This is a genomic window from Duncaniella freteri (assembly GCF_004766125.1).
GTDB classification, from domain to species: Bacteria; Bacteroidota; Bacteroidia; order Bacteroidales; family Muribaculaceae; genus Duncaniella; species Duncaniella freteri.
In genome coordinates this window covers 1264533-1379875 of the sequence record NZ_SJSA01000001.1, presented here as the reverse complement: position 1 = coordinate 1379875, position 115343 = coordinate 1264533, and the positions used below count along the sequence as shown (strand labels likewise).

General features: G+C 53.6%; 93 protein-coding genes and 2 pseudogenes (2 of these 95 cut by a window edge). 61 read left to right on the top strand and 34 right to left on the bottom strand.

What is annotated here, in order from left to right:
- The 3 genes in view from EZ315_RS05845 to EZ315_RS05835 are tightly spaced (at most 26 nt apart) and all read left to right on the top strand, a layout consistent with a single transcriptional unit that may run on beyond the window.
- On the top strand, window positions 1-252 hold the final stretch of the coding sequence (locus EZ315_RS05845; protein ID WP_135471254.1) for an adenylate kinase. 318 nt of this gene lie to the left of the window's left edge; 252 of the gene's 570 nt are visible here — the last part of the coding sequence; its start codon lies off the left edge, out of view; it ends in the stop codon at window positions 250-252.
- A gap of 26 nt (window positions 253-278) precedes the next feature.
- Window positions 279-494 carry an exodeoxyribonuclease VII small subunit gene (gene xseB, locus EZ315_RS05840; RefSeq protein ID WP_135471253.1) on the top strand — a complete coding sequence of 72 codons (216 nt, stop codon included), beginning with the start codon at window positions 279-281 and terminating at the stop codon, window positions 492-494.
- A 26-nt stretch (window positions 495-520) separates the two neighbouring features.
- Window positions 521-2566 (top strand): M13 family metallopeptidase, encoded by a 2046-nt coding sequence (locus tag EZ315_RS05835; protein WP_135471252.1) that lies wholly within the window; start codon window positions 521-523, stop codon window positions 2564-2566.
- A gap of 184 nt (window positions 2567-2750) precedes the next feature.
- Here EZ315_RS05835 and EZ315_RS05830 read toward each other — a convergent pair whose 3' ends face one another.
- From EZ315_RS05830 to EZ315_RS05800, 7 genes are all read right to left on the bottom strand, one after another.
- A complete protein-coding gene (locus EZ315_RS05830) occupies window positions 2751-3722 on the bottom strand; it encodes a PhoH family protein (RefSeq protein WP_135471251.1) in 972 nt (323 codons plus the stop codon).
- A gap of 45 nt (window positions 3723-3767) precedes the next feature.
- Window positions 3768-4655 carry a DUF6048 family protein gene (locus tag EZ315_RS05825; protein WP_135471250.1) on the bottom strand — a complete coding sequence of 296 codons (888 nt, stop codon included), beginning with the start codon at window positions 4653-4655 and terminating at the stop codon, window positions 3768-3770.
- Window positions 4648-5268, bottom strand: a complete 621-nt coding sequence (locus tag EZ315_RS16850; protein ID WP_197731914.1) for a DUF6452 family protein — start codon at window positions 5266-5268, stop codon at window positions 4648-4650. The genes EZ315_RS05825 and EZ315_RS16850 overlap by 8 nt, the downstream gene beginning before the upstream one ends.
- A gap of 6 nt (window positions 5269-5274) precedes the next feature.
- The gene (locus EZ315_RS05815; RefSeq protein ID WP_135471249.1) at window positions 5275-5805 is read right to left on the bottom strand and encodes a nitroreductase family protein; all 531 of its coding nucleotides are present in this window, start codon (window positions 5803-5805) and stop codon (window positions 5275-5277) included.
- Window positions 5806-5881: 76 nt separating this feature from the next.
- Entirely contained in the window at window positions 5882-6838 is a 957-nt protein-coding gene (locus EZ315_RS05810) for a glycosyltransferase family 2 protein (protein ID WP_135471248.1), read from the bottom strand.
- A 97-nt stretch (window positions 6839-6935) separates the two neighbouring features.
- Window positions 6936-7487 (bottom strand): DUF4199 domain-containing protein, encoded by a 552-nt coding sequence (locus EZ315_RS05805; protein ID WP_135471247.1) that lies wholly within the window; start codon window positions 7485-7487, stop codon window positions 6936-6938.
- Between the two features lie 119 nt (window positions 7488-7606).
- Window positions 7607-8233 carry a hypothetical protein gene (locus EZ315_RS05800; protein WP_135471246.1) on the bottom strand — a complete coding sequence of 209 codons (627 nt, stop codon included), beginning with the start codon at window positions 8231-8233 and terminating at the stop codon, window positions 7607-7609.
- Between the two features lie 267 nt (window positions 8234-8500).
- Here EZ315_RS05800 and EZ315_RS05795 point away from each other — a divergent pair, with 267 nt between their 5' ends.
- The 9 genes and pseudogenes from EZ315_RS05795 to EZ315_RS05755 all read left to right on the top strand — a co-directional run bounded on the left by EZ315_RS05795 (window position 8501) and on the right by EZ315_RS05755 (window position 18520).
- Window positions 8501-9682, top strand: coding sequence for an efflux RND transporter periplasmic adaptor subunit (locus EZ315_RS05795; protein WP_135471245.1), 1182 nt, complete (start codon window positions 8501-8503; stop codon window positions 9680-9682).
- Window positions 9683-9750: 68 nt separating this feature from the next.
- Window positions 9751-13131: an efflux RND transporter permease subunit gene (locus EZ315_RS05790; protein WP_135471244.1), complete on the top strand. Its 3381-nt coding sequence runs from the start codon at window positions 9751-9753 to the stop codon at window positions 13129-13131.
- A gap of 118 nt (window positions 13132-13249) precedes the next feature.
- Entirely contained in the window at window positions 13250-14635 is a 1386-nt protein-coding gene (locus tag EZ315_RS05785) for a TolC family protein (RefSeq protein WP_135471243.1), read from the top strand.
- 31 nt (window positions 14636-14666) lie between these two features.
- Entirely contained in the window at window positions 14667-15458 is a 792-nt protein-coding gene (gene lpxA, locus EZ315_RS05780) for an acyl-ACP--UDP-N-acetylglucosamine O-acyltransferase (protein ID WP_135471242.1), read from the top strand.
- A gap of 107 nt (window positions 15459-15565) precedes the next feature.
- A pseudogene (locus EZ315_RS05775) lies at window positions 15566-16040 on the top strand (low molecular weight protein-tyrosine-phosphatase).
- Complete coding sequence (locus EZ315_RS05770; RefSeq protein ID WP_135471241.1) at window positions 16037-16510, top strand: cytidine deaminase; 474 nt, start codon at window positions 16037-16039, stop codon at window positions 16508-16510. The pseudogene EZ315_RS05775 and the gene EZ315_RS05770 overlap by 4 nt, the downstream one beginning before the upstream one ends.
- A 123-nt stretch (window positions 16511-16633) precedes the next feature.
- Window positions 16634-17308 (top strand): phosphatidylserine decarboxylase family protein, encoded by a 675-nt coding sequence (locus EZ315_RS05765; protein ID WP_135471240.1) that lies wholly within the window; start codon window positions 16634-16636, stop codon window positions 17306-17308.
- A gap of 53 nt (window positions 17309-17361) precedes the next feature.
- Window positions 17362-18090 (top strand): CDP-diacylglycerol--serine O-phosphatidyltransferase, encoded by a 729-nt coding sequence (gene pssA / locus EZ315_RS05760; protein ID WP_135471239.1) that lies wholly within the window; start codon window positions 17362-17364, stop codon window positions 18088-18090.
- Window positions 18091-18142: 52 nt separating this feature from the next.
- A complete protein-coding gene (locus EZ315_RS05755) occupies window positions 18143-18520 on the top strand; it encodes a DUF4834 family protein (protein ID WP_135471238.1) in 378 nt (125 codons plus the stop codon).
- A 241-nt stretch (window positions 18521-18761) separates the two neighbouring features.
- On the opposite strand, the gene EZ315_RS05750 is transcribed toward EZ315_RS05755, so the two are convergent.
- Window positions 18762-20186, bottom strand: a complete 1425-nt coding sequence (locus EZ315_RS05750) for an OmpP1/FadL family transporter (protein ID WP_135471237.1) — start codon at window positions 20184-20186, stop codon at window positions 18762-18764.
- A 490-nt stretch (window positions 20187-20676) separates the two neighbouring features.
- On the opposite strand from EZ315_RS05750, the gene EZ315_RS05745 reads away from it, so the two are divergent.
- Entirely contained in the window at window positions 20677-21102 is a 426-nt protein-coding gene (locus tag EZ315_RS05745) for an HIT family protein (RefSeq protein WP_135471236.1), read from the top strand.
- A gap of 324 nt (window positions 21103-21426) precedes the next feature.
- On the opposite strand, the gene EZ315_RS05740 is transcribed toward EZ315_RS05745, so the two are convergent.
- Entirely contained in the window at window positions 21427-21978 is a 552-nt protein-coding gene (locus EZ315_RS05740) for an NADH peroxidase (RefSeq protein ID WP_135471235.1), read from the bottom strand.
- A 251-nt stretch (window positions 21979-22229) separates the two neighbouring features.
- Between EZ315_RS05740 and EZ315_RS05735 the strand changes: the two genes are divergently transcribed.
- A complete protein-coding gene (locus EZ315_RS05735; RefSeq protein WP_135471234.1) occupies window positions 22230-22700 on the top strand; it encodes a hypothetical protein in 471 nt (156 codons plus the stop codon).
- A 218-nt stretch (window positions 22701-22918) separates the two neighbouring features.
- Here EZ315_RS05735 and EZ315_RS05730 read toward each other — a convergent pair whose 3' ends face one another.
- The 7 genes from EZ315_RS05730 to EZ315_RS05700 all read right to left on the bottom strand — a co-directional run bounded on the left by EZ315_RS05730 (window position 22919) and on the right by EZ315_RS05700 (window position 36507).
- Window positions 22919-24265 carry a TlpA family protein disulfide reductase gene (locus EZ315_RS05730; RefSeq protein ID WP_135471233.1) on the bottom strand — a complete coding sequence of 449 codons (1347 nt, stop codon included), beginning with the start codon at window positions 24263-24265 and terminating at the stop codon, window positions 22919-22921.
- Between the two features lie 167 nt (window positions 24266-24432).
- On the bottom strand, window positions 24433-25857 hold the full coding sequence (locus tag EZ315_RS05725; protein WP_135471232.1) for a RagB/SusD family nutrient uptake outer membrane protein: 1425 nt from the start codon (window positions 25855-25857) through the stop codon (window positions 24433-24435).
- Between the two features lie 26 nt (window positions 25858-25883).
- The gene (locus EZ315_RS05720; protein ID WP_135471231.1) at window positions 25884-29147 is read right to left on the bottom strand and encodes a SusC/RagA family TonB-linked outer membrane protein; all 3264 of its coding nucleotides are present in this window, start codon (window positions 29145-29147) and stop codon (window positions 25884-25886) included.
- 418 nt (window positions 29148-29565) lie between these two features.
- The gene (locus EZ315_RS05715) at window positions 29566-31155 is read right to left on the bottom strand and encodes a hypothetical protein (protein WP_135471230.1); all 1590 of its coding nucleotides are present in this window, start codon (window positions 31153-31155) and stop codon (window positions 29566-29568) included.
- A gap of 33 nt (window positions 31156-31188) precedes the next feature.
- Entirely contained in the window at window positions 31189-31953 is a 765-nt protein-coding gene (locus EZ315_RS05710) for a DUF4843 domain-containing protein (protein ID WP_135471229.1), read from the bottom strand.
- A gap of 14 nt (window positions 31954-31967) precedes the next feature.
- Window positions 31968-33428 (bottom strand): RagB/SusD family nutrient uptake outer membrane protein, encoded by a 1461-nt coding sequence (locus EZ315_RS05705; RefSeq protein ID WP_160654458.1) that lies wholly within the window; start codon window positions 33426-33428, stop codon window positions 31968-31970.
- A 31-nt stretch (window positions 33429-33459) separates the two neighbouring features.
- On the bottom strand, window positions 33460-36507 hold the full coding sequence (locus EZ315_RS05700; protein WP_135471228.1) for a SusC/RagA family TonB-linked outer membrane protein: 3048 nt from the start codon (window positions 36505-36507) through the stop codon (window positions 33460-33462).
- Between the two features lie 448 nt (window positions 36508-36955).
- On the opposite strand from EZ315_RS05700, the gene EZ315_RS05695 reads away from it, so the two are divergent.
- The 8 genes from EZ315_RS05695 (at window position 36956) to EZ315_RS05660 (ending at window position 44240) form a co-directional block, all read left to right on the top strand.
- Complete coding sequence (locus tag EZ315_RS05695) at window positions 36956-37246, top strand: FtsB family cell division protein (RefSeq protein ID WP_135471227.1); 291 nt, start codon at window positions 36956-36958, stop codon at window positions 37244-37246.
- 56 nt (window positions 37247-37302) lie between these two features.
- A complete protein-coding gene (locus EZ315_RS05690) occupies window positions 37303-37689 on the top strand; it encodes a hypothetical protein (protein ID WP_135471226.1) in 387 nt (128 codons plus the stop codon).
- 64 nt (window positions 37690-37753) lie between these two features.
- Window positions 37754-38533, top strand: coding sequence for a type III pantothenate kinase (locus EZ315_RS05685; RefSeq protein WP_135471225.1), 780 nt, complete (start codon window positions 37754-37756; stop codon window positions 38531-38533).
- Window positions 38520-39773 (top strand): porin family protein, encoded by a 1254-nt coding sequence (locus tag EZ315_RS05680; RefSeq protein WP_135471224.1) that lies wholly within the window; start codon window positions 38520-38522, stop codon window positions 39771-39773. Before EZ315_RS05685 ends, EZ315_RS05680 begins: the two co-directional genes overlap by 14 nt.
- Window positions 39773-40435, top strand: coding sequence for an LPS export ABC transporter periplasmic protein LptC (lptC, locus tag EZ315_RS05675; protein WP_135471223.1), 663 nt, complete (start codon window positions 39773-39775; stop codon window positions 40433-40435). The genes EZ315_RS05680 and lptC overlap by 1 nt, the downstream gene beginning before the upstream one ends.
- A 19-nt stretch (window positions 40436-40454) precedes the next feature.
- Entirely contained in the window at window positions 40455-41744 is a 1290-nt protein-coding gene (locus EZ315_RS05670; protein WP_135471222.1) for a hemolysin family protein, read from the top strand.
- Between the two features lie 257 nt (window positions 41745-42001).
- A complete protein-coding gene (locus EZ315_RS05665) occupies window positions 42002-42775 on the top strand; it encodes an IS5 family transposase (protein WP_135471221.1) in 774 nt (257 codons plus the stop codon).
- 121 nt (window positions 42776-42896) lie between these two features.
- Window positions 42897-44240, top strand: coding sequence for an inositol-3-phosphate synthase (locus tag EZ315_RS05660; protein WP_135471220.1), 1344 nt, complete (start codon window positions 42897-42899; stop codon window positions 44238-44240).
- 94 nt (window positions 44241-44334) lie between these two features.
- Here EZ315_RS05660 and EZ315_RS05655 read toward each other — a convergent pair whose 3' ends face one another.
- The gene (locus EZ315_RS05655) at window positions 44335-45435 is read right to left on the bottom strand and encodes an ISAs1 family transposase (RefSeq protein WP_135471219.1); all 1101 of its coding nucleotides are present in this window, start codon (window positions 45433-45435) and stop codon (window positions 44335-44337) included.
- 211 nt (window positions 45436-45646) lie between these two features.
- Here EZ315_RS05655 and EZ315_RS05650 point away from each other — a divergent pair, with 211 nt between their 5' ends.
- Both EZ315_RS05650 and EZ315_RS05645 read left to right on the top strand, forming a co-directional pair.
- Window positions 45647-46345: a hypothetical protein gene (locus EZ315_RS05650; RefSeq protein ID WP_135471218.1), complete on the top strand. Its 699-nt coding sequence runs from the start codon at window positions 45647-45649 to the stop codon at window positions 46343-46345.
- A gap of 782 nt (window positions 46346-47127) precedes the next feature.
- A complete protein-coding gene (locus EZ315_RS05645; protein WP_135471217.1) occupies window positions 47128-48285 on the top strand; it encodes a hypothetical protein in 1158 nt (385 codons plus the stop codon).
- A gap of 20 nt (window positions 48286-48305) precedes the next feature.
- Here the strand turns inward: EZ315_RS05645 and EZ315_RS05640 are convergent, their stop codons facing one another.
- The 3 genes from EZ315_RS05640 to EZ315_RS05630 are packed head-to-tail and all read right to left on the bottom strand — an operon-like array spanning window position 48306 to window position 52274.
- Complete coding sequence (locus tag EZ315_RS05640) at window positions 48306-49811, bottom strand: pectate lyase family protein (protein ID WP_242452515.1); 1506 nt, start codon at window positions 49809-49811, stop codon at window positions 48306-48308.
- Window positions 49812-49823: 12 nt separating this feature from the next.
- Window positions 49824-50486 (bottom strand): CatB-related O-acetyltransferase, encoded by a 663-nt coding sequence (locus EZ315_RS05635; protein ID WP_135471216.1) that lies wholly within the window; start codon window positions 50484-50486, stop codon window positions 49824-49826.
- A gap of 30 nt (window positions 50487-50516) precedes the next feature.
- On the bottom strand, window positions 50517-52274 hold the full coding sequence (locus tag EZ315_RS05630) for an LTA synthase family protein (RefSeq protein ID WP_135471215.1): 1758 nt from the start codon (window positions 52272-52274) through the stop codon (window positions 50517-50519).
- 278 nt (window positions 52275-52552) lie between these two features.
- Between EZ315_RS05630 and EZ315_RS05625 the strand changes: the two genes are divergently transcribed.
- The 16 genes from EZ315_RS05625 (at window position 52553) to EZ315_RS05555 (ending at window position 73251) form a co-directional block, all read left to right on the top strand.
- Complete coding sequence (locus EZ315_RS05625; protein ID WP_262709756.1) at window positions 52553-53983, top strand: MATE family efflux transporter; 1431 nt, start codon at window positions 52553-52555, stop codon at window positions 53981-53983.
- A 103-nt stretch (window positions 53984-54086) separates the two neighbouring features.
- Complete coding sequence (locus EZ315_RS05620) at window positions 54087-56720, top strand: DNA gyrase/topoisomerase IV subunit A (RefSeq protein WP_135471213.1); 2634 nt, start codon at window positions 54087-54089, stop codon at window positions 56718-56720.
- A gap of 12 nt (window positions 56721-56732) precedes the next feature.
- Window positions 56733-57650, top strand: coding sequence for a DUF3316 domain-containing protein (locus tag EZ315_RS05615; RefSeq protein ID WP_135471212.1), 918 nt, complete (start codon window positions 56733-56735; stop codon window positions 57648-57650).
- Window positions 57651-57686: 36 nt separating this feature from the next.
- Entirely contained in the window at window positions 57687-58706 is a 1020-nt protein-coding gene (locus tag EZ315_RS05610; protein WP_135471211.1) for a S41 family peptidase, read from the top strand.
- 46 nt (window positions 58707-58752) lie between these two features.
- On the top strand, window positions 58753-58980 hold the full coding sequence (locus tag EZ315_RS05605; protein ID WP_135471210.1) for a DUF4492 domain-containing protein: 228 nt from the start codon (window positions 58753-58755) through the stop codon (window positions 58978-58980).
- A 57-nt stretch (window positions 58981-59037) separates the two neighbouring features.
- On the top strand, window positions 59038-60582 hold the full coding sequence (locus EZ315_RS05600) for a cytochrome ubiquinol oxidase subunit I (RefSeq protein WP_135471209.1): 1545 nt from the start codon (window positions 59038-59040) through the stop codon (window positions 60580-60582).
- A 3-nt stretch (window positions 60583-60585) separates the two neighbouring features.
- Window positions 60586-61707: a cytochrome d ubiquinol oxidase subunit II gene (locus EZ315_RS05595; RefSeq protein ID WP_135471208.1), complete on the top strand. Its 1122-nt coding sequence runs from the start codon at window positions 60586-60588 to the stop codon at window positions 61705-61707.
- A 116-nt stretch (window positions 61708-61823) separates the two neighbouring features.
- Window positions 61824-63509, top strand: coding sequence for an energy-dependent translational throttle protein EttA (ettA, locus tag EZ315_RS05590; RefSeq protein ID WP_135471207.1), 1686 nt, complete (start codon window positions 61824-61826; stop codon window positions 63507-63509).
- Window positions 63510-63589: 80 nt separating this feature from the next.
- Window positions 63590-65002 carry a hypothetical protein gene (locus EZ315_RS05585; RefSeq protein WP_135471206.1) on the top strand — a complete coding sequence of 471 codons (1413 nt, stop codon included), beginning with the start codon at window positions 63590-63592 and terminating at the stop codon, window positions 65000-65002.
- 103 nt (window positions 65003-65105) lie between these two features.
- Window positions 65106-65771: an ATP-binding cassette domain-containing protein gene (locus tag EZ315_RS05580; RefSeq protein WP_302574508.1), complete on the top strand. Its 666-nt coding sequence runs from the start codon at window positions 65106-65108 to the stop codon at window positions 65769-65771.
- Window positions 65772-65903: 132 nt separating this feature from the next.
- Window positions 65904-66122 (top strand): GxxExxY protein, encoded by a 219-nt coding sequence (locus EZ315_RS16905; protein ID WP_317129897.1) that lies wholly within the window; start codon window positions 65904-65906, stop codon window positions 66120-66122.
- Between the two features lie 49 nt (window positions 66123-66171).
- Window positions 66172-66312 carry a hypothetical protein gene (locus EZ315_RS16900; protein WP_317129910.1) on the top strand — a complete coding sequence of 47 codons (141 nt, stop codon included), beginning with the start codon at window positions 66172-66174 and terminating at the stop codon, window positions 66310-66312.
- Between the two features lie 56 nt (window positions 66313-66368).
- Window positions 66369-67568 carry an ABC transporter permease gene (locus tag EZ315_RS05570; protein ID WP_135471205.1) on the top strand — a complete coding sequence of 400 codons (1200 nt, stop codon included), beginning with the start codon at window positions 66369-66371 and terminating at the stop codon, window positions 67566-67568.
- 292 nt (window positions 67569-67860) lie between these two features.
- Complete coding sequence (locus tag EZ315_RS05565; RefSeq protein WP_135471204.1) at window positions 67861-68796, top strand: malate dehydrogenase; 936 nt, start codon at window positions 67861-67863, stop codon at window positions 68794-68796.
- A 178-nt stretch (window positions 68797-68974) separates the two neighbouring features.
- Entirely contained in the window at window positions 68975-71413 is a 2439-nt protein-coding gene (locus tag EZ315_RS05560) for a hypothetical protein (protein ID WP_135471203.1), read from the top strand.
- Window positions 71410-73251 carry a hypothetical protein gene (locus EZ315_RS05555; protein WP_135471202.1) on the top strand — a complete coding sequence of 614 codons (1842 nt, stop codon included), beginning with the start codon at window positions 71410-71412 and terminating at the stop codon, window positions 73249-73251. Before EZ315_RS05560 ends, EZ315_RS05555 begins: the two co-directional genes overlap by 4 nt.
- Before the next feature lie 118 nt (window positions 73252-73369).
- Here EZ315_RS05555 and EZ315_RS05550 read toward each other — a convergent pair whose 3' ends face one another.
- On the bottom strand, window positions 73370-73543 hold the full coding sequence (locus tag EZ315_RS05550) for a histone H1 (protein ID WP_135471201.1): 174 nt from the start codon (window positions 73541-73543) through the stop codon (window positions 73370-73372).
- A gap of 159 nt (window positions 73544-73702) precedes the next feature.
- Here EZ315_RS05550 and EZ315_RS05545 point away from each other — a divergent pair, with 159 nt between their 5' ends.
- The 9 genes and pseudogenes from EZ315_RS05545 (at window position 73703) to EZ315_RS05505 (ending at window position 84662) form a co-directional block, all read left to right on the top strand.
- Window positions 73703-74932 (top strand): M16 family metallopeptidase, encoded by a 1230-nt coding sequence (locus EZ315_RS05545; RefSeq protein WP_170957478.1) that lies wholly within the window; start codon window positions 73703-73705, stop codon window positions 74930-74932.
- 408 nt (window positions 74933-75340) lie between these two features.
- A complete protein-coding gene (locus EZ315_RS05540) occupies window positions 75341-76105 on the top strand; it encodes a glycosyltransferase family 2 protein (RefSeq protein ID WP_135471199.1) in 765 nt (254 codons plus the stop codon).
- A 312-nt stretch (window positions 76106-76417) separates the two neighbouring features.
- Window positions 76418-77455 (top strand): annotated as a pseudogene (gene recA, locus EZ315_RS05535) (recombinase RecA); the annotation flags it as partial.
- Between the two features lie 485 nt (window positions 77456-77940).
- Entirely contained in the window at window positions 77941-79959 is a 2019-nt protein-coding gene (locus EZ315_RS05530; protein ID WP_242452514.1) for a hypothetical protein, read from the top strand.
- Between the two features lie 267 nt (window positions 79960-80226).
- Window positions 80227-80838: an SIS domain-containing protein gene (locus EZ315_RS05525; protein ID WP_135471198.1), complete on the top strand. Its 612-nt coding sequence runs from the start codon at window positions 80227-80229 to the stop codon at window positions 80836-80838.
- A 50-nt stretch (window positions 80839-80888) separates the two neighbouring features.
- Complete coding sequence (locus tag EZ315_RS05520; RefSeq protein ID WP_135471197.1) at window positions 80889-81740, top strand: PfkB family carbohydrate kinase; 852 nt, start codon at window positions 80889-80891, stop codon at window positions 81738-81740.
- Window positions 81741-81754: 14 nt separating this feature from the next.
- Window positions 81755-82780: a tetratricopeptide repeat protein gene (locus EZ315_RS05515; RefSeq protein WP_135471196.1), complete on the top strand. Its 1026-nt coding sequence runs from the start codon at window positions 81755-81757 to the stop codon at window positions 82778-82780.
- A gap of 32 nt (window positions 82781-82812) precedes the next feature.
- Window positions 82813-83283, top strand: a complete 471-nt coding sequence (gene ribH / locus EZ315_RS05510; protein ID WP_135471195.1) for a 6,7-dimethyl-8-ribityllumazine synthase — start codon at window positions 82813-82815, stop codon at window positions 83281-83283.
- A 68-nt stretch (window positions 83284-83351) separates the two neighbouring features.
- On the top strand, window positions 83352-84662 hold the full coding sequence (locus EZ315_RS05505; protein WP_135471194.1) for a DUF2851 family protein: 1311 nt from the start codon (window positions 83352-83354) through the stop codon (window positions 84660-84662).
- Between the two features lie 171 nt (window positions 84663-84833).
- Here EZ315_RS05505 and EZ315_RS05500 read toward each other — a convergent pair whose 3' ends face one another.
- Window positions 84834-85514, bottom strand: a complete 681-nt coding sequence (locus EZ315_RS05500; protein WP_170957476.1) for a tetratricopeptide repeat protein — start codon at window positions 85512-85514, stop codon at window positions 84834-84836.
- Window positions 85515-85974: 460 nt separating this feature from the next.
- Here EZ315_RS05500 and panB point away from each other — a divergent pair, with 460 nt between their 5' ends.
- On the top strand, window positions 85975-86796 hold the full coding sequence (gene panB / locus EZ315_RS05495) for a 3-methyl-2-oxobutanoate hydroxymethyltransferase (RefSeq protein ID WP_135471192.1): 822 nt from the start codon (window positions 85975-85977) through the stop codon (window positions 86794-86796).
- Between the two features lie 123 nt (window positions 86797-86919).
- On the opposite strand, the gene trmD is transcribed toward panB, so the two are convergent.
- The 10 genes from trmD to EZ315_RS05445 form a co-directional block, all read right to left on the bottom strand.
- On the bottom strand, window positions 86920-87600 hold the full coding sequence (gene trmD / locus EZ315_RS05490; RefSeq protein ID WP_135471191.1) for a tRNA (guanosine(37)-N1)-methyltransferase TrmD: 681 nt from the start codon (window positions 87598-87600) through the stop codon (window positions 86920-86922).
- 47 nt (window positions 87601-87647) lie between these two features.
- Window positions 87648-88997: a TolC family protein gene (locus tag EZ315_RS05485; protein WP_135471190.1), complete on the bottom strand. Its 1350-nt coding sequence runs from the start codon at window positions 88995-88997 to the stop codon at window positions 87648-87650.
- Complete coding sequence (locus EZ315_RS05480; RefSeq protein ID WP_135471189.1) at window positions 88994-92110, bottom strand: efflux RND transporter permease subunit; 3117 nt, start codon at window positions 92108-92110, stop codon at window positions 88994-88996. The genes EZ315_RS05485 and EZ315_RS05480 overlap by 4 nt, the downstream gene beginning before the upstream one ends.
- Window positions 92107-93219, bottom strand: a complete 1113-nt coding sequence (locus EZ315_RS05475) for an efflux RND transporter periplasmic adaptor subunit (RefSeq protein ID WP_135471188.1) — start codon at window positions 93217-93219, stop codon at window positions 92107-92109. Before EZ315_RS05475 ends, EZ315_RS05480 begins: the two co-directional genes overlap by 4 nt.
- Window positions 93220-93344: 125 nt before the next feature.
- A complete protein-coding gene (locus tag EZ315_RS05470) occupies window positions 93345-94457 on the bottom strand; it encodes an AI-2E family transporter (RefSeq protein ID WP_135471187.1) in 1113 nt (370 codons plus the stop codon).
- Window positions 94458-94527: 70 nt separating this feature from the next.
- The gene (locus tag EZ315_RS05465; RefSeq protein ID WP_135471186.1) at window positions 94528-95913 is read right to left on the bottom strand and encodes a methyltransferase RsmF C-terminal domain-like protein; all 1386 of its coding nucleotides are present in this window, start codon (window positions 95911-95913) and stop codon (window positions 94528-94530) included.
- Between the two features lie 59 nt (window positions 95914-95972).
- The gene (locus EZ315_RS05460) at window positions 95973-96416 is read right to left on the bottom strand and encodes an acyl-CoA thioesterase (protein ID WP_135471185.1); all 444 of its coding nucleotides are present in this window, start codon (window positions 96414-96416) and stop codon (window positions 95973-95975) included.
- 73 nt (window positions 96417-96489) lie between these two features.
- Window positions 96490-96780: a DUF721 domain-containing protein gene (locus EZ315_RS05455; protein WP_135471184.1), complete on the bottom strand. Its 291-nt coding sequence runs from the start codon at window positions 96778-96780 to the stop codon at window positions 96490-96492.
- Window positions 96777-97877, bottom strand: coding sequence for a DNA replication/repair protein RecF (gene recF / locus EZ315_RS05450; RefSeq protein ID WP_135471183.1), 1101 nt, complete (start codon window positions 97875-97877; stop codon window positions 96777-96779). Before recF ends, EZ315_RS05455 begins: the two co-directional genes overlap by 4 nt.
- Window positions 97878-97966: 89 nt before the next feature.
- Complete coding sequence (locus EZ315_RS05445; RefSeq protein WP_135471182.1) at window positions 97967-98245, bottom strand: hypothetical protein; 279 nt, start codon at window positions 98243-98245, stop codon at window positions 97967-97969.
- A 404-nt stretch (window positions 98246-98649) separates the two neighbouring features.
- On the opposite strand from EZ315_RS05445, the gene EZ315_RS05440 reads away from it, so the two are divergent.
- Both EZ315_RS05440 and EZ315_RS05435 read left to right on the top strand, forming a co-directional pair.
- Window positions 98650-99270: an FKBP-type peptidyl-prolyl cis-trans isomerase gene (locus EZ315_RS05440; protein WP_135471181.1), complete on the top strand. Its 621-nt coding sequence runs from the start codon at window positions 98650-98652 to the stop codon at window positions 99268-99270.
- Window positions 99271-99308: 38 nt separating this feature from the next.
- Window positions 99309-100220 carry an FKBP-type peptidyl-prolyl cis-trans isomerase gene (locus EZ315_RS05435; RefSeq protein ID WP_135471180.1) on the top strand — a complete coding sequence of 304 codons (912 nt, stop codon included), beginning with the start codon at window positions 99309-99311 and terminating at the stop codon, window positions 100218-100220.
- Window positions 100221-100330: 110 nt separating this feature from the next.
- Here EZ315_RS05435 and EZ315_RS05430 read toward each other — a convergent pair whose 3' ends face one another.
- Entirely contained in the window at window positions 100331-101578 is a 1248-nt protein-coding gene (locus EZ315_RS05430; protein WP_135471179.1) for a protoporphyrinogen/coproporphyrinogen oxidase, read from the bottom strand.
- Between the two features lie 15 nt (window positions 101579-101593).
- Complete coding sequence (locus EZ315_RS05425; protein ID WP_135471178.1) at window positions 101594-102598, bottom strand: glycosyltransferase family protein; 1005 nt, start codon at window positions 102596-102598, stop codon at window positions 101594-101596.
- Window positions 102599-102718: 120 nt separating this feature from the next.
- Here EZ315_RS05425 and EZ315_RS05420 point away from each other — a divergent pair, with 120 nt between their 5' ends.
- From EZ315_RS05420 to EZ315_RS05380, 9 genes are all read left to right on the top strand, one after another.
- The gene (locus EZ315_RS05420; RefSeq protein WP_135471177.1) at window positions 102719-103915 is read left to right on the top strand and encodes a clostripain-related cysteine peptidase; all 1197 of its coding nucleotides are present in this window, start codon (window positions 102719-102721) and stop codon (window positions 103913-103915) included.
- A gap of 47 nt (window positions 103916-103962) precedes the next feature.
- Window positions 103963-104886, top strand: a complete 924-nt coding sequence (locus EZ315_RS05415) for a mechanosensitive ion channel family protein (protein ID WP_135471176.1) — start codon at window positions 103963-103965, stop codon at window positions 104884-104886.
- A 208-nt stretch (window positions 104887-105094) separates the two neighbouring features.
- The gene (gene recJ / locus EZ315_RS05410; protein ID WP_135471175.1) at window positions 105095-106816 is read left to right on the top strand and encodes a single-stranded-DNA-specific exonuclease RecJ; all 1722 of its coding nucleotides are present in this window, start codon (window positions 105095-105097) and stop codon (window positions 106814-106816) included.
- Between the two features lie 87 nt (window positions 106817-106903).
- Window positions 106904-107293 (top strand): GxxExxY protein, encoded by a 390-nt coding sequence (locus EZ315_RS05405; RefSeq protein ID WP_135471174.1) that lies wholly within the window; start codon window positions 106904-106906, stop codon window positions 107291-107293.
- A gap of 80 nt (window positions 107294-107373) precedes the next feature.
- On the top strand, window positions 107374-109287 hold the full coding sequence (locus tag EZ315_RS05400) for a RecQ family ATP-dependent DNA helicase (protein ID WP_135471173.1): 1914 nt from the start codon (window positions 107374-107376) through the stop codon (window positions 109285-109287).
- Window positions 109288-109567: 280 nt separating this feature from the next.
- Window positions 109568-112618, top strand: coding sequence for a SusC/RagA family TonB-linked outer membrane protein (locus EZ315_RS05395; RefSeq protein ID WP_135471172.1), 3051 nt, complete (start codon window positions 109568-109570; stop codon window positions 112616-112618).
- A gap of 20 nt (window positions 112619-112638) precedes the next feature.
- Window positions 112639-114126 (top strand): RagB/SusD family nutrient uptake outer membrane protein, encoded by a 1488-nt coding sequence (locus EZ315_RS05390; RefSeq protein WP_135471171.1) that lies wholly within the window; start codon window positions 112639-112641, stop codon window positions 114124-114126.
- Between the two features lie 12 nt (window positions 114127-114138).
- A complete protein-coding gene (locus EZ315_RS05385) occupies window positions 114139-114981 on the top strand; it encodes a DUF4843 domain-containing protein (RefSeq protein ID WP_135471170.1) in 843 nt (280 codons plus the stop codon).
- A 26-nt stretch (window positions 114982-115007) separates the two neighbouring features.
- Window positions 115008-115343: the 5' portion of a PKD-like family lipoprotein gene (locus EZ315_RS05380; protein WP_160659099.1), read on the top strand. The gene runs 1272 nt beyond the window's last position; only the first 336 of its 1608 coding nucleotides appear in the window; the start codon lies at window positions 115008-115010; the stop codon falls past the right edge of the window.

Here is a 115343-nt window from a genome sequence, read left to right as displayed (position 1 = left end):
GAGAAAATCCACTCTGTGATCGGACTCGAAGTCCCCGACGATGTGCTCACCGCACGCCTCATCGAGCGCGGCAAAGTATCCGGACGCGACGACGACAACGCCGACACCATACGCAAACGTCTCGACGTATACCACAACACCACATCACCCCTGCGTGAATACTACATACGCGACGGCAGATACCGCTCAATACACGGAATCGGCTCCATCGACGAGATATTCACCCGGATAGTGGAAAAAATCGAACAATAACCCCTCCCCCTCACATCCCCCCGACAATGCAACCCAACCCCGCCGACGAGCAGCTCTCGTACTCACAGAGCATCAACGAGCTTGAGAACATCGTGCGCCTCATGCAAAGCGACAAGTGCGACATCGACAGCCTCGCCGACTACACTCGCCGCGCCACCGAGCTCCTCCACATGTGCCGCCAACGCCTCACAGCCACCGAGGAGCAGCTACGCGCCACCCTCGCATCCCTTCAGCAGCAATAACTCCAATCATCAACCATAAGAAACCAATGAAAACATTACCTCTCACCGTCATCGCTCTTGCCGCGATAGCATCATCATGCAGCCGCGGCAACTCCGAGCACCTGGCAAGCGTCAACCCAGCCTACATCGACACCACGATAGCTCCGGGCCACGACTTCTACAACCGCATCAACAAAGGCTGGATCGAGGCAAACCCCCTCACCGCCGAACATGCCCGCTACGGACAGTTTGATGTGATCAACGACACCTGCGAGGCTCGCGTGCGCAGCCTCGTGGAAGGACTCGGATCAACCGATCCGCAACCCGGCACCGTAGCCCACAAGGTATGGACCGTATACTCCCTCGCAATGGACACCGCACGCCGCAACACCGAAGGAGCCAAACCCATCCTCGCCGACCTCAAAAAGATCGAGGACACCCCGCGCGAAGGAATGGAGGACCTCTTCATATGGATGCACGGCAACTACGCAAGCCCATTCTTCGGAGCAGGACCGATGGAGGATATGGCAAACTCCACAAAGTACGCCATGTACGTCTCAGGTGCCCGGCTCGGCATGGGCGACCGTGACTACTACCTCCTCGACGACGAGCGCAACACCGCCGTGCGCAACGCCTACAAGACACTCATCGCCACACAGATGCAGAACGCAGGATACTCCAAGGAGGATGCCGACCGCATCACCGGCAACGTGATGAAGATCGAGACAGCCATCGCACGCGACACCAAGACCCGCGAAGAGAGCCGCGACATCGTCGCGATGTACAACCCCTGCACCATCGCACAGGTCAAGGCTGAATACCCCGCCGTCAACTGGGACCGCTTCTTCGTGGAGACAATGGGCATACAGACCCCCGACACCATCATCGTCACCGACCCCAAGACCGTGGCAACAGGCTCCAAGCTAATCTCCACCCTCACCGACCGTGAGATCAAGGACTACTACCTCTGGGACTACGTGAGCCAGGCCGCATCCAAGCTCAGCGACAACTTCACCCAGGCATCTTTCGAGTTCAACAAGGTAATGAGCGGCGTCCAGGAGCTCCGTCCTCTCTGGAAACGCTCCCTCGGTGCCACCGAAGGTGCCCTCGGCGAAGCCATCGGACAGCTCTATGTCGAGAAATACTTCCCCCAGTCCTCCAAGGACTACATGCTCGGACTCGTTGAGAACCTGCGCACAGCCCTCGGAAAGCACATCGACAACCTCGACTGGATGAGCGACTCCACCAAGACACGCGCCCAGGAGAAGCTCGCAGCCTTCACCGTAAAGATCGGATACCCCGACAAGTGGAAGGACTACTCCTCAATGGAGATCGACCCCAGCCTGTCCTACTACGAGAACATGCACAACGCAAGCATGTGGCACCAGCGCGAGACCTACTCCAAGTGGGGCAAGCCTGTCGACCGCACTGAGTGGGGAATGACACCTCAGACAGTCAACGCCTACTACAACCCCCTCGCCAACGAGATCGTGTTCCCCGCAGCAATCCTCCAGGCACCCTTCTTCGACCCCAACGCATCCGACGCTGAGAACTACGGTGGCATCGGCGTGGTGATAGGCCACGAGATGACCCACGGATTCGACGACCAGGGACGCAACTTCGATGCCAACGGCAACATGACCAACTGGTGGACCCCCGAGGACCTCGCCAAATTCGAAGAGAAGACCAAGGGTCTCATCGCCCAGTTCGACGAGGTGGAGGTGCTCCCCGGACTCAAGGCTAACGGCACCTATACCCTCGGCGAGAACATAGCCGACCAGGGCGGACTCCGCGTTGCCATGACAGCCTTCCTCGACTCGCAGGAGAAGAAAGGTGTCGACATCAACTCCCCCGAAGCCAACATCGACGGATTCTCACCCGCCCAGGTATTCTATATGAACTATGCCAACCTCTGGGCAACCAACATCCGCCCCGAAGAGATACGCTCGCTCACCACAGGCGACGTACACTCGCTCGGCATAAACCGCGTCAACGTCACCCTGCGCAACATCGCCCCCTTCTTCGAGGCATTCGGCATCACTGAAAGCGATCCCATGTTCCGCCCCGAATCAGAGCGCGTGATCATCTGGTAAAACGACGCCACACACCTTTACCGGAAAAAGGTAAAGACAGAAGAACAGGAGAACTTTTTATAGGACCAAAGCACCATATATCTATAGGTTTAAAAACCTATCTTATATGGGTGGTCCTATAAAAAGTTCTCCTGTTCTTCTGTCTTTTTAACCCTCTGGTCCTCCGGTCCTCCGGTCTTAAAATCTACTCCGTCATCTGCTCGGGGTGAGACTTCATCTCCTCCTTATCGTGGCGTTCGTATGCCTCGACTATGCGCTGCACGAGCGAGTGGCGCACAATGTCCTTCTTCCCGAACTCCACTCTTCCTATGCCCGGCACCCCCCTGAGGATGTGGAGAGCCTGCACGAGCCCCGACTGCACCGAACGCGGAAGGTCGATCTGCGTGGCATCGCCGGTGATTATCATCTTGGCATTCATGCCAAGGCGGGTGAGGAACATTTTTATCTGGTGCACAGTGGTGTTCTGCGCCTCATCGAGCACGATCACCGCATCATTGAGAGTCCTGCCCCGCATGAATGCCAGCGGGGCTATCTGTATCACATTGGTCTCCATATACTCCTTGAGCTTGACCGCCGGGATCATGTCCTCAAGCGCATCATAGAGCGGCTGGAGATAGGGGTCGATCTTGTCCTTCATGTCGCCGGGCAGGAACCCGAGCTTCTCGCCAGCCTCCACAGCGGGACGCGACAGGATGATCTTGCGCACCTCCTTGTTCTTAAGAGCCTTAACGGCAAGGGCTATCGCTATATAGGTCTTTCCTGTGCCTGCCGGACCGAGCGCAAACGTCAGGTCGTTCTCCCTGAACGCCTTTACCAGAAGAGCCTGATTGGCATTGCGCGGAGATATAGCCTTGCCGTTTATGCCGTAGATGATCACATCGTCCTGCTTCGGTTCGGAAGGGGCATTGCCCTTCACAATATCGAGAATCACCTCCTCGGTAAGCTTGTTGAATCGGGAGCAATACTCCTCCAGCTCCTTGATCTTCCTTTCGAACTCGGCTGTCTCGGCATCGTCGCCTATCACCTTTATCACCGAACCGCGAGCCGCCATGCGCAGCTTAGGGAAGAGGTTGCGTATGAGATGCATATTGCTGTTGTTGACACCATAGAAACTGACAGGGTCAACATTATCGATGATTACAATTCTCTCTATCATAAATATATCTGGTGATGAAAGGGTGAGGACTCCGAGGCGTCACCGTCAGTAGCCCGACGGTGCCCCCTTTTCTTCTGTAACCTCGGCGACAGGCTTTTTGTTTATGGGGATAGTGTACATTACGGAGAAATTAGCCGTGAACGCGCCGTTGCGCTTACCGTAGCCGGGGATATACATGGGTTGTCCGTAAGGTGACTTCGACTCGTGGAGCACCGAATGGTACACGAGCGTCCATCCCGCCGAAAAGTTACCGGCGATGTTCACCTTAATGCCGAATGTCACCTCAAGGTATCCTGCCGTGTGGCTCAGATCGTTGAGTGAGAACCTGGAAGGCTCACCCCAGTATCCCTCGTCGACCGTGGCGTCGAGCACACTCCACTTATATGTGGAGAACCCATAGCGCAGACCCATCTGCAACTTATAGTCGGGGTTGGAGTTGTAGAGGAAATTGTAGGACGCGCCGAGCTTGAAATACGGAGCAATGGGGGTCTTGAAAGTATAGTTCTTATCGGCAGGAGTGTCGTTGCAATTGCCGAGACCTATTGCAAAAAACGGGAAATAGCGGTTGTGCAGGCTAAGTTCGCCCCACACATCCCCCAATCCGTACTTCTGACCGAGGGCACGCATCAGAGGGTCCCACACATTGACACCCGCCACCACCTCGTGAAGCAGCGGATACTCCATCTTGGGAGGAGCCTTGAGCAGAGTTGAATCGACATATTCGAGACCGGTGACGGTGTCGACTGTCACAGTGTTGCCCTGGGCATCGGTGGTGGTCACCAGGCGCGAGGGGTCAATGGGCTTCTTCACATCCGGAATCACAGGAGCCGCCCCGGGGTCACGCGGGGTCACCGGAGTCACCCTGCGCTGTGCGTTAACCGAGAACACACTGAGCACAAGGACTGTAATAAGGGCAAGGATCGACCTACTCATCACCATCCCCCTCCTGCGGATCATCAGGGTTATCAGTTCCGGGCTCATCCGGGGCGGGGTTGTCGGGGTTGTCCGGATTGTCGGGACCATCCGGTTCGTCTGGCTCATCGGGATCAGGCTCTGAAACTCGGAAGTACAGCCCGATGGTCATGCGCTCGACATTGGTCACAAGAGAGTCGGACACCCCTACCGAATCCAGAATCTGGAACGTGTGAGCCACACGAGTGATGCGGTAATGATACATAGCCCCGCACTCCTCGGAAGCGAAATAAGGGGTCGACTCATAATAGAACGTCACGCGGTCCTGCACACCGGCAGCTGCAAGATGCTTCTGCATATACCTGATGACAAACGTGGTGGAACTCTCTCCTGCCCTGAACGGCAGATACACATCCGACACCTTCTCATCAGGATCAACAAGCAGAGAATCATTGGGCGCGCCCTCACCGAAGATGGCAAGGGAGTCGATCACCACCTTTTCCTTCGTCGACATGGAATAGAAACCGGCATAAGGCACCGAATTCTGGTTGTCGGTACATCCGGTGGAGTTGCATCCCGCCAGCGCGGCTGCCAGCGCGGCAAGCGGCAATAATATGTAGAATAGAGCTTTCAAACCTTATCAGAATTTTCCGCGCCTCACTATCTCGCTCAGCTCCTTGCGGGTCTTATCCGGGGCGGAGACACCCTCGGCGGGGAAACCTATGGGGATGATCGCGACAGGCTCCACCCCCTCGGGGAGACGGAACGCGCTACGGATGATTTCGGGATCGAAGTTGCACACCCAGCAGGTGCCGAGATGGAGCGACGCAGCAGCCAGACACAGATGCTCAATCGCTATAGAGAGGTCCACATCGGTATGGTCCTTTCCGTCGTGGGGGCGATGCCATGCCTGGTCATGGACACCGCATGCGATGATATACTCGGGGGCAGTCCTGATCCAGTCGCGCGCATAGCTCTGCGCCACAGCCTCACGCTCGTCGGGGGTATCAGCTATGACAAAGATCCACGGCTGACGGTTGCATGCCGACGGCGCGAGCCTCGCCACATCGAGCACAGCCATCATGGCATCCTCGGGCACAGGCTGAGAAGAATAACTGCGGCATGAGAACCGATTGAGCGACAGGCTATAAAGTTCGGGATATGTATTCATGATTCTTTAGTGTCTTTAACAATGAACAAGGAGGGAGCGGGAGTTATTTATGTACGAAAAAAGCCGGGCTGTCCGCTTAGTCGCCGAGCGTATCCTTTATCTCGTAATGATTGCGCGAGGGGGAGTTGCGCACTATAAGCTCGCCGAGGAAGCCTGCGAGAAACAGCATGGTGCCTATTATCATCATCACGAGCGACAGATAGAAATAAGGCGAATCGGTGACAAGTATGTAATGGTTGCCATGATACATGTCATACAGCTTGCCGAAGCCCACCACCATCACTGCGATGAAGCCCACGATGAACATTAGCGAGCCGAGCAGACCGAAGAAATGCATGGGCTTCGCGCCGAACCTCCCGGTGAACCACAGCGTGGCAAGGTCGAGATAGCCGTTGACGAACCGGTCGAGCCCGAATTTGGTCTTTCCGTACTTCCTCGCCTGGTGCTGCACCACCTTCTCTCCTATCCTGGAGTATCCGGCGTTCTTTGCCAGATAAGGTATGTAACGGTGCATGTCGCCATACACCTCGATATGCTTCACCACCTCATTGCGGTAAGCCTTAAGCCCGCAGTTGAAATCGTGCAGATTCCTTATGCCGCTCACCTTGCGTGCAGTTGCATTGAAGAGCTTGGTGGGGATGGTCTTCGACAGCGGGTCATAACGTTTCTTCTTCCAGCCCGACACCAGGTCGTAGCCGTCGCGCATGATCATACGGTACAGTTCCGGGATCTCGTCGGGCGAATCCTGAAGGTCGGCATCCATAGTGATCACCACATCCCCCTGGGCAAGCCCGAAGCCGGTGTTCAGGGCGGGCGACTTGCCGTAGTTGCGGCGGAACGACGCTCCGCGCAGAGCCGGATTCCCGGCGGCAAGGCGGTGTATCACCTCCCATGAATCGTCGGTTGAACCGTCATCAACGAAAATCACCTCATAGGAAAAGTCGTGATCCTTCATCACGCGGTCGATCCACGCCGCAAGCTCGGGCAACGACTCAGCCTCGTTATACAGGGGCACAATTACTGATATATCCATTATTTATTCCGCTTTTATGAAGAGGAGGTTTACAGAGTTAAAATATGTGGAGAGAACGATTGATTCTTCGGACGGCACACATTCGCCGCATGCCGGGCTATATGTTGCAGCCTCTGGAGCCGAACTCACGTCTGCGCCTCAAAGCGAATATCCCGCTAAGGGCCATCGAAAGCAGCGAGCCTGTGACGATGGCGAGCATCATCATCTCCGTGACTATCTCTATGGGCGAAGGCACGAAATTGGCATCAAGCATCTTCTGAGCCATATCGGCTGCCATATCCACCTGCGACCCCGGCATAGTGCCCCTGAGGGCTGCCACGGCACGCATCTGCTCCACTACGAAATCAGGCGACAGCCATTTCATGAACACCACGAGGGCCGTCCCCGCGAGAAGCATCCCGCAGAAGAATATCACCACCCCCTGCATCCACAGCATAGGGAACGACCCCATCTGACCGAGGCTGCGGTGATAACGTAGCATGAAGCGGTAGATCGTCAGCGGCACGCACACCGCCATCGCACCCGACAGGAGCTGCAACAGAGGCATCCACTCCGAGAATATCGAAGCGAAGAACATCACCGTGAGATAAGCACCGAAAAAGAAGCCGTCGTCGGCGCCCCGACGGTAAGGAGACTGGATCATTGGCATTCAGCCTGAGGCTGAGGGGTTAGGTGGTTAGAAATTGAAATGCAAATGTAGTGATTTTTTCACACATTACCCGCCACTCCCACATAAAAATTGAGCCATACTTCACTCCAGCCGGCTTCTCACTCCCCCGGGTAACGGTCATGTAGACGGTGATACTCCATTTCGGTATCAGAGCGCACCCGCGGCTCGCTGCTGTCGTCAAACACCGAAGAGGGTAGCTTCACCTCAAGCAGGCATGCCCCCTTACCCGGCGGAGACGCCCGCCGCCCGGCATGAAAAGGCAACGGCGGCGAGACAGCCGGGACCCTCACCGGCTCAGGGACGCACGGAGCAGCCAAGGGTGCCGCCACAGCCTGAGCCTGCGGCATATGGCAGTAATCCCGCCCCACAATCGACGCCACCTCCTTTGCCGGATAAGCCCGCGCCCTCTCCTCATGCCGGTCAGCAGCCGCATCAGCCGCAGCCACCTTCCTGCGGGCGGCACGCCTGCGGGCAGCCTCGGAGAGCCGTGCACTCCTGTCAACGTCAGCGCGCACCCTATCCATCACCTCGGGATTGATCACAGCATCGGGAGCAGGCACCCATCCGGGGTCCTCTATATAACACATCATCCCGAACATCATATCCCTGAACTGAGCCTCGCTCACCACCGTGGAGCGGGCATCGCATATCATCCTCACATACATCCTCCCTATAGCGGCAAGACCTATGCGGTAAGGGTGCTTCTGTCTCTTCTTCACGCTCATATCTACACTTTTTTCGCAAAGTTAACACATCCGGGGCCCATGCAGGTGCGATAACGCCGCACTGTGCTAAAAAATATTTTCTCGATTGGTCAAAAGGTATAAATTTTGGGAATGAATGGATAAAATCATTAAAAATGTTGTTATATTTTTCCAAAATCGTAATTTTTCGTTGTACCTTTGCGTGAATTTTTGGCTTTAGCCGTTTCAACATACTCAAAAAAACAACCATCTAATTTAGGTATAATAAACAAAGACGACAACGACACAATGAAATCAATCTCGTCACTCGCAATCGGCAGCCTCTCCGTGCTGCTCGCGTCCGCCACTCTCGCATCATGCTCAGGCAACAAGGGCCAGCAGATGGAGATGCCCGCGCCCGCAATCGCCACCGTCACGCTCGCTCCTCAGAACGTAGACCTCCAGTCCACCTACCCCGCGACAATAAAGGGCAAAACCGACATTGACATCCGCCCGCAGGTAACAGGATTCATCACCAAAGTACATGTCGACGAAGGACAGCGTGTACGCAAGGGGCAGGCACTCTTCACACTCGACCAGGTGCAGTTCCAGGCAGCTGTCGACCAGGCGCGCGCCACCCTCAACTCCGCTCAGACAGCAGTCAACACCGCCAAGATGACTGCCGACTCCAAGAAGACACTGCTTGACAAGAACATCATCTCGCAATATGAATATCAGCTTGCCGAGAACTCTCTACAGCAGGCCAACGCCCAGCTCGCCACAGCAAAGGCAGCTCTGGTAAACGCTCAGAAGAACCTCGCCTACACAGTGGTGACATCACCCAGCGACGGCGTGGTAGGTCAGATACCCAACCGCGAAGGCTCCCTTGCAAGCCCCTCGTCGGCACAGCCCCTCACCACCGTCAGCGACAACTCACAGGTGTATGCCTACTTCTCACTCACCGAGAAGGACCTCCTTGCACTATCAGGCAACGGCAAAGGCTCCCTCGACGCCGCCATCAAGTCGATGCCCGCAGTGAGGCTCAAACTCAGCGACGGCACCATATTCCCCATCGAGGGCAAGGTGGCAACAGTGTCGGGTGTGATCGACAACAACACAGGCTCGTCGAGCGTGCGCGCGCTCTTCAGCAACCCTGACGGCGTGCTCCGCAGCGGTGCCACAGGCCAGATCATCATCCCCAACCCCATGGACAGCGTGCTCGTGATCCCGCAGAAAGCCACATTCGAGCTTCAGGACCGCCGGTTCGTCTATGTTGTCAACGACTCCAACAAGGTGGTTTCCACGCCCATAGCCATCGAGACCAACAATAATGGCAAAGTATTCGTAGTGACCTCAGGGCTCAAGGCAGGCGACCGTGTAGCCATCGAAGGCGTAGGCACCAAGCTCAAGGACGGCATGACAATCAACCCCACTGCCGCCGCACCCGCGCCTGATGCGCCAGCCGCACCCGCCGCTGAAAAAGCCGAATAATCCATCCCTCTCCCGCACACCCCGCTCTCCTCAGAAATCACAGAATTAAAAAATTCCTCAACTAAACAATGAAACTCGATACTTTCATAAATAGGCCGGTGCTGTCGACGGTGATCTCCATCTTCATCGTACTGCTGGGTCTCATCGGGCTGTTCTCGCTTCCGGTGACCCAGTTCCCCGACATCGCACCCCCTACCATACGTGTATCCACATCCTACACGGGAGCCAACGCCCAGGCAGTGCTCAACTCCGTCATAGCCCCTCTTGAGGAGTCGATCAACGGTGCCGAGGGCATGACCTACATGGAGTCAACCGCCTCCAACACAGGCTCAGCCGACATCACCGTCTACTTCGAGCAGGGCTTCGACCCTGACATGGCGGCCGTCGACGTGCAGAACCGTGTGGCTAAGGCCCAGAACCTCCTCCCCGCCGAGGTGACCCAGGTGGGCGTGCTCACCCAGAAGCGTCAGTCATCGATGCTGCTCATGGTGTCGCTCTACGACCCCACCGGCCGCTACTCGATGGAGTTTATCGACAACTACGCCAAGATCAATATGATCCCTCAGCTGCAACGTGTGTCAGGCGTGGGCGACGTCATGTCGTTCGGTGCCGACTACTCCATGCGCATATGGCTCAAGCCCGAGGTGATGGCACAGTACGGACTGATGCCTACCGACATCTCCGCCGCGCTTGCCGAGCAGAACATCGAGGCTGCCCCGGGAGCCTTCGGCGAGCAGGGTGACCAGTCGTTCCAGTACACGCTGAAATACAAAGGCCGCCTCTCCACCCCCGAAGAGTTCGAGGACATAGTGGTAGCAGCCAAGCCCACAGGCGAGGTGCTCCGTCTGGGCGACGTCGCCAGGGTGGAGCTCGGACGTGTCACCTACGGATTCTCCAACTCACTCAACGGCAATCTCTCCACAAGCTGTATCGTGTTCCAGACCGCAGGCTCCAACGCCACACAGATCATCGACGACTGTCTGAAGGTGGTGGACAACATGAAGAAGGAACTCCCCGCCGGCCTTGAGATAGCCGTGCCGATGAACAACAACGACTTCCTCAACGCCTCTATCCACGAGGTTATCAAGACGCTCATCGAGGCATTCATCCTCGTGTTCTTCGTGGTGTATGTGTTCCTTCAGGACATACGCTCCACCATCATCCCCGCCATCGCCATCCCTGTGGCACTCGTGGGAACATTCTTCTTCATGAACCTCATCGGGTTCTCCATCAACCTCATCACCCTCTCAGCCCTTGTGCTTGCGATAGCCATTGTGGTCGACGACGCCATAGTGGTGGTCGAGGCGGTCCACGCCAAACTCGACGTGGGCTACAAGAGCGCGCGCAAGGCATCGATCGACGCAATGGGCGAGATAGGCGGAGCCATCATCTCGATCACCCTCGTGATGATGCTCGTGTTCATCCCTGTATCGTTCATGAGCGGCACCACAGGTGTGTTCTACCGCCAGTTCGGTCTCACAATGGCGATCGCCATCGGTATCTCCGCGCTCAACGCCCTTACCCTCTCGCCCGCGCTCTGCGCCGTGTTCCTCAAGGGTCATGACAACCACGACCCGATAGGCAAACGCATGGGTAACGCCTACGGTGCGGCAGCCCAGGCAGTGGCAGGCAACGTGAAGCGTCGTTTCACCCTCGACCTCCCCCCGCTGGTGACATTCGCGTTCCTCACCGCCACCATCACGTTCATGGTGCTCGGATGGTACAGCCTCGAACACCCCGTCCAGCTCGTCATAGCGAGCGCATGCGCCATAGTCACTATCCTCGGAATCTTCGGAAAGCGTTTCCACAAGGGATTCGAGATAGGCTTCGGCAGAATCCTCAAGGCATACAACAAGTTCACATCGTTCTTCATCAACCATAAGATCACATCGTTCAGCCTCGTGGCTCTCACCGTGGCTATCCTGGTGTGGCTCATGAACGTGACCACCTCGACCCTCGTGCCCAACGAGGACACCGGCGTGCTGTTCTGCATGGTCGACATGCCCCCGGGCACATCGCAGGAGCGCACCGATGAGGTGCTCGACCAGGTGGACGCCATCATCGCAACCATCCCCGACATCGAGTACCGCCAGAAGATCTCGGGCTACAGCTTCATGGCAGGCCAGGGTGCCACCTACGGCACATTCATCCTCAAGCTCAAGAACTGGGAGGACCGCAAGCGTGCCGACCAGACATCGGAAGCCATCCTCGGAAAGCTCTACGGCATGACAGGAGCAGCCATCAAGGACGGACGCGTGGTGATATTCGCTCCCCCTATGATCAGCGGATACTCCCTCACCAACGGTTTCGAGATCAAGATGCAGGACCGCACAGGCGGCAACATCAACGACTTCTTCGCCATAGTGCAGGGCTTCCTTGCCAAGCTCAACCAGCAGCCTGAGGTGCAGGTGGCAATGACCACATTCAACCCTGCGTTCCCCCAGTACATGATAGATATCGACGCCGCCAAGGCAAAGCAGGCGGGGATCTCACCCAAGACCATCCTCACCACCCTTCAGGGCTACTACGGCGGTATGTACGTGTCCAACTTCAACCGTTTCGGCAAGATATACCGTGTTATGATGCAGGCCAACCCCGAGGCCCGTGTCAGCCCCGAGACCCTCTCAGCCATCAAGATACGCAACGGAGCCGAGATGGCATCGATCAGCAACTTCGTGACGCTCACCAAGGTGTACGGACCTGACCTCATGAACCGATTCAACATGTTCCAGTCAATGTCAGTGACCGGCTCGCCGGCTCCCGGCTACACCTCGGGCGACTGTCTCGCCGCCATCGAGCGCGTCGCAGCCGAGACCCTTCCCCAGGGCTACGGCTACGAATTCTCGGGCATGACACGCGAGGAAGCGGCACAGGGCTCGGGCAGCACCACAGCGATCATCTTCGGGCTGTGTCTGCTCTTCGTGTACCTCCTCCTCTCCGCCCAGTATGAGAGCTACATCCTGCCGTTCTCGGTGATCTTCTCCATACCGTTCGGACTCATGGGCACATTCATCTTCGCTCAGATATTCGGAATCTCCAACAATATCTACCTGCAGATCGCCCTCATCATGCTCATCGGACTTCTCGCCAAGAACGCCATCCTCATCGTGGAGTTCGCCATCGAACGCCGCCGCACAGGCATGTCGATAGTCAACGCCGCCATCCAGGGAGCCTCGGCGCGTCTGCGTCCTATCCTTATGACATCACTGGCGATGATCATCGGTCTGTTGCCCCTTATGTTCGCCTCGGGAGCCGGAGCCAACGGCAACCGCGCGCTCGGCACAGGCTCGATAGGCGGTATGCTCATAGGTATGATACTCCAGGTGCTCATAGTTCCCGCCCTCTTCGTGATATTCCAGAAGATACAGGAGAAGTTCACCCCGCTCAAGTGGGAGGACACCGACAACGAAGGCATCGAAAACGAGATCGAGCAGTATTCGGCAAAATAATATTCAGCCCCTCGGAACGGAGCTGCGGTTAAAGGGTCGACGGGACCCCGGCACACGCTCAGGAGCACCTGAGGCCCTTTAACCCCGGATATCCGTCCCGGAATTTTAAATCAAGAATATGAAATTCAACAAAATATCACTCATCCTTGCCGCCGGGCTGAGCGTGAGCGCGCTCTCCGGATGCGGGATCTACACCAAATACAACCCCGAGAAGGTCAACAATGCCCTCGTCAACGAGTATGCCGAGGCGTTGAAGCAGGAGGCTGACCCCGAGGCGTTCGGCAACCTCAAGTGGCAGCAGGTGTTCACCGACCCTATGCTCGCCGACCTCATAGAGCGCGCCCTCGCCAACAACAAGGACCTCAACAACGCCAAACTCAGTGTAGACATGGCGCATGCCCAGCTCAAAGGTGCGCGCCTTAGCTACCTCCCCTCGGTGGCTTTCGCCCCCAACGCTACACGCTCACGCGCCATGAACACCTGGAGCGAATGGAGCTATCAGCTCCCGCTCGCAGTCAACTGGGAGGTCGACATCTTCGGCAAGCTCCGCAACAACCGCAAGAGCGCCGAGGTGGCTGAGGCTCAGGCCAAGGCTTACGAGCAGGCTGTGCGATCTCAGATCATAGCCGGCGTGGCTCAGTGCTACTACACGATAGCAGCTCTCCAGAGCCAGCTTGAACTGTCGCGCGAGACAGCTGTGCTGTGGAAACAGAGCGTGCAGACCATGCGCGACCTCAAGGAGGCAGGACGCCTCAGAGAGAACGCCGTGGTGCAGAGCGAAGCGCAGTACTACAGCATCGAATCGTCGATCAACGATATCGAGATGTCGCTGCACGAGGCTAACAACACCCTGTCGCTCCTGCTCAACACCATGCCGCAGAAGTGGAGCATCCCCGCAAGCGCAAACCTTTCTCAGCCCGCAATAGCCCGCACATCCGTGCCTATGGCTGAGCTCGCCGCCCGCCCTGACGTGCGCGCATCCGAAATGGCTCTCGCATCGGCTTTCTATGCCACCAATTCAGCTCGCGCAGCCTTCTATCCCACACTCAACATCACTGCCAACGGCGGATTCTCCAACACCCTGGGCACAATGATATCCAACCCGGCGCAGTGGTTCGTCCAGCTCGGGGCAAGCCTCACCGCACCCCTCTTCTCACGCGGTCAGAACATAGCGCGCCTTGAGGCCGCGAAAGCTCAGCAGAAGCAGGCACTCAACAACTTCGAGTACTCGATCATGAGCGCGGCTGCCGACGTGAGCGACGCCCTCACCACCTATGAGAAGAGCATCAAGAAACAGTCGTGGCTCGCTCTTCAGGTCGACAACATGTCAAAGGCTGTCGACATCACCAACGAGCTCCTCCTCTTCGACGGCTCCACAACCTATCTTGAGGTGCTCACCGCCCAGCAGAACCTCCTCGGCGCACAGACAGCCCAGATCACTACCAATCTCGCTGCCACACGCGCCCTCATCAACCTCTACCAGAATCTCGGTGGCGGCAGGTAATCAGTCCATCTTCCTCTAAATCAATAATATTATGATTAGCGACAAAGCTCACATCGACCCATCGGCAAAGATAGGCGAGAACGTCACCATCCATCCGTTCGCATTCATCGACAAGGATGTGGAAATAGGCGACAACTGCGTGATAATGCCCTTCGCAAGCATCATCCGCGGAACACGCATGGGCAAGAACTGCAAGGTGTTCCAGGGTGCCATTGTAGGTGCCGACCCGCAGGACTTCCGTTGGAAGGGAGGGTTCACCTACTGCTACATCGGTGACGACGTGGTGATACGCGAGAATGTGATCATCAACCGCGGCATAAAGACCGAAGGGGGCACAAGGATAGGGAGCGGCTCTTTCCTTATGGCAAATTCCCACGTGGGGCACGACTCCCATCTCAAGGGCAGCACTGTGATCGGCAACAACGTGTCCATAGCAGGCGACGTGGAGATCGGCGAATGCGTGATACTCTCATCGAGCGTCGTGGTACACGAGAACTCAAAGATAGGCGACTGGGTGCTCATAAAGGGCGGATGCCGCATCACCGGCAATGTGCCTCCCTTCTGCATCATGGCTCACAACCCCACTTCCTACTTCGGGGTGAATGCCTATCTGCTGAAAAAGAACGGCAACATGAGCGAACAGCGCATCGACGATATCGCAAAATGCTACCGCCACCTGTATCAGACAGGGACATCGGTGTTCAATGCCCTCAAGCGCATCGAAGCCGACGTGGACCCCTCGCCGGAGCGTCAGAGCATCATCGACTTCATCAACGGCTGCAACCTCAGGATCGTAGCCATACCCAAGGACCTCGAACAGTAGGGACCCACACACTCATCCCTGCTGCAAGATAAGCTAACAATAACCCGAGAGGCTGTGTCATATACTTCATGAATTATGACACAGCCTTTTAGCCCACAATAACAACAATGAAAAAGCACAGCATCCTATTCGTGTGTCTCGGCAACATATGCCGATCTCCGGCCGCCGAGGGCATAATGCGCCATATCGTAAGCGAGCCGGGAGTCACCGGCAGCTGGATCATCGACTCGGCAGGGACAAGCCGCTATCACATAGGCGATCTTCCCGACCACCGTATGAGGCTCCACGCACGCCGCCGCGGAATCGAACTCACCCACAGGTGCCGTCAGGTCACCGAAAGCGACTTCGACGACTTCGACCTCATCATAGGGATGGACTCAGCCAACATCTCCAACCTACGCGCAATAGCCCCCCCCCGAAGCCGAAAGTAAGATCCACGCAATGTCGGAGTACTTCTCCCCCTCGGCACGTCACGACCACGTGCCCGACCCATATTACGAAGGCGCGGAAGGATTCGAGCTCGTGCTCGACCTTCTCGACGATGCCTGCCGCAACCTCTACCACTCACTGACACAATCATGAAACAGCTGACACTCACCACCCACATAACAGAGGCCTCCATCGAAGAGCTCTCCCCCTCAGAGCGCAGCCTCGTTGAAGCCGCGCGCGAAGCCACATCCCGCTCCTACGCCCCCTACAGCCACTTCCATGTAGGCGCGGCAATACTCCTCGACAACGGAGAAACCGTCACAGGCTCCAACCAGGAGAACGCCGCCTTCCCCTCAGGCACCTGTGCCGAACGCACCGCATGCTACTACGCCCACTCCCGCCATCCCGACTCCCGCTTCACTGCGATAGCCATCGCGGCACGCGGCACCGACGGAGAGGAGCTCGCACAGCCCATAGCACCCTGCGGCGCGTGCCGCCAGGCACTCCTCGAATACGAGACCCTCGCCGGCAGGGACGTCAAAGTGATACTCACAGCCCGCGACAAGGTGTACATCCTTCCGTCGGTGCGCTCCACCCTCCCGCTGGCATTCTCGGAATTTTAGCGAATATTCATTAAATTTCATCATTCCATGCCTTTATGCTTTGCCAAATGATGAAAATAGATTATCTTTGCACATTAATAAACTACCTATATAACCGAAAAGCCTTAACACAGAACCACTGAAATGAGGGTAAAAATACATACTGAAGGCACCAACATACTTCTGATACTCCTGCTGATACTGGTTGTGATCAACCTGTCGGCATGGATGTTCATACGGCCTGCGGTGATTCCCATCGTGTTCTCAGCGGTGTGCGGTGTGTTCTATCTCTTCGTGGTCAACTTCTTCCGCTCCCCACGGCGCACTTTCCGGGGCGACAGGGAGAATGTGGTGGTATCGTCGGTCGACGGAACAGTGGTGGCTCTCGAAGAGGTGTTCGAGCCCGAGGTCCTGCGCCGCAAGGTGAGGATGCTGTCAGTGTTCATGACAGTGCTCAACGTCCACGCCAACTGGTTTCCGGTAGACGGAGAAGTGCTCCTTGTGCGCCATCACAAAGGCCGCTTCCTGAGTGCATATCTCCCCAAGGCAAGCATCGAGAACGAGCGGTCGACAGTGCTCATACGCGCCAACAACGGACAGGAGCTCCTTGTGCGCCAGATAGCCGGAGCCGTGGCGCGCCGCATCGTCACCTACGCCGAGCCGGGTGAACGCTCCAACATCGAGGACCACATGGGATTCATAAAGTTCGGCTCACGCGTCGACATCTACCTCCCCCTCGATGCCGAGATAAAGGTGAAGATCGGCGACAAGACCGTAGGAGGCATCACCGAAGTGGCACACCTCGCAACCAAAAGCTGACTCATGGCCGCCGAGACATACTCGGCTGACCACCATCATCATACACATCGAACGTGAAGAATATAAAGACATATATCCCCAACACCATCACCTGCCTCAACCTCCTGTGCGGATGTGTCGCCGTGTTCCTGGCGTTCCACTCAGGGACTCAGGTCATGGGGCTCCATGCATTCGAATGGGCGTGGATATTCATCGGGGCCGCCGCAGTGTTTGACTTCTGCGACGGGCTCTCGGCACGCCTGCTCGGGGCCTATTCACCCATGGGCAAGGAGCTCGACTCGCTGAGCGACCTCGTGAGCTTCGGACTCGCACCCGCATTCCTGGTTATGAATGCCATGATCGATGCAGGTGCGCCATCAGGGGTATCCTTCATCGCGCTTTTCATCGCACTGATGGGCGCGCTAAGGCTTGCTAAATTCAATGTCGACACCCGCCAGGCCACATCATTCATAGGGCTCCCCATCCCTGCCAACGCCCTCTTCTGGATCGGCACCATGGGATGGATTTCCGAGCACGGCTATCCGGGCGACATAGTGATGGCGGTCCTTATAATCGGATTCTCTCTGCTTATGGTGAGCGAGCTGAAAATGTTCTCGCTGAAATTCAAGGATATGGCGTTCAAAGGCAACGTGCGCCGCTACATGGTGCTTGCCGCATGTGTGTTCTTCATAGCCACCGACGGTGTAGCAGGGTTCGCATGGACCATAATCCTCTACATCCTGATATCCCTTCTGGGCAAACGCACCGACCCTGACAACTTTGAGGACGAATTGCAGGCATAGCACACACGCCCCTCTCTTCATCCTTTCACCCCCACCCTCTTTTCCCTATAAAATGCTGACTTTTTTCGGTACAATAATAATAGTATATTTCCTTTGGCTCGTTGTGAAACCTATGCTTGCACGCTACATGCAGCGCAAGTTCCAGCAGAAGGTTAACGATATGTTCGGGCAGATGTTCGGGCAGGCTCCGGGGCAAAGCGATTCCACTCACGACAACGAGGCCAGCCGCCGGCAGGATGCCCACGGCAGATACAGGCAGCGCAAAAGCAAGATATTCTCCCGCGACGAAGGGGAATATGTAGAGTTTGAGGAAGTGCGCGCCACATCTTCGTCGGAGACCTCTGCCACTTCGGACTACTCATCCTCCTCCCGCCGCCACACTCCCCGCGAGCCCCAGGTGTCGGATGCCAAATGGGAGGACATCCGATAATTGGTCCTTTAGACCAGATGTCCAAAGGGCTATAGTGACTTCCAAAAACAAGACTGGAGAACAGGAGAACTTTCTTCGATGCCGTAGGGCGGGGGCGTGCCCCCGCCGATTGCGACAAGTATCGTAAGAAAGTTCTCCTGTTCTCCTGTCTTTAATATAGCTCTACGGAGCTGTGGTCCGAAGTCCTATTGCCTTAATCTGTATGAACTATATATATCTATGGTTATATGTTCTAAAAGTCTTAGAAGCTGTAGCTTACGCCGATGGATGGGATGAAGGCGTGGAGCTTGTAGTCGGCTGTGAATTTGTTGGTGGTGGGGATGTTGAATTTTGTTGCTATCCCTGCCACCTGCTCAGGTGTCATGCCGGCAGCCATGAGTTTTCCGAGGAATGCTTTTCCCATGAGGTCGGGTGATTCGCATGATGCGCCCTTGATGCCTGTGCCTGCCACGTACATGAAACCTAAGTCGATGGAGAGCTGCGGGACGGGACGGAATGAGAGTCCGAGTGTGGGTTCGATCTTGGTCATGCCGGGGGTCTCGGGGTTGTAGTAGTTTTTGTCGACCGGTGATGTGTCGACCATGAGTCCGGCACGGAGGTCGAAGCGTTCGGTGAGGGCGTACTGCGCTCCGAGTGAGAAGCACCATGAGTTCTTATAGTGCTTGGGGATGTACTGGTTGAGCCCTTTCTGGACGAGCTGTTCGTCAAGAAATTCGACATCGAGGCTCTTGTAGGCATGCCAGCCTGTGAGACGTGCGTCGAAGGCGAGTGTGAGACGGTCGACGGGCTTGTAGGATGCGCCGAGCGAGAGCACCCAGGGGCATGGCATCTGTGCCTTGAAGTTGGCGTTGTTGATGAGGTCGATGGTCTCGCCTGTGAGTGTCTGGGCGAGTTCGTTGGCATAGGATACGTGTGCTTCGCCTGCCTTGACTTTCATATCCATCTTTGAGCGGAAGGATGCTCCGAAGGTGAGGCGGTCGTTGACGTTGTACATTGCTCCGATGTTGAAGCCTACGGCTATCCGGGTCTTGCCGTTGAGATTGACGGATGCGGGGGTGGTGCTTCCGAAGCTTCCTACTGATGCGGGGAGCTGCCCGAGTGTCTTCATGGCGTTTATCACGTTGTCGGCGGTGGAGGCTGAGACGAGTCCTTTGTTGAGGTCGACGGTTGCCCATGTCACCATTGCTCCGAGTCCGATGGAGAATTTATCGTTGATTGCCCATGCGAGTGTGGGCTGTATGGTGAATGCCTTGAGCGATACGTTCTGATTGAGCACTGAGCCGGGCCAGTTGTCGGTCCAGTTGATTGATGAACCGTAGGGGGTGTAGAATGCTATGCCTCCTTTGAGGTTGGGGTATATGCTGAAGGCTGCGTTGACGCTGATGGGGGTGGAGACGCCGTTGTCGGTCTCATATTCTTTGCCGTCGACTGTGGCTGTGGCTGTGGGCATTATGCCTGTGAATGAGCCTGTGAGATCGAGAGTCTTGTCCATATATGCCATTCCGGCGGGGTTGAAGTACATGTTCTCGGCTCCGAGCTTTAGGGCTACTCCTGTGTGTCCCATTCCGATCTGCTTGGTTGAGAGGGAGTTGATCTGATAGCCTTCTGCCATTGCTGTGCCTGCCATGAGGATGGTGGCGACGGCGGATAAGAGGATTTTTTTCATATAAGGTTGAATAATGATGGTGGTGCGCGCTCTGTCTCAGAGGCTTACCTTTTGTTAAAAAACGTGGCAAAGGTAAGGGTATAATGTGTGGCAAACAAGCTATTAAAGTTTTTTTAACGCAATTTTCCGTCAATATGTCTTGAAAATTGGTCAATTTCACTGAGAATTCGAGACAGGAGGAATAGAGGGTTTGTGAAGAAAAGACTGGAGAACTGGAGAACTTTTTGGACCAGAGGACCAGAGACGTGAAGTTTTTTATAGTCATGAGGAGTGGCTATAAATAAGGTTTGACGGTAGCGGCGGGGGCACGCCCCCGCCCTACGGTTATCGGAAGGATGAGGGGGAGGGGTTGAGGTTGGGAGTGGGATTGTGTATGTGGGGTTGGAATGGGTGAAGTGGGATTTGGGATTGTGAGGTGGGGGATTTTTGCTAATTTTGTGGTCGGAAGTTTATTTTTTATCTTTATTTTTTAATCCTTAAATCGTTTTTTATGTACAGCGATCCTAAGGAGTGTCTTTATTGTACTGACAATGAGACTCTTCATAATCTGATGATCCATATTGCGGATCTGAGTGTGTCACGCGCTTTCCTTTTTAAGGAGCAGACTTACCGCGGCCGTTGCCTGGTGGCTTATAACGGTCATGTAAATGATCTTAATGAGCTTGACGATGATCAGCGTAATGCTTTTATGGCTGATGTCGCCCGGGTGACCCGCGCTATGCAGAGGGTGTTCAATCCTGAGAAGATTAATTATGGTGCCTACAGCGATAAGTTGTCGCATTTGCATTTCCATCTTGCGCCGAAGTATGTGGATGGCCCGGATTATGGCGGGACGTTCAGAATGAATCCGGGTGAGGTGTTTCTCTCGGAGTGTGAGTATGAGGAGATGATTAATGCTATCAGAGAGGTGCTCTGAGAATTTTTAGACCAAAGGAACAGAGTGTTTGTGTGTCGAGACAGGAGAACTGGAGGACTTTATGGTATTTGTCGCAGGCGGCGGGGGCACGCCTCCGCCCTACCGATGATGGTTGAGCCTGCTGTACTGCTGTACTGTTTTCCTGTCTTTAGATTATAATTCCTCCTGTCTTTCTTTGTCCCTCCGGGACTTTGGTCTGAATTAAATATTTCGCCCTATAACCATCAGGTGATGGTTATAGGGCGAATGTGTTGTGTTGTTCTGTCTTTTGAGATGGTCCTATAGTGCCTGAGGGGCTATAGGAGCATATGGACGCAGTATGGTTTATTTGCGGAAGTAACGGTTGAAGAGTCCTTCAAAGCCGCGTCCGTGACGTGCTTCGTCCTTTGCCATTTCGTGTACGGTGTCGTGGATGGCGTCGAGGTTGAGCTGTTTTGCGCGGGCTGCAATGCGCATCTTGTCGGCACATGCTCCAGACTCGGCGTTCATGCGCTTTTCAAGGTTGGTCTTGGTGTCCCATACAACGTCGCCGAGGAGTTCGGCGAAACGTGATGCGTGGTCGGCTTCCTCAAGTGCGTAGCGGCGGAATGCTTCGGCGATTTCGGGATAGCCTTCACGGTCGGCCTGACGTGACATTGCGAGGTACATGCCTACTTCGGTGCATTCGCCTGCGAAGTGGGCATTGAGGTCCTTCTTCATTTCGTCGTCGGTGTCCTTGGCTACGCCGATCACGTGCTCGGTCACGAAGCTGAGTGCTTCGTTTTCTTTGAGCTCTTCAAATTTGGATGCGGGAACGCCGCAGAGGAGGCATTTTTCGGGTGCTGCATCTCCTTCATGTATGTAGCCACAAACAGTGCAAATGAATTTCTTTTTCATAGTGTTTTCTTGTTATATTGAGTTATTGAGTTATCAAGTTGACTATATCTGTTGCAACTTTTTCATATGCAAAGATAGTATTAATGCGGGCTGATTGCAAGTGCGGATAAGCTTTTTTAATAAAATTTGGCGAAGTTTCTTTCAACCTGTCGGGCGATGCTGACGTTGTTTTTTCAAACGGACATCGGTTGTGCGAGATGCACTTGAGGTGTGTCCATTATGCAATACTAACAAATTAATACTCAACTATTATGGATTTGAAGAATGAAAAGATAGCAAAATGTGCGGGAGAGGTGTCGGCTAAGGCGGCACAGGTGAGCGCGAAGGCGGCTGAGGTCGCTGCCAAGGCTGAAATCAAGGCTAATAAGGAGGCTGCCGCGGAGAAAGTTGCTGAGGCTAAGGAGGCGGCTGCAGAGAAGCTTGCCGACGCTAAGGATTCAATGGTTCATGCCAAGGAGGCTGCGGCTGAGAAGGTGGCTGAAGCCAAGGAGGCGGCTGCGGAGAAGGTGGCGGAGGCTAAAGAGGCTGCTGCAGAGAAGCTTGCCGATGTGCAGAGCACTGTGGCATCGACTGTGGCTGATGCTAAGGAGTCGCTGTCGGCTTCAGCTAAGGAGGCTAAGGAGAAGGCTCAGCCGTTTATCGATAAGGCTAAAGGTGCTGCGGCTAATGCGCTGGGGTCTCTTGCTGATGTGGCTGAGAAATTGGCCGAGAAGCTTAAGTAAGACCAGTAAATAAAGACAGGAGAACAGGAGGGATTTTTTCGGTATCGTCGCTGGCGGTGGGGGCACGCCCCCACCCTACGATTCCATGATAGTTCTCCTGTTCTCCTGTCTTTGTCTTTGATTATATCTACTTCTTTGATTATTTGACTTTGGGACCTTTTGGCCTCTGGTCCTATGGTCTAAATTATGGTCCTATGGTCTATGAATCGGGCTGTGGGTTATTTGAGGGAGCGGAGGAGGGGGAGGATCTGGGATGAGGAGGGACGCGGGGCGTTGTAGGTGTGGAGGTTGCCCTGGGGATCGTAGATGAGGAAGTGGGGGATGCCGCGGATATTGAGCTTGCGGTTGAGGTCGCCGGTTGTGTCGATGAGCTGGTTGCCGTGCATCGAGAGCTGCTGCATCTTTTTGAGCCATGGAGCCGTGGATGAGTCACAGGAGATGGATACGAAGATGACATTGGAGTCGCTGAGCTCTTTTTCGAGTTTCTGAAGGAAGGGGACTTCCTTGCAGCATGGACCGCACCATGATGCCCAAAGGTCGACGTAAACGTATTTGCCACGGAAGGATGAGAAGTCGACTGTGTTGCCGTCCCGGTCAAGGAGTGTTATTCCCGATGGGAAGGGGAGTCCGGGGACGGTGGCGCGACGCGCACGGAAGCCGGCGAGATATTTGGCGGGGAGAGAGTATCTGTCGGTGAGAGCAGCCAGGCGTGCCTCGCCTGACTCGAAGTCGTTCTTATAGTCGAAGGAGCTCAGGAATGATTCTATGAGCATTGGGGTGACGTTGTCCTTTATAGCCTGGGTGCGGTAGCCTGAATGGAGTGACTCAAGGCGTTCTTCGAGGCTTTTTCCTGGGAGTGTCGACACTACGGCTCCCATGGCTGAGGGGAATCCTGCCGCCATAGGGGTGTCAAGGATTGCAGCCGGAGGGGGAAGGATGTCGGATACGGAGAAGGTGACCTGCTTGTCGGCGCGTGAGCGCATGTAGAGAGCCATGCTATAGGAGTCGGATGCGAGGGTGTATGCCCACAGGCGTATGAACTCCTGAGCGGGTGCAGGGAGCTTGGCTGCGGAAATGACGGCATCGGCATCGGCGGAGAAGCCCCGGAGATTGTCGCGGAGCTCGTCGCCGGTCATTTCGACGGATTTATTGCCAATGAGGCGTGAACGGCTGACGAAACGGCTGTTGGCATCAGCAAGAGCCGAATTGACAGGCCCGGCGAGGGAGGTGGACACAACAAAGTCGCCGGCATCGACATTGACCTTGACAGGAGCCGTGAAGCTTGAGGCATCGAGGCTCACAGGAATGGATGTCTGATATTGGGGGGTGTAGCAATAGAGATAGTAGAGCCCTGAGGGGGATGCGGGTATCTCACCGGTGCGCTGAGTGCCTGAGCGGGCGAGCGTGACCGATGAGGCGGGGTTGTAGTCCTCTGCGGGTCGCAGGGTGATGTTGATGTCTTCACTTCCGGGATTGCCGGAAAGATCGAATGTCACTGACAGGTTGCCGGCTGTAGAGGATATGCCTGACAAGAGGAGCAGAATAAGAGGGAGGATCGATTTCATATTACTTGAATTATGTGAAAAATGGATTTGAATAACTGGTCATTGCCGGAAAAGAGAAGGAAAAATGCAGAGATGAGGATGCACAACATATCTTGACACATCCTCATCTCCTGTTCATCAATAAAGCAACATCAAATATTGCTATACGGTGGACATCTCCTCCCGGATTACTTGTTCACGGTCTGAACAATGGGATTGTTACCAGGATTCTGCAGGACTTTTGCAGGATACGGGAAGATCCACATATGCGATTCGGGACGGAGGGTATAAGTCACCCCATCGATGGTCTTGGTGAGGGTGCGGGTGTAGATGCCCTCCTTGTTGAGACGGCGATAGTCGCAGAAGGGGATCTGGGTCTGTATAAACTCGTTAGCCTTGTCGTCGATGATCTTGTTGATCGCCTCAGTCTTGTCGGCTGCCTGGAGAGGGGTATAGTATTCCGGGAGGAAACGAGTGCGGCGCACCTTGTTGACGGATTCCATAGCCTCGCTGATCTTACCGTCGCGAGCCTGGCATTCGGCAAGGATGTAGTACATCTCGGCAGCACGTATGCCACCGTAGTTGGGTTCGTTGGCATACAGACCGCGGTAGTATTCTATGCCTGCGGCTGTCTTGTAATAACGCCACTTGCCGATGAGGCGAATGTCGCCCGGCTCAAAGCGTGCGGCGCGTTCGAGTGAGAGGGTGAGTGAACCGCTGCTTATGCCTGCCCAATATCCGGAGCTTGAAGCGTGATACACATAGTTCTCAGGGTTGTCGATCTCGGGATTGACAGATGTGGCGACATTGAACGTAGAGGTGTCCTCGATGCGTTCCTTATCATCATTGTAGAACTTCACCCAGTCATAGAGATTGCCGTTCTCCTTGATAGCGTCGGAAGCTGCCTTGCCGGCATCGGCATATCTGCCCATCGACAGATAGACGCGTGCGAGCATTCCGTAGCCAGCCGCCTTGGTGGGGTGCACGATGGTCTCGCCACGGTCGGGAAGATCAGGAATGGCAGCGAGGAGGTCGGAGACCATGAAGTCGTAGAGCTGCTGTAGGGTCGCCTGGGGGGAAGGAGCCTCGACGGAAGCGGATGTAACAAGGGGGACTGAGAGGGTGTTGAGGGTCGCCTCGCAATACTGGTCGGCATGATAGTTGGCGATATAATGGTAGGTCATGGCACGGAGCACACGAGCCTGAGCCACGAGCATGCGGCGTTGCTGGTCGGTGGCCTGGGTGGCATTCATGCCCTCCTCGATGATAAGGTTCCAGTAGAACATCATCTCGTAGGCACTGTAGAAAGCCATGTAGTCGCCGGTGTTGATGGCTGTGCGGTCCACATCTTCGAGGAAGAGGTAGTTCGCTCTTGTGAGCTCGCTGCTGTTGAGCGCGCTCGGGGAGCGGAAATAATCGCCCATAAGGAAGAGTATCTGCTCGTTCTCGAAATAGGAGAGGTTCTTATTGCGCATAAAGGCGTTGTAATCCTCCCATGTCTGAGGGATCTTCTCCCCTTTAGGTATCTCGTTAAGGAAGTCGTTACATGATGTAGCGAAGAGTCCTGACACCACCAGGGCGGCATTTATGAATTTCTTATATATATGTTTCATTGTCAAAGTCGATTGGATATATCAGATTAGAAACCGAGATTGAGTCCCCACACGAAGTTGGGGTTCTGCTTACCGTCAAGCAGATAGTGGGCTTTGCTGTCCATGGCTATGGTGGCAAGGTTCTCGACAGCGAAGCGGAACTTCACCTGCTTGAGCTGAGCCTTGCGGCATATTGCCGAGGGGAGCATGTAGGAGGCTCCGATGTTGCGGATGCGGATGTTGGAGGCATCGTATATGAAGAGGTCGGAGTTACGGTAGTTGAAGGCACGGTATGTGTTGTAACTGCCGGTGTCGTTGGAGAAGAGCAGGCGCGGCACATCGGTGTAAGCCTCGTCGCCGGGCTGCTTCCAGGCGTTCATGATGTCCTTGTGGGTGGATGTGATGCGCCCTGAGGTCATGGATATCGCCGGAGTGACATTGTCGCGAACCTTGTGTCCGAAATCGAAAGTGATGAGCGCGGAGAACTCAAAGTCCTTCCACCGCACCACATTGTTGAATGATCCGCTGTGGACCGGCACTGTGGTGCCTGCGTACACGATTGCATCGGCGTCCTGTACCTGACCGGTGGTGATATTGCCGTCGGCATCGTAGATCTGCGGCTCTCCCTCGGGGCTAAGCCCTGCGTAGCGGTAAGCGTAGAGAGCGTTGTAGGGGTTGCCTACAGTGGGATACGAGAGGGGGAGGGTGAGGCGGGAATCGTAGGCTGACGGCTCAAGGCTGATATGCTTGACGCGGTTGCGGTTGTAGGCGTAGAGGAGGGTTGATGTCCACACGAGATCAGCCTTGCGGATGATCTGTCCGGAGAGGTTGAGCTCCAGACCGCTGTTGTCGATGGCACCGTTGTTGGTGGTGAGTGTGGCATAGCCGAATCCCTGTGTGGGGGAGCCGTTGATAATCGCGAGAAGGTCGGTACTCTTCTTGTGGTAGTACTCAAGAGAACCCCACAGGCGGTTGCGCAGCAGGTCGAAGTCGACACCGACATTTATGGTGCGTGTCTTTTCCCATCGTATATCCTTGTTTGGCGGAGCGAGGACGGCACCGGTGTTGCCGAGGTTGCCGGGATAGTACTGCGCAGTCATGTAGGGAGCAGTGTTGCGCCCGATGTTACCGCCGATACCGTAGGATGCACGGAGCTGGAGGTTGTTGATCCAGTTGACTTCACGGAGGAAGTTCTCGCGGTTCATGTTCCAGCTCGCACCTACCGACCAGATAGGCTTGTTCTGGAATTTGGAGCTTGTGCCCCAAAGGTTGGAGCGGTCCCAACGGAGGCTTCCGGTGACGTTGTACTTGTCGTCAAGCGAATAGGAGGCGTTACCGTAGAAGGATACGAAGCGGTTGGATATCTCGCGCAAGGACTCGTAGTTCTTCAGCGAGAAGTTCTGCATGCCGAGCAGAGAGGAGAAGTAGTAGCCCAGGGTCTGCTGGTCGTAGGGCTGCCAGGAGAGCAGTTCGGGGTCGTATCCGAAGTAGGTGTTGTCGGAATATGTGATACGGCTGTCACGGAGCTCCTGGCCTACGAAGACGAGGAGGTTGTGACGGTCGGCGAAACGGCGATTGAAGTTGAGCTGCTGACGGAAGTTGTAGCCACGCTTCTTCATGGATGTCTTGTACATTATGTCGCCTTCGGGAAGGTTGTACTTCAAGTTGCCGTAGGGGTCCTTGGTCACGAAATTGTTGAGGAGTGAAACGACATTGTAGCTGTTTCGGTCCTGGAGGTATTCGGTGTCGTTGCTGGAGGTCTCGTACTGGAACTGGACAGAGTAGTTGAGCCAGGAGGTGAAATCGATGCGGAGCTTGGCAAAAGCGCGGGTGTCGAGGGTCTTGCCCTTGGAACGTCCGTAGGCAAGCTCGCTCATGGGCACGAGGTCCTCACGGACCATGCCGTTCTGCTCGATGACCTCGCGTCTGGCCTGATCTTTCTGGAGGGGTGCGCTGATGTATGATCCGTCGGCAGCCACAAGTCCGTCGTAAGGGAGGAACGAGTAGCCGGGGTTAAAGAGGTCATAGTTCTGAAAGTCCTGACGGCCGTAATTGATGTAGGCACCGACATCGGCTGTGAGCCATTTGGTGACCTTCATCTGGTCGGTGATGTTTATGCCGAGGGAGTGGTCGCCGTCGTTGATGTCCTCATTGTTGTGTTTCCAGAATGTCGCTGACGCGCTGAAACTGTTGCGCTCCGACGACTGTGCGACACGGAGGTTGTACTGCTGATGGAAGGGGTTGCGCTTGCCGTACTCCTTCGCCTGGTCGTAGTAGCGGTATCCGAGAGCCGAGAGAGCGTCAAGGCGCGCATTGCCCTCGCTCATGGATATAGCTCCGGAGTACATGTCGATCAGCGTGCTCACACCGAGGCTTGGATGGCTGTTGAGACGGAGGTCGTCGCCGACCTTAGCCGCACTCTCGCCTCCGGCAAGAAGCTCGGGGTACTGCGCCGCCCATGCGCGCTCAATGGCTATGACATCGGCAGAGTTGGTGAGATTGTCGTTGTAGCGGGAATACTTCCGGGCGGTGAATGTGGATGAGAAGCTTACCTCGGGCTTGCCCTCGGCGGCTTTCTTGGTGGTGATCACGATCACGCCATTGGCTGCACGCGCACCATAGATTGAGGCTGCGGCGGCATCCTTAAGGACGGTCACCGACTCGATGTCCTCGGGGTTGAGGTCGGGCATGGCTTCGGTGGTGCGCCCTATGCGGTCGATGGATGTGTTCTCCACTGGGAATCCGTCAATCACAACGAGGGGATTGGAGATTGCGTTCATGGTGGTGACACCACGTATCTTTCCGTCAACGAAACCCACGATGCTGCCTTCGAGCATGGACTCAAGATTGTCCATGCGGCGCAGCTCAAGGGCGTCAGCGGAGATCTTCTGGAACGCTCCTGTGGACTGAGCCTTGGATATGGTGGCGTAGCCTGTGACCATCACCTCATCGAGCATGTTGTTATCGTTGTCGAGCACGACATTATAACCAGCTGCCCCCCAATCCTTTACCGTGACTTTGTGAGGTTTCTTGCCGATGTAGGAGAATTGCAGGACACTCCCTACCGGAACGGTGATGGAGTATTCGCCATCGATATTAGTGGCGACACCGTTCTTGGTGCCTTCCTGAAGGACGCTTACGCCGATAAGCGGCTCTTCGTCAGCGTCGGTAACGATTCCGTGAACAGTCACGCCATCAACAGCCAAAGCTGTCTGCGGCATGAAAGCAAAGGAGACAAGCAAAAATGCGAGGCATAGCAAACGGCTGACATTATGAGCCTGAATGCCATTGAATTGTCTGGAATTTTGCATACTTAAAATGTAGGTTACTATTGTGGATGGATACTATAATCAGCCTCCGGAAAATCGCCGGATGACAGATCACACTCTTTATTGTATACTTTTTTGCACTATACAAAGGTACAATTTTTTTGGTTACCCACAATATCGGGGACCGGCATAATTCACTTTATTGACACCTATTTAATTATATTTAAGATGTGGAGTGGTTGCGGATGCCGTAAATTATCAATAAGTTACAGGCGGGACAGAAGGAGGCTAAAAAGATGTGCGGCAATCTGCGTCGCGGGGGATCAAAACGACCGGAGAGCCGCCTCGCTCAGCCCTGACAACGCCAAACGGCAGTCAGGACCGAGAGAGACGGCTCTCCAATAGAGTATTTTTTTCAGATGCCTCTGCGACGCGGTGCCGCAGGGGATAGAGAGGGGGATCAGTTGGCGATACGCGGCTTGTACATTATGTTGGTGATGCGGTCGGCGCAGTTGAGGTGTTGAGCCTTGGGCGCGGGGTTGGGGTTGTCGGTGCGCACATCAGCCATGTTGTAGATGTATACGCTGCCACGTCCGGAGGACTTGTTGACTGTCGCAACCAGAAGGTCCTCGGCTGTCACCTGGCTGCCCTGACGTGTCTGGCTTATGCCCATATAGGTGACCTCCTCATCGGAAGAGAAGCGCAGACAGCTCTCATTGACCGAGGGGAAGGTGAACGACTCGCCGTTCTTGAGCATTACATACACGCAGTTGCCGTTATAGTAATATGTGCGGTGGTACATATCGGAGGGCACCACATAGGAGTCGGCGGCGGGGATGGCTGTGGAAGCATCGCTCGGGATCTCTCCGTGGCACTCCAGGACCTGACCTACGGAGTAGGCACCAAAGCCGGATATACCGGTGGCGAAGAGCCTGCCGTCGGACTTGTTGCGGCTGATGATGTAGCAGGGATAGGTATTGGTATACGGACCTGGGATGCCTTCGCCGCGGAATGCCACGATCATCTCCTCGTTCTGCAATACAGGGAGGTTGTTCTTGTCGCGCAGGTCGGCAGAGCTTACCCAGAATGATTCCCATGTAGCCATGTCGAGAGCCTTGGAATGCAGAGACAGGGGCTCGCGCTTAATGAAATAGTTGTCGGTTGTCTGGTTTAAACCTGCCATATATGTGTTGCTCGATATGAAGTCGAAGTCGTAGGTCTTCCAGTTGCTGTCCTCTTTGCCAAACATGTATTTGCTGTCCATCATGACATGCTTCTTAGCCGAGGAGCTCCAAGCCACCGGGCTTGTGCCGTCAAGGATAAGCCTGTCGGCCTTGAATCCGGGGGTGACATCATCAAAATCAATTGTTGAGACCACGACAAATGTGTTGGGGTTCAGGAAAAGTCCGCGGCTTTCGGTGCATATCATGAGACGGTTGACCTCCACGGTGGTAGAGCCGTTCCAGTCGTGCCATGTTATCATCTGCGCTCCAACCAGAGGCTCAGAGCCGACGTTGTCGTTGACGCGCTGGAGACAGTTCTCCATCACGGTCACCGGGATACCTTCCTCGATCTCCTCACGAGTGGGGTCCTTTATGAACACGAGATTGCCGACACCATCCTTGTTGGAGAGCACCATGAAGCCTTGCTCAAAGGTGCGGTTGATGCTCAGCTCGTAGTCCTGCACAAGACCTACCACACCGTCGGACACGACGAGGTGGGCATAATAACGCCCGCCTGCAGGGAACTGGTAACGGAAGGTCTTTTCATTGGACACAAACTCCATGGGGCCTTTCACGCCATTGTCGTATGACCCCAGGCTCCACTCGTAGGAGAGCTCTCCGGAGCCATTGTACTTTATGTCGGGCGTGAGCTCACACTCCGCGCCATAGCTGAAGTTGTAGACCGGCATCTCGGCATCGCCAGGGACCTCGACAGATAGAGCTGGGAGCGGGGAGCCTCCATAGGTGGAGTCATCGTCGATGCATGAGACGAGCCCCATAGAAAGCATGGCGACACAGAAGGCCGGGAATATTGATTGAGTTTTCATTTTGGTCATCTTTTAAGTTTCACACATTAGTGATTAGAAAAGAGGGGATTTCTGCCATGAGATATCAGGATTCTCATTATACATAGGTATAAGCACATAGTTCCTGAGGAAAGGCTCGTACATAGCCATGGGTCCCTGCATGTTGCTCGCCTTGACGAAATATTCGCCGTATTTCTCGATCATTTCATTGAATATGCTTATATCCGCCTTGGGTGCTTTGTCATAGAAATAATGGAAGAACAGCTGTGCGTTCTCGAAGGAGTAGACAGGGAGGCAGCTGTAGGTGGTCCACCAGTCGGGCCTTACCTCGACACGGAAGTCGGAATAGGTGATGGTCATTGAATTCTCGCCAACCGACTTGAGGTCGTCGTTCTCGGCGATGGTGAGCACAAGAGTCTTCTCTTCCTGGCGTATCCCGGGGTCCTTGTCGCGGAGGAGGTTGACATGCACAGTTCCGCTTACGGCGTTGGCAGGGATGGTGTTGCCGGTGATGGTGTAGTTGACACCTTCGGTCATCGTGGTACCCTCGGCTACCGGGACAACGTTAATGGTGCGGTCGTGGTCCTTTGGCACGCCCATAAGAGTGACAGGGATATCCACGGTGTAGACTGTGGCGATGTCATATCCGAAATTATAGGACACTTCGTCGACAAGCTCGTCATTGGCATTGCGATACTCGAAGAAAACGGAGTCCTTCTGAGTGGTGTCGTAGAGCTTGTAGTCGTCCTCGGTGCATCCCATGAAAGCGAGAGCCAGAGGGGCACACAGGGCTATATTCTTAATGGTAATAAGTTTCATACTTCACGGGGGGATTATTGATTGTTGTTTGCCTCGGGACGGTACTCCATCTCTTCCTCGGGAATGGGGAGGACGTATATGTCATCATTAGCCGGGATGGTGCGGCTCTCGGCATTGGAGAGGATGTCGCGGTTGAGACGCTTCATGTTGAACCAGTGGAGTCCTTCGCAGAATGTCTCTTTGCGGTATTCGTTGAATATACGTTCAGAGGTGAGTGTCTGTCCGGCGATCAGCGGAGACAGGCCGCGCGAGCGGATCTCGTCGTTGAAGTATTTCAACGCCATGTCGTAGTTGGTGGATAGCAATGCGTCAGCCGCTATGAGATAGAGCTCTGAAACGTTGATGAGGCTTATGCCTGAAATGAGCTCGGGGCGGGTGGAGACATTGTTGTTCTCGATGGTGGGATAGTCGACCATCTTGAGGCATTTTGCGAGTGAAGACTCGACACGGAAATGGTTCTTGCGGAAATCCTGCTCGGTGCCTGCGAGATCGAGGGCGTAGAGCGCGCTCCAGGGCATGAGGTAGTTGGTGCCGCCGCTGTTGTCGTAGGCGATATAAGAGACGTAGGACTGCCATGTGTAGAGGTAGGTGGAGGACCATTCAAGGTACTGCTGGGAGTACAGGCCGAAGATTGTCTCCTTGGGTGAGAGGACACCGGCTATACGGTTCTGGACCTCGGTGACATCGACGAGCGGGAAGAGGTTGCTGTTTATGACCTTCTCGGCGTATTCGGCTGCCTTGGCGTTGTTGCCCATGTACCAGTATACGCGTGCGAGGAGAGCCTGGACGGCGTAGTAATTGATATGGGACTCGCGCCAGCGGCAGAAACGCTCGTACTGTCCGTTGTCGCGGGGGTATGCCATTGTCTCCATGTCCTTGAGGAGCCCTTCGGCCTCGGTGAGATCGCCGATTATGAAGTCGAGGCACTCCCCTACGGTAGAGAACGGCTTGACAGAGAAGTTGAAGGTCTTGACATAGGGGATGCCGCGCTTGGACCGGTCGACCGGAGCGAAGAGACGGAGGAGGTCGAAGTGCATCATGGCGCGCACTCCGAGCATCTCGGCGCGGTAAGCCTTATAGAGCGGGAACTCGGCGGGGTCCTTCTTGTCAAGGTTCTGAAGGACGTTGTTGGCATATCCGATGGTCTCGTAGCCTTTGGACCACATTTTGGAGAAGCGTGCCTTGAGGTCCTTGTTGTCGGTGTACTTGTAGCGTGCGAGATTGTGCGTGTCGGTGGCGTCGCAACGGAGGTTCTGACCGAGGATCTCCGGGATGCCCCACACCATATCCATGCCATAGAGAGCCTTGTCGGTCATTGATCCGTAGACACCGTATATGGCATCTTCGAAGCCTTTGGCAGTCTCGAACTGATCGTTCTCCACCTTCTCGCCTTTGGGCCGCACATCGAGGAAGTCGTTGCACGCCGTTGTGGCAAGGGCGAGGAGGGAAAGGAGTGTCAAATATATCTTTTTCATTTGTATATTAATCAAAATGTTGATGAGAGATTTAGAATGTCAGGCTGAGCGAGAGGTTGACACTGCGGCTGAAGGGGTAGTCGGTGCCGCGCTCATACTTGGCGGAGGTGATGCGGAACAGGTCCTCGGCACCTGCGCTGACATACATACGCTGCAATCCGATAGGCTTGATGAATGTCTCGGGGACATTGTACTGAAGGGTCACGGCAGAGAGCCAGAGCTCGTTGTCCTTCTCGACGAAACGGTCGGAGTACTGGAACTCCTTGCCGCCGTTGGCAGAGATGGCGAGGTAGGGCACCACGTCGCCCGGGTGCTTCCAACGTTCGGTGAAGGCGCGTACATCGACATTGTTCTGGGGGTTGATATTCTCGACCTTCGCCATACGGGTGGAGTTGTACATGTCGCCACCGAAACGGTAGGAGAAGTTGAGGTTGAGCGAGAGGTTGCGGTACTGTAGAAGCGATGACAAGGTGCCCTGGAGCTTGGGGTTGGTGTCGCCGCATGCCATCTGGTCGGCGGGGTCATACTCGTAGGTGTATGTGCCGTCCTTCTTTATGAATATCTCCTTGCCGGAAGCGGGGTCGATGCCGGCAGAGCGCACAGCGTAGATGGCTGTGGGGGACTCGTTCTCACGGAATTGGAGGCGCGGTGCCACCTCATCCTGGAACTGGCCGTTAAGCTCGTTCTTGCGCTTTAGGGCGTCGGATATCTCCTTGATGGTGGTCTTGGAGTGGAGACCGTTGAGGGATACGCTCCACATCCAGTCGCGGTTCTGGATGATCTTTCCCCAGAGGGAGAACTCCAGACCCTTGCTGTCCTGGCTTCCGAAATTGTTCTTCACGGATGTGGCACCCGATGAGGGCGGGAGGGAGACGTCGATGAGCATGTCGTCGGTCTTCTCGGTGTAGTAGTCAAAGTTGAGGTTGAAACGGTCGCCGAAGAATGATGAAGTGAGACCTACGTTGAACTTCTTGGTGGTCTGCCATGTGAGGTCGGGGTTAGCCATACCCATAGGCACGGAGCCGACTCCCGCATAGTGGAGATAATTGATGGAGTAGAAGTAGGTGGATATCGCCTGGTAGGAGTCGAACTTGACGCTGCCGGTGTAGCCGTAGCTGCCACGCAGACGCAGCATGTCGACAAATCCGAGGTCCCTGATAAAGTTCTCGTTGTGGAGGTTGTAGCCTGCGCCCACTGACCAGAAGGGGGCAGTGCGCTTATCGGCACCGAACTTGGAGGAGCCTGACAGACGGTAGCTACCGTCGACCACGTAGCGGTTCTTCCAAATGAAGTTGGCGGCAGCGAAGCCTCCGACACTTGTTGCAAGATCCTCGCCACCGTAGGGGAGCTGGGATGTGGAGTAGGTAGAGGCATAGGATATGTCGGCAAGCTCGTCGGAGAGGAACCCGCTACCGGTGAGGTAGCTGCTTGTTGACTTCTGACGCTTCAGCTCCCAGCCGAGGTTGAGGGTGAACATGGTGCCGTCCTTGTCGAAGTTGTGTATCCAGTTGCCCACAACCTTGGCGCTCCAATTGTCAGTGCCGAGGTTGCCGAGGGTATATGAGCCCCTGGAGGTGAGGGGTGCGTCAGCGGTGAACGCATTGGAGTCAGGAGACTTGAAGGCGTCGCTTGTGCCCTTGGATGTAGAATATGTGCCCTGGGCGGTGACGTAGAGGTTGGGCTTGAAGTTGTAACGCACGTCGAGCGATACATTCTGTGTGCGGGTGTTGGTCTTGCTGAAGCTGCTGAGCGAAGCCTCGTAGAGAGGGTTGTTCTTATTGTATGACAGGCTCTTGCTGAAATTGCCATGATCATCATAGGGGGAGTCGTAGGGGTTGGCGGCTATATAGTCGGAGAACGACCCGTACTTGGAGTTGTTGGTGGTGAGGGATGTGTGGTCGGCACGGAGGGTAACAATAAGCTTGTCGCGCACACGATAGCTGAGGTACATGTTAAGACCGTAACGGTCGCGTCCGTCATCCTTCATGACGCCGTTGACGTCGGAGTAATCGGCGGTGAAATTGTAGTCGAGGCTTGATCCGCGACCTGACACAGAGAGGGAGTGGGTGTGGGAGAAGCTGTTGCGTACCGGCTTGGATATCCAGTCGATGTCGCGTCCGCCGCTTATGAGGGCGAGCTTATCATAATAGCTCTGGTCGAGCGAACCAGACTCGCTGTCGTAGAGACCTGCCATGCGCTCAAGCTCAAGCTTCTGGGAAGCGTCGCAGAGGTCATAGCTGGAGAGGTCGGCAAAGCTCATCTTGGGGGTGAATGTGTAACGCACGCGCACAGGTGCCTGCGACACACGCTTGCGCTCGATGATGATGACACCGTTGGCGGCGTTCTCGCCATAGAGGGCGGTAGCGGAAGCGTCCTTCAGGATGTCGACACGCTCGATGTCCTGGATGTTCATGTCGTAGAGAGCCTGAAGATTGCTCTCCACGCCATCGATCACGATGAGTGGTGAGTTGAGCCCCACTTCATTGCCTGTGGCGAGCGATGTGGTGCTGCGGATCACGAGGTCAGGGATAGTGTTAGGGTTGGAGCCCATAGCATTGTTCTGCGTGATGTTGAGACCTGCGTCGAGGGTGCTGAGGGCCGACAGGATGTTGGTAGCCGACACGCTCAGGAGCTCGTCGCCCGAGAGTGACTTGGCAGCACCGGTGTAGGTGTTGCGATGGCGCGTGAAGTAGCCGTTGACCACCACTTCCTGCATCTTTTCGGCACTCTCCTTCATCACAACTTCCATGGACCTGCCATGCACCGGAGCGAGCTCCTGGGGGGCATATCCGATGTATGAGAACCGCAGCACGGCTCCGTCGGGGACTTTGACTGAGAACTCGCCATCAAGGTTGGTGGCGGCACCGGTGATCATCTTGCTGCCTTTCATTACGGCGACAGTCACGCCAGGCATAGGGAGGTGTTCCGCCTCATCGACGACAACACCATGGACATTTCCACCGCTATTGGTGTCCTGGGCATATGCGTTGCCTGCCGATGTGAGCAGGACCACTGTGCATACGGCAACGAGGCTTACCAACCGGAGGAGATCTGGCAGATAGTTTCTAAATGATTTCATTGCGCTGTGTTAAAATGTATAAATAATGATTGATATTGTGTCAGTATGTTACTTTTGCACTCAAAAAACCACACGTTATGAATTAATTCCGGACACCAAAAATATATAAATAATCCACCACTTGCAAGGGAGTGGGGAGCGAGACGGTTTTTAACATTTGTTTTTTATTACAATAAGTAATTTACATTTGTTTGATTTGAAGAGATTTAAGCATTAAAAATCACCCCCCCCCACATTAACTTTATTTAACCATAGTTAACACATCCGAAATCCGACATAGACTACGGCACGCAACCACAGCCATGCCAAAGCCATCCCAGCCGAGGCTTGCCCCCCACATGCATGATAAAGGGCGGAGCAATGCGCCATGACACAGCATCACGGACAAGGGAGCGGGGCTGGCAGGATTTTATTTGGCGGAGGGAGATATTTTGATTAATTTTGCGATATGGATAACTTAAAGGCTTGGTGTCGCCGCTATCTCTCGTTCACGCTGCTGGCTGCGCTGGTGGTGCTTGCGGTGGTGCTGTTTTTCAACGAGAACTCCCTGGTGCATACCATCGACCAGGAACAGAGGATAAGCGAGCTTAAGGCTCAGATAGAGGACGCGACGGACACGCTTGAGTATTACCGCGATCTCAACAACTCCCTGCGTCACGACCGGGAGACCATGGAGCGCATAGTGCGCGAGCAGCACCATATGCAGCATCCCGACGAGGATGTGTACATATTCCGCTAACGAGACGGAGGAATGACGCCGGGAAGCCTTCTTACAACAACATATCGACCGATGCTATGACAAATTTTTCAAAAGCCGATTTAGCCGGGGTGCTGAGCATCGCCGGACTCATAATAGTATTAGTGGCAGCCGGGCTGCCGTTCGCACATGTGGCACGCGAGACTGTGGCATACTCCTACTCAGCCGGGGCTGCCGCCCTGCTTGCCGGACGCCTACTCTCCCCTACCCCTGCGGGAGCGTCGGTGAGGCTGCGCCGACTGGTGAGAATGGAGGTGTGGACCGCACTGATATTCGTTGCGGGAGCCGTGTTCCTGTTCCTTCCCCAAGCCGGTGGCAACGACTGGATAGCGTTCACCCTCGCCGGAGGAGTGCTGACAGTGTACACATCCATCATGAAAGGCTCGAAAGGTGTAAGTGAAAGGCAAAAAGGTAAAAAAAGGTGAAATTTGCTGAAAATTCACAAGTTATTACTACTTTTGCAAGCCGTAAGCGCAGCCTACCAGGCTGATGGCGCACAATAAGAAGGCATCATTAAACACATGTATCGTGGCCCACTATCTCACCATTGACCAAGGCAACTCGGAGGCAAAGATCGCACTTTGGGACGATTCGGAGCTTGAGGACTTCCGCATGGAGCCGGCACTGAACCCTCAGAGAGTGAGTGATTTCGTAGGTAAGAGGACGCTTGCCGGGGGCATATACTGCTCCGTGGCGAGGGAGGACGTGGATGTGATAAGGCGTCTGTGCCACATATGCCCCCGAGCCATGAGGCTCACCCCCGACACGCCGGTGCCCATACGCGTGGACTACCGCACCCCCACCACCTTAGGAGCCGACAGGGTAGCCGCCGCGGTGGGAGCGTGGGCTGACTATGCCGGCCGTCCCATACTCGTGGTGGACGCAGGGACAGCCGTGACATATGACTATGTTGACGCCGAGGGGGTGTATCACGGAGGCAACATCGCCCCCGGGATATCCATGGAGCTCAGGGCCCTGCACGAATTCACTGCAAGGCTCCCGCTTGTGCCTTTCCCCGAGGAGATGCCCTCGCTGTGCCGGGAGCTGTTCGGGCGTGACACCCGCGAGGCAATCGCACTTGGAGCCGTCAACTCGGTTGTGGCTTCGATATATTATTACCGCAGCAGGCTGCCGAAGGACACAGTGGTGGTGCTCGGCGGCGGATGCGGACATCATCTCGCTTCAGTCTGCGACTTTGAGACCCGGGTAGACGAACACCTGGTGAGCAAAGGGCTAAACCGTATATTGCTTTACAATGAAACTAATTAGAACCACAATCACATTTCTATGCGCCCTTGGCGCGCTGATATGCTTGTCTCCAGCCGCTAAGGCGCAGGAGACAAGCCCATATTCAAAATTCGGCTACGGATCGCTCGGCGACAACGCCACGTCGACCCAGCGTCAGATGGGCGGCACCGGCTATGCCATGCATTCGGGGAGGCAGATCAACGCCATGAACCCGGCATCGTACGCGTCGGTGGACTCGCTGACATTCCTATTCGACATAGGCGTTGACGTGACCCGCTACACACGCAAGGACGCGACCGGAAGCCAGACGGACTGGGGAGGCGGCATCGACTATGTGACCATGCTGTTCCCGGTGAGCAAGACCATAGGCGTGAGCGCGGGCCTGGTGCCTTTCACATCGGTGGGCTATGCGTTCGGGTCGACCATAGAGAACGGATATTCGTCGCACCAGGGCTCGGGCGGCATCAACCAGCTTTATCTCGGCGCGGGCATCACACCTGTCAAGGGGTTGAGGCTCGGCGTAAACATCAGCTATCTGTTCGGCAACATATGCAACGATGTGCTGGCAACCTCGTCGAACGGCATCAGTGCCGTGTTCGAGCAGATGATGGAGATCCAGGACTACCATCTGAGATTCGGCGCGCAGTACACCTGCAACATATCGCACAAGCATTCGGTGACTGCCGGCGTGACCTTCGAGCCGGGGAAGAGCCTGCTCGGTGACACATATGTGGTGAAGTATCTGCAAAACAGCTCGGCCACGCCCGACACTATAGCTCCGGGGGTGGTGAGCCTCAAGAACAATTTCTCACTTCCGTCGTCATGGGGATTCGGCGTTGCCTACGATTTCAACAACCGCCTGCATGCCGAGCTTGACTTCACCTATCAGCCCTGGAAGAAAGCCAAGTACGCACAGATAGAGAACTTCTCCGCCACACGCATCGACGACCGCTGGAAGGTGGCCGTGGGCGCAAGCTATCAGCCCGATCCGCGCGGAAGCTACTTCAAGAGGATGAGCTACCGTGCCGGAGCGTTCTACAACCGCGACTACATAATGGTAGGCGACAACCACGTGAGGGACTACGGCATATCGTGCGGCGTAGGCTTCCCCGCCCACAGCTCCAAGACCATAATAAACCTCGGATTCGAGTACAAGCAGCGTCAGGCCACCCCGAATCCGCTGCTAAAGGAGAATTATTTCAACCTCACGCTCGGGGTGAACTTCAACGGCACGTGGTTCTACCGCAACAAGCTTAAATAATGTCGCGCAGGGGAGGAGATATGCGCCTGCTGCCCCTGGCTGCCGCAGGCGTGGCGGCCCTGCTGACCGCGGGCGTGACAACATCGTGCAAGGAGGATGCCAAAATCGACACCGCCGAGGTGAGCGCAGGGGATGTCCCTACCATGATGACACGCAACGTGGAGACCCTGATATCGGACTCGGGGGTCACGCGCTACCGCATCAACACCCCGCTATGGTATATGTATGACGAGGTGAAGGAGCCTTACTGGAAGTTTCCGGACGGGCTTAACCTTGTGAAGTTCGACAACTTCTTCCGCGCCGAGGCTACGGTGGATGCCGACTCTGCCACATATTTCAAGAACAAGCAGGTGTGGCGACTGGACGGGAACGTGAACATCAGCAATGTGATGAATGAGAAATTCCTCACCCAGCAGCTGTTCTGGGACCAGAGGAGCCGCAAGCTCTACTCCGACTCGTTCATACACATAGAGCGCACCGACAGGGTGCTCGAAGGGTATGGGTTCGAGTCGAACGAACAGATGACCCGCTACACCATAAAGAGGGTGTCGGGCATATTCCCCGCATCGGAATTCAGGGGTAAAGGGCAGCGCGCCGACACCGACAGCATAGGGGAGGCGGAGGGTGCATCCGTGCAGGACTCCACCGCCATCACACAATAGACAGCATAGAGCATCACAAATGGATCTGACATTCTGGATATTACTTACTCTCATATCACTCATGCTCTCGGGATTCTTCTCAGGGGTGGAGATTGCCTTCATCACATCCGACCGCGTGCGCGTGGGGCTTGACTCAAGCCGCGGAGGGTTCATAAACCGCATCATAGCACGCTACTACGCCCATCAGGAGTTCTTCATCTCAACGATACTGGTGGGTAACAACATAATGCTGGTGGTGTACGGCATGGGTGCCGCCGCCCTTCTTGAGCCGTGGATAGAGGCGCATGTATCGGACAATCAGGCGGTCATACTCCTGTTGCAGACAGTCATCTCGACCCTGGTGATACTTTTCACCGGAGAGTTCATCCCCAAGTCGGTGTTCCGCATCAACCCCAACACATCGCTGAAGCTGTCGGCCATTCCGGTGTATTTCTTCTATATAGTGCTCTATCCCATAGCCGCATTCACGTCGTGGCTGTCCAAGGTGCTTATGCGCCTTGCCGGACTCAAGGCCGAGGACACACGCCTTGGGGTGCTGTCGATAGATGACATAAACGACTATCTCGAAACAAAGATCGACGACCTCGACAACCCGGCGGAAGCCGAGGTGGAGAATGAGGTGAAGATATTCCACAATGCCCTTGACTTCTCGTCGACCCAGCTGCGCGACTGCATGGCACCGCGCAACGAGCTTGTAGCCGTGAACATCGACGAGACCTCGCGCGAGGAGCTGTCGGAACTGTTCACGACTTCGGGACGCAGCAAGATACTGGTGTACCGCGACGACATAGACAATGTGGTGGGATATGTGCACGTGTCGGAGCTCTTCGATCCGTCGACCGACTGGAAGAAACAGATAAAAGAGGTGCTGTATGCCCCTGAGACGCTCCTCGCCAACACCATGATGCGCAGGCTCCTCAGCGAAAAACGCTCGATGGCGGTGGTGGTTGACGAGTTTGGCGGCACCGCCGGACTTGTGACCCTTGAGGACCTTGTGGAAGAGATATTCGGCGACATACAGGACGAGCATGACAAGAACGGCATCACAGCCACAGAGATAGAGCCGGGAGTGTACGAATTCTCCGGGCGCATAGAGGTGAGGAGCCTGCGCGACGAGTTCCGCCTGGACATACCGGAGGATGACGAGTATCAGACCCTGGCAGGATACATCATACATGAGACAGGCACCCTGCCGGCGAAAGATGAAAAGGTGGAGATAGACGGCATCACCTTTATAATAAAGGAACGTTCAGCCACAAGGCTGGACCTTGTGAGGGTCGAGACCGCTTCGGAGGAGAAGGGGAGATAGGCAAAACCTCACCAAACACAATTTAACAAATATCATAGATAAATAGGGGTGATTTAACTTAAATTTACTAATCATACGTAAAATTCACAATATTTTACAAGATATAGGTAATTTTTAAGTAATATTTATTTCACATTTCAAAAAAATCAACTACTTTTGGCACGCTCTTAGAAACTGTTTAAAATTAGAATTGAAAAAATGTTATAGGGCATAACAAACCCTCAGCCAAAGTGTTGAAGGAGAAAAACATTGTTCACATGCATAGAATCAATCTCTATCAGACACTTTTGACCGAGGGTCAATGGTCTTATATAAACAAAGTATTCTTCGAAAATGATTGTCGCAAACGTAAAAATTCACTACGGAGCCTATTCGAAGCGGTATTATACCTACTGGTCACAGGATGTCAGTGGAGGATGCTTCCGCACGATTATCCCAAGTGGCAACTGGTGTACTATTACTTCCGAAAGTGGTCCAAAGAAGGTAGAATCGAACATTTGCTCAACAAACTTGTACGAAAGGTGAGGAAGAAACGAAATCAATCAGAAAGTCCCTCTGTAGGAGCATTGGACGCACAAAGCGTTAAATGGGGCAACCGTAAGAGTGACAATGGATTTGACGCAAACAAGAAAGTCAAGGGCATCAAACGTAACATAGTGGTTGACCGCAATGGCTTTATTCTTGCCCGGACAGTATGCAGTGCATCGGTTCATGATTCCCATCAGGCTCACCCATTGTGTAATGCAGCAGACAGAGAGTGGGAACGGCTTGAAAAGGTTCTTGTTGACCGGGGTTACCGAGGGGAGATTGCTAAAGATATTGAAAAAGATTTTGCAATCAGCCTTGAGGTTTCCAATACTCCAAACGGGACTAAGGGATTCATACCGAAACCTCTCAGATGGGTGGTCGAGAGAACTTTCTCATGGCTTGACTGGTTCCGTCGCCTTTCACGCAATTATGAAGAATCAACCGAGGTCGCTGAAGAAATGATTGATTTGGCTGCCATAAAAATTTTATTGAATCAAATTTAAACAGTTTCTTAGGGTGAAATGTACAATACACTCTCCTCCGAGCCATCGGAACAATAGCACTCATCGGGCACATAAGGAAAAAGAAATTAATCAGTTAAATCACACAAAGTAAACTTAAATCATGAGTAACTCTACTGTAAAACCCGCCAGCGGCAAGCTTGGTGTACTCGTAGTAGGACTCGGCGCGGTCACTTCAACATTCATGACCGGCGTCCTGATGGCCCGCAAAGGCCTTTCAAAGCCTGTAGGCGCAATGACCCAGTACGACAAGATCCGTGTGGGCCGCGGTGCTGACAAGAAATATCTGAAATACAGTGAAATCGTACCTATGGCCGACCTCAACGACATCGTGTTCGGCGCATGGGACGTATATCCCGCAAACGCATATCAGAGCGCGATCTATGCAGAGGTTCTTCAGGAGAAGGACATCAATCCCGTAAAGGATGAGCTCGAACAGATCGTGCCCATGAAGGCTGCTTTCGACAAGGACTACGCAAAGCGTCTTGACGGCAGCAACGTAATGGAGAACAAGAGCCGCTGGGAGATGACAGAGCAGATCCGCGAGGACATCCGCAACTTCAAGAAGGAGAAGGGTGTAGAGCGCGTGGTAGTACTCTGGGCAGCATCAACAGAGGTGTATGTGCCCATCGACATGAAGTATCACGGCACACTCGCCGACCTTGAGGCCGCCATGAAGGCTGACGACAAGGAGCACGTGGCACCCTCCATGTGCTATGCTTACGCAGCACTCTCAGAGGGCGCACCTTTCATCATGGGCGCACCCAACACCACAGTCGACATCCCTGCAATGTGGGAGCTCAGCGAAAAGACCCATATGCCTATCTCCGGCAAGGACTTCAAGACAGGTCAGACCCTCGTGAAGAGCGGCTTCGCCCCCATCATCGGCACCCGCTGCCTCGGTCTGAACGGCTGGTTCTCAACCAACATCCTCGGCAACCGCGACGGTCTTGTGCTTGACGAGCCCGCCAACTTCCGCACCAAGGAGGTCAGCAAGCTCTCCACACTTGAGTCAATCCTCGTTGCAGAGGAGCAGCCCGACCTGTACGGCGCAAACTGCGGCGGAGCAGAAAAGGGCGGCCACCAGGGCTACTACCACAAGGTACGCATCAACTACTATCCCCCGCGCAACGACAGCAAGGAGGGATGGGACAACATCGACATCTTCGGCTGGATGGGCTATCCCATGCAGATCAAGATCAACTTCCTCTGCCGCGACTCTATCCTCGCAGCTCCCCTATGTCTTGACCTCGTGCTCCTGAGCGACCTCGCAGCACGCGCAGGCCGTCACGGCATCCAGCGTTTCCTGAGCTTCTTCCTCAAGAGCCCGATGCACGACTACACCAAGAACGAGGTTCCCGTCAACCACCTCTTCAAGCAGTACACCATGCTCAAGAACGCTATCCGCGAGATGGGTGGCTATGAGGCAGACGAGGAGATCGACTAATCCCCTGCCACTGCAATAACGGTTAAAACAATAGTTACAGTCGCATCTTTTTGAGAAGATGCGACTGTTTTTATTCAGGGCTGACGCATGAGATTTAACTATCCTTAAAGACTTTGTACAGATATTCAGTGCTCCACATACATTTTTTGCGTCTTCGTTTAAGGCTGAGTTTATCGTTCTGCTTTTTAAGCATTTCCAATGCATACTTGCGCATCGCTGAAAAATTGACAGCGCCATTCTTGGCGCGTACGCGGCACATATCTTCCCGAAACGTCACGTCGAGATGCCAGTGCAGTTTGTTCTCGATACCCCAGTGCGCACGAATACGCATCGCATAGTAAGAAGCCTCATCTTTCTCCACGCTGCTGAGATAGTAGATTGTTTCACGCGAGCGGGCGCCGTTCTCAGTACGCTCACGCTCCATCTTTATGATACGTTTAAGACCGGGCCACTTCTCGTACATTCCCTCCTGTTCCAAAAGTGTCGTATCCATAATTGAACAGGTTCTCTTCTCAACTCTTCCGTGCCCCTTTTCCTCGGTTGTGTATACCGATATTGGAGTAGTGCTACTAAAGATACTTTCCGTCAAGTCCTTGAGTATCGGCTGATTGTCTTTAAGCGCCATCAGATAGTCGCCGCCCTGGAGCATGATCTGTTCTGCGATATTACGGTGGGTCCCCATTGCGTCGACTGAAACCAATGCCCCTGTAAGCCATAAAGAGGACAATACGGACGGCAGAACCGTAAGTTCGTTGGTCTTGCCATCCACCGGCTTTTCGGCAACGCAGATTTCTGTTTCAGATACCCACGCATTGAGGATATACAGTCCGTGGCATCCGGGACTCCTGGGATTTTCACCCCGCAGTTTCTTACCGTCAATGATGACCTGATTGCCGCACAGGGATTCGATTATGTGGCCTCGGCAGCAATCAAGACTTGCCCGGAGCTGAGCGGGATTGACAGACTCTACAACACGAAGTATCGTGTCACCACACGGGACACCGTTGCTAAGCTTCAGCAATCCGGCAGCCTTGAATTCTTCCTCTCGGTCTGTAACCATATCCGATATGTCGTCACAGTCCTCACAATCACACAACACGCCGATGAGTGCCATTCGGAGCACATCCTCGAGCTCATGTTTAACCTTGCCCAAGTCGCGCGGGTCTTTTACTTTGCTGAAAATTTCTATTTGCATACCTCTAATATATCCATTTTCAGCAATATATGCAATATCTGAAAGTTTATTTCACATAATCAGGTGAATTTTTGACTGAATTTGAGTTAAATCTCATGCGCCAGCCCTGGTTTTTATTTAGGATAAATCACATTAAAGCTAAAAAATTTGTATCTTGACACAAAAGTATCGTATCTTTGCAAGATAAAGTATAACTTAATCTCACCAAAATATGAGTAATGCCCCCATTAAGACAGATTACGGATTATATCCAGCCACACCTGGATTCCGTGTACAATTAGGTGACTATGGGGTATGGAAAGGGAAAGAATGGTGCCGCCTTGGAAACATAAACAATGACTTCGGTCTCATTTTTTTCAACAAAACCATTGAAGAAACGGATACCATAGAAAGTTGTGACTGCGGAGTGACAATATCATCGGGAACTTCCATAGATGGGACATCCGATAATGCTACCACTGGGACAGAATTGAGTTTCAATGCTAATGGCAGCATTCATTACAAGGCTCACATAACAAAGATAGAGCGTTTTTCATCTATTCAGAATGAGGTGTTCAGTTTCATGAAAAAATATTTGGAACAGGGTATATGGGATTCTAAATATTGGATTGCAGTAGAGATAAACTATGCCGACAACCTGTTATCATTTCAATCCTCCTCAAAAGGAAGCAAAGTCAGACTGCACGGAAACATCGAAGATGAGCTGAATCTTGCCAAAGCAGATTTCAACTTAAATTTTAAATATGAGAAGGCATCCATAAATTGTATCCAATTCAATGGCGTCGAGCAATTTGCCGGAGCCAAATTCGTAGGGTTTGATCGCACCGGATTATTTAAGAAAACATACAACCCCGGATATCAAGGAGAAGCCTTTAATTTTGAAATAGCGTCAGAACAATCCACATACTGATTACCAATCTAATAACCATACATGCAAACGGATGAAACTTATGAGCTAACCATTGATATGATATTGGAGCAGCTCAAAGATCGCGACATATCAAATACTGAGAAAAAAAGGATAGAGGACTCTTTAAAGTTCTATCATTCACAGAAAGAATTTTACAGTTCATCAAAATGGCTTGACTATGTAAAAAGCATGAAGAATATCATAGAATTTTCGAGACAGGATATAGACAACCGTATGGAACTAAGCGAAACTGAACTTTGGACACCATTCACAATATAGCAGCGGACAAGAATGAACTTAACTGTAGTCCCATATAATTCATTCACAGATCTCATATCTGTCCTTCCTGAATCCACCAGAAATGCCTGTGAGACCAACAACGACCGTTTTCTTTATCTTAACGACTATCTAAAACAAATAGGGTGTAAGACTATCATTATTGAGACCAAATATGTTGACAAGAATTTCTTGGATGATTATTCAGAATACTATTCACGTTGTTTTCAGGATATCCAAAAAAAGTGCGCAAGGATTCATCTTTTCTCTTCTGAATTTAGTCTGTCAGATTTAAAAAATTATATCTTAGAGAAAATAGATGGCTCAACTCCAGATTTATTATGCAATAATTATCTTGGTTTTATAGTGCTCAGACCATTGCCAAATGCACCATTAGCCAAAGTGTGCATCTCAACGTATCCACAGACTAATGAAAAGAACCGTTATTTCCCAACCCTAAAGACATATAGAGTTCATTTATTAGGACAAGAGCAACCATAAAATCATTGGCATTTCAGGAACAGGACAGAGCATTATCGGCATGCGCGACATCAGCTCTATGGTCATCATTCCACGGCTCTTCACTACTTGATGTCGATAAAGTATCTGCACCATCCCGAATTACAGAAAATGCAAAAAAGATAATACCACAATATCAGCTCAATCATCCACACCGAGGTCTGACACCTGCTCAAATGGCAAGTTCTGTGAGAGAAGACGGTCTTGATCCTCTGCTATGTAACTTCATAAATACCAGTTATCTCAAGGCTTTGATGAGAGCCTATCTTTCGGTCGGAGTCACTCCCGTATTAGGAATGAGCTTGCATTATGCTGACGAGTCAGGATTTCTTGAAAACGGGATATCAAAAGCTGTGCCCATAGGGAATCATGCTGTCGCTGTAACCGGGTACCACATTTCCACGACTCTTCCCATACCTTCCTTCAAAACCGATGACATACCTACAATCCTTAATAAAACATATCAAAGGGATATATACTTAAAATCATCTGCCATCGACAAAATATATGTTCACGATGATGAGATAGGTCCATTTGCAAAAATGGAATTCCTAAATGAATATTGGCAACATATAAAGACAAGATGGTATATGTATCGTAATACAGTGGAAGAAATCAATGCCACTGTGAAGGACATATTGCTCCCTAAGCCCCATAAAATCAGAATCAGTTTCAACACGGTCTTTTCAATCATACGTGAATTCAATTCACTATACATGAAAAGCTGGTATGATCGAGGATGTAGAATTGTATGGGATATCTATCTGACCACAGTAAATGATTTCAAAAAAGAAATAAGCCTCAGGGATAAGGTTTATTTCAATTCCGAAATGCATAAGATAGATATCCTGACACTTAATCTGCCACGCTATCTATGGCGAGTTGACGGATATATGATAAATGGATCTGATAACAATAATCTAAATAGTATTAATTTCACACTACTATTTGATGCTACTGATATAGAGAACTCTGATATATTTATCTGTGGGATACATTATGATTTATTATCACGAATTGATATTTTTCTATCAGTACTGAATCCTTTATCTGAATTAAATGCACAAAAAATATCAAAATTTTCTCAATCTCTCAGAATAGCAAAAGAATACTCTGATCTTCTTGCCCAAAAGATCATATATTAAAATGCTCTGACAAACATAATTCATTCAGAGACCAAGGAGTTGAGGTAGACTTCGAGGTTGGTGTAGCCCGAGGGGGAGAGGGTGACGGCATTGCCGTCGGCGGGGTCGAGTGGATCGAGCGCGCGGGTTATCTCCCAGAGGTCGGGTATGCCGTCGCCGTCGGTGTCGCGGATATGCTCGGGGAGTGTGCCGTGTGTGCGCAGATAGTCTGCCACACCGTCGTCGCTCAGATGAACCCACGGCGACTGCCAATCAGGCTCCATTGCGTCGGAAGGGAGGTCGATTAGCCCGGGCTTCTGCCGCGCATCCTCCGACACGGAACCATAGCGCGAGGCTGTGCCCATACGTGTCTCCTCGACTATGCGCCGGTCAAGCGAGTCGCGCCGCAGGGAGCATCCGGCTCCCGCAAGGACGAGTTCGTAGGCCTGCCGAGGGGTGTGGGTGGTGACATGACCGAATTCGATAGGAGCGGAAAGACGTATCTCACTGAAAAGCTCCGGGGAGTACATGCCGTCATAATCGCCTGTCTCAGCCTGACGGATCACTCCAAGGGTCCAGTTGTCGGCTGTGATGTCGGGATGCCCTTCCATGACGTTGCCGTCGATGAAGAATCGGCCCCAGCGGTGCCACATAGGGTCCCAGGCGTTAGGCTTATGGGAGTCATGATGAGTGTAGCCTGTGGTGCGCACCCCTATGGCTGTGATGCGGTGCCCGACCTTGGAGCCACGCGGGGTGGCGGGACCGGGCTTGTAATAGTTGTTGACGATGTTGACATTCATGCCTTCTCCGCCGTAACATCCTGAGCCTGCCCAGTTGTAGATGACATTGTTGCGCATATCCACATGCTCCCGCTCCTGGGTGCTGACATGCGGACCGAGGCGCGGGGCCCGGCTCTCGTGATGGGCAAGGAGGTTGTGATGGAAGGATGCGTGGTCGCCTCCCCATATCGCCCCATAGCCGTGAGGTCCCTTGTGATGGCCTGCGTTGCGAAGGCTCTCGGATGATATGCACCATTGCACGGTGACATTCTCACATCCGTATACGGCACAGGTCTCATCGACCGACCAGCTGATGGAGCAGTGGTCGATGATAACGTCACGAGCCTCATTGCACCCGAGCCCGTCGGGCTCCCCTCCTCCTTCGTTGCCTACACGGAAACGGAGGTAGCGGACTATGGTGTTGTCGGCGCGCAGCGACACCTGGTGTCGGGCTATGCATATCCCCTCTCCGGGGGCTGTCTGTCCGGCAAGAGTGAGGTCGCCCGAGGTGATGCGCAGGGGGGAGTCGAGAAAGATGGTCCCTGCGACATCGAACACCACTGTGCGGGGGCCTTTCTGCATCACGGCATGACGCAATGTGCCGGGATGGTCGCCGTCCTCAAGCGTGGTGACATGGTAGACTTTGCCGCCACGGCCTCCGGAGGCATTACGCCCGAAGCCTTCGGCTCCGGGAAACGCTATGAGCGGGTTGCCGGCAAGAACAGTGCCGGAGAGGAGGAGGGAGGTGAGTGCAGGGATGATTTTCATGGGATACAGATTTCAGATGGAGGATAGGAAAGAGGGAAGGGAGGTGAACAGATGGTGGCGGGCATTGATCCAGGACATGTCACGGTCCCACCAACGGATATCGAGCAGGCGGGCTATAGCCGACTCGTCGTAGCGGTATCCGAGGATGCGTGCGGGGACTCCTCCCACAATGGCATAGGGGGGGACATCCTTGGTGACCATAGCCCCGGCAAGGACAACAGCCCCATCCGCGACTGTCACTCCGGCTATGAGGCGCGCATCGGTGCCTATCCAGACGTCGGAACCTATGACCACGGCGTGCCGCCGGCCGGGATCGGCATAACGATGCTCGTCATAGACCGGCTTATCGAGAACGGAGACGCCGCACTGCCCCGCATCGGAGAAGAAGTATGGGGAGGTGGACACATAAGGAGCCTTGTAGGGATGTGCCCCCTGGATGACTCTGACGCGCGCACCGATGGAGGAGAAGCGGCCTATGCTGGCATCAAGGTTGGATGAGTGGCTTATGTAGCTGCCACGCCCCATGGAGCCGCGGAACTGTGTGCGCGAAAGGATACGGTTCATCCCCTCGAACGTGCTGCCTCCAGCCACTATGGCAAGGGGGGAGAGCCTTACCTGCCTGCGGCAGGCTATGCGGTAATAGAAATAGTTGCGAAGAATGCTCAGAATACTCATATGACGACTGTTACGGCTGATGGGTTGATATTATCGGAAAAAATCGGAACGTATTATCTTTTCAGAGATGCCGGCAATCTCCTCCACAGGTATTCCGGTGCCCGGGAGGGAGTCGTCGGGGGTGACAAGTGAGGTGCCGAGCCCGCGGTAATCCGTGCCTGTGACTCCCATTATGTCAAGAATGGTGGGATAGACATCCATCTGCCAGGCATCCTTATCGATGAGGCGTGTCGCGCCTCCGGTGTTGAGCGCGATGAAAGCTATAGGGAGGCTCTCGGTGCTGTCGATGATTCCGTCGACGGACTTATAAGGACGGTCATGATCAGAGGCTATCACTATCACGGAACGGTCGTAGATCCCTTTAGCCTTCAACATGCCGAGAAACCACCCGAGCTGACGGTCGAAATATGCCACAGATTGCAGATAGTTGCGCTCGGATGGGGAGATGCCGGTGATGCGGTCAATCCATGCGAGCCTGTCTATGCCGGGGTCCTGAAACGGAAAGTGCATCGACAGGGTGACGACCTGGGCAAAGAAGGGCTCGGGGAGCGAGCCGATCTTCTGAAGAGCCATCTCGAATACAGCCCTGTCACCTCCGACTTCGAGAGGGTCCATGCCAAGGCGTCTTATCTCTCCGGCATCGTACAATGCGTCGTAACCGTATGCCAGAGTGGTCTCCTTATGGTTCCATACACGCCCATCCTCCACGATACATTCTATAGATGGACGCGGACGGAGGCTTTTTGCCAGAGAGGGGAAAGAGTTGCCGGCAAACTGCTGAGCCAAACATCCTGACTCCAATGGCAGAAGACCTGTATTATATATGAGCTGCCCATCACTCGAACATCCGGACTTGACCTGATCATAAATCCTAAGGCATGAAATTGTCCCCGGCTTTTCCATTAAGGAACAGAGCTCAGGGGCAAGACGCTGACCATAATCCGTAAGGACTCCGGAATTAAGTGATTCAACGATTATCAATATCAGGTTTTTGTCCCTGTTGGAAACATACCGACCGGAATTATCAACTCCACCCAAGGACCGGAGAGCCCGACTCAAGGATTCCTTGTAATTTTCATCAAGCACCAATCGCTCCTGAATATCACCTAATGATTTTATATTATTGACCATGAAATAGACATAGCCTGACTTCCATGAAAGTGATAGGTCGTGCATCCTGCTATAAGCATATTCATCACCAAATCTGTAATTAAATATTTCGCCAACAGAATTGTCCTTCTCAATGCTTGCCAGATATCCACTCATATGATAGAATGAACATATCTCAGCCATTACCCATATGAACACTGATGCTGCAAAGCCTGCCGATCTCCATTTCCAGGAAAGATTTGCAGGGGCATACTTACGCCGACGCCACAGCAGGAACACAAGCAGCCCTAAAGGGAGGATGCACATGACCACATCGCTCCAAGCCAACAGATGGGAAATGCTTCCGAACACAAAAGAGTTCCAGTTGTCCGGCTCAAAGACCGACGACAACGGCAACAGGTCACCCCAGTAGCGAAAGTACATGGAGCTTGCGGTAAGATACACCGACGTAAGCCACACAGGCACGACCGACAGCCATCTCAACCGACGCGGAAGGAGCCATACAGGGGCAAGCAGCAATGCCGAGTCGCCTATAAAGTACAATACATTGTAGAACAGCCTGAGACTATCACCGATACTCAAAGTGAACACACACAGAATGCTCCACAATGCCATTGCGGATGCAGAATAATCTATGAAAGTGTCCTTAAAAGATTGGCTGGAAATTAAGAGTTTCATGATAGACAGATGGGATGAACGTCAGCAAAGGTACAAAAAAAGAAATTGATTGTCATCTCGACAACCAATCTTAGTTAACCTTAAATCTAATACCATGAAAAACACGGTGCAAAGTTAAGACGTTTGGCTGATGTGACAAAATATTTCTTGAAGAAATGACATGAGCATTAACAACATTTCACACAATCGATACTTTTTAGGCTTTAATTGTAGATTTTTGCTACTTTTCGGAGCCTATAACGACATTATTGAAACAATGTGCGGAACACTGCGAAGGGGTGCATTATACACAGCAATCGAAGAGATCCGTACAAAAAGAACGCGGATTTTTGCGTAAATTTGCACTTTCTAAAAAACAGAGGATCATGAAATCACAACCGAACACGTATATAAAAACCTACAAGAACATCCTACGGCTCGGGCTTCCGATACTCATAGGTCAGTTGGGTACAATCGTAGTGGGGTTTGCGGACAACATAATGGTGGGCCACTATTCGACCGAGGCACTTGCCTCGGCATCGTTTGTGAACAATCTGTTCAACTGCGGGCTCTTTGCCTGCCTGGGATTCACCTATGGCATAACCCCTATCGTGGCATCGCTATTCAGCAGGAAGATGGACAACGAGATCGGCTCCACCATGAGATCGGCAGTGAAACTCAATGTGGCGTTCTCGCTTGCCGTGACGTTGATAATGACAATATTCTTCCTGAATGTGGAGCGTATGGGTCAGCCCGAGGAGCTCATACCCATAATCAAGCCTTACTTCATGATATACCTTGCAGGAGTGGTGCCGGTGTCGCTGTTCAATGTGTTTGCGCAGTGGTCGTACGCCGTAAACAACACAAGGATGCCGATGTGGATAATACTTGGAGCCAATGCGCTGAATATCATCGGCAACTATATGCTCATATACGGCAACTGTGGAATGCCTGAAATGGGGCTGACAGGTGCCGGAGTGAGCACCCTGACAGCGCGCCTCCTGAGTGCCGGACTGATGATGGGAGCGTTCTTCGGCAGAAAGAGGTATGCCTCCTATGCCAAGGCGTTCATGAGAGGGGTTCCGGTGCGAGGCATGGCACGCAAACTCAACCGTACATCATGGCCTGTGGCTGTGCAGATGGGGCTTGAGTCGGGGTCGTTCACATTCGCCGCGATTGTGGCGGGATGGCTCGGCACGATAGAGCTGGCGTCGTTCCAGATAATAGTCATAGTGGGCATGCTTGGTTTCTGCCTCTACTACAGCGTGGGCTCAGCCACAAGTGTGCTCGTAGCGAATGCCTGCGGGCTTAACGACACCCGAGAGATGCGCAGGATCGCTTTCGGAGGATATCATGTGACCATCGCCATCGGGACAGTGTCGTCGCTTGCGTTCATATTCGGAGGGAGGTTTCTGATTTCGGCATTCACCACTGACCCTGCCGTTCTCGCCATGACAATGACCCTCATTATTCCGCTTGTGCTCTACCAGTTGGGCGACGCCACACAGATAAGTTTCGCCAATGCACTGAGAGGCACATCGAATGTGATGCCGATGCTGTGGATAGCATTCGTGAGCTATGTGATAATAGGCGCGCCTGCCACATATCTGCTTGCCATACCGGCAGGGATGGGTGTGACAGGGATCATCCTGAGCTTCTCAGCGTCGCTGTTCTTTGCCGGAGGATGCTTCGCGTATTTCTTCTTCCGGACAGTGAGGGGAGGGAACTGACAGGCCGCGCCAGAAAAAACAAGGCTGGTAAAGCATCGGCAGCAGGTTGTGAATAAATGTTTTTTTTGCTATCTTTGCGAGAAGATAAAAGAATCCCCTACCCATGAGCGACGATAAAGACCCGAAGATACTTGTAGACACGACTGACGATGTGGTGAAGCACGAATTGAGAGGAATGTACCAGAGCTGGTTTCTCGACTATGCCAGCTATGTGATCCTGGAACGTGCCGTGCCGCATATCGATGACGGGCTTAAGCCTGTGCAGCGACGCATCCTACACTCGATGAAGCTGCTGGACGACGGACGTTTCAACAAGGTGGCCAACATCGTGGGCAACACCATGCAGTTCCACCCTCACGGCGACGCGTCGATCTATGAGGCTCTGGTGCAGTTAGGGCAGAAGGACCTGCTGGTGGAGACACAGGGAAACTGGGGAAATATACTTACCGGCGCGGGAGCCGCCGCGGGCCGATACATCGAGGCACGCCTGTCGCATTTTGCCATGGATGTGGTGTTCAACCCTAAGGTGACAGAATGGACTCTAAGTTACGACGGACGCAAGAAGGAGCCGGTGACTTTCCCGATGAAGTTCCCCCTGCTTCTGTCGCAGGGTGTCGAGGGCATAGCCGTGGGGCTTTCGTCAAAGATTCTTCCCCATAATTTCAACGAGATAATCGATGCGGCGATAGCCCACCTCAAGGGTGAGGAGTTCACGCTGTACCCTGACTTCCCCACAGGAGGCTCCATAGATGTGTCGCGCTACAACGACGGAGAGCGCGGAGGCTCGGTGAGGATACGCGCCAAGATCGAGAAGGTCGACAACAAGACACTCGCCATCACTGAAATCCCCTACGGCAAGACCACCGCAACGCTCATCGAGTCGATACTCAAGGCTTTCGAGAGCGGAAAGATAAAGATACGCAAGGTGGACGACAATACAGCGGAGACTGCCAACATACTGGTGCATCTGCTCCCGGGAACATCAAGCGACCGCACCATCGACGCCCTGTACGCGTTCACGGACTGCGAGGTGTCGGTGTCGCCCAACTGCTGCGTCATATCGGAGAAGAAACCCCACTTCATAGGGGTGAGCGATGTGCTGCGCCACAATGTGGAGCACACCCGCTCGATTCTCGGGAAGGAGCTTGAGATACAGCTCGGAGAGGTGAGAGAACAGCTCCACTTCGCATCGCTCGAACGGATATTCATCGAAGAGCGCATATACAAGGACAAGGAATACGAGGAGAGCGAGAACCGCGAACAGGCAATAGCCCACATACACCGCCGCCTGGAGCCGTGGGCTCCCAAACTGATACGCCCTGTGACGGACGATGACATCATACGCCTGTTCGAAATAAAGATGGGACGCATCCTAAAGTTCAACTCGCGCAAGAGCGAGGAGCAGATAGCCGCCTATCTTGAAAGAATCGAAGAGCTGAACGGACACCTGGCGCACCTGACCGAATATACCATAGACTGGTACAAGAGGCTTAAATCCAAATACGGAGCATCCTATCCGCGCCTGACACAGATACGCAGCTTCGACAATATACAGGCCGCCACGGTGGCTGAGGCAAACGAGAAACTGTACATCAACCGCGAGGAGGGGTTCATAGGCACTTCGCTCAAAAAGGATGAGTTCCTGTGCAACTGCTCAAGCATCGACGATGTGATAATCTTCTATAAGGACGGACGGTACAAGGTGGTGAAAGTGCAGGAGAAACTGTCGGTGGGCAAAGGTGTGATACACGTGGATGTGTTCAAACGCAACGACGAGAGGACCATCTACAATGTGATATACCAGGACGGCAAGGGCGGAACCTACTACATGAAACGATTCCGCGTGACCGGAGTGACCCGCGACAAGGAGTATAACCTCACACCGGGGAAACCCGGCACCAAGGTGAAGTATTTCACAGCCAACCCCAACGGCGAGGCAGAGGTGGTGAAGGTGACACTGAAACCTAAACTGCGCCTGAAGACACTGCAATTCGACATAGACTTCTCGGAGCTCGCCATCAAGGGGCGCGGAGCCTTAGGCAACATAGTGACACGCAACGAGGTGCATTCGTTCACTAAGAAGAGCGACGGAGTGTCGACGCTCGGAGGCAGGGATGTGTGGTTCGACCCGGATGTAAACCGCCTCAATTATGACGGCAGGGGCAATTACCTGGGAGAGTTCAACAGCGGGGACCTTGTGCTGGTGATAATGAAGAGCGGAGAGTACTACACCTCGACATTCGACGCGTCAAACCATTATCCCGAGAATATACTGCGCATAGAGAAATACAATTCCCACAAGGCTTGGACCGCCATACTCAACGATGCCGACCAGGGGTATCCCTACCTGAAACGATTCACATTCGAGCCCACTACCAAACCGCAACGCTATCTTGGCGAGAATGAGAATTCGACACTCATACTCCTATCGGACGCAGCAGGGCTGAGAGTGGAAGTGACTTACGCGGGAGCCGACTCGGTGAGACCGCCGCTCGAGGTAGTAGCCCGGGAGTTTGTGGCCGTGAAGTCATACAAGGCAAAGGGGAAACGCCTCACCACCTATGCAATTGACAGTGTGACCGAGCTCGAACCGCTGGAGGATCCTGAAATCGGAGAAGAATTTGAAGAAGAATCCGACGAGAACACGACCAGGGAGAACGCCACCGAGGAGTTCATCGAGAAAAGCGATGACGAGATAAGGGACGAGCTGACAGGTCAGACACGATTGTTCGAATAGCATCCCATCCTTATGAAACATATTATCGCGATCATATCTGCCCTCTGCCTCGGGGCGGCTGCCGCCGATGCCCAGGACTATGGCTCAGCCACGCTTGCCGAAAGGCAGATCATGTACTACGAAGGCACGACGACTCAACAGCATGAGGAGAGCAAACCGCTGCGGCCGGTGCATGCCTCATACACTATCGAGGCAGGATCGGCACGCCTTGCGGACACCTATCTCACGCCTCTAAAGTATCGAGGATGGCACACAGGTGTGGACTACACGCGCTATCAGGCAATGGGATTCGACCCGGAGAACTGGACCATGAGCCTGCACGCCGGAATAGGTATAGACCGCTGCGAGAACCCTGCCGGGAACGCCTCGATGTGGAGCCTCATGCTCAACGCCGACTGGGGCATGATGAGGAAGTTCCGTCCGGCGCAAAGCCTTACCCTCGCCGCCGGCGGCTCCACCGGACTCACCGCAGGATGCCTCTACAATGACCGCAACGGCAACAATCCGGCATCCGCCAAGGGGGCATGGACCATCAACCTCACCGGCTACGCGGCATATCAGCTGCGCATAGGCAAGCTCCCGGTGACCCTCATGTACCGCCCCACCCTACCGGTGACAGGGGTGTTCTTCGCGCCCGACTATGGTGAACTGTACTATGAAATCTATCTGGGCAACGACAAGGGTCTGGTGCACGGAGCCTGGTGGGGCAACTATTTCTCACTTGACAATCTGCTTACAGCCGACCTGCACCTTGGCTCGACCAATCTCAGGCTCGGCTACCGCGCCAATATCTTCTCATCGAAAGTGAACGATACTGTGACCCACATATATAACCATTCGTTCGTGATAGGAATAAGCGGCGAGTGGCTGTCGTTCAACCCGAGAAAGCCACATTCGCGGAAAGCGAGAAGCATTTCACCGATATTTTAAGAGTATATCGACTTTTAACTTCATGAAGCCCTTAAGATGCGAAACATATTTTTCATAACATCCCTGATATCAGCCATATTTATGGGGCTGACCTCCTGCCATAAGATAGAGGAGCGTGCCGATGATCCGCGAGGCAATTTCGAAGCCTTGTGGAGCATCCTTGACGAGCACTACTGCTTCTTCAAAGAAAAGGGGGTGGACTGGGACCAGGTGCATGATAAATATGCATGTCGAATAGGGAGCGAGATGACCCGAGAGGAGCTGTTCATAGTGTGTGCCGACATGCTTGACGAGCTGCGCGACGGACATGTGAACCTGTCGGCACCGTTCAACACATCGTACTACCGCAAATGGTGGAGCGACTATCCTCAGAATTTCAACAAGCGTCTCATAGAGGAGAGCTATTTCAATTTCAACTACCGGCAGTCGTCGGGGATGATATACGGACTTCTTGAAAACAATATCGGGTATATCTACTACGAAAACTTCTCGGCTACCGTCGGTGAGGGGAACCTCGACTACGCACTCAACTTCCTCGCGGCGGCTCGCGGGCTCATAATAGACATACGCGACAACGGCGGCGGCTCGCTGACCAATGTGGAGACCCTCGTGGCCCGGTTCATAGACCGCCCCACCCTCGTAGGCTACATATCGCACAAGACAGGTCCGGGTCACGATGATTTCTCCGAGCCTTATGCCATCACCTATAATCCTGCCGGACCCGGGCGTGTGCGCTGGGCAAAGCCGGTGGTAGTTCTCACCAACCGCTCGACATTCTCAGCCGCCAACAATTTCGCCTCGGTGATGAAGCTGCTGCCTGGCGTGAGGATAGCGGGAGCCACCACAGGAGGAGGATCGGGCATGCCTTACTCCTCGGAGATACCATGCGGATGGAGCGTGAGGTTCTCGGCGTGCTCCATGCTTGACGCCAACGGAGTGTCGACAGAGGGGGGAGTGACCCCGACAGAGGGATGTGCCGTGGATATGGACCCGCAGGACGCCCTCAACGGCAAGGACACCATACTTGAAAAAGCCATGGAACTGCTCAACAATTAAGCACAGCGAGAGGTTATAATCAGAAGAGCTTCAAGACCCGAACGGTATGGAAATACGGCAGAACATATTCATGAGAATCGCTCGATTCTATATAGAAGGTTTCCGGTCCATGACAGTGGGCAGAAAACTCTGGGCCATAATCATCATCAAGCTCATATTCATATTTCTTGTGATGAAACTGTTTTTCTTTCCCGATATTCTCAAGCGGGACTACGCCACGGATGAAGAGAGAGCCGGAGCTGTGAGGGAAGAACTGATCGACAGGTCGCTGTGACTCACCATCAAGAACTATTTATTTGCCTCAGACAACAACCATTAATTCCAATTAGATATGACTGACCTAATGACAGTAGTCGACTGGTCGAGAGGCCTGTTTGCCCTCACCGCCATGTACCATTGGCTCTTCGTGCCTCTGACGCTCGGACTCAGCGTAATTGTAGGTGTAATGGAGACGCTCTATTACCGCAGCCGGAGCCAGGAATGGCTCAAAGCGACCAAATTCTGGATGACGCTCTTCGGCATAAACTTCGCGATGGGTGTCGCCACAGGCATAATCCTGGAGTTTGAGTTCGGGACCAACTGGAGCAACTATTCATGGTTTGTGGGGGACATCTTCGGAGCACCTCTTGCCATCGAAGGCCTGCTCGCCTTCTTCATGGAGGCAACATTCATCGCCATCATGTTCTTCGGCTGGAACAAGGTAAGCCCTGGGTTCCATCTGGCATCGACGTGGCTCACCACAGCGGGCGCATCCATATCAGCCTTATGGATACTCGTAGCCAATGCCTGGATGCAGTATCCGGTGGGTATGGAATTCGACCCGGCACAGATGCGCAATGTGATGGACGACTTCTGGGCTGTGGCATTCTCGCCGGTGGCTGTGCACAAGTTTCTACACGCAGTGTTTGACGGCTGGGTGCTCGCGGCGGTATTCGTGATGGGAGTGAGCGCCTATCTGATAATGCGCGGCAAGCGCAGGGAGATGGCAATGCGCTCGGTGAAGGTGGCAGGATGGGTAGGAGCTGCCGGAATGGTGCTCACCCTGTGGAGCGGTGACAGTTCGGCAGTCGACGTTGCCCGCGTGCAGCCCATGAAGCTCGCTGCCATGGAGGGACTGTACGACGGAGGCAGAGGCGAGGAGATAGTGGCATTCGGCATACTCGATCCGTCAAAGACCCTCGATGACGGCAAGGACCCTTTCATAATGAAAATAGCGATTCCCTACGGGCTGTCGATACTCGCCAACCATGACATGAATTCATTTGTGCCCGGCATAAACGACATCATAGCTGGACGCAGCATGAACGCCGAAGGGGACTCGATCGACACTGTGAGCTATGCCGAGCGCATGGCGATGGGAAAGAAGTCGCATGAGGCATTGAGGCAGTTTGACCGCGCCCTCACCGAAGGTGACACCGCGGCAATGGACGCTGCAAGGGCTGAGATAAAGGAGAACTATCCCTTCTTCGGCTACGGATATCTTGACAGTGCCGAGGAGGCAGTGCCGCCGGTAGGGATCACATTCTACTCGTTCCACATCATGGTGCTTGCGGGAGGCTATCTCACGCTGTTTATCGCGATAGCCCTGTGGAGCGCGTACAAGAGACGCCGACTGTGGGAAACCCGCTGGTGGCAGTGGGTGGCGATGCTGTCGGTGGCAGTGGTGTGGATATGCTCCGAGGCAGGATGGGTCACCGCGGAAGTGGGACGCCAGCCCTGGATCATACAGGATCTCATGCCGGCACGCGCAGCGATCTCGGCAATACCTTCGGGAACGGTGATAATCACTTTTGTGCTCTTCGCGGCAGTGTTCACAGCGTTGCTTGCCGCCGAAGCCGTAATTATGGTCAAACAGATTAACAAAGAGGAGGAATAAGCTATGACACTCACTATGCTTCAGGATTATTGGTGGATGCTCATCTCGGTGCTCGGCGCGATACTTGTGTTCATGCTTTTTGTGCAGGGAGGACAGACATTCCTACTGTGTCCCGGCAACGGAGCCGCCGACCAAAGTAAAATGATCTCGTCGCTGGGACATAAATGGGAGCTCACGTTCACGACGCTGGTAGTGTTTGGCGGCGCGTTCTTCGCTTCATTCCCACTGTTCTATTCCACAAGTTTCGGCGGTGCCTACTGGCTGTGGATGCTCATACTGCTGAGCTTTGTGCTTCAGGCCGTAAGCTACGAGTTCCGCAGCAAGCCGGGCAATATATTCGGAACCAGGACCTACGATGTGTTCCTGTTCATCAACGGCTCGGCGGGGTGTGTGCTTCTTGGGGTAGCTGTGGCTATGATGTTCTTCGGGGCAGAGTTCACAGTGAGCAAGGGGAGCATCCTTGACACAGGGTCGCCAGTGATATCCCGCTGGGCTCCGACTCATGGGTTCGAGGCTATATTTAGCTGGAAGAATCTTGTGCTCGGGTTTGCCGTGCTGTTCCTTGCACGCACTCAGGCGGCCATGTATCTGCTCAACAATCATCCGCGAAAGGATGCGTTCTTTGATGCCAACCGCCGCAGGGTGCTTGTGAACGGAGTTATCTTTGTGGTACTCTTCCTGCTGTTCGTAGGGCTTCTGCTCACCGCCGACTCACTCCAGACGGTGAAGGACGGCGGTCTTGACGGCGGAAGGTCGGTGTTTGAGACAGTCGAGTTCAAGTATCTCCATAATTATCTTGACATGCCTCTTGCACTTGTGGCATTCCTCGCAGGGACAGTGATGGTGCTGTTCGGTGTTGTGCGCTCGGCATTGGCGAGCCATTTCACAAGCGGGATATGGTGGAGCGGAATCGGTACAGTGCTTGTGGTGCTGAGCCTGTTCTGGGTTGCGGGATACAACGGTACCCCCTATTACCCATCGCTCATTGACCCATCGTCGTCGCTGACCGTACACAACAGTTCGTCATCGATGTTCACCCTCACCGCCATGAGCTGGGTGTCGCTCATCATCCCCTTTGTCCTCGCCTACATAGCGTATGCATGGAGGTCAATGGACAGGAAGTGAAAGTGATTCGATAAATTTTGTCTATCTTTGCAGCAGAGCGAAAAAATATTTTTATCAGGAATCAAGATAAAGACTTAAATAATAAATCAACCTTAAAATAAACATCAGTTCGGAATATGGCTGACGATAAGAAAGTAATTTTTTCTATGGTGGGGGTGTCGAAGATATATCCCCCGCAAAAACAAGTGCTAAAAAATATCTATCTGTCATTCTTTTATGGGGCAAAAATAGGTATAATCGGTCTTAACGGCTCGGGTAAATCCTCTCTGCTCAAGATCATTGCCGGTATCGACAAGAGCTATCAGGGAGAAGTAGTGTTCTCTCCGGGCTACTCCGTGGGGTATCTTGAACAGGACCCGCAGCTGGACCCCGACAAGACTGTGATAGAGGTGGTGCGCGAGGGTGTGCAGCCCATCATGGACCTGATTGCGGAGTTTGACAAGGTGAACGAGTCGTTCGGAGACCCGGATGTGCTTGAGGACCCCGACAAGATGGATGCACTGCTTGCCCGCCAGGCCGAGCTTCAGGACAAGCTCGATGCCGCTGACGCATGGAACATCGACTCGAAGCTCGAACGTGCGATGGATGCCCTACAGTGCCCGCCTGACGACCAGAAGATATCAACCCTCTCGGGTGGCGAACGCCGCCGTGTGGCTTTGTGCCGCCTCCTGCTCCAGCAGCCCGACATCCTTCTTCTCGACGAGCCTACCAACCACCTTGACGCGGAGAGCATCGACTGGCTTGAGCAGCATCTCCAGCAGTATCCCGGCACCGTGATAGCCATCACTCACGACCGTTACTTCCTTGACCATGTGGCGGGATGGATTCTTGAGCTTGACCGCGGCGAGGGCATACCATGGAAGGGTAACTATTCATCGTGGCTCGACCAGAAGACCAAGCGTATGGCACAGGAGGAGAAGCAGGCATCCAAACGCCGCAAGACACTCGAAAGAGAGCTTGAATGGGTGCGCATGGCTCCGAAGGCCCGCCAGGCAAAGGGCAAGGCCCGACTCAACAGCTATGACAGGCTCCTCAACGAAGACCAGAAGGAACGTGAGGAACGCCTTGAGATATTCATCCCCAACGGTCCGCGCCTTGGAGCAAAGGTGATCGATGTGCAGGGGTTCTCGAAAGCTTTCGGCAAAAAGCAGCTGTTCAAGGATCTGTCATTCTCGCTCCCTCAGGGCGGCATTGTGGGTGTGATAGGTCCCAACGGAGCAGGCAAGACCACTCTGTTCCGCCTCATCATGGGTCAGGAGACACCGGATGCAGGCACATTCGATGTGGGCGAGACCGTGAAGATCGCTTATGTCGACCAGACCCACCATGACCTTCTGCCCGAACGCAGCGTGTATGAGGTGATATCCCAGGGGGTGGAGAGCTTCCGCATGGGCGGCAGGGACATCAATGCCCGCGCCTATCTGTCGAGGTTCAATTTCACAGGAGCCGACCAGGAGAAGAAGATAGGAGTGCTCTCGGGCGGCGAGCGCAACCGTCTGCACCTTGCCATGGCTCTTAAGGAGGAGGGTAATGTGCTCCTGCTCGACGAGCCCACCAACGATATCGACGTGAACACTCTGCGCGCACTGGAGGAAGGCCTTGAGGACTTTGCCGGATGTGCAGTGGTAGTGAGCCACGACCGATGGTTCCTCGACAGGATATGCACACATATACTCTCGTTTGAGGGTGACGGCAATGTGGTGTTCTACGAGGGTTCCTACTCGGATTACGAAGAGTACAAGAAAGCCCACAACGGAGGCAAGGAGCCGGTGAGACGCCGCTACAGGAAACTTATGGAATAAATATATCACTCTAACGGATGAGGCTGTGCCCTTGATCTCATATATCCATGACATCACGGCACAGCCTCCAACTTACAATCATGAAGATACAAAACTTTTCTCTCTTCGCACTCCTTGCCGTGATGCTCGGAGTGATGTCGTCATGCTCAAAAAAGGCAGAGCTGCTTGACACGATCCCTGCCAATGTGACAACAGTAACAACATTGAATCTGCGGTCGCTATGCGAGGCTTCGGGCATAAAATTCACCGAGGAAGGCATAAAAGCATCTCCGGAAATCGAGAAGAACATAGCCCCTACCATACCGGATGTGATAAATAATCTGGCTGAGATGGATGCCAAGGGGGTTGCCGACTTCAGTACCATAGCACTCGTGCTCGACAAAAACAATACCGCCTTCATGACATTTGCCATCTCGGACTTCGAGCGGTTCAAACTTGTGATGGAGGATGCCATAACCTGGAATGCCGATAATGACGGATTCCACACCGGATATGCCGGGAACTATCCATTGGTGGCAAACGACTCTCAGATATGGATACTGTCGAGACACAACAAGACGGCGACACAGTGCGTGAAAGATGTGCTGAATGCCGCCAAGGAGATGCCCATAAGCAAGCTTGACGGTATTGCCCAGGCATTGAATCGCGATAATCTGGCAAACACCGCAATGATCAACTGGTTAGAGCAGTCGGACAAGAAACCGGACAATCAGTCGATACAGGAAAAAATGTGGAATGTCGCTGCCATCAACACTACTACGGACGGAAAATCGATAGTGCTCAACTGGGAGAGGATGACTTCGGACGGAAAGATCGAGAAGTCAAAGGGGATGCGGAATATCAATCCTGCGGTGCTTGCCTATGTGCCGGAAGGGTTCAACCTGACATTCGGAGCAGGACTGACCCCTGACTTCGACTGGACACCGTTCGAGACTATTGCCAGATTGTTCGGTGGATTCCAGGCGGAGGCTTTCATGAATGTGATAACTCCTTACCTTGAGTCCATCGACGGGACTCTGCTCATAGCTGCACGCCCGGTAACACCCAATGTGATTGACAGCGGCGACCCATCGGACTGGGATTTCATACTTCTTGTCCATATGCCTCAGAGGAAAATAAATCAGCTCACGGCTACTGTGAGTTCAATGATGGCTACCGCAGGCATCACCCCCAAGGCTGTGGGTGAGGGGCTGATTGCCGTACCCCAGTATGGCAAGGAGATAACCATAGGTAATGTGGACGGCTATCTGGGAATATCCACAATAGGATTTGACAATACACGAAATAATTCGCTTGCACCGATGTTTGTCAACAAGGAAATGTCGCTTAATATCATTGCAGATCCTTTGTCGGATTACATTAACGGTGCCCCCGAGGGTGTTGCCATGGAGTTGGCTATCGAAATGTCGGGCGGAAAGGGCCAGGCGAAATTCGCGCTTCCGGGAAGCAATGGTCCGATACTGACCTATCTGCTTTCTATAATGCTGGATTAGGACCAGAGGGCTATAAGTTTTTTTGACCAAAGGACCAGAGGGCTATAGGATTATGGCTCTATGGTCCTGTGGTCTGAAATTATTCGGGGCTTTAAATGATATAATGATGATACAAAACATTACTCTGCGGAGGGTGCTTCCGCAGGTGTTCCGCGGGAGCGAGAAGGAGTCGCCTGTGTGCGATAGTGAGGTGTGGATGCGTGATGAGTTGGTGTTCACGCGCCCCGGCAACTATATAATCGAGGCGGAGAGCGGGACCGGAAAGTCGTCGCTCTGCTCTTTTATATATGGGGCACGCACTGATTACGACGGGGAGATACTTATGGATGGGGAGCCTGTCAAGGGGTATTCCATTGAGAAATGGTGCCGGCTGCGCCGTGAGGCGTTGGCTTATCTGCCGCAGGAGATGCGGCTGTTTCCTGAGCTGTCAGTGATGGATAATATCATGGTGAAGAACCGTCTTACCTCCTACCGCAGTGAGGCGGAGATATTGCAGATGCTTGACCGCCTGGAATTGCGGCATAAGGCGGAATGGAACGCAGGACTACTCAGTGTGGGCCAGCAACAGAGGGTGGCTATAATCAGGGCTCTGTGCCAACCGTTTGATTTCCTGCTTGTGGACGAGCCTGTGAGCCATCTCGATGCGAGAAACAATGAGTCGGTGGCTGCATTAATAGTCGAGGAGGCTGAAAGACGATCGGCTGCCGTAATTGCCACTTCGGTAGGGAACAAGCTCACACTCAACGAGTTCAGACTACTGCACCTTTAGATGGATTCTTTATCAATAAATTATTACTAAATAAAATACAGGAGAACAGACAGGAGAACAGGAGAACTATTTCTGTAACTACAAAACCATAAATTTTCAAACATATTTTAAACCATAAATACACATTTATATATGAATACCACCGATCTTCTATCTATTATCAAAGATTGCGCCTTTGAGGTAAGAAAAGAACTTGCACCAGGTTACCTTGAATCGATATATAAAAAAGCTCTGGCGATCGAATTACGATCCCATGGGCTTAATATTGAAGAAGAGTCACCTATTCGGGTTAATTACAAAGGATATCATTCATGTAGGCGACTTCAGAGCAGACATAATAGTAGAAGGTAAAGTGATAATAGAGCTAAAAGCCATATCTTAATTAAATAAATCTCATCATATCCAATTAGTAAACTATCTTACAGCTACAAGAATTGATGATGGATTTCTAATAAATTATGGGGCTGAGGATTATCGTATAATACATAAAACTCGTCTTTTTGACAGGTCATATCGTTCCAAAAACCAAGTTCAAGAATAAAATAAGTCCTACTGTTCTCCTGTCTTTAATATATTAAAACAAATAATATCTAATCTATGTCTAATCCGATCAGGCGGCTGTTGCGCCGCAATATAAGCGGGGGGCAGATAGCGGGGTACGCTATCGCCAATCTGGCGGGACTGGTGATTGTCCTCACTGCCTTGCAATTCTATCGTGACATCACTTCGGTAAGCGATGCGGAGGATTCGTTCGTGTCTGCCGACTATATGATAATATCCAAACGCGTGGAGGGGCTTGACGGACTTATGGGTGGCGGGCAGGCGGCTACCACCTTCACTGCCGATGAACGCTCAGAGATCTCGTCACAGCCCTGGGCGGAAGAGGTGGGTGAATTCACCGCTGCGGATTTCAATATAAGCGCGCAGGTGAATATGGCTGGTGCCAACCTGTCGACGGCTCTATTCCTTGAGTCTATCCCTGACAAGTTTTTCGACATATCTCCCCGAGGATGGGACTACCGCCCCGGCTCGAATGACCCGGTGCCGGTAATCATATCCAAAGATTATCTTACGCTCTATAATTTCGGGTTTGCCGCCTCACGCGGGATGCCTCAGATATCGGAGGAACTTATAGGTATGCTCCCATTACGTCTGAGCCTCAGCGGCAACGGACGTCAGCAATGGGTGGACGCCCGCATAGCCGGATTCTCGTCAAGGCTCAACACTATAGCTGTGCCTGAGAACTTTCTCTCCTGGGCGAACGGGATTTACGGTGAAGGCCGCAACACCGAGCCGTCACGCCTGATAGTGAAACTGAAACGCGCAGGCGACCCTGAGGCGACAAAATATATGGAGAGCCATGATTACGAAATTGCCGGCGATAAGACCGCAGGTGGCAAAGCCGCTTATTTCCTGTCGATGGTCACTACTGTAGTGGTCGCCATCGGTGCCATAATCAGCATACTTGCGTTCTTTATACTTCTTCTCAGCATATATCTGCTCCTACAGAAGAACCGCTCCAAGATACACGACCTTATGCTCCTGGGATATACCCCGGGACAGGTGGCAAGGTATTACCAGACTATAGTTGCCACTGTCAATCTGTCGGTTCTGCTGCTGGCCGTAGCCGGGATGCTTGCTGCGTCGTCAATGTGGCAGGAACAGATAGAGGCTCTCGGTGCCCGCGGTGCATCGTGCGTGCCTACGGTCCTGACAGGCACTGCAATAATTCTTGCCATCACGGCGGGGAATATCATTGCTATCTCGCGCAATATCCGGAAGGGGTTCCGAGTGTAATCGGGACCAGAGAACTATATTAAGACAGGAGAACAGGAGAACTTTTAGACCAGAGGACCAAAGGACTATAGTTTTAATATATTCAGGTTCATATTTTGGTCCTATAAAAAAGTTCTCCTGTTCTCCTGTCCTATACAGCTCTCTGGTCCTTTGGTCTGAAAATTTCTCCATTCGGAATATATGACCATTTTTACTGCTCCTTTTATTCTTAATTACGGAAATTTTTCATTAATTTTGCGGAACGATAAAATAAATCAGCCAATCACTCAACGTTTCAAAATAAACAGATACTATGTCAAAGGTAACAGTTGTGGGCGCCGGCAACGTGGGCGCAACTTGTGCAAATGTGTTGGTAACTTGCGGCATCGCTGACGAGGTTGTCCTCCTCGATATCAAGGAGGGTGTATCCGAAGGCAAGGCCATGGATATCATGCAGACCGCCAGCATCCTTAATCTCAACACCCGCCTCACCGGCGTGACCAACGACTACTCCGCCACCGAAGGGAGCGATGTCGTAGTCATCACGTCAGGCATCCCCCGCAAGCCCGGCATGACCCGCGAGGAGCTTATCGGTGTTAATGCCGGCATCGTGAAGAGCGTGACCGAGCAGCTGCTCAAGCACTCTCCCAATGCAGTGATCATCTGCATCTCCAACCCTATGGACACTATGACCTATCTGATCCACAAGATCAGCGGTCTCCCCAAGAACCGTATCATCGGCATGGGCGGCGCACTCGACAGCGCACGTTTCAAATATTTCCTCGCCAACGCTCTCGGAGCTAACCGTACCGAGGTTGAGGGTATCGTTATCGGCGGTCACGGCGACACCACAATGATTCCTCTTGTGCGCTATGCGGCTTACCGTGGCGTGCCCGCCTCCAACTACCTTGACGCTGCCACACTTGAGAAAGTTGCTGCCGACACTATGGTGGGCGGTGCTACCCTCACCAAGCTTCTCGGCACCTCTGCATGGTACGCTCCAGGTGCGGCAGGAGCCCAAATGGTACAGGCTGTGCTCCACAACGAGCAGAAGCTCATCTCATGCTCCGCTCTTCTTGAGGGTGAGTACGGCGAAAGCGACCTCTGCATCGGTGTTCCCGCCATCATCGGCAAGAACGGTATCGAGAGAATCGTCGAGTTCGAACTCAACGAGGAGGAGAAGGCTCTCTTCCACAAGAGCGCAGAGGCTGTACACAAGACCAACGCGGCTCTCGAAGGATGCTGCTAAGCTCCGGTATGCATAGGTCATAACCGACATCGCATAAACATATTCAAGGGTTAAAGGCTCCAGGTCTTTAACCCTTTTCTCATATTATATCCCGCCGAACACCCGGAGCGACATTACCGCACCATCCCGGGCGTTGCGAGGCTGTAATTTTGTGGCTCCATCACAAAATTGCAGCCTTATGTTTCCTTCCTGTCACCCCACATGCCCAAAGGGTAGCCGTGCCGTCATCCCTTTTCCACTCTCATCCACCCTGCATGACCGCAGCCGGGTGCTGCGCTGTCACAATCTGCGCCCTGACCCTACAGGCGGTCTCATGGGGGTCAGCCGCCCCGCCACCATATCCTCCCTGCCCGGAGCAGAACCTGTGAAAGGGGGACTGATCACCCTCGACGACGGGACACGATGCATCATAATGTATCATCATGGTCACCTCAAAGCTGTCACAGACACTGAGATAAAGAGCATTATCCGCCTTGACGAAGCCCCAGCCACAGTGACGCGCACAGCCGGATCGCTCATAGTGATGCGCCACCGCGGCACCCCATTGCTGATACCTCTTGACACCCTCGTTCCCGCAGGCCACCTCAACGGCACCGTCATCACTCTCACCAGGCAGGATATGACCGCAGTGTCAGCCGACATCCCTGCCGTGACGCTCAAAGGCTCCTACGACACATCTTCCCGCACCCTTTGCGATGCCGACCGCACCACTCTCGACAAGGGTATGCGCGATGCTTATCTCAGGCTCTGTGACCTCGCCCGGCTGCAACGCCGCTACATTCAACCTGTAGTGGCACGCTACCGTCTCATCGGTGACGGAGGAGATGTGATATACACCTCCGCACCTGTGCTCATATCGCCCGAAAGCGGCCTGCAAGCCACCCACGCCTCCATACTTCTCACAGGCGAAGGATTCCGGCAAATGTCAGGAGCACGGCTCACAGCCACAGGCTACACAGTGGGGATCACCTATTCACGCACCCCCGATGCAGAATGGCTGTCAAGGGTACGTTCTGTGGAGGTGCTCGTATCGCCCCAGCTGCATCCGCTTGTCACCGGACTTCCAGGAACATTCACACGTACCGGAAGCTCCACCACACAGCTCACATTCACCCATACACTGCCCGGGGTCAACCCCCTGGATGATCCAGGATCCTCGTCGAGCAGGCTCACCCGCTGCATCACATCCATAATCGACAATGCCGACACCACCCTGCGCAGCTCTCCGGCGGAAGATGACACGTCCGAAGAGATGGCGCGCCTGCAATCCATCATATCCATTCCCTCGACACCACCTACCCCCGACAGCATAATGAGGGTACGCCTCAGTCCGCCCAACACATTCACCGCCGGGTGCACAGCCCGCAGCGGTGACCTCATCGCATGGGGCAACCTCACGGCAATACCGTTTGACGGCTACACACTCCCCGAAATGTCGGCCAAAGTCATCGCCTCGGAGAGCTCGACACCGACTGCCGTGCAAGTGACCATGCAGGACGGCTCCACAGTGGTGAGCCAGACGGTAGTACACAAGCAATCAGTCACATCACTCTCACCTCTCTTGGTGTATCCCAACCCCGACGCACGCCTCATCACCCTCATAGCCGGCAGACGCTCCGTGACGCTGCCACTAACGCCATCGCCGTGCGGCAGATGGGCCTACTACCTTTCGCCGACACTTGCCCCGGTGACATTCACCGACGACACCGAAGGATTCGTCAGTCCGCCCTCTTCGCCCAGTCTCCGTCGCTATCCCTCAGGGATAGCCATCACCACAGAATCGTCACCTCTCACACCGACTGCGGTAAGTGCGGGGGATGCCTCGGTGATACACAGCCTGCTCCCATCGATGCGCCACAGCAGCTCATTCACAGTGCCGGCAGCACGCTTCTACACTCTCGGCACCGGCGGCATATCATCCATGACACTCACCGACCGGCGCACGCGCATCAACATGAACCTCCTCGACAGCAGAGGGATCACCGATCACCGTGCCGCCACACCCATACCCGGAGGCATAGCGGCGATAACAGGCGACAGGCTGATCGCCATAACAGGCTCCCGCCAGTCCTCGACCATACTCGAAGAGTGCCCCTCCGGTATGCTCGGATGGGACGACTCCCGCGGAGAACTATGGATAGTGCCATACGGAGATGAACCGACACTTGTCACAACCCTTGACGGCAAAACACTCTACACACGCTCATCATCAGGAGCGTCCTCCCTGCTATCCTCACTACAGTCGCTCATACTCGTCACCTCCGAGGGTGAGCTACTTGACACTGCCAAGGAGGATGAGCCATCGGTATGCCGCGCCAGATACACGGTGACCCTCCCGCACACCTTTGCCCCAGGCTCTCATGCAATGCTATATCTGCCCATATACGGAGAAAGCATGCGGGGCACCATATCGCTATCGGCATCCCATCACAGGCCCGACACCCCAGTGTCAGCAGCCACTTTGCCACACCTGCTGACACTCACCATCAACGGAGGCTCCCTGCGCCATCCGCTGACCGGATCACTCCGCATACCGCACTCCCATCATCTCACCCTCGACATCGACATCAACTCGGAATCACCTCACACCATAAGGATCAGACACACGCCATCATGACAATAGAATCAATCAACCGCTCACGCCACGAAACCATACGCAGAATGCGTTACGATCCACTGACAGGCAATCCCGACGACCCATGCCGGAAACAGGTGACACGCGGCATACACACACTCCATATCCCCGAAAGCATGCTCCGCGATCCCGCCTACACCCCATCGCTCTCCACAATCGAATTCAATATGCTGCGCTTCCGCCACGATTTTGAATTCTGGGCGGCTACATGCGTAAAGATCACCGACAAGGAGAGCAAGCTCCCGATACCGTTCATACTCAACCGCCCGCAGCGACGCCTGCTGTCGCTCATCGAAGGGCAACGCACAGCCGGAATGCCCATAAGGCTCATCATGGTAAAAGCCAGGCAATGGGGAGGCTCAACGCTCATACAGGTGTATTTCGCATGGATACAGATCATACACCAGCGCAACTGGCATTCGCTGATATGCGCCCACGTCAAGGACACATCAAGCACCATACGCGGCATGTACAGCCATATACTGTCGCACTATCCTGCCGAATACTGGACGGAGGAGTGCGAGCCTGAGTTCCGTCCGTTCGAGCGCATGGGCAACACGCGCTATATCCCCGGGCGAGGATGCCGTGTCACAGTGTGTTCCAGCGAGAACCAGGAGTCGACGCGCGGCATGGACTGCTCGATGGCCCATCTGAGCGAGGTGGCATTCTGGCGCGACTCCCTCCAGCACAATCCGCTCGACCTGATACGCTCGGTGTCGTCCGGTATAGCCATGAAGCCGATGACCTGCGTGGTGCTCGAAAGCACCGCCAACGGAGTGGGCAACTTCTTCCACCGCGAATGGCTGCGCGCCACAGAGGGGAAGAGCGACAAGGCTCCATTCTTCGTGCCATGGTATGAGATCGACATGTACGCCTCGCCGGTAGATGATCCTGACAAGTTCTATGCCGGGCTCAATGACTACGAACGCGGGCTGTGGGAGCATCACGGATGCACCCTTGAGGCAATAAAATGGTACCGGAGAAAGGCGTCGGAATATCTTGACCGACGCTCCATGATGGCGGAGTTCCCGTCGACTGCCGAAGAGGCGTTCACATCCACCGAGACCAATGTGTTCTCAGCCGACGATGTGAAACGCCTGCGCGACACAGGCTGTTCGCTCACCCCGCTGACCGGCGAAGTGGCAGGCTCGCGCACAGGCATACCATCCGACATCTCCGAACCGCACTTCACACCCTCGCCACAAGGCAAAGCCTCGATATGGGTGCCGCCACGACAGGGCGCGAGCTACATAGCCAGCCTCGATATAGGAGGCAGGTCCCACAATGCCGACTATTCGGTGATCACAGTTCTCGACCGGCACTCCGACAGCGGCTCCCCGCCCGAGGTGGCGGCCCAATGGAGGGGGCATATCGATCACGATCTCCTGGCATGGATTGCAGCCGCCATGGCAAAATGGTACAACACAGCCCTGCTCGTGGTGGAGAGCAACACATGGGAGACCTCCTCGGAAGGGAGCGGACAATACATACTGCGCACTCTTGCCGACGAGTACCCCAACATGTACTTCCGCGCCAACAATCTTCCGGGATTCCATACCAACGTAAGCACCAAAGCCTCGCTGATAGCCCACCTGATACGCCTTGTGAGGGAAGGGGGATACATCGAACACGACAACGGTGCCTGCGACGAGCTGCTACAATACGAGGCTCTCTCCAACGGCAGTTATGCCGCCCGGCGGGGATGTCACGACGATATCCTCATGTCACGCGCCATAGCCCTTTGGGTACACGCCACCGAAGCCCACGCTGCCTGTCCGGACCTCTCCGATTCCGACCTCATAGCCCTCATGAGCCAATAGACGGCTCCGCCCTGATGACAAAAAACAACGAGAAACAACCGGAAAACACTAAAGTTTTCTGATTGTTTCTCGTTGATGGAGGCTTCCCGGGAAGCACTCAAATCCTATGATGTCGCAATTATTTTGCAGCGGCAATAGAATTTTTGCGGAATTCCTTGAGGAGCTTCTCAAGTTCCAGAGACACCTTGCGTGCACGTGCTCCGGCTGCCTTGTTACCTGATTCTACCTGAGCGGCTGCATCCTTGGCAAACGCTTCGAAACCGGCATTGATCTGTTCTACGAGAGTTTTCATGTCTAAGTGAGGATTAAAATATAATGTGATGATTTTTGCAAATTTACACACTTTTGCCCCACATTCCAAATGTTTTTCTCCTTTTTTGTACTCATAATCTCTTATTTACATTATTTTTCGGCAAAAAACCGTAACTTTGACCCTGCTAATGCCAGATTTATGATAGAATACTCCACATTCTCACTGCCTAACGGACTGAGGGTCATACACAACTATGATCCGTCAACAGCCATGGTGGCAGTCAATACACTATACAATGTCGGCTCTCGGGATGAATCTCCGGAACTCACAGGCCTCGCACACCTCTTCGAGCACCTGATGTTTGGCGGATCAGTCAACATACCGGATTTCGATGCCGAAATCGAACGTGCCGGAGGCACCAACAACGCCTGGACCTCCAACGATTTCACCAATTTCTACGACGTTGCCCCGGCTGCCAACTTCGAGACGCTTCTATGGCTTGAAAGCGACCGTATGCTCGGGCTCTCCTTCTCGCCCGCTTCACTTGAGGTGCAACGCTCGGTGGTGATCGAAGAATTCAAGCAGACCCACCTGAACCGTCCCTACGGCGATGTGGCACACCGCCTGCGCTCACTCCTCTACACCACCCATCCTTACCGCTACCCCACAATAGGGAAAGAGATAAGCCACATAGAACGTGTGACGATGGAGGATGTGAAACACTTCTTCTACACCCACTACGCACCCAACAATGCTGTGCTTGCCATAAGCGGCAACGTGACATTGGAGCGGGCGCGCGAGGCTGTGGAACGATGGTATGGAGCAATACCGCGCCGTGACATATCACCGCGCCTCTATCAGCCCGAAACCATTTCGGACAGCCCGAGGGAGTGCACCGTCACAGGTGCCGTGCCACAGCCATTGATAGTGATAGCCTATCCTATGGCAGCCTACGGCGAGCGTGGTTATATCGAGGCCGATATCCTCACCGACATCCTTGCCTCGGGACGCTCGTCACGCTACTACAGGCAGCTTCTTATGGCTGACCCTCTGTTCACAGAGGTGGACGCCTCGATAGCCGGAAGCGAGGAACCGGGGTTCCTAATGCTGCGTGCGCGCCTGTCCGATGCGTCACAGAAGTCGGTGGAGCGAGCACGCACAATCCTCACTACGGTAGCCTCGGAATGCACCGGCATAACCGACCGCGAACTCACCCGCGCCGTCAACCGCTACGAGAGCAACCATCAGTTCTCAATGCTGTCATATCTCACACGCGCCCAGGAGCTTGCCCTATCGGAAATGCACGGCGAGGACATCAACAGCCGCGTGGCAGCCTACCGCTCGGTGACTACTGCCGATGTGGCATCGGCCACGGAATCAATAATCAATCCGTCACACGCATGCACACTCATATATCTGCCTCAATAGTTCATAGTGAATAATAAAATACCGGTTACCATACAATCTCAAGCCTGAAATACGGGCATAAAAAAAATGTGGGGAGCTTCACAGCTGCCCACATGCTTTAACCTAACTTTTTGTTGACTTTAAACTTAATGATAGTAGCTATATGCGACTGACGGTAATTTAAGTACTTAATGTAATTGTAGCACAAAGGTAGATATTTTATCGTATCCCTGCCACATGAGTTTAAGTTAAAATCTGTTAATTAAAGCGAAAATCATCACATTTATCCATATTTCAGACCCTCCACAAGCCATCTGAGCATACTTTTGCCAATCACAACGTCCGCTCACCGCCCCAATTTCTTTAACAAATAATTGTCGCTGAAAACAAAAAGCACTATATTTGTAACCTCCAAGAGAACCCCTAAAAATGGAAAAAATATCCGCCACAATCTTAGCCCTCAACGAAGAGCACCGCATAGCGGCGTGCCTTGAATCATTGCGAGACATCGCCGAGGAGATTATTGTGGTCGATTCAGGCTCGACCGACCGCACGGTCGAGATATGCCGGCAATACGGATGCCGTGTCACCATGCGCCAGTTTGACGGATTCGGCGCACAACGTCAGTACGCCACATCGCTCACCTCCCATCAGCATGTCCTTTCGATTGATGCCGACGAAGTGCTGTCGCCGGCCCTGCGCGAAAGCATACTCGCTCTCAAGGAAAAAGGGTTCGAGCACAGGGTATACAGCATATCCCGCCTGAACTTCTATTGCGGATACCCTGTGAAGCACTGCGGATGGTATCCCGACTGTCAGATACGCCTCTTTGACAAGCGTTATGCCACATGGAACCTTCGCGACGTAGCCGAAAAGGTGATATTCCGCGACTCCGTGCGCCCCGAGCTGCTTGACGGCGACATACTGCATTACCGCTGCGACACGCCGGAACAGTACAGGAAAGTAGTGCGCAACCACGCCGGAATCAAAGCGAGAGTGCTTGCCGCAGCCCCCGATGAGATACCGTTGCTGTCGCCTGTGGCTCATGGGCTAAAGGCATTCTGGGACATATTCATCAACCACGGAGGCATCCTTGAAGGGAAAATCGGAAGGGAGATAGCACGCGAATCGTATGTGAGCGAATATCTCGCTTACCGCGCGGCCCAGAAGCTCAAAAGGGAACGGGGACAATAAATGTCCTGACAAGAATCCCGGTATATATATAGACCAAACGGGAAGATGATATCACATCGTCCTCCCGCTTAGATAATAAACCAATCATTATCACATTTCTTGCAATGGAAAAAGTAATTTTGCTATGTACTGTTAAAACGCATCTCCGCAAGAATGGTTCACGGCATATGAAAATTTTTCCGAAATTTTTCAGCCCCATCCGGGCTTAAGCATTTTTAACACCGATGTGCAATCTCTTTGCCGCCCTGCGGCATTATCTTTGCACTGTAATCAGATATCATAAGAAGCATAATCATAATAACACGAAATATAATGGCAAAGAAAGAGACCACCGTAAAAGGGGCAAAGGACAAGGAGAAAGAGACCGATCCTGTAAAGGCAAAGCTCAACGCCCTTGCCCAAGCGATGGGAAACATCGAAAAGAACTTTGGCCGCGGTGCCATAATGAAACTCGGTGACGAGCAGATCGAGGATGTGGAAGTGATACCCTCAGGCTCGATAGGACTCAACTACGCCCTCGGCGTAGGAGGCTACCCCCGCGGCAGAATCATCGAGATATACGGCCCGGAGTCATCGGGAAAGACCACCCTCGCCATCCACGCCATAGCCGAGGCTCAGAAAGCCGGAGGCATAGCGGCGATAATCGATGCGGAACACGCTTTCGACCGTTTCTACGCCGAGAAACTCGGTGTCGACGTCAACAACCTGCTCATGGCCCAGCCCGACAACGGCGAACAGGCACTTGAGATCGCCGAACAGCTCATACGCTCTTCAGCCATCGACATCCTTGTAGTCGACTCGGTGGCCGCCCTCACCCCCAAGAGCGAAATCGACGGCGATATGGGCGACAAGAACGTGGGAGTGCAGGCTCGCCTCATGTCGCAGGCGATGCGCAAACTCACTGCCACCATATCGCGCACCAACACCTGCTGCATCTTCATCAACCAGCTCCGCGAGAAGATAGGCGTGATGTTCGGACCCTCGGAAACCACCACAGGTGGCAACGCGCTGAAATTCTATGCATCCGTGCGCATCGACATCCGCCCCTCCACATCCATCAAGGACGGCGACGACATCCTCGGAAAGCTCACCAAGGTAAAGGTGGTGAAGAACAAGGTGGCTCCCCCCTTCAAGCGTGCCGAGTTTGACATCATGTTCGGAGAGGGAATATCCCGCAGCGGCGAGATAATCGACCTCGGTGTGGAGTACGGCATCATACAGAAGAGCGGTTCATGGTTCAGCTACAACGGCTCCAAGATAGCCCAGGGCAGGGACCAGGCAAAACGCATGATAATGGACAACCCCGAACTCGCCTCCGAGCTTGAGGAGAAGATCAACGAGGCTCTGCGCAACGCCGCCACCAGCAAGCCCGCCAAGAAATCATCATCCGAAAAGGACCAGAAGAAGTCATCGGCAAAAGGATCCAAGGCTGAGGAGGCTGAGGAGATAGCCGACATCGCCGATATAGCCGACGGCACTCTCCCCGGCACTGACGATCTTGATCTGCCCGATGATTTCTCCATAGAGGAGGACATCTGACACACATCTGACAGCACCCCGCCCAGGCGACACCGACCGGCCCCGACAACAGGGCCTGCCAGTGTCGCATTTTTATGCCTAAACGCCTCCCGGCACCATCAAACATGCGGGATGATACATTATTGTATCTTTTTGCGACAAAATCGCACAACCGAACACAAAAAAGCCCACATCACGTTACATGCAAAAAGCATGACAACCACGGCTTTTGACTAACTTTACATTCCGAAACGGCATGGGTAAAACACCATTCCCATCTCCACTCCGACAAAATAAATCCACACCATAATTATCACATGAAAAAGACCGTTCTATCACTCCTATGCACAGGAGCCGCACTGATGCTCCAGTCGTTCGGCAACCCCTACCTGCCGCTGTGGGAACATCTCCCCGACGGAGAGCCCAGAGTGTTCGAGGACCCCGACCGCCCGGGAAAATACAGGGCATACATCATCGGATCGCACGACACAAGCGTGGACCGCTACTGCGGCTCCGACATACGCATGTGGTCAGCACCGGTAGAGGATCTCACCGACTGGCGCGATGAAGGTGCGATATTCACCTATTCCCATAACGGAAAATGGGACATAATGTACGCCCCCGATCTCGTGGAAGTACCGCAGAAAGACGGCTCGAAGATATATTATCTATACCCACACAGCCGCGGACCGAGACGCGAGGCGATGGTGTGCAAAGGCACCCGCCCCGACGGCCCCTTCACCCCGGTGAATCTTTCGGAGGACGGCTCTCACACCGTTGCGGGCAGTGTGCTCGGTTTCGATCCGTCGATCTATGTTGACATAATCACCGACCCCTCCGATCCGGACTACGGTACAGGTTTCCGCGCTTACGGATTCTGGGGATTCCAGCGTTCGCTCGCCGCCGAACTTGACCCCGCCACAATGTACTCCGTAAGACCGGGCACAGAGACGATGCCCTACTTCATCCCTGCGTGCACCCCTGACGGCAAGGTGCGCGACCCCGAGGGCACACAATATCCGGCACTCTACAAGGAGCAGGACCCGAAGGACTTCGGATTCTTCGAAGCATCCTCCATACGCAAGGTCGGCAACAAATATGTGATGATATTCTCGGGATACTCAGGACGCGAATACGGACTGGGCAATACCAATTCCACCCTGCGTTACGCATTCGGTGACACCCCTCTCGGCCCATGGCGCAGCGGAGGAGTGCTCGTTGACTCCCGCGGCATCGTCCCGAATGCCGACGGCACACATCTCGCCTGCACCAATGCGGCACACAACACACACGGAAGCCTACAGGACATCAACGGACAATGGTATGTGTTCTATCACCGTCCCCCACGCGGATTCGGTTTCGCCCGCCAGGCTATGGTGGCACCTGTCACCATCCAATGGGACGAGACTCCTGTGGCACAGGGAGGCAAAGTGGTGATACGCGGCTATGACCCCTACGCTCCCGACGGCATATGGACAGCCCGCACATCCGACGGCAACGAGTACACCGGAGCCGAAGTGACCTCGGAAGGGTTTCAGATCTATGGTCTCGACCCATTCAGATATTATTCCGCAGGCTATGCATGCTACCTCTCCGACATAGGAGCGCAGCAGGATTCATGGGACATCTGGGACAACGACATGCCTGTAAGGATGAAAGGCAACGATATCGTCGGCTTCAAGTACTTCGGCTTCGGAGGTCTGGACAAAGGCACCAAGGGTGTGCCGGCATTCCAGGGCACAAAGAAGGGGGACAAGACACATATCAACATCTTCCTCACACCTATCACCGACCAATCGTTCAAGGTGGCAGTGATGCTTGACGGTCCTTACGACAACTCCACATGGAAAGGGAAGAAGATCGGAGAGATCACCGTTCCGGAAAGCGGCAAGCGGGCAAAGGGCGAAGAGGTGATACGCCTCACAGCCGACGTATCCGTAGCTGTGGACGGACTCAAAGGCAAACACGCCATATATCTTGTGGCCGAAGGGGAGAACGGCAAGCCTCTGTGCATGCTCAAAGGCTTAGGATTCAGCAAGAGAGGGAAACACCTCGAATGTCCGAAAGTGCCTGAGGTAACGATCAGCGTGAACGGCAACAGGGTAGAACTTCCCGCCACTCCCACGAGAATGACAGCCGAAAACGGATACACAGGATATGACAGATACGATGTCGACTACAAGCTTGAAGGGAACAGAAACCCCACCCCCAAAGTGACCGCATCGTCCGACGACAGGAAAGTGAAAATCAATATCAGCCAGCCTGTCGACGGCAAAGCCACGGTGACTTTCGACAACCGAGGTGTGAAAAAAATCTACACTATAAATATAATCTAATACACAACAGGGTAAAACACATTAACTACCCTCCCGGAAAACAGGAGTCACAACCCTCCGGGCTATCTGAGACAAGCCCATCCGCCAGCCGTAACAAGCGCGATGCGGACGGGCTTTCATCACTCATCCAGAAATCGTCCGACCTACAATAAGCCGATGACTGCAAGCCAAAAGCATATTCTGAAACGCTAATTTTAAGCCCAAGTATTTTGTCGGGCTATGGAAATTTTCTTAACTTTGTGCTTATACAATAAGACCATATCTGACATGACTATCAAACAGTCTATGCATGACATACTGGAGCATGAAGCCAAGGCTCTTCTCTCCATACCCTACAGTGAGGACTATGACCGCGCCATAGAGCTCATAATCGAACATGTGCACCGTCGCGGAGGCAAGCTCGTGGCATCCGGCATGGGCAAGGCAGGGCAGGTGGCCCTCAACATCGCCACCACATTCTCCTCCACCGGAACACCCGGAGTGTTCCTGCATCCCGGCGAGGCACAGCACGGCGACATAGGGGTGCTTCAGCCCAACGACGTGATGCTCCTGATCTCCAACTCGGGCACCACCCGCGAAATGCTTGACCTCGTCGCTCTGACCAAGGATCTCCATCCCGAGATCCCGGTGATTGCAATGACAGGCAATCCCGAGAGTGAACTATCACGCCTGTCGGACGTTACTCTACTTACAGGAGGAGCCCCGGAGGTGTGTCCGCTCGGGCTCACCCCCACCACATCCACCACTGTGATGACAGCTATCGGCGATGTGCTCATAGTCAATGTGATGAATCTCATAGGCCTCTCTTCAAAAGAGTACTCCAAACGTCATCACGGAGGCTTCCTCGGACACAAGTCACGCAAAGAATCAGGATACTGAGCAACCCATATGCACCCCCTTAAGGCGGGTGAAAGCGAATATTACGGACAATGAACAAAGCTATTTTTATAGGAGAGCTGTCGCTCAATGTCACACTCCCGCAACAATGTGACGGAGCAGCCGCCACAAGGGTCGGCGACCGTCTCGTGGCAGCCGCCATGATCGACGGAGAGATGGGCGTGGAGACATGCTTCGTAGGGGAAACCGCCGCCGACGCGGTGGGCGACCATATAATATCCGCCCTTGAGAAATCACACATCGACACCACATCCGTTGACCGCTTCACCGAAGGCGCAAGCCCGGTGCGCATCACCTCAGCAGCAGCCGGCGACAACCGCGCCGTGCTTCATTCGGCATACCCTTCCGAACCGGTCAACCCTGTGTGGCCGCGAGTCAACGAGGGGGATGTGACTGTGTACGGATCATACATGGTCCTTGACAAGCGCAATCACTCCCGCATCATCGAGCTTCTCGACCACGCACGCGCACGCAAGGCAGAGACAGTGTATCTCCCCTATTTCGATCCGCGCCAGGTGTCGCGCACCACACGCATCATGCCTGAGGTGTGGGACAATCTGGAAGCAGCAAGCCTCGTGATCGCAACCGTAAAGGACCTTGACGCCCTTTTCCCCGGAGAAGACCCCGCCACGGCATTCAGCGGGCACATCCTGTTCTACTGCCGCAGGTGCCTGATACTGGACTATTCGTCTCTCACCATGAGATTCTTCGACGGCGACAGGTCCTGGACATTCGATTGCCATCCCACTGCCAACGATGAATTCACATGGACCGCCGGTGCCATAGCAGGAGCTGTGCGCGCTCTCACAGAAAAAATCAGCGATCCTGACGACATCATGGCAAAGGCCAACGAAACCGCCCGCTCACGACTCTCTGACCAATAAAACCCAAGCCACATATGAAGCCTCTTTCGCTCGAACCAGTATTCCTACCCGCCACAGCCGACACAGCCAATATCCGTGCTCGGCTGAAGAAGGTACGCGCCCCCGAGGACAGCATATCCTCCTTGCTCGGCACAGATTTCGACACGGCATATGACACGCTGCGCACGACTGCAGCAGCAGGGACCGCCGCTGACGAGGCTGCCCAGGTGACATCCACTCTTGCCGAAATGGACTCCGTGCTGTCAGCAGCCGGTTCCGAGGGGGAGAATGACTCGCAACGCATCATACTCCATGCCGCAATACTACAGATACTGACGGCTCTTCATATCGAACAGAATTCGCTTGACGATGCGGCAGTGACTGCCGCACGTGCCCTGTCGCTGCTTGCACGCGACCCCAAGCGCAAGGACACCCCTTTCCTCCAGGTGCTCGGATGCCTGCTCTACGACATCTCCCATCTCCACGGCGAGAGGGGGGAGTTCAAACAGGCGGAACGTGAGGTGGAGAAATCCATCAAGGTGTTTGAGCGGCTCGCCAAGACCAATCCCGACCGATACGCGTCGCCTCACGTAATGGCACTCAACGGAGCCACCTCGGTATACCGCAACCGCGTGAAGCAGGCCGAACTGCTCGCCCACTATCAGGCTGCCACCTCATCCTATCTCCAGATGCTCAACTCAGGGGTGGAGGATGCCGCTGCCCGCTTAGTGGAATCACTCACCGCCGAGGGGGACACTCTCGCCCGCATGGGCCGCCACCGCGAGGCTATACAATACTATTCCCGCGCCCTTAAATATCTCACACGCCTGGAGCCGGCATTCACGCTCCATCAGCTAAGGCTCTCCATAGCTCTTGGGAAGTCAATGCTCTCAGTGAGCGCGATGCGCGAGAAAGGTGTGCACCTGCTCAACACCATGCTCCATAAGGCGACAAAGATAAACGCCCTTGACGAGCACCGCCTGATAGTGGATGCACTGTATCACGCCAAGAGCCGGTCGCTCGACATTCTCAGCCTCTGGCACAAGGTGTTCCCTAAATAAAACTACTGGAAACAACATTATCACATAAAGCAATGTCAACCCACCTACCCACATCCTCTCTCCCCAAAATCGAGGATGCCAGAATAGCCGTAGTGTCAGCCGAATGGAACGGACACATCACCGGACCGCTCACCGAGGGTGCTGTCAGCACTCTAAAGGAGAACGGACTGACCGACGATGAGATAGGAGTGTTCACTGTGCCGGGAGCCGTAGAGCTTACATTTGCCGCCTCCAAGCTCATAGAATCGAGCGAATACGATGCCGTGATCGTGATAGGATGCGTGATCAAGGGTGACACACCCCATTTCGACTATGTGTGCTCAAGCGTCACCCAAGGCATAACCCACCTGAATGCCGAATGTGACATCCCTGTGATATTCGGAGTGCTCACCGTGCTTGACGAGCAGCAGGCTCTCGACCGCGCGGGAGGCAGGCTCGGCAACAAAGGCTCCGAAGCTGCCGAGACAGCTATAAAGATGGTAGCCTTCAACCGTTCGGTGTAGGGTGAGCGAACACCACCTGCACCATACACCTGCAAACCTAATTTACAACATACCATAATATTACAGCTATGGAGCGTCTGATGCACTATGTGTGGCAATATCGGCTGCTGACCCCTGCCGATATGGTCACTGTGGACGGACGCAGAATATCCATAATCGATCCGGGACGGCACAACACAGATGCCGGTCCCGATTTCTTTAACGCTAAAATTAAGATAGGGGAACGCACTTGGGCGGGGGATGTAGAGATGCATGTACGTGCAAGCGACTGGCACCGCCATCACCATGACTCCGATCCGGCATACGACTCGGTGGTGCTCCATGTGGTGGACTGTGATGACGCACCCATATCCCGACGCAACGGAGAGATAATACCGCAGATGGTGATGAGATGCTCTCCCGAGTTCCACCGACGTTATGACATGCTTGTGGGACGTTCGGACATAGACCTGCCATGCGCCCCGGAGATCCCCGCAATCCACCCTCTGCATCTGCGCGACTGGATCACAGCCCTATCATACGAAAGGGCATATGCCAAGGCTGACCGGCTCATAGCCCATCTCGAACGCTATACCGGCGACTGGGAACAGACCCTCTACGTCACTCTCGCCCGGGCTTTGGGCTTCAGCATCAACTCCGAGCCGATGGAGCGCATGGCTCTGTCCCTGCCTCTGCATTTCCTGCGCAAACACAGCGACTCTCTTACTGCCATAGAGGCTCTGATGTTCGGTCAGGCAGGTCTTCTGCCTTGTTCGCCCGATCCTGACGGCACTGCCCGCCCACAACCTACCGGAGATCCGTATATCGACAGCCTCGTGAGAGAATATGTATTCCTTGCCCACAAATTTTCTCTGCGCCCTGTCACTTCTCCCGGATGGAAGATGGGGCGGATGCGTCCTCAGAATCTCCCCTACCGCCGCATAGCTCTCCTTGCAGCAATGGTAGCCGGAGATTTCCGCATCGTGAGAAGGCTCCTGAGCGCGAAGTGTCCTGATGAGGCTATCGAGCTGATGCGCATGCCTCTGACCGGATATTGGTCCAACCGGTTCTCGTTCGGTGCGGCATCCGAACGCTCCTTCGAGACTATGAGCCGTGCCTCCGCCACTGTCCTGGTAATAAATGTGGCTATACCTCTGATGATTGCCTATGGTATGCGCCATGGCGACGATGCCCTCACCGGGAGGGCTTTCGAATGGCTTACGACGCTCCCTCCAGAGAGCAATTCTATAGTCAGCACTTTCTCTGCTGCGGGGATATCTGCCCGCGATGCGTTCACTTCTCAGGCTCTGATTCAGCTGCGGCGGGAGTATTGCGAGAAGCATGCCTGCCTGTTGTGCCGTATAGGGCACAGGCTCCTGGCTGCCCGCGCCAAAAGATAGACCAGAGAACCATATTAAGACAGGAGAACTGGAGAACTTTTTATAGGACCAGAGATCCATATAGACAGAAGAACAGGAGATCTGTTAGCGAGAATCAAGGATTATAGGCTTTACAGCTATAGTCCTATGGCTCTCCGGGCTAACAGATCTCCTGTTCTTCTGTCTTTTATATTACTCAGCCTGGGCTTTTGCGCGCTCAAGATATTTCTTGACATCGATGCCCATCTGAGGACCGTAGTTGGGATATTCCTTTACGATTTCCTCATATACGGCTGCCTCTGCCTTGTAGTCCTTCATCTCGCGGAGCACGGTTGCCTCCTTGAGCATGAATGCGGGTGTGTAGGCGGGATTGCCGTCAGACAGGCTGATCGCTTTCTTGAAGCAGTCAAGTGCCTCGGCATACTTCTTAAGGTTGACATAGCAGTCACCCTCAAGGCTCTTTGCCCCTGCGCTGATGATTGATTCGGATGAAGAATAACCGTTGAGGTATTTTATAGCCTCCTCGTACTTCTTGTCCTTATAGAGAAGGATAGCGGCGTTGAGCCCTGCGAGCTCGCCTGCCTTGTAGCCATGGTTGTCAGCTACCTGCTGATACTTTGCCAGCGCGATACTGTCGTTGCCCATAAGCAGCTCTATATCCGCCTGTCCGAGTGCGTCATTGGCACTCTGGATGCCCGGCTGACGGACAGCATAGACGTAAACGAGCACCGCAATAACCACTGCTGCCACTGCAACGCAGGCATACATGATGGTCTTAGGGTTCTTCTGCACTCTCTCGCCAAGTCCGGTGAGGGTGTCGTTCACCTCGTCAATTGAGGTGCGTGTTTCTTCTTCGTGATTTGTATTTGCCATTGTGTATTGTATTTTTTCAGATTGAAGGGGACTATGGGAACGCCTGACTATTAAAAAATCTGCCGTTCCAAGGTGCAAAATTAGCATTTATTCCGCTAAGTATGAAATTTTTCGGATGCAATTTTACCCTTTGTTTTCAAAAGTTGATAAGCGGATATGATATATCAGCACCAAAACCCATTCTAAAATACATGATCGATCATCACATCATGTTAAAACACTTTAACACTATTGCCCGGATTATCTTTTTCCACCGGATGAGGAATACCTGAATTCGCTCCTGAAATATCCTGTCGGCGAAATGAGTCGGCGTGCCTCTAAGCTGCTTGCCGGGGATGTATAAGTCACAGGTTGCCCTGAGCCGAATCCTATAACGTGTGGATTTATGGAAATAAATTATTAATTTTGCGGCACCTTGAAACAACAATAGGATTTAACTAAACAAAAAAGAGAATTCATTATGTCGACTTATACAGCACTTGACTCACGCAAGGTCACCACACGCCGTCTTACTGAGATGAAAGCCAAGGGTGAGAAGATAGCCATGCTCACCGCCTATGACTATTCGATGGCAAAACTCATCGACGAGGCAGGCATGGACGTCATCCTCGTAGGCGACTCGGCATCCAATGTCATGGCGGGCAACACCACCACTCTGCCCATGACCCTCGATCAGATGATATATCATGCCAAGAGTGTGATGAAAGGCACCAACCGTGCGCTCGTAGTGTGCGACATGCCTTTCGGCACCTATCAGGGCAACCCCCTTGAGGCTCTGTCGTCAGCAATCCGCATCATGAAGGAGAGCCACGCCGAAGCCGTGAAGATGGAGGGTGGCGAAGAGATAATCGAGAGCATACAGAGGATTCTCTCGGCAGGCATCCCAGTGATGGGGCATCTCGGACTCACCCCACAGTCGATCAACAAGTTCGGCACATACAACGTGCGTGCCCGCGAAGAGGCTGAGGCTGCGAAGCTGCTCAAAGATGCTCATCTGCTTGAGGATGCGGGATGCTTCGCTATCGTGCTGGAGAAGATACCCGCCGATCTTGCCACTCGCGTGGCATCGGAGCTGGCCATACCGGTGATAGGTATCGGCGCAGGTGGAGGATGTGACGGACAGGTGCTTGTGATGCATGACATGCTCGGCATCAACGAGGGGTTCTCACCAAGGTTCCTCCGCCGTTACGCCGATCTGGGCAATACAATCAAGGATGCTGTAGGATCATACATCACCGACGTGAAATCGTCCGACTTCCCCAACGAGCAGGAGCAATATTAAGAGCTTGTCTGCTTTCAAAAGAAGGCAAAGCTAAACATACTCTAAAACAGAAGACAATAACAAAGGAGAAGGCAACAGCTCATATGGGCATTGTCTTCTCCTTGGTTATTTTATTCGGGAATCTCAATCCTCACCCAACAGGTCAGGACGGAGGAGGCGGGTGCGTGCGAGTGCCTGCTCATGCTTCCAGTCGTCGATCTTCGCCTTATGTCCGGAAAGCAGAATGTCGGGCACACGCCACCCCTTGTATTCGGCAGGACGCGTGTAGACCGGTGGGGCGAGAAGGTTATCCTGGAAAGAATCGCTCAGCGCGCTCTGCTCGTCACCGATGGCACCCGGTATAAGGCGCACAACCGCATCGGCTATGACCACAGCCGGGATCTCACCCCCGGTGAGCACATAGTCGCCGATGGATATCTCCTTGGTGATGAGATGTTCGCGTATGCGATAGTCGACCCCCTTGTAGTGTCCGCACAGGATTATAATGTTCTCGCACAGCGAGAGGGTGTTAGCCATGGGCTGATCAAACTGTTCGCCGTCGGGGGATGTGAATATGACTTCATCATAGTCACGCTGCTCCCTGAGCCATGCTATGGCACGGTCGACAGGCTCAACCTGCATCACCATACCAGCCTCTCCGCCAAATGGATAGTCGTCGACCTTGCGATGCTTGTTGGTGGTGTACTCGCGAAGGTTATGTACGGCAATCTCCACAAGCCCCTTGTCCTGCGCCCTCTTCAGGATGGAACAGTTAAGGGGTGATTCGAGCATCTCGGGGAGCACTGTGAGAATATCTATACGCATAGTCGTTTCAGTAATATACTGCAAAAGTACAAAAATTTTTTAAGCCGTCATCGCCCTCCGCCCAATGCATGGTACAGCGATATGACCGAACGTATCACATCGAAACGGTCGGACGCCTCGGACAGTTCGGCTTCAAGAAGACGCTGCTGCGCCGTGAGCACCTCAAGATAGTTGGTGGTGGTGTTGCGCATAAGCAGGCGTGTGTTATGCACCGCTCCCTTAAGTGCCACTATCTGCTTGCGGTCAAGGGCAAGACGTCCATTGGCGGTCTGCCATGCTATGAGAGCATTGTTGACCTCCATGCCGGCATCCAGGAGTTTCTGCTGGAAGTCAAGCAGATTCTCCTCATACCGAGCCCTGGCTATATCAAGGTTAGCCTTGTTGGTGCCTCGGTTGAATATAGGAACCACCACTGAGCCGAGGGCGTTGGCGATCCATGACGATGGATTGCCAACTGATCCTGATGACGTGGTCCATCCGGCATTGCCGGAAAGAGTGATTGACGGATAGAACGCCGCACGCGCGACATTGATATCGTAGAACGACTTTTGCAACCTATACTCAGCCTCACGCACATCGGGACGGTTGGAAAGCAGGTCGATCGGAATCCCCGCCGACAGAGACTCGGGGAATGACTGCTCCCTGAGCGAACCGCGCGCCATATCGGCATCCGGATCAAGGAGGAGAGAACGGATGGCATTCTCCTGCTCGGCAATCTGATTGCGAAGAGTGAGAGTGGAGCTTTCGACACGCATTCGGTTGGCACGAGCCTGAAGCACGGCTGCCTCATTGGTGCGCCCCGCACGTTTGAGAGCCTGGAGCACACGTATGTTCTCGTCCCATGTAGTGAGGGTACGTTCGCTTATCGACAGCTGCTCATCAAGCATGAGCAGAGTGTAATATCCATCGGCAATAGTGGCAACGAGCTGCGACTGCACAGCCTGACGGTAAGCCTGAGAAGCAAACCATGAAGCCTCGGCACCCATCTTAAGATTGCGCTGCTTCCCGAAAGCATCGATCTCCCATGATGCAGAGGGCCCGATGGAGAATCTGTCAGACGAGCCGGAACCCACACTGCCGTCAGCTCCCATACTCACCGAAGGCAGGAACGCAAGCCGGGATGCCGACAGAGTGGCGCGCGCCTCCTCCACTTTAAGAGCCGCTATACGCAGATCGGTATTGGAGTTCAAGCCGCTGTCAATCCAGGCAGAAAGATACTCGTCGGTGAACAATTCGCGCCAGCTCATGGCGGCAAGCGGGGAGCATACCGAGTCAGGGAGACACATATGCTCCGCATCATATCCTATAGCCGGACGCTCATATCCGGAATAAAGCCCGCATCCGCTCAGCAGCGGCAGGAGCAGAGTCAGGGCGGAAAATATATGCAGTCGGTTCATTTCTTGATTCTTTTAGGCATTACACGTTCTTCGATGGTCTGGAACACGATGAACAGCACCGGCACAATAAACAGGAGCGCGACAGTGCCTATGAGCATACCGCCCACAGTACCCACACCGATAGATATATTGCCGTTGGCACCCACACCGGATGCGAACACGAGGGGTATCATACCGAATATCATCGAGAGCGAAGTCATGAGTATGGGGCGCAGACGAGCCCGTGCCGCGGAAGTGACGGCATCGACTATCGACATCCCCGCCCGACGGCGTTCGGAGGCATACTCTGTCATAAGAATAGCGGTCTTGGCGAGCAATCCTATCAGCATCAGGAGTCCGATCTGAAGGTATATGTTGTTCTCCAGCCCGAACATCCTCGCAAAAAGGAAGCTCCCCATCAATCCGAAAGGCACTGACAGAAGCACAGCCCAGGGGATGAAAATGCTCTCGTAAAGGGCACAGAGTATGAGGTATATAAATACCACACACACCACAAAGATGAACACCGTGGAACCTGCCGACGATGCCTCCTCACGGCTCATGCCTCCGAACTCGTAGCCATATCCCGCAGGAAGCAGTTCGGCACACACCTCACGCACAGCCTCGATAGCCTCGCCGGAGCTATAGCCGCTCGCAGGGGTGCCGTTGACCTGAATGGAGGAGAACAGATTGAAACGCGATAGCGACTGCGCGCCATATACACGCGTCAGCTTAAGATACTGATTTATCGGTGTCATCTCGCCTGAGGAGTTGCGCACAAATATATTGGAGAGCGACTTGGTGTCGAGACGGAACTCAGGCGCAGCCTGCACCATCACCCTGTAGAGCTTGGAGAACCGGTTGATGTTGGATGCATAGGAGCCTCCGATGTATCCTGACAAAGCCTCAAGGACATCGCCCGGCTGAACACCGTTGCGCAGGGCGGCTGAGGCATCCACCTCAACAAGATACTGAGGGTACTTTGTGTCAAAGGATGTTGTGGCGCGCGCTATCTCAGGGCGGTTGTTAAGAGCCCCGATCACCTGTCGGGTGATATGGTGAAGGTCCTCGATGGTGCCGCCTTTCTGGTCCTGCACATGTATCTCGAAACCGTTGCTCGCACCGTAGCCGGGAATCATGCCCCGGGTGAACACTATGATACGCGCCCCGGTGATGTCGGATGTGCGGCGGTATATCTCATCGATCACCGAATCTATGTCGTCGCCATCGGCTGTGCGCTCGTCCCAGTTCTTGAGCCTCACATTAAACATGCCGCTCGATGATCCGGTGCCGCTCATCATGCCCATGCCGGCTGTACGTGAATAGACCATCAGCTGAGGTATGTCCTCAATGCGGCGGTCGATCTCCTTCATGATCCTCATGGTCTCGTCAAGATTAGTGCCGGGAGGGGTCATGACATCAATATTGATGGAGCCCATGTCCTCCTGAGGCACAAGACCGGTCTTGGTGGTCATCATCATGTAATAGAGACTGCCGCCGGCGAGCAGTATGAGCAGCGCGGTGAGCCAACGGCGCGAAATCATGAATCTCACACCGGAAGAGTACTTGCCGACAAGCCGTCCGAATCCGGCATCGAAAGCCACATGGAAGCGCGAAGAGAAGCTCTTGCCGTCAGAGTCGTGAGGGGTCATGAACAATGCACACAGAGCGGGGCTCAACGTCATTGCCGAAAGCAACGAGATACCTACAGCGACAGCCATAGTCAAGCCGAACTGAGTGTAGAACGTACCGGTGGTGCCGCCCATAAAGCTCACAGGGATGAACACCGCCATAAACACCACAGTGGTGGTGAGCAGAGCCGCGGTGATACCACTCATGCCTTCGACCGTGGCATCGTATGCCGACTTGACCCCTTCGTCGAACTTAGCCTGCACCGCCTCCACCACCACTATGGCATCGTCGACCACCGTGCCTATCACAAGCACAAGGGCAAAGAGCGTGATGAGATTGAGGCTGAACCCAGCCACATTCAGGAATATGAACGTACCGATGAGCGACACCACTATCGACAATGTGGGGATAATGGTGGCCCTGAAGCTCTGAAGGAATATGTACACCACAAGCACCACGAGAAATATCGCCTCGACAAGAGTCTTGATCACATTGTCGATCGAAGCGTCAAGAAAATCCTTGGTGCTCATGAGATCGACCATCACCATCCCTTTGGGGAGGGACTGGCGGATATTGTCCACCTCCTTGTCGATAGCATCGATTATCTCATTGGCGTTGGAGCCGGCTGTCTGGGATATCATACATGTAGTGCCGGGCTTGCCGTTGACTGCTCCGAGGTATTCATAGGACCTTGCACCGAGCTCTATCTCAGCCACATCCTTTAGTTTGAGCACCGATCCGTCAGGCTGGGCCCTTATGACAAGATTCTCGAAATCACTCTCGTTCTCATATCTTCCACGGTACTTGAGCGTGTAGCGGAAAGTGTTGTCGGACTCCGCGCCAAGTGTGCCTGTGGGCGATTCGAGGTTCTGCTCCTCAAGCACCCGGCGTATATCGGAAGGCATGAGCCCGTACTGGGCCATCTTGCCGGGATCGAGCCACACGCGCAGTGAGTAGTCGGCACCGTGGATATCCACTTCGCCCACTCCGGCGATACGCGACAGACGCGGCTCGATGTTTATCTTCATGTAGTTGGAGAGGAACTTCTGGTCGAAAGTACCGTCGGGGCTGTAGAGGGCGAGTGTCTTGATGCGCGAGGTCTGACGCTTGCGCACACTCACACCGCTGCGCGTCACCTCGGCAGGGAGAAGCCCCTGGGCGGATGCAAGGCGGTTCTGCACATTCACCATAGCCATGTCGCCATCGGTGCCCTGCTTGAAGTAGACCTGTATGCTCGCCGAACCGGTGTTAGTAGCCGACGACACCATATATATCATATCCTCCACGCCGTTTATGGCCTCCTCGATGGGAACCACCACACTCTTCTGAACGGTCTCGGCATTGGCTCCGGCATAGTTCGCCCTCACACTCACCGTAGGTGGCGCAATCTCGGGGAACTGTTCCACCGGAAGCCCCAGCAGGGATATAAGCCCCAACAGCACTATCGCGACAGAGATCACGCACGAGAGGATGGGACGGTCAATAAAAGTCTTTATCGTCATTTCGCATCCGTTTTAGCGTTAATCACTGTCCCCTCCTTTATGAGTCCTGCACCTTCCGACACTATGACGTCACCGGGCTGAAGCCCTTCGGTCACCACATATTCCTTGCCATTGCTCTGCGAAAGCACCTTTATCTCGGAGGATGATGCCTTGCCGTCGATAACCTTATAGACAAACACCTTGTCCTGAAGCTCATAGGTGGCACCCTGGGGTATGACTATGCAATCCTTCACGGCTGTGGGGATTATCACGGTGCCGGTGCCTCCGTCACGCAATATGCGGTCAGGGTTAGGGAATACGGCACGGAAGCTCAACGCTCCGGTAGAACTGTTGATAGTGCCGCTCACCGCATCGATATGCCCTTTTGACGGATACATCCGGCCGTTGCTCATACGGAATTCCACCTCGGGCATATCCTCGATAGCCTTCTTCATGGAACCGTACTGCTGCACCATGTCGAGCATCTGGCTCTCTGACATAGAGAAGTAGGCGTATATCTCTCCGTCATCGCTCACCGTCACCAACGGCTGCGCCACACTCGGGCTGACAAGCGCGCCCACACGGTAGGGTATCATGCTCGCCACACCGCTCACAGGCGATTTCACCTGTGTGTAGGACAGATTGGTAGCCGCTTTCTCAAGCTCAGCTTTGGCGAGCTTAAGCCTTGCATTTGCCTCGGCAAGCTCATTTTTGGCAGTATTTAGCTCGAAGTCGGATATCACCTTCTCCTCATAAAGCTCGGCATTGCTGTCAAGTACCAGCCGGGCGGTGGAGACTGAAGCCTCGGCACTCTGCACATTGGCTGCCGCGATATCATACGCCGCCTGGAACTGCGCGGGGTCAATCTCGAACAGCACCTGGCCTTTGCGCACAGGATCACCCTCACGGATGCATATCCTGGTGAGCATTCCGTCAATCTGAGGTCGGACCTCAACTGTCTGGCAGCCTGTGACTGATGCAGCAAAATCACTTTTAAGAGTCCTGTCGGCAAGGTCTATTACCTGCGTGGGATAAGACACCTGAGCCTTCGCGGCTGTTTTCTTTTCAGAACATGATGATAGTGTTAGTGCCACCGCTCCCACAACGATGGCAATGCAAGATAATTTCATGGTTCGTAAATTTTCTGTTTCTGCAAATTTACGAAAAATATATCTACCAATCGGGGGATGCTACAGTCAAATAAACATAAAAACAACTGTTTTTAATATTTTTAAGACCAAAAAGAATGTCGGGATCATAAAATATGCTTCTTCTCCTTATCCTCTGCCGACACAGGGGCAGGCTCGCTGATATAGCGTTCGTAGTATGCCATGATTATGGCTGTGACCGGCAACGCTATTATCATTCCTATAATCCCCAGCAGACTCCCCCACACCGAAAGCGACAGCAGTATCACCGCCGGGTTAAGCCCCATCTCCTTGCCCATGATGTGAGGGGTGATGATATAGTCACACACTCCCTGGCTCACCAGATAGACCATAAGGCACTTGCCGAACATAGATATAAATGATATCTCGCCTCCGAGCGAACAGATGAAGCATATCACAGCCACCGGGATCACAGTGACATACTGGAAATAGGGTATCATGTAGAGGATACCGACTATGATGCCCATGGGGATGGCAAGCGGGAGCCCGACAAGAGAGAATCCTATGCAATAGAACACCATGGCACACAATGCCACAAGCCCCTGACCGCGAAAATAATGGTTCATGCTGTCCTCGACATCGTAGACCACACCCATGACCCTCTGGCGGAACCTGTGAGGCACAATGAGCTTGAAGCCTCTTACTATCTGAGGATAGTCTATGAGAATGAAAAGTATGTAGACAAGGGTCAGGAGAAACGACAGCACATTCATAAGAATACCTATCGACTCCTCAAGTATCGAGGCTCCGCCGCTCATAAGCGACTGTAGACGCGAACCGTCGAGCATCTTTATAAGATTGTGAGGATCAAAGTACCGGGCTATGAAATCGACGGCTGTGCGGTAGAACTGCGGGAGCTGCCTCTGTCCCGATGTCACGCTCTTGATTATCGACCCGAGCGAATCGAGCTCGCTTATCACCGAGGGTAGAAACAGATAGACGACAAGCCCTATCACCACTGTGACATCTATGATGGTGAGTATCGACGCCAATGCCCGCCCCTTGCTACGTATCAGCCGGCGGTTGAGCTCCACAAGAGGCTGCAAGAGGTATGCCACAAAACATGCCACAAAGAACGGTAAAAGGACATCGCTCAGATAACGTATGAGAACTATGAGCAGAAATGTCACTGCCAGCCCTATGATAAGATGCATTATCCTATCGGAGGTCCAATATCTTGACTCGGCGGCTTCAGGCATAAACAGAATGGGGATAAGAGTGAATGTTGAAACGCAACTACCTATTCAACAATGATTGCCGGCGCGATGTTCACATCCGCCTGATGCGCCAGGGCTGAGGGTAGAGGGTGTTGGAGCGGGAGCCGAGATTCTTGACCATCCCGAGCGGTGCCCCCTGATATGTGAGCAGTACGAAACCGCGTGGCGTGCCTGACGGCATGACTGGAGAATCGCCCCGCAGATAGCCCAAGGCTGCGGCGCGATCGACTTCGACCCGGGGGAAAGCGTCTCTGCGCATGGCATGCGACATCACAAGCGACTGAGATGGCACCAAATCACGCCCTTTCACAGTGCCGAGACACACACCCTCGTGGATCACATCAACATGACGCCTGACGAGCTGGAGCAGCGGCATGTGAACGGACGGGAACGCGCTGACACGTTCACCCTCGGAGTAGACCGCATATGCACCGGGGTCAGAGAGCCAGCCTGAAGCCTCGGCGGGGACAGCCGGAGCACCCTTGGCTTTGCCCTTGACTTTTGACCTGCGCTCCGGCACGACAGCCCGCATACATGACGGCTCCCCGCTCTTGCGTATCACCGAAACGAACAGGCCCTCGCCGCGGGTTCGCCCGGGGATGAATCTGTAACAATGCATCCCACTGTCCTCCGTCCCATCCTCCAGGATTGCGGGTGTGATGCCCCACTCACTTACGACAGGCACAGGTACCGACTCCCCGCCAAGCTCGTCAAGAATGCGGCGGACAGTAAGCTCGTTCTCCTCACGGTTGAATGTACAGGTGCTGTAGACCAGCAAGCCGCCCGGACGCAGAGCGTCCCACAGGTTGGTCACGATCTCCCACTGACGTGCGGCACATTCGCGCACCAGTCCGGGGCTCCACTGCTCCACAGCCTCCGAGTCTTTGCGCATCATACCCTCACCGGAACATGGGACATCCCCTATGATGAGGTCGAACACCTCACCCATACGAGCAAACTGCCCGGTGTCGCCGCGAGTGACTATGACGGCGGGATAGCCCCATTTGATAATGTTCTCGCGCAGCACGGCAGCACGCGACGGCACATACTCATTGGCAACAACCACCGATCCCTCGGGCAACGCGTCAAGCACTGCCGTGGTCTTTCCTCCAGGTGCGGCACAGGCGTCAAGAACCGTTATGGGACAGGGATCGGAACCGATAACTGAGCGGACCACATGGGAATGGAACATCGAGGCTCCCTCCTGCACATAGTAACGCCCCTGATGCCACTGAGGATCAAGAGTAAATGACGGCCGCTCGGAAAGATACCATCCCTCTCTGCACCATGGCACCTGCCCGCAGGCGTTTTCGACCGACACAGGAGCCTTTCGCGGATTGACACGAACCGACACCTCCGGTTCACCTCCGGCAATAGCATCTGCCGCATCTCCGAGCCGGAGACCACGGAGCATTTCAATGAATCTTTCAGGAAGCATGACGGATGAGTTCTTTATATGAATGGCACGCACGCCTTACAGCGGCTGCGCCCGCTGACTTAGAATTTCTTGCCTTCGTAGGTTTCAAGTGCCTCACGCCATTCGGCAGTGATCGGTTCGGACTTCATGGTCCTGGGATTGAAGCCCGACATAATGGTGCGGCAACGGCAGCGCACACTGTCGTCGGTGGGGGAATAAACCCTCTGCTCAAGAGTGAGGCTCTTCTCCCCTATCGCCACCACGGCAGTCTCCACCTCGATAACGTCATCGAAGAACGTGGGCTTGCAGAAATCGCAGTTGATGTTGACAATCACCACTCCTATCTCTCCCCAACGGAGCTTGTCGCCGAGAGCAGCCTGGAAATAACGTGTCTTGGCAAGGTCCATAAATGTCAGATAGACGCTGTTGTTGAGATGACCCAACATATCGATGTCATTGAACCGCATCTGAAGCGGCATATGGTGGCGGAAATGCTTTATGCCGCCTTCACAGTAATCGCTCATAGTTTAGTTGGTGCCTATAAGGCTTATCGGGTTATATTTTATGGTGACGCGCTTGCGCGCATCATTACTCTTATCAGTGAAAAACTATCTCCTTTACAACATCGACACCCACCCAACGGTTGATGGTCTCTATAAGTCGGCTCTTGACAAAGCCGAGCTCGTTTTTAAGCGGAGCGGAGGTGAGATAGACGTGCAGCACACCATGGTCAACATATCGCCGGGAGGTGTAACGGTTGATCGATGCGCCCACCACATCAGCCCATGCGGCGGCTGCACGCTGCTCGTTGAGAGAGTCGGTGAGCCCGGCCCGGTCCATAGCCTCATCGATTATAGCAGCGATATGCCTGGGGTATGTACGTTTCATTGCAGGGTGAAGCGGCCCCCTTCCACCCGCCACAGCCGGTAGTCCCCACCGGTGCGGCCCATTATTTCGTCAAGATGAGTGCGGTTGGTGTCAGTGATGAATATCTGTCCGAATCCGTCGCCGGTAACAAGCCCCATGATGCGCTCCACTCTTGAGGCATCGAGCTTGTCGAAGATGTCGTCAAGAAGAAGAATCGGGCGCATCCCGGTCGACTCGCGCAGAAAGTCGTACTGAGCAAGCCTCAGGGCTATGGTGAAGGTCTTGCACTGCCCCTGCGAGCCTGTGCGGCGCATGGGCATGTCGTCAAGCACCATCTCGATATCGTCACGGTGAGGCCCCACGGACGTGTGTTTCACAATCTCGTCATGACGTCGGGCCTCATCCATAAGCGTAGCAAGTGTTATGCCGGGCCTGTTCAGATGGCTCTCGTAACGGAGAGTGACATGTTCGCCACCCTCTCCCGCTATGGCTGTATAATATCGGTCGAATATGACAGTGAGATTGGATATCCACTCTGTGCGTGCACGGCACAAATAGTCGGCACTCATCTCCATCATCACCTCCACAGCCCCATAGAGGGCAGGGTCGACACATCCGTCACGGAGCAGACGGTTGCGCTGTTCGAGCCCCTTGTTGTAGCGAATGAGGGCATCGAGATACTGCGGATCGCTCTGAGATATGACCATATCCATCCAACGCCTACGCTCCTCGCCGCCGCCACGTATAAGGTCGATGTCCTGAGGGGCGACCATCACCAGCGGAAACGCCCCGATATGCATGCTCAGACGCTGATATTCCTTGCCTCCACGCTTAATGGACTTACGTTTGGCAGAGGACAGCCCCATCACAAGCTCCTCATCCATCCCTTTGCGCTCATAAAGCCCCTTTATGATTGCCCAGTCCTCTCCACGGCTGATGAGCAGACGGTCGTTTATCCCCGAGAAGCTTTTGCAGAAACTCAGGAAGTAGACCGCATCGAGCAGGTTGCTCTTCCCCATGCCGTTGTTGCCGAGAAAGCAGTTGACCTTTCCCGACAACTCAAGTCGAGTCTCGGTGATATTCTTAAAATTGCTCAATGTCAGCTCATTCAGGCGCATATATAAAGGGTGAACAAAATTCAACCCGCAAATTTACTCAAAAAATCCTCCACCCCTCCATTTCCGACCTTATTTTAACCATTATTTAATCACTCGCATATTTCATCTATGGGGCTGTGATGTTCTGTTGGATGATGTATATCACTACCCACATCAGTATGAATATAGCTCTGCGCCAATTGTCCGTAGCATTTCTGCTTTATGCAAAAATAGGTCATAGCACCCATGTAGGCGACAACGGACACAATCCCGGTCACCACTCCCCACCCGGGGAAAGTATTCAATATAATGGCTGCTATACAGACAACCACAACCGGAATAAGCAGCAAGCTTAATTTCCAAGCACTTGGATTCTCAATCTGTTTCATATTTTCTGAGTCGGACTACCATTAAGACAAGAACGGATAATGGAATCATATTGTTCGTAATCTCATAGTTACTAATACATTACTCAGTCACCGGCGGTGAGGATACGCTGTGCCATGCTTTAGCCGACAGGCAATCGGCTACCTGTGGTTATATAAGCATTGCGGATTTCAGTCAGTGGGCATACGCCTGTGATTAATAATATGTTATTGGTCATTCCATATTAACCGGCGCACCTAAGGAACTTTATGGAGGGTCGGGTTGTTGTGTTGTTAGTCGTTATCGAAGTCAACCGCATGACTATTTTAACTTTTTTAATTAAAAAATTACCATAAGGATAACAAAATCGCTTAACTTTGCAGTTTGTTATCCTTTCCTCAAAATTTATACACACCTAATTCTATTTATGGAACAGAAAGAACTCGACCGCATCAGCTATGCCCTCGGACTAAGCATGGGCAATAATTTCCGCGCAAGCGGCATCCAGACAATTGATGTGCAGGACTTTGCCGACGGTGTTGCCGCCGTGTTCTGCGGATCGGAGCCTAAGATGACTTACGACGAAGCCAAAGCTGAGATACAGAAATTCTTTGAAGCTATGGAGGCAAAACAGAAAGCCGAAGCTGACAAGATGGCTCAGATCAATGCCGAGGCAGGCAAGAAATATCTCGAAGAGAACGGCAAGCGTGTCGAAGTAAAGACCACACCCTCAGGCCTACAGTATGAGGTGCTCACTGAAGGTGACGGCCCAACACCCAAGTCAACCGACCGCGTGGAGGTGCACTACACAGGCAAGCTCATCGACGGCACAGTGTTCGACAGCTCGGTAGAACGTGGCGTGCCCGCGACATTCGGCGTGACCCAGGTTATCCCCGGATGGGTAGAGGCTCTTCAGCTTATGAAGGCAGGCTCTAAATGGCGTCTGCACATCCCATCACAGCTCGCCTATGGCCCCAACGGAGCCGGCGGAGTCATCGGTCCCAACGCCACTCTCATATTTGACGTGGAGCTCCTGAAGGTGCTTTAAGATATCAGACCATTAACACAATAAAAAATAAAACGAAGATGAAGAAAATCTTAGCTGCCTGCGGTGTTGCCGCAGCATTGCTCGGCGCAACTTCCTGCGGCAATTCAGGCTCCTCAGCCTCCGCGGACAAAGGATTCGCCGACTCCCTCTCAAACTACCTCGGCATGACCCAGGGCATGCGCATATCAGCCGACTACGCCACTATCCCACAGGAGCAGAAAGATGCCCTCAAGAAGGATGACATCCTCCGCGGCTTCAAGCAGGTGATCATGACCGACACCACCCAGCAGGGCTATCTCACAGGCCTTTCATTCGGTCTGCAACTCGCAGGTCAGCTCTACCGTTACGAGCAGGCAGGCATCCCCGTTGACCGCGCAAAAGTATACGAGGCTTATGCCAAGGCTTTCAAAACCGATTCAGTAAGCATGGACGAAATGCGCGACGCACAGGCAACATTCCAGATGCTCGCACAGCAGGCCCAGCAGAAGATCATGGAGTACTACCAGGCACAGGAAGAAGCCGCCAAGGCTGCCAAGGAGAACTCTCCCGAAGCTAAGGAAAACAAGGAAAAGGGTGCTGCCTATATCCAGGACGCAATCAAGAAGGACCCCTCCATCAAGACCACCGAGAGCGGACTGGCTTACAAGGTCGTGAATGAAGGCACAGGCGAACCTGTAGGAAAGAACGGTTCAGCAGTCGTGAAATACAAGGGCCAGCTCATCGACGGCACAGTGTTCGACAGCAATGACGAAGGCGCAAACCTCAGCCCCCGCGGCACAGTGCCCGGATTCGGCGAAGGTATCGCTATGATGAACAAGGGTGCCAAGTATATCCTCTACATCCCCGGCGAACTCGCTTATGGTGTGGACGGACAGCAGCAGGCAGGCATCGGCCCCAACGCCACCCTCATCTTCGAGGTTGAGGCTATCGATGTGACCCCCGGCAAGTAAAATATCCGACCGTACATAAAATATAAGCCGCCGAGACCAACATGGTTCCGGCGGCTTGTTCTTTTTCACTCCTCAGCGAGAGTACGTCCGAAAATATGCTTTCCGGACATCTACAGTCCCCGAACCACCGTTGGGGCGAGACTGAGTGCCGATGCCATAGCCACATCCATATTGAAATATTCCCAAAGCGCGAAACGACCGGTGAGATACAAGCCGGAAGCAGCCAGACGGTCACTCAGCGCAGAGATCATAGAGCGGGTGTCGGCATGCTGTATGGGATAGGTATACGGATTGTAACAATGGGTGATATAGCGGGGCGAGAACGGGATGTACGGGAGCTGACGCACAATCTCGTCGCGAGATATACTGTCGGTGAATTCGATTGTCGCAGTCATGCGCCCGGGAGCATTATTGGTCCGAGAGAAATTGCCTGTGCATATGACGCGATGGGCATCATAGCTGGAGTCGGGAAGATATATCCAGCTGTACGGATTCGGATCTATGTCACAGAACACCGCAGTGGTGCCGTGCGACTCCAATCGGTCGATATACTGTGTGAACCCCTCGATATCAACGCCGGAAAGCATTCCCGGAAGATCCTTGACATTTCCGCAGAACACCACGGCATCAAATCTCTCGCCATCCACAAGCCATCCCCCGTCAGCCTGCCGGTCAAGCCTTGACACAGGGGAGGAGCAGCGCAGGTCAAGCCCCTCGGCAAGAGTGTCGGCAATGAACTGGGAGCCACCCTGACGCTCGTAATAGAAAGAACTGTGCACAAAAGCCTTCTCCTTGACACGACGTATGTTATTGTACAGAATCTCCTCAGGAGCAGGCATAGGCAGCTTGCCTTCCAGCCATGACAAAGGGACATCCGAAAGGTCGCGCCTCCACACCTTTCGGTTGTAAGGTCCGAAGTAAAGACGATAGAGAGTGTCACCGAACTGCTTGCGAAGAAACTCCTCGAAGTTGGCAGGCTCCGACCCGGCAGCCCTCATCCCGGCTACATCCGCTATGACGGCACGCAAAGTGTCATCGTCAAGCATATATGCATGATTCTCTATAGGATAGGGTATCTCAGCCCCATCAGGCATCTTTACCACTGAGTTACGGTCAGCCTTGACGAAATCACGGTCACGGTCGAATATCCCCCAGAAGAAGTCAAGCACATCTTCACGGCGCGTATTGAACACATGCCCGCCACAGGTGTGAAACAGGTTTCCATCCACACGTGCGCACTTTATGAGCCCGCCCGGGCGTGAATCGGACTCAAACACCGTCACAGAGGCATGAGTGGCAAGCAGCCTACCCATGGTGAGTCCGCTGACTCCGGCTCCTATTATCGCTATTCTATTCATAATCATTCTTTGAGACTACCGTTGCACGCCACTGAGGCATGAAGCCACATCACGGGCCACGCTCGATGTGTAATGCGAAGCGAGATAACTTTCATACGCCTTGAGGTCAACCGGTCCGGAAAGAGCCTTGTCGGCTATCATTGCAAACTCCTCATAACTCTCCACCGACGGAGAGAAACCGTCAAGACCGTAGAAGCGGGTATCCGGATTGTCAAAATATCTCATGACAGGCCGGCATCCCGAGGCTATAGCCTCAAGGAAACGAGGTGTCACCTGCGAGAAACCGTTGGTGGGCTTGCTGTCGTCCATTCCCGGAGTAGAGTACAGGAATATCCTTGACCTGCGCAGGAGAGCCATATAATCATCATGGCTCTCGATATCAGCCATAGGATTGCCTTTGATGTCATAAGCCCACAGATGCCCTTTACGGCGAGGTCCGCGGACCGCCATAACCACCCCCGGGTGCTCCGCGGCGTAACGTCTGGCATATCCGTCAAGCACATCCGAGACACGCCCCACGAGCGCGATGTCGATATCCTTGACCATCGGGGCCGAGCCGTCAAGCCTGTAGCAGTCGGGGAGAGAGAGGGGGACATGGCGGAAACGGTCAGGGTCAGCCCCACAGGCAAGAAGCCTCTCATAAGCCTCGTAGCTTGAAACAAACACAAGCGGGCAATGGGCTGTGGACTCCAGAAACCGGCAGGTATCGCTATCAGAGAGGAAATAATCTATGATCCAGGGGACAGAGTTACGTCCGTACCGCCCCTGATTGTCAGGCTTCGCCACCATGACAAACTCAAGGGTGGGGTCTCCGCTGTGGTAAAACGGCAAGCCGAGTCTCCTGACAATAGATCGCAAGGTCCATCCCACCCTTCCCGGACAACGCAGCGGCACGGAGAGAGACCGGGACAGAATATCCTCCCACTCAAACACAAGATTCCACGACGGACGATGCTTGATCCCGCGCCGTGAAGTTATTCCTGAAAGTTTCATCATGCCTGCAAAGTTAGTGAATCCCATCGGGATATGCAACGGTGAGCACCGGGAGTGACGAGAATGTCAAGGTTGCCGACATGACGGCAGAGAGGGCTCATGAAAGTTGCTCATGTCGAAGAAATTTTATAATTTTGTCTGTCAGATATGCATAAATTTCTCTATTACATACTGCCATTGCTCCTGATGTTGGCAGGAGCCACTTCTTGCAGCAGCGACGACGGTCCTGACGCGCCTCCGGAACCGTCCGTGAGCGTGAGCCGCACCGTGCTTGTGTACATGATAGCCAACAACAATCTCGGGTCGAGCTACCACAGCGACGAGCGCGACATCCAAGAGATGCTTAAAGGGGTCGAAGGCGGAAAGCTGAACAATGGACGGCTCCTTGTGTACCATAACCGCCCGAACAATAATTCAGCCTATCCTCCGCAGCTTCTCGACATAACCGAGCATGGGCCCAAAGAGCTCAAGGCCTACACCGATGCCGGCGGCATATGCTCGGTGTCGCCCGAGAGGTTCCGCGAAGTCATCGCCGACATGAAGAGACTGGCTCCCGCCGATGACTACGCACTCGTGCTGTGGGGTCACGGCAACGGATGGATCATATCGCCGGGCGACATAAAATCACGGTCGTTCGGTCCGGACGACTCAACATGGATATCCGTACCGGCGATGGCTCAGGCACTTGAGGGTGAGCGGTTCCAGTTCATCTACTTCGACTGCTGCCTGATGGGCAATATCGAACCCATCTACGAGATACGCCACCTCACAGACTACATAGTAGCCTCCCCCACCCAGCTCGGCATAGACGGAATGCCTTACGACATGAATGTCCCGATGTTCTTCAAGGAGCTGCCCGATCTGGTGCAGGCCGCCAAAAACACCTTCGATTCCTACCACGGATCAATGAACCAGATGTGTGTCATCGACACCCGCCATCTCGACGACCTTGCCGCAGCCTCCCGCGAGATATTCAGCACACTCAGCCGATATCCCTCAGCCAACGAAATAAACACACTACAGAAGTTAGGGAAATACACCTATTCTATGTTGCGCTACGACGCCACGATAGCCCACGACATGGACCAGTACATGGAGCTGCTGTGCACCACGGCAGGCACCCCCGACCTGCTCACGAAGTGGAGGGAAACACTCGACAAGACAGTGGTCTACAAGGCAACGACAAAGACCTCCATAGACTTCCCAGCCTTCTCCATCACCCGCTACTGCGGGCTGGGCTCGTATGTGATATGCAATGCCGACGACATAACATTCCGCGAATACGACACACTTGCCTGGTGGACCGACGTGGTGTCGGCCGCTCCGGCTTACTCCGTAAAGTGAACTGAACACACTTGCACCCCAGCCTACACAACCATTTACTATAATATATGACAGATACACTACCCATCGATAGCATCGCTGCCTCTGTGCCCGCACAGGAGCTTGCACAACTCAAGGACCTGTCGCTCGACCAGGTGATAAGTTCCTTAGCCACCGACCTGTCACGCTTCGCCATATCCCTGGCGGCGGCAATACTGGTGTTCTATGTCGGACGCTTCATAATCACCCGTCTATACACCATCACCGAACACATCCTGTCCAAGCGTCAGGTGGATGCCTCGCTCGTGACATTCGTGCTGAGCTTCGTGAGGATCGTGCTCTATTTCATACTGATAGTAAGCGTGATAGGAATCCTTGGCATAGAGACCAGTTCGTTCCTCGCGCTATTCGCCTCAGCCGGAGTCGCGGTAGGCATGGCGCTCAGCGGCACACTACAGAACTTTGCAGGCGGCGTCCTTATCCTCGCCCTCAAGCCCTATCGCGTAGGTGACTACATCGAGGCTCAAGGATTTGCAGGAACAGTAAAGAAGATAGAGATCTTCAACACCGTAATCACCACCCCCGACAACAAGACCATCATCATCCCCAACGGCGGACTGTCGACCGGAGCCATCAACAACTCCACCACCCAGAACTACCGGCGCATCGAGTGGAAGATCGGCATCTCGTATGGCGACAATGTGGAGCGGGCGCGAGAGGTGATACTCTCGATGCTCACCTCCGACAGCCGGGTGGTCACCAATCCGGCAGCCAACGAAGGGTTCCCCGCACCGGTGGTGTATCTTGCCTCGCTCGACGATTCAGCCGTCACCCTCACCATACGCGCATGGGTAAGAAGCGGTGACTTCTGGGACGTGTTCTTCCACTTCAACGAGCAGTTCTACAACCAGCTCCCAACACGTGCAGGGGTCTCATTCCCCTTCCCACAGATGGATGTTCACGTCCATCCCGACACCACCTGGAAGGGGTGAATCATTAACATTATTTATAAATAAAATCTGAGGAATTCTGCTTAACTTTGCAGAAGAGGGTGGATAGGCTCCATACGTCTGACCCACCCTTGTGACATACCCTCTCCCCTCAACCCTTCTTTCAGGACTCTGACTGAGGGGATTAGTCGCATATGGCGATTTGAGCCCCCTCTCCCCCATTTCTTTGCAAAAGAAAAAAACGACATAAATGACAAGTAAATGGAATTACTGTCCCCTCACATCCACCGAGCAAGAAGCAGAGTCCCGACTGGCGCAACGCTATTCGGGCACCCCGCCTATTAGCGAGCTGCTGGCAGAACGGGGCATATCCACTGTGCAGGAGGCGGAACGATTCTTCCACCCCTCGCTCAAGGATCTGCACGACCCGTTCATGATGTCCGGAATGGACCGGGCAGTCAACAGGCTCAACCGTGCCATGGGGGGAAAGGAGAAAATCATGGTCTACGGAGACTACGACGTGGACGGCACCACTGCTGTCGCCCTCGTGTACAAGTATCTCCGCAACTATTACTCCAACATAGAATACTACATACCCACTCGCACCGAGGACGGGTATGGCATATCGCGAGCCACCATCGACATGGCTGCCGAGAATGGGGTGACACTCTTCATCATCCTTGACTGCGGCATCAAAGCCACCGATGAAGTGGCATATGCGCGCACCTTAGGGATCGACTTCATAATCTGCGACCACCACGTCGCCGACGAGGTGCTCCCTCCGGCAGCCGCCATCCTCAACCCTAAGCTTGAGGATTCCACCTACCCCTGCCCCCACCTGTCGGGCTGCGGGGTGGGCTACAAGCTCATGCAGGCGTTTGCCATATCGAATTCACTCCCCATGGGTGACCTCGAAGGGATGCTTGACCTGGTGGCAGTGTCGATAGCCGCGGACATTGTGCCGATGGTGGGAGAGAACCGCATACTCACATATTTCGGGCTCAAACGCCTCAACAGCAACCCTAACATGGGGTTGCGCGCCATAATACGCACATGCGGGCTCTCAGGCAAGGAGATCACCATAAGCGATGTGATATTCAAGATAGGGCCGCGCATCAATGCCTCAGGGCGCATGCAGAGCGGTAAAGAGGCTGTCGACCTGCTCGTTAGCCGCGACTCAGCCGACGCCTTTGCCCGCGCCAAGGAGATCGACGGCTACAACCAGGACCGCAAGGAGCTGGACAAGCAGATCACCGAGGAGGCAAACACCATACTTGAGGAACGCGATGTGAGCCACTCCCGAAAAAAGTCAATAGTCATATACAACAAGAACTGGCACAAGGGCATCATAGGGATAGTGGCATCAAGGCTCACAGAACTGTACTATAAGCCCACTGTGGTGCTGACCCACGCCAACGGACTTGCCACCGGCTCAAGCCGCTCCGTGCAGGGGTTTGACGTATACAGTGCGGTGGAGTCGACACGCGACCTGCTCGAAAACTTCGGCGGCCACACCTATGCTGTGGGGCTTTCGCTAAAGGAGGAGAACATACCCGAGTTCACACGCCGATTCGAGGAGTATGTCAACGCCAACATTCGCACCGACCAGCTCACACCACTGCTCGACATAGACGCATATCTGACATTCAGCGAGATAACGCCTGAGTTTCTTACGCTCCTACGCAAGTTCAATCCTTTCGGACCGGGCAACACAAAACCGATATTCTGCACGCGCCGCGTCACCGACTTCGGCACGAGCAAACTCGTAGGCAAACTCGGCGAACATATCAAGCTCGAAGTGGTCGACGATACGTCGGGCAAGGTGTTCAACGGCATCGCGTTCAACTCGGCGGAGTATTTCGACCATATCCACTCAGGCAAACCGTTTGACATCTGCTACACCATCGAGGAAAATAAGAGAAAAGGCTCGCAGTCGGTTCAATTCCTCGTGAAAGCCATATCGATAAGTTAGATCCTACAGGATATAATCAGAGATACAAAAGTTTCAGAAGCACAAAAGAAACAGGAGTATTTTTTGATATAATCAACTAAAATTCAAATGGATGTCGACAGACTGATCGGGCTGATTGTCGATTGTGCAATCACTGTAAAGAAAACTCTCGGAGAGGGTTTTCTTGAAGCTGTGTATCAGAATGCCCTCATTTATGAATTAGAAGATAACGGCTTAAAATGCGAAAAAGAAAAGCCGGTCACAATATTTTATAAGGGACGCCCAGCAGGTAATTACCGTGCAGACATAATAGTCGAAGGGAAAGTCATACTCGAAATAAAAGTCGCGAACGAAATATGTAAAGCTCACGGGTTCCAATTGGTGAACTACCTGAGAGGGACTGGGATACCCGACGGTCTTATCATAAACTTCGGTTCTTTTCCCATGGGATTCAAACGCAAATTTCTGAATAGCAAACAATCGAACGGCACGAAATAAATATAAGTCTTTGTTTCTTTTGTGCTTCTGAAACTTTTGCATCTCCGTTATGCCCTCAACTTTCTATGAGAATCTGACTCATGAAGCACTCGATACTTAAGCGATACTGGGGATACGACGCGTTCCGCCCTATGCAGGAGGAGATAATCGACTCTGTGCTTGAGGGACGCGACACCCTGGGGCTGCTCCCCACAGGTGGCGGGAAAAGCCTCACATTCCAGGTGCCGGCGATGATCCTGCCCGGAGTGACCATCGTGGTCACTCCCCTGATATCGCTTATGAAGGACCAGGTCGACAATCTTGCCGACCGCGGCATACGTGCTGTGCTGTTCCATTCGGGGCTGACCCCGCGGGAGAAGGACCTCGGCATGACCCGCTGCCGGCTGGGTAAGGCAAAGATAGCCTATGTGTCGCCCGAACGTCTACAGAACGAACGGTTCCTCGCCGAGCTGCGCTCCCTCACCGTATCGCTACTGGTGGTCGATGAGGCGCACTGCATATCGCAGTGGGGCTATGACTTCCGCCCATCCTACCTGCGCATAGCCGCCCTGCGCCGCATTGTGGGGGAGGAGGTGCCGGTGCTTGCGCTCACTGCCTCCGCCACACCGGAGGTGACAGGCGATATCATGAGGCATCTCGGATTCCGGGAGCCCCGGGTGTTCGCCAAGAGCTTCACACGCGAGAACCTCAGCTACATAGTGCGCTATGCCGACATAAAGGAGCCCATGCTGCTGCGCATACTTACCTCCACATCGGGATGCTCCATAGTGTATGTGCGGTCACGCAGGCGCACACGTGAGCTCGCCGCACTGCTCAACGATGCCGGAATACCATCGGAGGCCTACCACGCAGGTCTCGCCCCTGAAGAAAAGGAGGAACGGCAGGACCGCTGGAAGCAGGATGAGACACGTGTGATGGTAGCGACCAATGCTTTCGGGATGGGTATCGACAAGCCTGATGTGAGGCTTGTGGTGCATTACGACCTGCCGTCATCACTTGAAGAATACTATCAGGAAGCCGGACGCGGAGGGCGCGACGGCAGAGAGTCGCTCGCTGTGGTAATAGCAGGCAAGCGCGACAAAGCCCTGCTCACCAGGCGTGTCAACGAGAGTTTCCCTCCCAAAGATTTCATAGCCAGAGTGTACGAGCTCGCAGGCAATTTCCTGAATGTGGCTGTAGGAGAAGGCTTCGGGATGGTATATGAGTTCAACTTCTCCCAATTCTGCTCCACCTTCGATCTGCCGCCGGTGCCCACACAGAGCGCGCTCCATATACTCACACGCGCAGGATATGTGGAATACATCGAGGAGACCACATCGCGGTCGCGCCTTATGGTGGTGATGCGCCGTGAGGAGCTCTACGACATCAGCCTCGACCCAGCCACAGAGGATGTGTTGCAGACGGTCCTGCGTGCCTATACCGGACTTTTTGCCGACTATGTATACATCAGCGAACTGATGATAGCCGAACGCCTGCGCCTATCGTCCGAACAGGTGTACCAGTCCCTACTTACCCTGTCGAGGCTCCATGCCATCCACTACATACCGCGCACCACTACCCCCTATCTCATATACACGACATCGCGTGAGGAGCCGCGTCACATCATAATCCCTATCGAGGTGTACGAACGTCAGCGCGAACGCATGGAGGCAAGGGTCGGAGCCATGAAGGAATTCGTGTTCGGCTCCACAGCCTGCCGAGCCAACACCCTGCTGAAATATTTCGGCGAAAGCCCTAATGAACCGTGCGGCAAGTGCGACGTGTGTCGCTCAGCCCGCCACACAGCCCGCCTCCTGCGTGAAGAGGCTTCGGCTCCGTCGATAAATGAGAGCATCATATATCAGGCATCACGCCCGGCAGGGATTGATATCACCGATATCATAGCCAATCTCACTCCTCGCTACACAGCCGACGAGATCACTGCCGCCGTGCGTTCGCTCATCGACTGCTCACGCCTGAGCCTCGACGGCACCATTGTCAAGGCACTGCCATAGGGCTCAAAGACATCCAAACTGATATTGTAAAACCGAACATAGACCGCTGACGGCAGGGACCAACACGTCTCTGCTATACTTTCATATGCGCCAATTTGGTTAATTATGCTTAATACGCGTTAAAAAGTTGGGGGGGGTAAATTTTTGTTTACATTTGCAAAAAGTCACTAACATTGTTTAATGGCACACGATAAGCTATCGGCCTACATTGTCAGGGATTTTTTGCAAATATAGTACACATCTATTAACCAATCACTTATCAATCCCTAATTCTTTGTTTATGAAAGCGAAAGGACTTCATCTATTCCTGTTGATAGTCCTGTTACTGTCCTCAACGTCAATGGCTGCGTATGCTCAGCAGACCGGAGAAGGGACAGCAGGATACGCGACGAGCAAATCGTCCGTAACAGGATTCGTTTTTGACTCCGAAGGCGAACCGCTGCCGGGAGTGACCGTAAAGATACCTAAAAAGAATGTGGCGACAGTGACCGATATCAACGGTGCATTCTCCATCCACGGAAACACAGGCGACATAATATCGTTCAGCTATATCGGCAAGAAACCTGTAGACCTTAAAGCCACTGTAGGGTCGCCCATGAGAGTGATACTTGACGACGACACCGAGACCATTACCGAGGTGGTGGTCACCGGTATTGTGAACAAGGACAAGAACTCGTTCACCGGATCGGCATCGACATTCACTGCCGAGGAGCTGAAGATGGTGGGCGTGCAGAACCCTATAGCATCTCTCGCCGCTCTTGACCCGGCATTCAATGTGCTGACCAACGAGCTCGCAGGATCGGACCCCAACCACATGCCCGACATAAACATACGAGGAAAGTCGTCAGTGATCGGAGAGCGTGACGACGCTGTCAACGACCCCAACCAGCCGCTTTTCATCGTCGACGGATTCGAATCCACTCTTGAGGCAGTCTACAATATGGACGTCAACCGCATTGAATCCATGACCATCCTTAAGGACGCAGCCTCGACAGCCATATACGGCTCAAAGGCAGCTAACGGCGTTGTAGTCGTAGAGACCGTAAAGCCTAAGGCGGGACAGCTCAGATTCAACTATTCGGGCTCGGCTGCGGTATCCACCCCCGACCTCACATCGTACAACCTCATGAACGCCAGCGAAAAGCTCGAATTCGAACGCCTCGCCGGACGCTACACTGCCGGATGGGGAGCAGGTCCCAACGACTATGTGACTCTCAGCCAGAAGTACAACGAATATCTCGCCAACGTACAGAGCGGTGTCGACACATACTGGCTCAGCGTGCCACTGCGCACAGGATGGACTCAGAAACATGACGTATATGTCGACGGCGGCTCCAACGGATTCATGTTCGGAATCGGTGCCAACTATTCGGGAACCACCGGTGTGATGAAGGACTCAAAGCGCAACAGCTACGGAGGCAAACTCGACCTCATATACCGCCTTAACAAGCTACAGTTCTCCAACAAGTTCTCGGCAACCCACACATCCTCACAGGACCCTGTGGTGGAGTACAACCAGTATGCGAGTGCCAATCCCTACTATAAGAAATATGACGAGAACGGCGACATCAGCCGCTGGCTTGAAAACAGCGACTTCGCCCGCGCCGCCAACCCTCTCTACAATGCGTCGCTCAACAGCCGCAAAAAGAAGTCGGACCTTATGCTCACCAACTACTTCATTGTTGAGTACAACCCTATACACCAGCTGCGTTTACGCGGTAAATTCGGTCTGACCCATACCACAAACGACGGAGAGAACTTCGTATCGCCCGAGGATACCCGCTTTGACAGCTACGACCGCACACGCAAAGGGTCATTCACCTCGACCAACCAGAAATCCACCCGCTACGATGCGTCGTTCACAGCCATCTATGCAGATGTGTTCGGAAAGCACCGCATCAACTTCGCAGGCGACTTCAAAGCATCACAGAACAAATCGCTCACCCAGGGTTACAATGTGGTAGGATTCCCGGAGGGCAACTACACCTATCCGTCATTCTCCAACGGATATCCCGAGGGAGGAGTCCCCACCTACTACGAGGACACCCAGCGGTCCACCAACCTGCTCGCTACACTCAACTATGCCTACGACAACCGTTATCTGGTCGATGCCAACTATGCCCTGAGCGGATCATCGGTGTTCGGGTCCACCAAGAAGTTCACGAACACATGGTCAGTAGGCCTCGGATGGAACATCATGAACGAGAAGTTCTTCCGCGATGCCTTCCCATACGTATCCATGCTCAAGCTCCGTGCCTCCATCGGTAACCCAGGCAACCAGGGATTCGATTCGGCGCGTTCGCTCATCACCTACAAGTTCCTCTACAACAGCTTCAATTACTTCGGGAATTCCACCATACTTGACCAGTTCGGCAACCGCGACCTCAAGTGGCAGACCACAATCGACCGCAACATCGGTGTAGACTTCAGGACCGAGAGGGTCAACTTCGAATTCGACTACTACGACAAGAACACCGACCCGCTTCTCATCGGTGTGTCCGTGCCTCTCTCGACAGGCATCACCGGTCTATGGAACACCAACCTCGGTATCCAGAAATCACGCGGCATACTCGCATCAGCCCAGTACTACATACTCCGCAACCTCAAAGACCGCCTGACATGGAGCGTACGCGGGACACTGCGTCATGAGAACATCAAGCTCGACAAGCTCAACGGAGTGCTGGACGACCTGAACCAGGTGGGCAAGAACACAACCACCAAACGCTACTTCGACGGAGCCGACCCCGATGCGATATGGGCTGTGCAGTCAGCCGGCATCGACCCTGCAAACGGCAAGGAAATGTTCATCAAGAAGGACGGCTCATACACCTACGACTATGACCCCGACGACGAGACTATAGTAGGCAACACCCGCGCCAAGGTGGAAGGCTCATTCGGCACCAACTTCAACTACCGCGGACTCACCCTCAGCCTCAACTTCAGCTACAAGATAGGCGGCAAGGCGTTCAACGAGGCTCTCTTCAACAAGGTCGAGAACATCACATCCTCCCAGATGATCTACAATCAGGACAAACGCGCGTTCTATGACCGCTGGCAGAAACCCGGCGACCACGCCCAGTTCAAGAACATCGCCGACAAGGTACCGACCCCCATGTCGTCGCGCTTCGTTCAGCTCAACAATGTGCTGTCGTTCCAGTCGCTCAATGTCAGCTACGACTTCTACGAATTCGCCACACGCATGAAACTTGAATCGCTCCGCCTGTCGTTCTACTGCAACGACCTGTTCTGGTGGTCGACAATCAAGCAGGAACGCGGCACCGCTTATCCGTTTGCCCGCAGCTACACACTTGCACTGTCTTTCTCATTCTAAATCACTAAGGCAATCAAATCATGAAACTATATAAATCAATCACCGCCGCTGCTCTCCTCGCTTTCGGCATCGCCTCAACCGGTTGCTCCGACTGGCTCGACTATACCCCGAAAGACAAGCAGACCTACGACGAACAGTTCAACAACCGCACCGGTTTCCACACCACGGTCAACGGCATATACAACACCATGACCGGGAGCGACCTCTACGGCTATAACCTTTCGTACGGACCGATCGACATAATGGGTCTGTGCTATAAGATATCAAATTCCAGCACAGCGAAATACGAGCTCTGCACGGCAGCCTACACCAGCACATATGCATCATCGACTATCAGCTCCATATGGTCAACGGCATATAACACTATCCTGAATATCAACGTAGTGCTGAAAGCCCTGGATGAAAAACCCGGAGTGCTGCTTCCGGAGGATGCACAGATGATACGTGGAGAGATGCTCGCCTCCAGGGCATTTATCCATCTTGACCTCGTGCGCATCTTCGGTCCGGTATATATAGTAAACCCCGACGGGCTTTCAGTCCCCTATGCCGACGCTCCGGAGATCATCAAGCGCAACCGCCTGAAAGTCGATGACATCATCTACAACAAGATCATTCCTGACCTGACAGCAGCCCAGGAACTCCTTAAGAATGTGGACCCCATACTTACCGAAGGGGTGCTCAACTCTGACGGCGGCGAGGACGGCAACTGGTTCCGCTACCGCCAGCTCCGCATGAACTACTATGCGGCAACACTCGTCAAAGCCCGCGCATACCTCTGGGTGAATGACTACACCAACGCCCTTGCCGAAGCCCGCAAGATCACCGATGACACCTATGCACAGTCATGCTTCCCATGGGTCGACCCAGTGAAGCTGCTCGCCAACAACAGCAATCCCGACCGCATCTTCTCGACAGAGTGCCTGTTCGGATTCTATGACAACAAGATGGCTGAGATATTCACCAACAATTTCAACGGCACTCTCGATGCGGCAGTGGTACTTAAGCCTCGCGACGGATACACCGATATCCTCTTTCCCAACTCTGCCGACTACCGCCGCCAGTCGCAATGGACCGGCACCACATCCATCAGCGGAGGCGACCTTGATTTCATCAAATACAAAAGCTTCCCCACAAGCGAGACCAACCCCGACTTCTGGGCCACCTACTATGGGCTGATGCGCAAGAGCGAGGCTTACTATATCGCGGCAGAGGCTCTGAACGGACTCGACGACCTCAGAGGGGCGTGCGGTTATCTCAATCAGGTAAAGGCAGCACGCGGCATTGACCTCATCGAGACCGACTCACCTGCCGACTTCCTGAAAGAGCTTAAGATGGAATATCTGCGTGAAATGCGTGGCGAAGGTCAGATATTCTTCCTCCACAAGCACTTCAACCAGTCGTTCGCTACCTCCAATTCCGACTTCAACGCCCACGAGGCAGCCAACAAGGACAATCCAACTATCTCACAACGCTATAATGTACCTATACCATCAGGCGAAAACTACTAATCTCCATCACTTATGAAACTAAGAAATCTATTATATTTTGCCGCCGGCTCACTGCTCCTCTCCACAGTGTCATGCTCACACGAGGAGGTGGAGCCTTACAGCGGTCCCAAGGCAGGCATCTTCATACAGGAAGTAGCAGGCACCAATATGACGAGCGGGCTTGTATCGTCCTACAGGGATTCCACGAATATATCTTTCGCTTCGGCTCCCGCAGCGATCACCGACTATGTGCTGCGCTTCACCATCCGCACCATCGGAGATGTGACCGACTACCCCCGCAAATACTCTATCAAGGTCGACGAAAAAGCCACCACAGCAGTCGAGGGGGTTGACTACTCACTCTCACGAAACGATTACATCATACACCCCTACCAGTCCACCGACTCATGCATCATCACTCTTCTGCGCACACCAGCACTGCGCCAGAAATCACTGGTGCTGAAACTGAAGCTCGAAGCCAACGAGAATTTCGACATCATATTCGATTCCTACACCAACTCAGGGGCATGGAACATCCCCGGCGACACCCTGTCGGCACTGACCTATGCCATACGGTTCTCAGAGGAATATTCCGAACCGCATTATTGGGACTGGTTCGGCAATGACTTCTTCGGAAAGTTCACCCCGACAAAGATGCTTGAACTGGAGAAGGTGATGGGCTGGACCTATTCCGACTGGAACTCCGGCGGCTCTGGCACATCCAAAGTTCAATACGGACGTATGGACTTTGCCGCCAACGCATTCAAGAACCATCTGCAGAAACGCGCTGACGGAGGGGACCCCGCCCGCGAGGATGACGGATCACTGATGCAGCTGCCCGGCTCCTATGCAGTTGACTATTCCGCTTATGAGTAACCAACCCAAAAAGAAATTGAATGACTATGAAATCTAAAATATTCAGTGCGCTCGGACTCCTTGCCGCATCCGTAACACTGACAGGATGCTATGAGGACAAGGGCAATTACGATTATTCCGAGATCGAGGAAGTGACAATCACCCTCCCCACGGCAATCGAAGCGATGGCAAATGCCGAGAACGTCAAGTTCTCGCCCACTGTGGTATCTTCAGTCACCGGAAAGGAGATCCCCGCCGACGATCCGAATTACGAATATGAATGCCGTATATTCTATACCCGCACAATCGACGGCATAACCGAGAAATGGTACGACATCAATCCCGACAGGACTCAGGGGGTGGACTTCTTCGTACAGGCTCCG

Bases quoted from the DNA above. Each gene is read 5' to 3' on its own strand.
- EZ315_RS05500 (WP_170957476.1), bottom strand. From the start codon at position 85,514: ATGGCAAATACAAATCACGAAGAAGAAACACGCACCTCAATTGACGAG.
- EZ315_RS05695 (WP_135471227.1), top strand. From the start codon at position 36,956: ATGGATAACTTAAAGGCTTGGTGTCGCCGCTATCTCTCGTTCACGCTG.
- EZ315_RS05600 (WP_135471209.1), top strand. From the start codon at position 59,038: ATGACTGACCTAATGACAGTAGTCGACTGGTCGAGAGGCCTGTTTGCC.
- EZ315_RS05660 (WP_135471220.1), top strand. From the start codon at position 42,897: ATGAGTAACTCTACTGTAAAACCCGCCAGCGGCAAGCTTGGTGTACTC.
- EZ315_RS05395 (WP_135471172.1), top strand. From the start codon at position 109,568: ATGAAAGCGAAAGGACTTCATCTATTCCTGTTGATAGTCCTGTTACTG.
- EZ315_RS05385 (WP_135471170.1), top strand. From the start codon at position 114,139: ATGAAACTAAGAAATCTATTATATTTTGCCGCCGGCTCACTGCTCCTC.
- EZ315_RS05610 (WP_135471211.1), top strand. From the start codon at position 57,687: ATGCGAAACATATTTTTCATAACATCCCTGATATCAGCCATATTTATG.
- EZ315_RS05465 (WP_135471186.1), bottom strand. From the start codon at position 95,913: ATGCTTCCTGAAAGATTCATTGAAATGCTCCGTGGTCTCCGGCTCGGA.
- EZ315_RS05390 (WP_135471171.1), top strand. From the start codon at position 112,639: ATGAAACTATATAAATCAATCACCGCCGCTGCTCTCCTCGCTTTCGGC.
- EZ315_RS05770 (WP_135471241.1), top strand. From the start codon at position 16,037: ATGAAACAGCTGACACTCACCACCCACATAACAGAGGCCTCCATCGAA.
- trmD (WP_135471191.1), bottom strand. From the start codon at position 87,600: ATGCGTATAGATATTCTCACAGTGCTCCCCGAGATGCTCGAATCACCC.
- EZ315_RS05585 (WP_135471206.1), top strand. From the start codon at position 63,590: ATGAAGATACAAAACTTTTCTCTCTTCGCACTCCTTGCCGTGATGCTC.
- EZ315_RS05615 (WP_135471212.1), top strand. From the start codon at position 56,733: ATGAAACATATTATCGCGATCATATCTGCCCTCTGCCTCGGGGCGGCT.
- EZ315_RS05705 (WP_160654458.1), bottom strand. From the start codon at position 33,428: ATGAAAAAGATATATTTGACACTCCTTTCCCTCCTCGCCCTTGCCACA.
- EZ315_RS05430 (WP_135471179.1), bottom strand. From the start codon at position 101,578: ATGAATAGAATAGCGATAATAGGAGCCGGAGTCAGCGGACTCACCATG.
- EZ315_RS05655 (WP_135471219.1), bottom strand. From the start codon at position 45,435: ATGCAAATAGAAATTTTCAGCAAAGTAAAAGACCCGCGCGACTTGGGC.
- EZ315_RS05520 (WP_135471197.1), top strand. From the start codon at position 80,889: ATGAACAAAGCTATTTTTATAGGAGAGCTGTCGCTCAATGTCACACTC.
- EZ315_RS05415 (WP_135471176.1), top strand. From the start codon at position 103,963: ATGACAGATACACTACCCATCGATAGCATCGCTGCCTCTGTGCCCGCA.
- EZ315_RS05715 (WP_135471230.1), bottom strand. From the start codon at position 31,155: ATGAAAACTCAATCAATATTCCCGGCCTTCTGTGTCGCCATGCTTTCT.
- EZ315_RS05565 (WP_135471204.1), top strand. From the start codon at position 67,861: ATGTCAAAGGTAACAGTTGTGGGCGCCGGCAACGTGGGCGCAACTTGT.
- EZ315_RS05405 (WP_135471174.1), top strand. From the start codon at position 106,904: ATGGATGTCGACAGACTGATCGGGCTGATTGTCGATTGTGCAATCACT.
- EZ315_RS05620 (WP_135471213.1), top strand. From the start codon at position 54,087: ATGAGCGACGATAAAGACCCGAAGATACTTGTAGACACGACTGACGAT.
- EZ315_RS05805 (WP_135471247.1), bottom strand. From the start codon at position 7,487: ATGCCAATGATCCAGTCTCCTTACCGTCGGGGCGCCGACGACGGCTTC.
- EZ315_RS05690 (WP_135471226.1), top strand. From the start codon at position 37,303: ATGACAAATTTTTCAAAAGCCGATTTAGCCGGGGTGCTGAGCATCGCC.
- EZ315_RS05680 (WP_135471224.1), top strand. From the start codon at position 38,520: ATGAAACTAATTAGAACCACAATCACATTTCTATGCGCCCTTGGCGCG.
- EZ315_RS05445 (WP_135471182.1), bottom strand. From the start codon at position 98,245: ATGAAACAGATTGAGAATCCAAGTGCTTGGAAATTAAGCTTGCTGCTT.
- EZ315_RS05835 (WP_135471252.1), top strand. From the start codon at position 521: ATGAAAACATTACCTCTCACCGTCATCGCTCTTGCCGCGATAGCATCA.
- EZ315_RS05505 (WP_135471194.1), top strand. From the start codon at position 83,352: ATGGAGCGTCTGATGCACTATGTGTGGCAATATCGGCTGCTGACCCCT.
- EZ315_RS05435 (WP_135471180.1), top strand. From the start codon at position 99,309: ATGAAGAAAATCTTAGCTGCCTGCGGTGTTGCCGCAGCATTGCTCGGC.
- EZ315_RS05810 (WP_135471248.1), bottom strand. From the start codon at position 6,838: ATGGATATATCAGTAATTGTGCCCCTGTATAACGAGGCTGAGTCGTTG.
- panB (WP_135471192.1), top strand. From the start codon at position 85,975: ATGTCGACTTATACAGCACTTGACTCACGCAAGGTCACCACACGCCGT.
- EZ315_RS05730 (WP_135471233.1), bottom strand. From the start codon at position 24,265: ATGAAATCGATCCTCCCTCTTATTCTGCTCCTCTTGTCAGGCATATCC.
- EZ315_RS05485 (WP_135471190.1), bottom strand. From the start codon at position 88,997: ATGAACCGACTGCATATATTTTCCGCCCTGACTCTGCTCCTGCCGCTG.
- EZ315_RS05630 (WP_135471215.1), bottom strand. From the start codon at position 52,274: ATGAAACTCTTAATTTCCAGCCAATCTTTTAAGGACACTTTCATAGAT.
- EZ315_RS05650 (WP_135471218.1), top strand. From the start codon at position 45,647: ATGAGTAATGCCCCCATTAAGACAGATTACGGATTATATCCAGCCACA.
- ettA (WP_135471207.1), top strand. From the start codon at position 61,824: ATGGCTGACGATAAGAAAGTAATTTTTTCTATGGTGGGGGTGTCGAAG.
- EZ315_RS05830 (WP_135471251.1), bottom strand. From the start codon at position 3,722: ATGATAGAGAGAATTGTAATCATCGATAATGTTGACCCTGTCAGTTTC.
- EZ315_RS05540 (WP_135471199.1), top strand. From the start codon at position 75,341: ATGGAAAAAATATCCGCCACAATCTTAGCCCTCAACGAAGAGCACCGC.
- recF (WP_135471183.1), bottom strand. From the start codon at position 97,877: ATGCGCCTGAATGAGCTGACATTGAGCAATTTTAAGAATATCACCGAG.
- EZ315_RS05420 (WP_135471177.1), top strand. From the start codon at position 102,719: ATGCATAAATTTCTCTATTACATACTGCCATTGCTCCTGATGTTGGCA.
- EZ315_RS05765 (WP_135471240.1), top strand. From the start codon at position 16,634: ATGAGGGTAAAAATACATACTGAAGGCACCAACATACTTCTGATACTC.
- EZ315_RS05560 (WP_135471203.1), top strand. From the start codon at position 68,975: ATGTTTCCTTCCTGTCACCCCACATGCCCAAAGGGTAGCCGTGCCGTC.
- EZ315_RS05605 (WP_135471210.1), top strand. From the start codon at position 58,753: ATGGAAATACGGCAGAACATATTCATGAGAATCGCTCGATTCTATATA.
- EZ315_RS05455 (WP_135471184.1), bottom strand. From the start codon at position 96,780: ATGAAACGTACATACCCCAGGCATATCGCTGCTATAATCGATGAGGCT.
- EZ315_RS05735 (WP_135471234.1), top strand. From the start codon at position 22,230: ATGGATTTGAAGAATGAAAAGATAGCAAAATGTGCGGGAGAGGTGTCG.
- EZ315_RS05595 (WP_135471208.1), top strand. From the start codon at position 60,586: ATGACACTCACTATGCTTCAGGATTATTGGTGGATGCTCATCTCGGTG.
- xseB (WP_135471253.1), top strand. From the start codon at position 279: ATGCAACCCAACCCCGCCGACGAGCAGCTCTCGTACTCACAGAGCATC.
- EZ315_RS05400 (WP_135471173.1), top strand. From the start codon at position 107,374: ATGAAGCACTCGATACTTAAGCGATACTGGGGATACGACGCGTTCCGC.
- EZ315_RS05750 (WP_135471237.1), bottom strand. From the start codon at position 20,186: ATGAAAAAAATCCTCTTATCCGCCGTCGCCACCATCCTCATGGCAGGC.
- EZ315_RS05700 (WP_135471228.1), bottom strand. From the start codon at position 36,507: ATGAAATCATTTAGAAACTATCTGCCAGATCTCCTCCGGTTGGTAAGC.
- EZ315_RS05515 (WP_135471196.1), top strand. From the start codon at position 81,755: ATGAAGCCTCTTTCGCTCGAACCAGTATTCCTACCCGCCACAGCCGAC.
- EZ315_RS05785 (WP_135471243.1), top strand. From the start codon at position 13,250: ATGAAATTCAACAAAATATCACTCATCCTTGCCGCCGGGCTGAGCGTG.
- EZ315_RS05745 (WP_135471236.1), top strand. From the start codon at position 20,677: ATGTACAGCGATCCTAAGGAGTGTCTTTATTGTACTGACAATGAGACT.
- EZ315_RS05740 (WP_135471235.1), bottom strand. From the start codon at position 21,978: ATGAAAAAGAAATTCATTTGCACTGTTTGTGGCTACATACATGAAGGA.
- EZ315_RS05640 (WP_242452515.1), bottom strand. From the start codon at position 49,811: ATGAAAATCATCCCTGCACTCACCTCCCTCCTCCTCTCCGGCACTGTT.
- EZ315_RS05545 (WP_170957478.1), top strand. From the start codon at position 73,703: ATGATAGAATACTCCACATTCTCACTGCCTAACGGACTGAGGGTCATA.
- EZ315_RS16905 (WP_317129897.1), top strand. From the start codon at position 65,904: ATGAATACCACCGATCTTCTATCTATTATCAAAGATTGCGCCTTTGAG.
- EZ315_RS05725 (WP_135471232.1), bottom strand. From the start codon at position 25,857: ATGAAACATATATATAAGAAATTCATAAATGCCGCCCTGGTGGTGTCA.
- EZ315_RS05470 (WP_135471187.1), bottom strand. From the start codon at position 94,457: ATGCCTGAAGCCGCCGAGTCAAGATATTGGACCTCCGATAGGATAATG.
- EZ315_RS05635 (WP_135471216.1), bottom strand. From the start codon at position 50,486: ATGAGTATTCTGAGCATTCTTCGCAACTATTTCTATTACCGCATAGCC.
- EZ315_RS05460 (WP_135471185.1), bottom strand. From the start codon at position 96,416: ATGAGCGATTACTGTGAAGGCGGCATAAAGCATTTCCGCCACCATATG.
- EZ315_RS05570 (WP_135471205.1), top strand. From the start codon at position 66,369: ATGTCTAATCCGATCAGGCGGCTGTTGCGCCGCAATATAAGCGGGGGG.
- EZ315_RS05685 (WP_135471225.1), top strand. From the start codon at position 37,754: ATGGCGCACAATAAGAAGGCATCATTAAACACATGTATCGTGGCCCAC.
- EZ315_RS05670 (WP_135471222.1), top strand. From the start codon at position 40,455: ATGGATCTGACATTCTGGATATTACTTACTCTCATATCACTCATGCTC.
- EZ315_RS05815 (WP_135471249.1), bottom strand. From the start codon at position 5,805: ATGAATACATATCCCGAACTTTATAGCCTGTCGCTCAATCGGTTCTCA.
- EZ315_RS05755 (WP_135471238.1), top strand. From the start codon at position 18,143: ATGCTGACTTTTTTCGGTACAATAATAATAGTATATTTCCTTTGGCTC.
- EZ315_RS05720 (WP_135471231.1), bottom strand. From the start codon at position 29,147: ATGCAAAATTCCAGACAATTCAATGGCATTCAGGCTCATAATGTCAGC.
- EZ315_RS05825 (WP_135471250.1), bottom strand. From the start codon at position 4,655: ATGAGTAGGTCGATCCTTGCCCTTATTACAGTCCTTGTGCTCAGTGTG.
- EZ315_RS05480 (WP_135471189.1), bottom strand. From the start codon at position 92,110: ATGACGATAAAGACTTTTATTGACCGTCCCATCCTCTCGTGCGTGATC.
- EZ315_RS05800 (WP_135471246.1), bottom strand. From the start codon at position 8,233: ATGAGCGTGAAGAAGAGACAGAAGCACCCTTACCGCATAGGTCTTGCC.
- lptC (WP_135471223.1), top strand. From the start codon at position 39,773: ATGTCGCGCAGGGGAGGAGATATGCGCCTGCTGCCCCTGGCTGCCGCA.
- ribH (WP_135471195.1), top strand. From the start codon at position 82,813: ATGTCAACCCACCTACCCACATCCTCTCTCCCCAAAATCGAGGATGCC.
- EZ315_RS05550 (WP_135471201.1), bottom strand. From the start codon at position 73,543: ATGAAAACTCTCGTAGAACAGATCAATGCCGGTTTCGAAGCGTTTGCC.
- EZ315_RS05790 (WP_135471244.1), top strand. From the start codon at position 9,751: ATGAAACTCGATACTTTCATAAATAGGCCGGTGCTGTCGACGGTGATC.
- EZ315_RS05475 (WP_135471188.1), bottom strand. From the start codon at position 93,219: ATGAAATTATCTTGCATTGCCATCGTTGTGGGAGCGGTGGCACTAACA.
- EZ315_RS05425 (WP_135471178.1), bottom strand. From the start codon at position 102,598: ATGGGATTCACTAACTTTGCAGGCATGATGAAACTTTCAGGAATAACT.
- EZ315_RS05580 (WP_302574508.1), top strand. From the start codon at position 65,106: ATGATGATACAAAACATTACTCTGCGGAGGGTGCTTCCGCAGGTGTTC.
- lpxA (WP_135471242.1), top strand. From the start codon at position 14,667: ATGATTAGCGACAAAGCTCACATCGACCCATCGGCAAAGATAGGCGAG.
- EZ315_RS05665 (WP_135471221.1), top strand. From the start codon at position 42,002: ATGCATAGAATCAATCTCTATCAGACACTTTTGACCGAGGGTCAATGG.
- recJ (WP_135471175.1), top strand. From the start codon at position 105,095: ATGACAAGTAAATGGAATTACTGTCCCCTCACATCCACCGAGCAAGAA.
- EZ315_RS05525 (WP_135471198.1), top strand. From the start codon at position 80,227: ATGACTATCAAACAGTCTATGCATGACATACTGGAGCATGAAGCCAAG.
- EZ315_RS05530 (WP_242452514.1), top strand. From the start codon at position 77,941: ATGAAAAAGACCGTTCTATCACTCCTATGCACAGGAGCCGCACTGATG.
- EZ315_RS05440 (WP_135471181.1), top strand. From the start codon at position 98,650: ATGGAACAGAAAGAACTCGACCGCATCAGCTATGCCCTCGGACTAAGC.
- EZ315_RS05795 (WP_135471245.1), top strand. From the start codon at position 8,501: ATGAAATCAATCTCGTCACTCGCAATCGGCAGCCTCTCCGTGCTGCTC.
- EZ315_RS05555 (WP_135471202.1), top strand. From the start codon at position 71,410: ATGACAATAGAATCAATCAACCGCTCACGCCACGAAACCATACGCAGA.
- EZ315_RS05710 (WP_135471229.1), bottom strand. From the start codon at position 31,953: ATGAAACTTATTACCATTAAGAATATAGCCCTGTGTGCCCCTCTGGCT.